Here is a 112,363-nt window from a genome sequence, read left to right as displayed (position 1 = left end):
GTGCTTCTTCGCCGGGTGCTGGGGCACGTTCTGCTCGCTGTGCCAGCCGCCTGGGTGCACCACGCCGACGAAGCCGTTCGCCTGGTTGAGCGCATACGTGTAGCCGTGCACGCGCTGGGTCTTGTGCGCGGAGTCCAGCGCCGCGATCCGCACACCCTTGTGCGTGATCCAGGCCTGGTAGGTGTGGTTCGCCAGCCGGGTGACATGCGCGGTGCTGCCGTCGCTGAGCGGCAGCGTCTGGGTACGGCCCGCCGTGGCGGTGTGCTGGGCGGCGGAGGCGGCGGCCGCGGGCCCGGTGGACGCCGGAGCGGCCTCGGCGGTGGCGGCGACGGCGGTCACGGCACCGAGGCCGAGAACGGCGGATGCCAGAGACGTGCGGAGAATACGAGAGGTCTGCATGCGCCGGCCCCTTTCCATGAGTCGAACAAGTCGAGCGAGTCGAACGAGTTGGCTGAGTTGGCTGAGTCGAACGCGTCGTGTGGACCGCGTACTCATGAAGCTAGGCGGCACACATCAAGGCATTCCGCACAGAACATCACAGACATGTGACAGCGCCTTGAAAGTGCGCACATAGGGAGTAACTGCCCGGCTGTGGCGGGACCTTGGCCCCGGCCGGAGAAGGACCTGGAGTCCCGCGCCGCGCCCGGCTCTGCGCCGGCCGGGCCTGCCGGGCCTGCCGTGTCTGCGGGTCCGGGTTCTGTCCGGTGATGCGGCCCAGGGGTGCGTCTGCCCGGCTGCTGGTCCTGGTTGTCGGGGTGCTCCGGTGGCCGCGTGGCTTCGGCGCTGATCCGCCGGGGCTCCCGGGGTGGCTAGGTGACCGGCGTGGCGCCGGTCGCGGCGAGGGACAGGTCCCAGAGCCGGGCCGCCTCGCCGGGGTCGACGGCGTGGGCGCGGACGCCGCCGTCGTCCATGGGGGTGCCGGGGGCGCAGACGCGGGCGACGTCGCAGTCCTCCAGGTAGAGGCCGCCCCGGTGGGCGAGGAGCGGGGACGTGGCGGCCCACAGGCCGGTGGCGGCCCCCTGGGAGGGGGTTTTGAAACCGTCGCCGACGACCGTGCCGTGCTCGTCCACCCAGCCGCGGTCGATCTGCTCCCGGAGTGTCATCTCCCGCTGGAGAGCGGTGATGATCCTGCCGGGGTGCAGGGCGAAGGCCCGCACCCCGTCGCCCTGCCCGACGGCGTCGAGGTGGACGGCGAACAGGGCGTTGGCGGTCTTGGCCTGGCCGTAGGCCAGCCACTTGTCGTAGCCGGTACGAAAGTGCGGATCGTGCCAGCGGATGCCGCTCAGGGCGTGTCCGGCGGAGCTGTTGACGACGACACGCGCGCCGTCCGCGGCGGCCAGCAGCGGGTAGAGCTCGCAGGCGAGGGTGAAGTGCCCGAAGTGGTTGGCGGTGAGCTGGCCCTCCCAGCCGGGCCCGACGCGCCGCTGCGCTGTGGCCATGACCCCGGCGACAGCCATCAGGAGGTCGAGCCGCCCGAAACGGTCGCCGATGTGGGCGCAGGCTGCGCGGACGCCGGCGAGGTCGGCCAGGTCCATGGCAATGACCTCGCAGTTGTTCACCTCCTTCAGCGCGGCACGGGCGGCGTCGGGGCGGCGTGCGGGAACGATGACCCGGGCTCCGGCGGCCGTCAGCGCCCGGGTGGTCTCCAGGCCGAGCCCCGAGTAGCCCCCGCTCACCACGGCCGTCCTTGCGGAAAGGTCGAGGCCGGCCATGACGTCTTCGGCGGTGCTGGAGGCGGAGAAGGGCGAGCCGAGGGGCTGCTGCTGATCGGTGAAGGACATGCCGTGGACGCTACGATCTAGAGCAAGGTCTAGATCAAGTCCGGGAGTGAGCGGCATGACCAGCACCGGGGCTCCTATGCAGTCGCTGGGCATCGGCGAGGTCGCCGAACGGACCGGGCTGAGCGTGCACGCCCTGCGCTTCTACGAGCGCGAGGGCCTGCTCGTCGGGCCTCTCCAGCGCACATCCGGCGGCCGCCGGCGCTACACCGCCCTCGATGTCGACTGGCTGCTGATCTGCGTCAAGCTCCGCGCATCCGGCATGCCCCTCGCCGACCTCAAACACTTCGCCGAACTCGTCCGCCACGGACCGGGCAACGAGGAAGAACGTCTGCGGCTGCTGGACACCCACCGCCGACGCGTCGACGCACAGATCCAGGCCCTGGAAGAGTGCCGGTCCCTCATCGCCTGGAAGACCGGCGTCTACGCCGAACACCTCGCCCGCGGTGAAGCCGGCGGCCTGTGGGACCCGACCGCCTGAGGCAACCGCCCGCCCCGTGCTGCTCCGCACGACAGTGAAATGCCGGCCCCCACGCGGGCGTTCGGGTTCGCCGGGCACCGCTGGAGCCGCACCCGGGCACTGATGCAAGCCACGGCCCGCACCCGGCCGGCCAGATGCTGCCGGGTGCGGCTCGCCGTCCGGGAACGCTGTGACGCTGAGCAGAGCGCCATCCGCGGCCAAGCACCACCCGATCGATCTGCAGCAAGAGCAAGACAGGGGGTGTGTCGCGCAGCTTCTCAGCGGGCGGGGTGCCGTGCGGCGCCGGACTTTCCGGGGAGGGGATGGAGGGCATGGCGGTGACCGCCGTGCCGTGGCCGGGAACGATCACCGGGGCGGGGTGGGGTGGCGGCTGGGGGCGACAGTGGTGGGCGTTGCGCAGGCCGGCTGAAGGGCGTGGCACGGCCTGTCAGTTGTCTGCTCTGGGGTCGCCCGCGTGGCTGAGCTCTCCTACCTGACCGCCGTCCGCGAGTCCTACGACACGGTCGCCGCCGACTACGTCCAACGCGTCCCGCCGCCCGCCGCAATGGACCCGCTGTCCCGCACGATGCCGGCCGGGTTCGCCGAACTCGTGCGGATGGCCGCTCTGGGGCCGGTCGCGGACCTGGGGTGCGGCCCCGGCCGCGTGACGGCGCACCTGGCCGGACTGGGGGTGCCCGCCTTCGGTGTCGACCTGTCGCCGAAGATGGTCGGGCCGGCCAGACGCGCCTACCCAACGCTGCGGTTCACCGAGGGCTCGATGACCGCGCTGGAGACGGGGGACGGCGAACTCGGCGGCATCCTGGCCTGGTACTCCACCCATCACACGCCCCCGCAATGGCTGCCGGCGGTGTTCGCCGAGTTCCACCGCACGCTCGCGCCCGGCGGCCACCTGCTCTGGGGAGACTACGTCGGCAACGAGCGGCTGCAGCCGACCCACGGCTACGGCCGACCGGTGTCCTACGAGTCGTACCTCCTGCCCCTGGACCGCATGGCCGGCCTGCTGGAGCAGGCCGGACTCGCCGTCACCGCACGACTGGAACAGGAACCCGGCAAACGCGTGGCCAGGCCGCACGCCTGCCTCCTGGCCCGCAAGCCCGATGTGATGGGCACTGCCGGGGCCCGTCCCTGAGGCGAGGCCGCCGGGCCGGACCGCCGGCGATCGCCTCCGCCTCCTCCCGGGCCGTTCGGCGGGCGCGGCGAGGGCGGCGAGGTTCCGCCGGCGCGCGGCCCGAGGACTCCCCCGGCGCCCTCACCACGCCCGGCGGCGTCCCATGCATCCGGGCACCCGTTCCCCCGTTCCTCCCTGCCTGTTGACGCCTGCTGCGAGGAGCCCACGGACCAGGACTTCGCAGTCCATCACCGGGCTGTGACTGCCGGGCACGTGGCCAGGACCTGGCCGGTACCCGTCGCGGCCACGTTGCCGGCCGGCCCCAGGCCCTCGCTCCAGGAACTGCCGGTGCCAGGTGGCCGGGTGGTTGGGAGGACGAGGCAGGAAATGGGCGCGCCGGGCCAGGACGTCATTCCAGCGCGCACAGAGGAGGACGTGGATGCGGACCGGGAACCCGGCTTCGGCTTCGGCTTCGGCTTCGGCTTCGGCTTCGGCTTCGGCTTCGGCTTCGGCTTCGGCTTCGGCTTCGGCTTCGGCTTCGGCTTCGGCTTCGGCTTCGGCTTCGGCTTCGGCTTCGGCTTCGGCTTCGGCTTCGGCTTCGGCTTCGGCTTCGGCTTCGGCTTCGGCTTCGGCTTCGGCTTCGGCTTCGGCTTCGGCTTCGGCTTCGGCTTCGGCTTCGGCTTCGGCTTCGGCTTCGGCTTCGGGGACGATCCCGGATCATCCTCTGCTGCCCCCTCTGTCTTCCCTGCTCCAGCCGTGATCTGCGACGGGGCCGGACCGTCCGGCAGAAGGGGCCGTTTCAGGCTTCGGGAAGCCGGTCACGCACCGGGCCGAGGAACGCCGCCGGTTCCCGTGCCGGCACGGCCGGGACCAGCGGTACGTACGGCGGACACGAGCGGACGCGGACGGACGCGGACGGGCGCGGACGGACGCGGACGGCTCACACCCTGCAGACCGGCAGACGCCGCCCGGGTGCTCCGGCACGCCGGGCGGCGAAGACCGCCCTGCCCCCCATCCAGCAGCTGTGCGAGCGGCAGGCGCGTGGGGACGGGCCCGTGGCCGCCCGTCGCCGGCAGGGCCGGATGCCGCCGGGCACGGCGCGCCTGCCCGCGGGGGCCGTCCGGCAGGCCCCCGCGGGCTGTTCGGAGCAACGGCCGCTACAGGTCGAACTCCAGGTGCTCGATGTCGGTGAAGCGGACCTCTTCCAGGCTGCCCGCGCGGCGGCCGCCGTCCTGGAAGTACACCTCGCGCAGCGCGTCGGCCGCGATCCGGCGGAGTTCCTCATCGGAGGCGCCGGCCTGCCGGGCATCGAAGAGGCGGCCGGCGTGGACGGGCGGCAGCGCGACGGTCAGGTGCCGGATGCGGTCCTGGTCGGTGGTGCCGATCGGGGCGGTGTAGCCCATGCGGGCGCGGGTGTCGATGACGAGGCCGTCCGTGCTGGCCGCCTTCTGCCGCGCCTTGGCGCGGACCTGCGGCTGCCAGCGCCTCTTCACCTCGCGTTCCAGGCGCGCGGCGAGATCCGGGCGGGGCCTTTTGATCTGGTCCTTCACATAGCGCTCGACGGTGCGCTGGGAGACGCCCAGCAATTGGGCCGCCTTCCTGGTGCCGCCCAGCTGTCTGACCAGGTAGCGCATCTGCGGGCCCGCCCTCTTCGGTGCCGGGCGCGTGAACGCCTTCTGCACCGCGGCGTCCAGACCATCGGCGAACAGGCTCATCGCCCTCCCCTCCCCTGCTCACCGGTGTCGGCGTCGGTGACGGTGCCGTCCTTGATGTAACGGGCGAGGTTCAGCTCCGGGGCGTCAAACCGCTCGCGGACCTCCTCACCCCACAAAACGGACTGGGTGCCCTCGTGCTTGACCAGGCCGGGGTTGATGCCGAGCCGGAAACCGCCGGGCAGCGGCTTGCCGTCCCGGTAGGGCAGGAAATCCAGCGGACCCGGCCCGCCCGCGGCGTAGACGACACAGTCGGACAGCACCGCAACCGGGTACTGCCCCGTGAACGCCGCATGCTTGACGATCTTGCGGTGCAGGTTGATGCGGGTGCGGGCGATGACCGCCGCGCGGATGTCCGGGCGCCAGGTCGGGCGGGCCAGCGCACGCCACGGCTCGCCCGGCCGCCAGCCCTCCCCGCGGGGACGCTCGCGCAGCTTGCCCAGACCACCCTTCACGGTCGCCTTGATCGCCGAGCCGACGATCGCCAGCTGGGGGTCGCGGTCCCGGTAGCCGTCCATCGCCGCCAGGAAGTCCCCGGGCGGCAGGTCCGCGGCGACGCCGAGGTCGGCCATCGTGGCGAGGTAGGCGTCGCGCAGCCGCTGGTACCAGCCGTCCAGATAGCGGCCGCTGTCGTAGCGCACCCACGCCTCGATTGGGCGGACCTCGTAACCGAGCTCGGCCGCGTAGGCGACGGTCGGGGTCGCATACCAGGCCGGCCCCGTCGGCCGTTCGCCCTTCGGTGTGAACGGGGAGGGCAGCAGCGAACCGTCCAGCTCCACCCACCGGTCCCTGCCGGACTTCACCCTCGACAGATCGACGTGGGAAAGATCCACCAGCCAACTGCCGGGCAGCTTCGCGTCGAAGACCGGGTCCGTGACATGCGCAGGCGCGCCGAGACCGACATGGAGGCCGTTGGCGCCGGCCGCGAAGGCCATATTGACGTCGATGCCGACCAGATGACGCAGCGTGCACTCGGCGTCCGTCATCGGCCGCGCCCAGTCCAGGGCCTCCTCGAACAGCTTCTCTCCCGGGCCGCGGACGTGGAAACGGGGCAGGTCCCTGAGCAGCGGGTGGCCGTCGGGGGCCTCGCACGGCGCCGGATCGACCGGATCCCTGCCCAGCGAGCCGGGATTGTGCTCGGAGTGCCGGATACCGTCGCCGTCCGGACCCGAGGCCCGCGTCGGCGGGTGCAGCGCGGTCATCAGCTCCAGACCGGTCACCGCCGTCGAACCGCGCGGCGTCATCACCCGCGAGGCGTACACGCCCAGCACCCGCGCCAGTTCCGCCGGCGCCAGCTCGGCGGCAGTACCCCAGTGGCGGGCATCCAGGGCGTGCCAGGACGGGATGCACAGCTGCACACACGCCCGCCCAGCACCGGTGGCGGGCCGGTAGATGCGTGCCCACGGCCCGAAACCCCGCTTCGTCAGCTTCCACTCCGCGCGGGCCAGCTGCCTGACGGCCCGGTGGCTGTCCGGGAGACGGCCGGCCAGCCGTTCCTGTTCCGTGAGGGTGGCCGGGAGACCGTAACGCTCCAGGGCGGCTTCGGTGAGCACGAGCAGCGGGTCGGCGTCCCGGCCCGGCCCGGACAGCTTCGGCTGCCCGAGCTCCGCCTCCGTCAGCGTCCACTCCACCAGGGCCGGCATCGACCTGGCGGGCACGTCCAGGACCAGACCGCCGGTGCAGTACGCCACCACCCGCCCCTCCGCATCGACATCGACGACAGCCAGCGGGCCGTTCGCGAACCGCGCACCGGCACCGGCACCGGCACCGGCCACCGCGGTACCGGCCACCGGGGCCGGGGAATCCGCCGCCCGCGCCGGGGTGTTCGCCGCCGGCGCCGGGGAATCGGCCGCCGGGGCCGGGGAGTTCGCCGCCGGGGCCGGCTTCTTCGCACCGGGGCGGCGCGGCGTCGACGACGGCCCGGCGCTCCGCGCCGCACGCCGCGCGGGGCCCGGAGCCGTCCCAGCCCCGGACACGACCGCGGCCGCGGGATCCGGGGCCGAAGCCGTCGCAGCCGGGGCCGCGGGCTGGGGCTGGGGCTGGGGCTGGGGCTGGCGAGTCTCGGCTGCAGTCACGGCCGCAGCCCCGGGGGCCCGGCCCGGGGACAGACTCCGCGCGTGCGCCGGACCGGGCGCGACGGTGAACGCGGCGGACACCGGCGCGCCCGGTTCCGCCGGGGCGGGATAAAGCTCCGCGAGCCGGCCCAGCAGCCGCGCATACGCCTCCCGCTCCGGACCACGCGGCTCCGTCGGCTTCTTCGCCGACTCCCAGCCGGACACCGTGGCCCGCCGCACCTTCAACGCCACCGCCACCTGATCCAGCGTCAGACCATGCGCCACGCGCAACCGCTTGCGCTCCTGCGCGGGCGGCAACGACGCACGCGACGCCACCAGCGCATCGACCGCATCAAACAAATCAGCCCCGGACTCAGCCCCGGACCCGGACTCGGACATGGAACACCTCCCACCCCAGACCCTACCCCACCAACCGCACACATCGCGTACATCGACCGTACGGAAAGCGTACGAACGGGGGAAGGCGGGCTGTTCAGGGGCCGCCCGTGCAGCGCTGTGGCCGCGCACCGGTGGTGATGGCACTTCCCGGCAACGCCGTACAGCTAACGACCGGCACAGACAACGACACCCACGAGCAGGCCACTGCCGCCACCCGGACCGCCCGGACCGCCCGGACCGTCCGGACCGTCCGGGCTGTCCGGGCTGTCCGGGCGGTCTGCGCGCGGAACCCGGCGGGCCCGGCCCCGACTCCCCCTCGGCCCAGCCACACCACCCCTGCTCCACACACCACGCCACCACCGCCCGGCGAAACCACCGGACCGGCACCCGCCGGACCGCTATACGCCGGACCGGCACCCGCCCGGACCGCTATGCGCCGGCCCGTGCCCGCCCGGGCCGGTATGTGCCGGCCCGGCGCCCGGTGCCCGCCGGACCGTGTGCGCCGACGGGGGCCGGCGGGGGCCGCCCGGCCCTCCCCCTGAGCGGTCAGCAGTTGAACTGTCGAGAGGAGTGATCAGCGCGTGACATGCTGCTCACCGGCTCGCGCGTGGCACCGGCCGGTGCCACGCGCGCCCCCGTCCCCCGACCGGTTCCTGCCTAGGTGAGCACCACAGATGAAAGAAAAAGTGAGATTCCCCAGCGTCGTCGGCCCCGAACTGGCCGGAGTGATCGACCTGCCGGAGGGCGAGGTCCGCGGCTGGGGACTCTTCGCGCACGGCTTCACCCTCGGCAAGGACTCGCCGGCCGCCTCCCGCGTCAGCAAGCAACTGGCCCGCGAGGGCATCGGCATGCTCCGCTTCGACAACCTCGGCATCGGCGGCTCCGACGGCGACTGGGGAGACGGCTCCTTCACCGTCAAGGTCCAGGACACCATCCAAGCCGCGGCCTTCATGGCCGAGCGCGGGACTCCCGTGGATCTGCTGGTCGGCCACTCCTGGGGCGGCGCCGCCGCCCTCGCCGCCGCCCGCGACATCCCCGGCCTGCGCGCCCTGGCCACCATCGCCGCACCCGTCGACCCCAGCCACGTCGAGCGCCAGTACGACACGGTCCTGGACCGCGTACTCAGCGAGGGCTCCCACGAATGGTTCGTCGGCGGACGCACCCTCGTCCTCAAACGTGCCTTCGTCGAGGACGTCCGCAAGGCGCATCTGCGCGAGACGATCGGCGAACTGAACCTTCCGCTGCTGGTCGCGCACTCCCCCACCGACTCCACCGTCGACATCGACAACGCCGCGGAAATCTTCCAGGAAGCCCGCCACCCCCGCAGCTTCATCTCCCTCGAAGGCGCCGACCACCTGCTGACCGCGCGGGGGCAGGCGCAGCGCGCCGCGCACATCATCAGCGCCTGGGCCGACCAGTACCTCGACGAGCCACGGCCCTGACCACACCGCCCCACGCCGGGGCCGGCACTTGATCGCCCGCCCCGGCGCACCGACCGGCCCTCGAGCAGACGGGCATCCGCCGCCGTGAGACGTGAACCAGGCCACACGCGGTACACCGTCGCTCCGGTCCCGGCCGGCCCCACCCCCCGCGGCCGGACACGGCACAGCACGCCACCGGCTCCCGAGCGCGAGACACACACGCAGCACTACACCATCGAGCGGCGCGCCAGCCTTCTTAAGACCTGTCGTCAAACTCCCGTCGTCGCCCCAAGGGCGGCCCGACGGCCTAATGGGGCCACCCCTGCTCGAGCGAAGCCGAGAGCTTGGGGAAACGTGCGACCGCAAGGCGCCGGAAAGCCCTCGTAGCGGAGCTACTCAGGCCTTTCGGCAACGCCGCGAGCGTGTCAGACGCCGCCGGGCAGACGGGAGTTTGACGACAGAACCTTCGGCAATGGCGCGGCTTCGCCACCCATGGGGACGGCGTGGCGGAAGTGGCCTTGCAGCCCAAGCCCGCGCACCTTTCCCCCGGTTGAGATGGAAAGGGATCCACCCCGTCCCCGTCTCCGGCACCACCCAATTCGGCGCCCGCGGGCCGCACCAGGACGCACGCGAACAGGATCCCCGCGCGCGACCGGCGAGACGGAACCCCTTGGCCGCAAGCCCTCACGCCCCAAGCCGCCGGCCGAGCAGAAGCGGCATGCGCCCTCGCCCCGACCCGGGACAGGAAGCTCGGCCACAACCGTTCCTGACGTCGTGTGCCAGCACCGGCACCGTCCAGCCACCCATGCCGGTGCGCTCTGCCGGCTACCGGTGAACGGACCGCTCCCGGTCGCCCGCAAGGGAGGGGCCGGCCCGTGCGGGCCGGCCCCTCCCCCCACCTCGAGTTGCCCCAGGCACCTACAACGACGGCAGCGTCTGTGCCGGGGAGACGCCCGGCAGCGACGGCAGCTTCGGCAGACCCTTCAGGTCCGGCGCCGGCAGATCACCACCGAGCACGATCGCAACCACCACATTCACCGTCCCGGTCAACGTCGCCTGCAGCGCCGCGGCCGTCGCCTTCGCATCCCCCGCAGCCGACGCCTTCACCAAAGCGTCCACCTTGGCCTGCAGGTCCGCCGCCGCCTTCGCGACAAGCTCGGCGCCCGGGGCCTGCCCACCGGCACCCGGCGCACCCCCCTTGTCAGCCGCCGCCTTCGCACCGGCCGTCAGACCGTCCAGCGCCTTCTTCACGCCGGCCGCATGCCCGGCGGCCTCCTCCTTGGACAACTTGCCGCCGGGCGCCTTCAGCACACCGGCAACAAGGCCGGTCACCGGCTGCAGAACCGCGCCCGCCCCCGCCAGCGCCGCATTCTGCTTCGCCAGCGCATCCGCCCCCGGAACCGGAGCAACGGACGCACCGGACACACCACCGGCCCGCGAATCCATCACCGACGAGAACGCCGGACCGGCCGGACCGGCCACACCCAACGCGAGCGCACCACACAACACGGCGGACCCCAAGACACCGACCTTCCGGGAAAAACGCATAACCCACCTTTTCGCGATTGCGGTTGACGAGCACTACACCCCGCCACCCTGCAAACACCACACACACCCCGCAACCACAACAACACACCCAGCAACACCCACACAACCCAACAAAAGACCCCCCACCACACGATTCCCAGCCCCACCCGAACCTCCCACACATACAACCAAAAGAATCACCCCCAGAAACCCAGCCCCCAGCACCCAGCCCCCAGCACCCAGCACCCTGACAAAGACCCCGGACCAGCACCCCCAGAAAACCCACCGACCAAAAAACCAGCACAACACCCCAGCCACCCCCACCACAGCGGCGTGCCGACCAGCCGCCACGGCAGCACGGAAGACGGCCAGCCAGTCGGCACTCCCGGCCCTCAGCCACTCCAGCGCACTGCCGGCCGAGGACAGGCCCACAGCGCCGCACCAACCGGCAGCCGGGACGCCGTGGACCAGTTCCAACCAACCCCAAAACAATCACGAGCGAACAGACACAAGAGATCGTGCAGGCGGGACCTCAGTCACGCCAGCGCACGACTCCGGGGCGTGCGGGCCCGGGCCTGCCCGCTCCGGTCCACGGATCGCTCAGTCTGGCGGCATGGCTGACGGTAGGACAGGGAGTGGCCCGCCGGGTGCGATCGGAGACGTGTGGCCGATGTGGTGGCCTTGCGGTGCGGAGTCTGTGTGTAGTGCGCTACGCCTCATGAGGAACCTGAGGAAGAAAGGCGTTACTGCGCTGGGCGCCCTCCTGCTGGCGGTGCCCCTTCTCGTTATCGCGCCGTTTCCGTCGGCGGCCGGCACGGACAGGCCGCTGGGCGTCGACCTCGGCACAGTGACGATCCCGCAACTGCAGGCCCGCATGGCGAAGGGTTCTCTGACCTCGTCGGCGCTGACCACCGCCTATCTGCAGCGAATCAGAACCATCGACCCCAAGATCCACGCGGTGCTGCGCACCAACCCGACGGCGCTGCGCCAGGCCGCCGCCAGCGACGCCCGACACCGGCGCGGCACCGTCCGCGGCCCGCTCGACGGCATCCCTGTCCTCATCAAGGACAACGTGAATACTCGCGGGCTGTCCTCGACGGCCGGGTCGCTGGCGCTGGCCGGGAAACCGCCCAGTGTCGACGCCGACCTGGTGGCGCGGCTACGGAAGGCCGGGGCGGTCGTCCTCGGCAAGTCCAACCTCTCCGAGTGGGCGAACTTCCGTGCGGAAAAGCCGACGTCGGGCTGGTCGGCGGTGGGCGGGCAGACCAACAACCCCTACGTACTGGACCGCAACCCCTGCGGTTCCTCCTCCGGCTCGGCCGCAGCGCTCGCCGCGACGCTGACCCAGGTGGCGATCGGCACCGAGACGGACGGCTCCATCGTGTGCCCCGCCGGCATGAACGGGGTCGTCGGCCACAAGCCCAGTCTCGGCCTGGTCAGCCAGGACGGCGTGGTCCCGATCTCCGCCGAGCAGGACACCGCAGGCCCCATGGCCCGCAACGTCACCGACACCGCGCTCACCCTGTCGGCGATCCGCGGTGACGGCGCCGTCCGCTCAGGCGGCGTGGCCCGCCCCACGGATACACTGCCCGGTCCCGACGGCCTGCGGGGCAAGCGGATCGGCCTGTGGCGGTTGCCGTCGCTCGGATCCGACGTGGACGCCCTGATGACCCGTACGGCGAAGAAGCTACGCGCGGCGGGCGCCGAGGTCGTCGAGGTGACGCCGCCGTATCAGAAGCGGCTCGCCGAGCTCGAATTCCCGGCGCTGCTCAGCGAGTTCCACCGGGACATCGACACCTACCTCTCCACCCGCGACGGGCCGCGGGATCTCGCCGCGCTCATCGACTTCAACCGCACCCATTCCGAAGAGCAGACATGCTTTGCCGGACAGGAACTGTTCGAGCAGGCCCTCGCCGCGCCGTCGACCACCGACCCGAAATACCGGGCCACGCGGGCGGAGTTGAAAGATCTCTCCCGGCGTTCCATCGACGAGACCATGGCCGTCCACCACCTCGACGCCATCGCCTCGCCGACCAACCCGCCCGCATGGAGAACCGATTGCGTGCGAGGCGACAACGACGTGATCCCGTCGTCCACCCCGGCGGCAGTCTCCGGATACCCGTCCCTCTCGGTGCCCGCGGGCTTCGTGGGTGAATTGCCCGTCGGCGTCCTGCTGATGGCCGGAAACCACCAGGACGGCAAGTTGCTGTCGCTCGGCGCATCGGTGGAAACCCGCCTCGCCGCATGGCGGGCACCGCGCTACCTGCCGTCAGCGGGCACCAACATCGGCCGGTGACCCACACCCGCACCGCCGCCCCGGCCACCACCGCTCGCCTCGGCGCGGCGGAGCAGTGGTGTGAGGCGGTAGGGCACCAGTTCGCGCATGGCCAATGCCGTCGCAGTGCGGTCGATGCCGGGGATGGCGAGGATCTTGCCTGCCACTCGGTACAGGTCTTCGGCGTCGGTCGCCACCACCCTCACCAGGAGGTCGGTTTCGCCGCTGAGGCCGAAGACCTCCACCACCTCGGCAACCTCGGCCAGCGCTCCGGAGACTTCGGCCAGCCGATGCTGGTCGACCTGAGCGGTGACGAAAGCGGTCAGGGGGTAGCCCAGTGCGCCGGGAGTGATCCTGCGTTCGAAAGCGCCGAGCGCGTTGTTCCGCTCCATTTTCGCCAGGCGTGCCTGGACGGTGTTGCGCGACATTCCCAGGCGTTCGGCCAGCGCGACGACGGTCGCGCGGGGGTCGGCCGCGAGCGCGAGCAGGATCTGCGCGTCGGTGCCGTCAAGGCTCTGCTTGGTGTTCATTGTGCTCAAGTGCTTCCCCATTGTGGTGAGTTGAATTGAGCAGAATGCTCAGATCGAGAGTGACATCTTGTGCATCCAGGGGGCTATGGGTCTACTGCAGGATCACAAAGCCAGATCCAGAGTTCTGGGTGTTCAAGGGAGGTGGTTCGTTGTGGTCTCGCCCTGCACGCCGGTCGACGCGGCAGAAGCCGGGGGTGTTCACGGGGGCGTACTCACGGCGCTGGAGGCCATAGAGCGACGGGTGTTGTGGCTGTCGACCGCGGTCATCGACCATGCGAACCGGGTGCGGCCCAACCCGTCAGGGCTGAAGGTCGGTGGGCATCAGGCGTCCAGCGCCTCGATGACCTCGATCATGACGGCGTTGTGGTTTCACCAACTCGGCGCCGAGGACCGGGTGTCCGTCAAACCCCACGCCTCTCCCGCGCTCCACGCGATCAATTATCTGTTGGGTGAGCTGGACGAGGAGCAGCTCACCACCCTGCGTTCCTTCGGTGGCCTGCAGAGTTATCCCAGCCGCACGAAGGACCCCGATCCGGTGGACTACTCCACCGGATCCGTCGGCATCGGCGCCACCGCACCGCTGTGGGGCGCCATCGCCCGCCGTTACGTGGACGGCCACTTCGGCGGTGTGGGCGCCGGACGGCAGTACTCGCTCCTCGGCGACGCCGAGCTGGACGAAGGTGCCGTCTGGGAAGCGCTGCGCGATCCGATGGTGCCGGGTCTGGGCGAGGCCGTGTGGATCGTCGACCTCAACCGGCAGTCCCTGGACCGTGTCATCCCCGGCATCGCCGCGGACAAGCTGCAGGGCATGTTCGCGGCAGCGGGCTGGCAGGTGCTGACCCTCAAGTACGGGAGTCTGCTGCGGGAGTTGTTCGCCCGCCCCGGCGGCGACGCGCTGCGCACCCGTATCGACGCGATGGGCAATCCCGAGTACCAGCGCCTGCTGCGCTGCACCGCGTCCGAACTGCGGGAGCGACTGCCCGGCTCCGGGTCCACCGCCGGGCCCATTGCCGAGCTGATCGCCTCGGTGGACGATGCGTCGCTCCTGTCCGCGCTGCGCAATCTGGGCGGGCATGACTTCGGCTCGCTTCTCGACGCGTTCAAAGCCATCGACGACACGCGCCCGACCGTCGTGTTCGCCTACACCGTCAAGGGGCACGGGCTGCCCACCGAGGGGCACCCGCAGAACCACTCGTCGCTGCTGACCGCCGATCAGATGGCCACGCTCGCACAACGCCTGGGAACGGATCTGGAAGACCCGTGGACCCGCTTCGGCGAGGGCTCGGAGGAAGCGGCACTGTGTGCGGCAGCCGCGAAACGGCTGCGGCGTCCCGCCCGCGAGCTCCAAGCCCCTCCGGAGGTGCCGTCCGACCTCGGGCGCCCGGCCCCCACGGGTACCGGTACGACCCAACAGGCCCTCGGTCGGACGTTGTTGGATCTGACCCGCCGGGCACCCCTGGCCGCGGAACGGATCGTGACGGTCAGCCCGGACGTCAGCTCCACCACCAACCTGGGAGGCTGGCTGAACAAGGTCGGTGTCTGGTCCCCGGCGGAGCACGCCGACTGGTTCGCCGACGATGCCGAGACCATCCTCCACTGGCGCGAGCAGCCCACCGGCCGCCATCTGGAACTGGGCATCGCCGAGACCAACCTCGTCGGCCTCCTGGGCGAACTCGGCACCACCTGGGACCGCTGGGGACAGCCACTGCTGCCCATCGGCGTGATCTACGACCCCTTCGTCAACCGGGCCCTGGAGCCGTGGTCGTTCGGTATGTACGCAGGTGGGCAGTCCATCCTGGTCGGCACCCCGTCGGGCGTCACGCTCGCCCCGGAGGGCGGGGCGCATCAGTCGATCACCACCCCCTCTCTCGCCATCGAGCAGCCCGGATGTGTGGGCTACGAGCCCGCCTTCGCCATCGACACCGAGTGGTGCCTGCTCGCCGCGCTCGGGAACCTCGGCAAGCCGGAGGGGAGTTCGGCGTACGTGCGGCTCTCCACCCGCCCGGTGGACCAGTCCCTCGCCGCCGTGCCGGACGACTCGGTGGCGCGCGAGCGCCGCCGTCGTCAAGTGGCCGCCGGCGCCTACCGGTTGCGGCAGCACAGTGCGCCCGTCGTCACTGTGGCCGCGATGGGCGCCATGGTCCCGGACGCGCTGGCCGCCGCCGATCGGCTCGCGGCCCTCGGGTACGGCGCCGACGTCATCTGCGTCACCAGCCCCGACCTGCTCTTCCGCGCCTGTCAGGCGCGCCGCTGCCAAGGCCGGGAAGGCACCCCGCACTGGATCCTGGACCAGGTCTTCCCCGCCGAGCGTGCCACCCCCATGGTCACCGTCCTGGACGGCCACCCGCACACCCTCGCCTTCCTCGGCACGATCCGGAACACGCCCGTCACCACCCTCGGCGTGACCCGCTTCGGCCAGTCCGGATCGCTGGAGGACGTCCACCGCCACCACGGCATCGACGCCGACAGCATCGCCGCCGCGGCCCTCGACCTCATCGACTGACGCGACCATGGCCCTTGTGCTGCACAGTCCTGCACAGTGCTGCACGACGGCCATGGCCGCCCGGCCGGGAAGCACTCACTGCCGCGAGACGATGAGCAACAGTCGTACCTCGGAGTCGTCGAGCACCCGCCACCGGTGCGGGAGTGAACCGGGGTAGCTGATGACTTCCGTCGGGCCGAGGCGTTCCCTTCGGCCGCCCTCGAAGTCGAGTTCGATCTGTCCGGTCACGACGTAGATCAGCTCGTGGCCGGGGTGCTGGAAGTAGTCCTCGAACTCCGCCGGACCGCCCGTGTACTCGAGCGGCTCCACCGGCCAGTCCAGCCGCGTCAGCGAGCGGACGACGGCCCCGTTGGGGGCGTCGGTGCGGGGCACCCGGATCCCGTCGGCCTCGCGGAGCACGTCCACCACCTCCTCGGCCGGTTGCGCGAGGAGGGCCGAGATCGTGGTGTCCAGGGTCCGTGCGATCCGGTTCAGCGTGGTGATGCTGGCCGTGGTGAGGCCGCGTTCGAGCTGGCTGAGGAACGCGTGCGACAGGTCGGAGCTCTGTCCGAGCTGTTGCAGCGTCAGCTTCTGAGCCCGACGCAGGGCCCTGATCCGCAATCCCAACAGTTGCATGAGGTGGTCGTCTTCGGGGCGGGGGCTGTCTGCGACCGGTTTCCGTGCCACGGGAGAAGAGTACCTACCGCCCCGTCAGCCGAGCAGTGGCACGACTTCCTCGGTGAAGCGCCGCATCTGTTCGGCGGCCATGTCGTAGGTGTGCCCGGGGAAGTGCGGGAACAGCACCAGGTGCTCCAGGCCGAGTGCGTCGCGGTGGTGGGCGACGAGTTCGGCGACCTCCTCCGCGGTGCCGACGGCCCAGGTCTTCTGCGCGGTCGAGTCTTCGAGGGTGGGGACGAGTCCGGGGGGCGCCGGCTTGCCGTCCGGTCCCATGTAGCCGCGGCTCCAGCCGAACGGCGCGAGCAGGTTCCAGAATTCGTCGTGACCGCGCCGGCCCGTCGTCCACGCCTGCTCGTGGGTGTCCCCGATGTGGAACGGGAGGACCAGGATGCGGTTCTGGCCGGGGCGCAGTTCGGCGTTGTGATGTTCGGCGTAGAGCTCGCCGTAGCGCTTCCACTGCGACTCGATGAACGAGTGGTGCTGGTTCCACCAGACGCAGCCGTGCCCGACCTCGGCGGCGTAGGCCAGTGTCGGCGGGCTGGTGACGGCCTGCCAGATCTCCACCGGGTGCAGCGGGCCGGGCAGCAGGGACAGTGATTCGACCGGGCCGTCCGGTCCCGTCGTGCCCGGCGGCGGGAACTCGAGGTACTTCCCCTTGTAGGAGAAGGTCTCGTTCGCGAGTGCGGTGCGGATGATGTCCATGTACTCGGCGAACACCTCGCGGTTCTGTTCGTCGACCGCGGTCCGGGCGTCGCCCTCGGCCAGGTGGATGTCCGCCTGGTGCGCGGCGAGGCTGCGCAGTTCGCGGGGCACCGTGCCGCGGCCGACGCCGAGCACGGCCCGCCCGCCGGAGAGGTTCAGCAGGGTGCTGAAGTCCTCGGCGAGGCGCAGCGGATGCCATTGGGGAACGATGTTGAACATCGCGCCCATCTGGATGCGTTGGGTGCGCGCGGCCAGATTCGCCTGGAGCAGCAGGGAGTTGGGGATGACCTCGTATCCCTCGTGCTGGAAGTGGTGTTCGGCGAGCCAGTAGCTGTCGTAGCCGAGTTCCTCGGCCAGGACGCCGAGTTCGAGCAGGCGCTCGGTCGCGTGCCACACCTCCTCCCGAGTGGCCCGACGCTGGCCGGCCGGGAGCCACTGTCCGCTTTGGACATCGGCCATCTCGATGGATCCGAAGTAGAAGACGCCGTAGCGCACGCCGCACCTCCCAGTAGCGGGGTCGTCGAACGAGGTCCGTTTCGACGGTTCTTGTAAGTGATACTTACATTCCTCATCGCGTCAACCCTTGCAACAGGCCTTGACAGTAAGGCTTTTGGGACCAACTCTCGTGTGCAGATGTTCGCCACATCAACAATTGTCCTCGTGCGGGTTGGCCGGCCGGGAACGGCGTGACGTATCCGCTCGGTGACACGGCTCCAGCGTTGGAGGGCCTCATGGGTGGTAGTTCCGGAGCTGCGCGGCACCAGGGCGTACCCGTCGAGAGCAACGGGATCGAGCATGTCGCCGAGGACGAACGGCGGGGCAGGGTCTCCTCGTCGTTCACGCTCTGGTTCTCGGGAAATCTCCAGTACTCGGCCATCGTCGTCGGTGCGCTGCCGACCGCCTTTCTCGGGCTGAGCTTCGGTCAGGCCGCTCTCGCTCTGACGGTCGGCACCCTCGTGGGGAGCCTGCTGCTCGGGCTCACCTCGTCGATGGGGCCGCGGGCCGGCACGGCACAAATGGTCCAGTCCCGGGGCCCGTTCGGGTACCTCGGCAACGTCCTGCCGACGCTGCTCCTGTTCATGACGGGGTTCGGGTTCTTCGCCGTCAATACCGCGCTCGGCGCCTACATCGTGCGGTATCTGTTCGGCATTCCGTTCCTCGGTGCCGTTGTGCTCGTCGCCGGTTTCCAGATGGTCATCGTGGTCATCGGCCACGACCTCGTCCACAAGGTCGAGCGGGCGCTCGTGCCGGTCATGGGTGTGCTGTTCGTCGTGGTGACGGTCTACGGGCTGATGGCCGGCCATCTGACCGCCCCCGGCAAGGGCGCCGAGCACGGGGTCGTCGGGGCCATGCTCACGGCCGTCGCGCTCAGTTCGTCCCGGACCTTCGGCTTCGCGATCTGCGCCTCCGATTACACCCGCTATCTCCCCATCGGCACCAGCCGGAGGAAGGTGACCGGAGCCACCTTCCTCGGGGCCGCCGTCGCGGGGCTGTGGATGCATCTGCTGGGCGCGGCGATCGGCTCGGTGATCTTCCCGAAGAGCCCGACCGACCTCGTCACGGCCATCGCGCCCTCGGCCGTCGCCGTCCTCGCGCTGATCCCGCTGCTGGCCTCGACCGTCGCCGCCGGTGTCATCGACATCTACTCCGGGTCGCTCGCCCTGCTCATCGCCGACATCCCGCTGCGACGATGGGTGTCCGCCCTGGTCACCGGTGCCGCCGGGGGCTCGCTGGCCTGGTGGGCCGGGCTCGGTGACGCGGCGTTCGCCAACTTCCAGAACTTCCTGTTCGTCATGGGGTATTGGGTGGGGCCCTGGCTCGGCGTGACACTCACCGACCATCTGATGTCCCTGCGCGGTGACGGGGTGCGCCCGGCCTGGTTCTACGACCGGACCTGGCGGGTCGGCCCGGGACTTCCCGCTTTTGTCCTCGGCGTCCTGGTGTCGGTCCCGTTCATGAACCAGACCCTGTACGTCGGCCCCGTCGCCGCGCGGTACCCGTTCCTCGGTGACATCACCTACTGGATCGGCGGGGCCGTCGCAGCGCTGGCCTACTGGGCGATACGGCGCACCCGGACGTCCTGGTCGGTACGGGCCCACGCAGCACGGGACGCACAGGACACCGCCACCGACCGGAGCACGGTATGACGGCCAAGCGCGGGCTCGGCCCGCTGTATTACGGGACGGTCCAGCAGCCCTGGAGCCGTGGAGCCGCGGCCGGAGGCTGGGTTCTCACCAGCGGCATCGACGGCGTCGTCGACGACTCGGGGGCCACTCTGTCGGGCGTCGGAGCCCAGACCGTCATGGTCCTCGACCGCATCCGGACGATCCTCGCCGACGCGGGCTGCGCCGTCGACGACATCGTGGCGCTCGACCAGTACCTGGCCGATCCCGCCGAGCGGGCCGAGTACATGGACGTACGGGACCGGTGGCTCGCCGAGCACGGTCCCGGCCTGTACGCCCGGCGCGACTACGCGTCCCTGCTGATCTATCCGCGCCTGGCCACCCCTCAGATGCGGGTGGAGATCCGGGCGACCGCCTGTCTCCCCGAGCCGACCCATCCGACCCACCCGACCCATCCGACCCCGCAGGAGGGTTCATGACATCCCCGTCGCGCCGTTTCGCCGAGTTGAGCAGGGCCCAGGTCCGGGAGCGGTGCTCCGGCGCCTCCGTCGCGATCCTGCCGGTCGGCGCCGTCGAGCAGCACGGCCCGCACCTCCCCCTGATCACCGACGCGCTCGTCGCGGAGGCCGCGAGCGCGGCGGCCGTGGACTCCTACGGTGAGGCGCTCGATCTGTGGCTGCTGCCGACGCTGGGCTACGGCCGGTCCGTGGAACACGAGTGGTCACCGGGGACCCTGTCCCTGTCGACCGGCACGTTCGCCGCCGTGCTCGCCGACCTCGGCCGGAGCGTCGCCACGGCCGGGATCCGTCGGCTGGTCCTGGTCAATGGGCACGGCGGCAACAGCTCCGAGATCCAGACGATGCTGCGCGACCTCCGCAGGGCCCACGGACTCATGACCTTCGCCGTGAACGCCTTCCCGCCACCGGAGGAGGATCCGTTCGCCGGGATCGAGCAGGGGCAGGGCATCCACGGCGGGGCGGGCGAGACGTCGCTGATGCTGCACCTGCGCCCGGATCTCGTCGACATGGGCGCCGCCGCGCCACGTCTGCCCCGCGGCCTGAACAAGAACACGCACGTCCGTTTCGGCGGCAGCGTGAGTTTCGGCTGGCTGTCCGACGACTTCGGTCCTGACGGCTACCTGGGCGACCCGACGCAGGCGACCGCGGACGCCGGGCGGCGGGCCTTCGACGCGATGACCGCGCAGCTCGGTGAGCAGCTGGACGAGATCGCCCGCTTCGACTTCACCAACCACCTTGCCGGGCCCGCGTTCTGAACGGCGCCCGCCCCCCTATATCCCGCCCCCCTATTTCCCGTACGAAGGGACCGTCATGCCCGCACCGCAGTACGGCGACTACCAGTACGAGATCTACTTCGACGCCCTCGACGGCATCGCCCCACGCTTCCCGGTCGACGCCACGTCGCTCGAACGCAAGGCCGCCGAGGTGCTCCCCTGGTGGGTGCACTCCTACGTCGCCGGCGGGTGCGGCGACGAGGGCACGCAGCGTGCGAACGTGTCGGCGTTCGCCCACCACGGGATCGTGCCGCGGATGCTCAACGGGGCCTATGAACGGGACCTGTCGGTCGACCTCTTCGGGATGTCGCTGCCCAGTCCGCTGTTCATGGCACCGATCGGGGTGATCGGCCTGTGCAGCCAGGACTTCCACGGCGACATCGCCGTCGCCAAGGCTTCGGCGCGCACCGGCGTCCCGATGGTCGGCTCCGTGCTCATGCAGGACCCGATGGAGGACGTCGCACCGCACGCCGGTGACACCCCGGGGATGTTCCAGCTCTACGTTCCCCGCGACCGCGACCTGGCGGCGAGTCTGGTCGAACGCGCGGAAACGGCCGGATACCGCGCGATCGTGGTCACCGTCGACACCTGGACGACGGGCTGGCGACCGCGGGACCTCAACACGGGCAATTTTCCGCAGCTGCGCGGGCTCGTCCTGGAGAACTACTTCTCGGATCCGACGTTCCTCAAGCGGCTCGCCGCCCCTCCGTCCGAGGACCTGCGCGCGGCGGTCCGGGAGTGGATCGGGATCTGGGCCAACTCCCTGCAGTGGGACGACCTGCCCTGGCTGCGCTCGCTCACCTCGCTGCCGATCCTGCTCAAGGGCATCTGCCATCCTGACGACGTCCGCCGTGCCCGCGACGTCGGAATCGACGGCATCTACTGCTCCAACCACGGCGGCCGCCAGGCCAACGGCGGACTGCCTGCCCTGGACGCACTGCCCGGCGTGGTCGAGGCCGCCGACGGGATGCCGGTGCTGTTCGACTCCGGTGTTCGCTCCGGATCCGATGTGGCGAAGGCACTCGCACTGGGTGCGACAGCGGTCGGGGTGGGGCGACCGTACGCCTACGCGCTCGCGGTCGGGGGCGCGGACGGCGTGGTGTCCCAACTGCGGGCAATTCTCGCCGAGTTGGACCTCCTGATGGCGATCGACGGGTTCCCTGCCCTGGCCGACCTGCGGGCCGCGGGCACCGTACCGGTCAGGGGCTGACCTCCGCACGCGTACACCCTCCGCTACCGGCACACGGAACGGGAGAGAGACACATGAACACAGAGCAACTGCCGTCGTTCCGCGATGTCCTGGGCCACTTCGCGTCCGGCGTGACCGTGGTGACGGGGATCGGCGAGGACGGCCCGGTGGGCTTCACATGTCAGTCGTTCTCGTCACTGTCGTTGGAGCCACCGCAGATCATCATCCTGCCGGGACGGTCGTCCACCACCTGGCCGCGGATCGCGGCCGGCGGCCGGTTCTGCGTCAATATCCTCGCCGACCACCAGGACGACATCAGCACGACCTTCGCGACGTCGGGCATCGACAAGTTCGCCGGTGTCGCGTGGACCCGGTCCCCGTCGGGGTTGCCGCGGCTGGACGGGACGTGCGCGTGGCTCGACTGCACGGTCGCGGCGGTCCACCCCGGTGGGGATCACCTCATCGTCGTCGGCGCGGTGGACGATCTGGGGGCCGCGCTGCACGCCCGTCCCCTGTTGTTCCACCGCGGCCTCTACGCGGGGATGACCGGGCTGCAGCCGCAGACCGCGCAATGACTCCATGCGTCAGGTGCCCAACGGCACGTCCTTGCCGGAGAGTTGGGCGCGGATTCCCTCGTTCGTGACCGTGATGTCCCGCAGGCGCAGGTCGCCGGGCATGTCCTTGGGCAGTTGGGCCGAGAACTCCATCTTCTGTGCGACCTTCGGCTCCTGCAGCTTCTGCAGGCCCTGGATCAGTGACGGGTCGATACCGGCGGGCTTGAGCAGCGCAGGGTGGTCGGCCAGCGCGTCCAGGGCGCCGCCCTTCATGAGCTTTCCGGGGAGGAGTCGCTGTCCCGTGGCCTGTTCGGTCTCGCGTTGGTCCATCTTGTTGATGGTGGGTGCGGCCAGTTGCAGGCCGCCGCCCTTGCCCGGGGTGTAGGTGAGCAGGCCCGGGACCACGATCTTGGTGTCTTCCACGGACAGGGCCAGGCCCCGGTCCCCGGTCCGCTCCAAGTGCGCGCGGCCACGGATCTGGGCCTTCTTTCCGGCGACCGGGAGATCACCCTTGGCCTGCACCGTATTGCGCTGCTTTCCGGGGGCCAACGTCACCTGGGACGCGCCGACTTCGCGGTTGAGGTCGTCGAAGGACAGGAACACGTCGCCGCGGACCTTGCTCAGGACGGCGCCCTTGACGGAGGACGGGAGGCTGCCGACGATCCGGATGTCGTCGACCGATCCCTTCACCTGCGCGACCGAGACCGGCCCCGCGGGCACGTGGGGCACGTTGACCTCCACGTTGTCGATGTTGCCCATGGCGACCTGGCCCAGGAAGGGGAAGCTGTTGATGTGCACCTCGGGTTCGGCGTGCAGCTTCAGCGATTCCTGCACCTTCTCGGCCGCCATGTTCTCGGCGTAGAGCACCGCCCAGCGGTCCCCCAGCACGAGGAACGCGAGCACCACGACGAGGGTCGCCGTCACCTTCGCCGTTGTACGGGCGGGAGAGCGCAGCACCTTGCGCGCCGCACGTCGGCGGGCCTTGCGGGCCTTGCGGCCCAAGGGGGCGTCGTAGTCGTCCGGGGCAGATGCCTGGTCGGGGATGTGTGCCGTGGAGTCTTCGGGAGGGCCGTTCTCAATCACCGCCACATACGAACACAGGACCGCGCCCACACCCAAGTCCCGGTCCCACGACCCGTGCCGCACCCGTGAAGATTGCGTATCGACCCCGCGCACCGGCGAGAAGACCCGCAGTTCACGATGCTTACCTGCGGGGGTACGGCCGACCAGCCGACGGAAGACCGACCGCAAGAACGGGGAGCAACACCATGGCCAACCTTCACCTGAAGATGCTCAAGTGCATCGAGACCGAGGACTGGGTCGGCCACGACGATCCCAAGCTCGCCGTGAACGGCCAGAACATCCTGCTCCCGAGCATGAGCGGGGGCCAGAAGTACGCCATCGACGAGTACCACGCCTTCGACGACGAGGTCACCATCACGCTCCACGAAGCCGATGGCCTCCCGGGCGACAGAAGTGACCTCCTGGGATCGCACACGCTGACCGAGGAGGGCAGCGGCATCCTCAACTTCACCAAGGACGGGGCCAATTACCAGCTCTCGTACACCCTCACCCGGTCCTGACTCCCGACTGGGATCTGATCCATACGCCAGGCGCTAACCCTGTCCCACCGGCGCGGCCGCGACAAGGCGGCGGCCGCGCTGTGCGCGGTGGCCGGTGTCCGTGAGCAGGCGGCCGTTCGTCTCCGGGGCCCAGGCGAGCGCGGTGACACCTCCGATGAGGGAGACCACGCCCATGCCGGCCATGCACCAGCCCAGGCCGAGATGTTCCAGGCCGAGGGGCAGCAGGAAGGTGCCGACGGCCGCGCCGATCCTGCTCGCGGCGGAGGCGAGGCCCACGCCCGAGGTGCGGATCGCGGTGGGGAAGACCTCTTCGGGGTAGACGCCCGGCAGGATGCTCATGATTCCGTACGAGAAGAGGTAGCCGAAGAAGCAGGCGGTGCCCGCCCACAGCGGCAGCCGGTGGCCGAGGGCGACCAGGAAGAGGGCGATCGCGCAGCCGAACATCGGCCAGATCAGGATCTTGCGGCGGCCCACCTTGTCGACCAGGAACCAGCCGGTGACGGCCCCGACCAGCGCGACGATCGTCCCGAGCAGTGCCCCGGCCAGCGCCGAGCTACCCATGCCGATGGCGGTGAGGACGGTCGGCTGGAAGAAGGTCAGGGCGAAGTAGGGCAGCACGATGCAGATCCAGAACGTGCACACGAAGACGGTGCGCAGAATATAGTCCGGGGAGAAGAGCATCGAGTAGCGCGTGTCCTCGGCCTGTTCGGCGTGGATGTCGGCCGTGTCGGCGTCGATGTCGGCTGTGTCGGCGTCGAGGGTGGTACGTGTCCCGGTGGCGCCGAAGGACTCGGTCAGGACCTCAAGTGCCTCTTCGCGGCGGCCCATTGACATCAGCCAGCGCGGGGACTCCGGCAGTCCGTGCCGCAGCATCAGGCAGATCACCGCGGGTACGGCGCTCGCTGCGAGCGTGATGTTCCAGGCGGACGGCCAGTGGCTGTTGATCAGGTATCCGATGAGGTACGCCACCACGTAGCCGACGTTCCACAGGATCTCGAGGACGCCGAGATAGTTGCCGCGCCGCACGCGCGGCGCGAACTCGGCGAGCAGCGGGGAGCCGATCGAGTAGTCGGCGCCCACCGCGAGGCCCATCACCAGGCCGAGGACCATGACCTGCCAGGGGGCGGTCACGAACAGCATGAGCACCGCGCCGGCCAGGAACACCGACAGGTCGATCGTGAACATCGGGCGACGGCCGACCCGGTCGGTCAGATAGCCGAGGAAGAGGCCGCCGAAGAAGGTGCCGACGAGTGTCGACGACGAGATCAGGGTGGCCCAGGTGAGGGTGACGCCGATCTCGCGGGACATCGCGCTGCCGGCCAGCGCGGAGGCGACGGAGGCGAACACGAACCCGTCGATGAACATGCCGCCGCCGGTGGCTGCGGTCAGCCGCCACAGGAAGCGGCGTGGGTCACGGGTGCTGCCTCCGGGGCGAGAGAACCCCTCGGGTGAATGCGCGGCTCGAGACGACAAGGCGGCGTGGGTCCTTTCCCTGTGCGGTCGCCGGGTCGGCCCGGCCACCCAGTTAGGTGTAGGACGCACGTGCCCCGAAGTTCCGGTGGCATTCCCGTACTTCACGGGATCTCCTCGCAGTGACGAGCCAGGACATCCCGCGGGGCGGGGCACATCAGGGCGAACCGTCCCAGGACCGCGCGGGCCCGCGTCGGCACGCGTCGGCCCGCCTCAGCCCGCGTCCGTCAGCTCCAGGGACAGCCGGGAGGTCACCGCATCCGCGAGTGCCGCCGCCGCGTCCTCACCGAGTCGCGCCGAGCGGGCATGGTCGCGCACCAGACGGCGTACGGCGTCGAGTTGGGTCGCGGTGAGGGAGCGGATCGTGGGAGGGGCCTGGGGCCGTCGGCGGAACAGGTGGTGCAGCAGCGGCGTGCGGCGTCGCGAGCGGCCGTCGATGGCCCGGCAGGTGGTGCGCCGAGCCGCCTCGTCCAGCGCCAGCCACACCACCGGGGTGACCGGCGCGGTGACATCGACGTGACCGCATTCGAGCGATCCCATGTGCGGGTCGGTGTGCGGGTCCATGTGCGGGTCAGTGTGCGAGTCCGCGCGCGGGTCCATGTGCGGTTCCGCGTACGGCTCCGGATGCGACTCCATGTCTCGAACTCGCCGCTCGAAGAGGCGGGTTACGCGGCCCTCATCCAGGGGCGCCAACTGGTCCAGCAACAGGACCTCGTCCGGCGCCACCTCGGCGACCACGTCCCGCACCACGTCACGCACCTTCGCGCCCACGACGGCCCTCCCGTCCGACCACCGGACCATGGTGCCCGGCCGCCCCCGGCTTCGTCAGGACCAGTTCACGCCGCTCCTGAGCCGGTTCCGGTCCCCCGCGCACCCCGGTCGGCTCACTGGATCGCGTCCACCGCGGCGCGCACGGCCCGGGGCTGGCGGAGCAGATCGGTGCTGTCCGACCACTGGTCCACGCCTCCCACCAGAGGCCGTTCACGTAGAGCCGGGTGTGTGAGGGTGCGGGCCAGGGCCTGGGCGAAGCGATCGGCGTGCAGCACCAGGAAGGGGCGGGAGTGGTAGGGGCGTCGGTTCGGGTCCAGTGGGGTGGTCAGTCCGGTCGCGTTGTGCAGCGTGGCCACGGCCTCGTAGGCGTCACACAAGTGCCGTTCTCGGGTGGGGTGATCCGGGGCCGCGAGCGCGCCGCGCAGCGACGGGGCGAGCGAGTCCGCCACCGGCAGCCGGCCGAAGGAGCTCCCGAGCCACTTGCTGTACGGAACGTAGCGCCGGTCCAGGAGCAGGCACAGGCGCATCAGGTCGCGCACGAGGCGGCCTGCCACCAGGGCTGATCCGATGTCGTCGCCGCTTTCCGCGCAGCGGCCCACGAACGCCTCTTCCTGGGAGATGCGCTGCCACTGGCACGCCAGCACGTACCGCCACACCTGGTCCGGGTACCGCGCCAAGGTGCGCCGCAGGGCGGTGAGGGTGCCGGGCTCGTCGTGGAACACCATGCCGCCGGTGGTCTCGGCGAGTCGCTGCTGGGGCATGGCCAGCCATTCGTTCACGCTCGGTTCCGCGTCGGCCGCGGGCAGTCCGAGGTGTCCGGCCGCCCAGTCGTCCACGGTGTGGAGGTCGACGCGGTGGTTGACCGGGCCGTCAGTGGCTTGCATGCGGCCGACCGGGTCCAGCGGGTTCCCGCTCTCCTGGAAGTGCGTGGGCCAGCCCCGTACGTGCTTGGGCAGCCGCTGTGCAAGGACGTCGTGGATACGCGCGCCGTGTTCGGCCCGGTCCTCGGGCGTCAGGAAGAGTTCCAGCCGTGGACCCCACTCGTGGTCAGCGGACCGTGGTGTGTCGAAGCCGAGTACCTCGGATCCACCGCCGATGCGGGCGGCCGCGTGGCGCAGCCCGGGGAACGCCTCCCGCAGGATCGGCCGTACGGCCTCTTCGTACAGGGCCCTGGACAGTTCGAGGCCGGGGAGAAACCGGGCGTCGGAGTTCGTCATGGCACCACTGTGCGGTACGCCCTTGCGTGCCGGTGGGGTCCGGGCCGGGCGCCTATCGCAGTGCGGAGCCCGATCCCGCGCCGGCGTCCCGGTCCCCCAGCGTGTCCGTCGACCGGCCCGAGATCTTTTCGAGGGCCGCGGCGACATCGTCGTGCACGCCAAGGGGCAGGCGGTCCGCCCCCGCGGCGCGCAGCACGGCCTGCTCGGAGGCGTCCGCCACGACGGCCAGCGCGCCGCCGCCCGCCACCATGTCCAGACCCGCCTCGACGAACTGCCGCGCCCCGTCGGCCCCGCAGAGTTCGGCGTCCTGGAAGTCCACCACCAGACCGGACTGACCCGTGGCGCCCAGCCGCCCCATCAGTGCACCCAGCTCCGCCGCGGCATCGGCATCGAACCGGCCCACGACCTGCACGACCAGGACACCTCCGTCCTCCCAGCGCACAGGAAACCGAACCCGAGCCTGCCCCATAACCGTCCCTTCAGCCGCCGAGGCGTCCCTGTCACGCGCAGCGCCTCCGGCGGCGCGCCTACCCCCTCCCTGCCACTCCACGCATGTCGAAGGCCGACCCTGCGCGGCTCCCCCGGCACACCGGCCCATCATGCCCAGGTCGAGGCGGTCGGCGCGACGCTTGGCCCGCGTCGAGTCGTTCAGGACGTTCGGGTTCCGGTTCGCCATGATCGAGGTGGCGGCCATGGAGTTCGAGGCGGGGCATGCGAAATGATCACCGTTCGGCGACACCACGTACCTGTGCGGCAGCGGTGTGCATAGGGTCTCCGGCATGGCTCTGAGACCGGTTCAGGTGAACATCAAGGCCCTTGACGATGCGGTCGTCGGGCGGTTCTGGGCGGACGCGCTCGGCTGGGGCGTGTCCAGTGAGGCACCCGGTGTGACCAATGTGGAGCCCGGTGGCGGCTTCGTGTGGCCGGACGCGAGCGCCGTGTGCATCGACGTGGTCACCGTTCCGCACGCGAAGACGGCGACGAAGAACCGTGTGCACATCGATCTCGCGACCACCTCCCCCGCTCATCAGGCGGAGACGGTCGCGCGGTTGAAGCAGCTCGGGGCGACGCCCGCCGACGTCGGCCAGGGCGATGTGCCGTGGACCGTGCTCGCCGACCCGGAGGGCAATGAGTTCTGCGTGCTGGAGCCCCGGGAGGTCTACCGGGACACCGGGCCGATCGCGGCCGTGGTGGTCGACTGTGCGGACCCGCGGGCCATGGCCCGGTTCTGGGGCGGGGCGACGGACTGGACGGTGCGCGAAGTGGCCGACGACCGGGCCGTGTTGCGCTCCTCCCAGGGGGTGGGCCCGTATCTCGAGTTCCTTCGTTCGTCGGACGGCAAGACCGTGGAGGACCGCGTTCACATCGATCTGCTGCCGTACGCCGGTGACGACAAGGAGGCGGAGGTCACCCGCCTGAGGACCCTCGGCGCCACCGACATCGACCTCGGCCAGGGCGACGTCCCGTGGACGTGTCTCACCGATCCCGAGGGACACGACTTCTGCGTCCTCGGGCTGGGCTAGGGCCTGATCCGAACGATCAGGCCCTCACCCCGCCCGGCCCTACTCAGGCCCCCGGCGCGTCCCCGAAGTCCGGGATCTCCAGGCGTGCCCCGCCCTGGCGCGCCGAGTCGTGGGCGACGATGCCCGGCAGCGTGTAGCGCGCGGCCACCCACGCGTTCACCGACGGCAGGGTGCGGGTGTTGACCGCGGTGACGAAGTCGTCCACCAGGAAGTGGTGGCTGCCCTCGTGGCCGTTGGGCATGTCGTCGTAGACGCGGGGCAGGCGGGAGCGGTCGTGGACGGGGGCCGAGCCCGACGTGAACGCGGCGCGCAGGGCGGGCGCGATCTTCTCGAGCGACGGGTCGTCCGGGCTGAGCGACGGCTTCGGTTCGAGGAGTTCGGTGATGTCCTGCACGCCCTTCTTGTCCTGCCAGAAGCTGACCGTGGCGAGCTGCTCCATGCTGGCGTCCGTGCCGAAGAACCGGAAGCGTGACTCCCTGATGTGCGAGGGGTAGCCGACCCGCCGGAACTCGTTCGTACGGAACGAGCCGCCACCGGCGACCTCGAAGAGCGCGGTGGCGTTGGAGATGTCGTTGCCGAACTGGCTGACCTCGGTGTCGAAGACACCGTCGCCGCGCTCGTCCTTCACACCGATCGCAGACACACTCACCGCGTGGGTCCGCCACGCGCCGAGCACTCCGCCGACCGCGTGTGTCGGGTAGAGCAGCGGCGGATAGCTGGCGGTCTCCTTCCAGCGTTCGCCTCCGCTGTACTGGTACGCCTCGTAGAAGCCGAGGTCCATGTCGTGGACGTAGTCGCCCTCCGCGTAGAAGAGCCGTCCGAAGGCGCCGTCGGCGATCTGGTTGCGGGCGTGCACGGTGGCGGGGTTGTACTCGCTGGTCTCGCCCATCATGTACGTGAGTCCGGTGCGGCGGACCGCGTCGATGATCGCCGCGATCTCGTCGCGTGTGATGGCCATCGGGACGGCCGAGTAGACGTGCTTGCCGGCTTCGAGGCCCTGCAGGACGAGCGGGCCGTGGGTCCAGCGCTGCGTGAAGATGGCGACGGCGTCGATGTCGCGGGACTCCAGCATCGCCTCGTACGAGGGGAAGGTTCCGGCGAGGCCCTCTTTCGCGGCCAGTTGCTCGGCTCGCTCCGGCAGCAGGTCGGTGACGTGGACGGCGTCGACGCCCGGGTGGGCGAGGAACAACTTGGCGAAACCGCCGGCGAACTGTCCGGCGCCGACAATGCCGAGGGTGAACGTCATGTGCGCATGCCTTTCGCTACGTGCTGCGTGGTCGCTATGTGTCGCTGCGTGCTGCGTGGTCGCTACGTGCTGTGCGTTCGCTGCGTGGTCACTGGTCGAGCAGGAGGTTGATCTGGTCGTTGGTCTCGTCGAGGCGTCTCGCGGGCGCCCCGTTGCCGAAGACGTCCTGCATGGCGGGGTGCATGAGGGCGTAGACGTCGGCGGCGTAGTTGGTGATCGGGAAGGGGAAGGTGCGGTACTGCTTGCGGTCGTCGACCGGGGTGGTGAAGGCCGAGGTGTCGATGCCCTTCTTCTTGTAGGCCGCGACGGCCGTGTCCGTCCCCGACGGTGTCGCGGGGAAGACGATCCCGTACCGGCCGACCGTCCGCTGGCAGGCGTCGGAGGCCATGTACGCGACCCACTTCTTGGCGCCCGCCTTGTTGCGGGCGCCCTTGGTGACGGAGTCGGCGAGGCCGTTCATCATGGTGGCGCGCTTGCCGGTGGGTCCTGTGGGGTTGCGGACGGTGCCGAAGTCGATGCCTTTGAACCCGGCGTAGGTGGAGAGCATCCAGGCGCCGTCGAAGGCGGTGGCGGCGCGGCCCGCGGCGAACTGGGCGTTGGACTGGTTCAGTCCGGCGTTCCAGGCGGTGAAGGGCGCCATGTAACCCTTCTTCGCGAGGCCGAAGTACCACTCGATGACGGACTGGAAGGTCTTGTCGCCGTACCGGTACTGCTCGCCCCAGCGCTTCCTGTCCGTGTAGGACCAGCCGGCGGAGCCGGTGAACGGGCTCCACTGGGTCTGGCCGTCGCCGTCCCCTGCCCCGTTGGTGGCGAGGCCGTAGGTCTTGACCTTGTGCTTGTCGAAGCCGGGTTCGTCGCCGCGCTTGCCGTTGCTGTCGACGGTGAGGTGGGCGATGGCCTTCTCGAAGGTGCCGCCGTCCTTCGGGTTCCAGCGCAGCCCGTCGAGGTCCTTCGGGGTGAGGTCGGCGTCGTCGAGCATCTTCTTGTTGTAGAAGAGCGAGACGGTGTCCCAGTCCTTCGGCGCGCCGTAGCGGTGTCCGTCCTGGGCGACCCAGTTTTCCGCGAGGCCCGGTTGATAGTCCGTGTCCTTCATACCGAGGTCGTCGAGCGGTTCGAGCACCTGCAGGTCGGTGAACTGGCCGAACTTCTGGATGTGGTTGGTGAAGACGTCCGGCTCGGTGCCGGAGATGAAGCTCGCCGTGAGCTTGGTCCAGTAGTCGTCCCAGCCGATCTGGGTGAACTTCACGTCAAGGCCGCGGTGTTGCTTCTCGAAGTCCTTCGCGCAGGCCTCGTAGGCGGGCAGTTGGTTGGCGTCCCACAGCCAGTACGTCACGGTTCTCGACGAGCGGGCGCCGGGGTCGCTGCCCGCGCACCCGGTCAGCGACAGCGCCAGTACTCCGGTCAGCGCGACGAGCGTACGAAATCGCATCCGGTGCCTCCTACTTGAGTCCGGTGAAGCTGATGGAGCTGACGATCCGGCGCGCGAACACTCCGAAGAGCAGCAGCATCGGGAGCGCCGCGATGAGGGTCGCCGCCATGAGCCCGGACCAGTCGAATCCGGACTGCGGGGTCTGCGCGCGGAACATCGCGAGGGCGACGGTGAGGACGCGGGAGCTGTCGCTGTACGACACCATCAGCGGCCAGAAGTAGTCGTTCCAGGAGGTGATGTACGTCAGGACGGCGAGGGTGATGACCGGGGTGGACGCCATGGGCAGCAGCACCCGGAAGAAGATCCGGATCCGGCCCGCGCCGTCCAGGAGCGCGGCCTCCTCGACCTCGAGCGGGATGTTCATGAAGAACTGACGGAGGAAGAAGACGGCGAACGGTGTCATGAACATCGTGGGCAGCGCGATCCCGAGCAGCGAGTCGATCAGCCCGAGTTCCTTCACGAGCACGAAGTTCGGCAGCAGCGTGAAGATCGAAGGCACCATGAGACCGCCGAGGAACAGCGCGAACACGGTGTTGCGGCCACGCCAGTTGAGCCGCGCGAACGCGTAGGCGGCCATGGCGGAGAACAGGATCTGGCAGACGGTGATCAGCGTCGAGACGACGATCGAGTTGAGCAGGTAGCGCCAGAAGTCGAGACCGCCGCCCGCGCCGCCCTGGGCGACGGCCTCCTTCGTCGACTGCAGCCCGAGGGCGCGCTCGAAGCCGCCGCCCGTCGGCTCGACGGGCAGCACGGAGGTCGGGTCGGCGGCGATGCCCGGGTTGGAGGAGAGCGCGGTGCGCAGCACCCAGTAGAACGGCAGCAGGGTGACGAGAACGATCGCGCCCATCGTGGTCCAGGCGACGGCGCGCCCGAAGGAGGGCCGGCGCCGGGCGGGCCGGGCGCTGCGCGCAGGTGCGGGTGCGGTGGTGGTGGCCATGTCGGTGCTCCTCTCTTCAGCCGAGGTCGGTCTGTCCGGCCCGGGTGATCCGGTACTGGACGATGGTGATCACGCTGAGCACGACCAGCAGGGCCACGGACATCGCGGAGGCGTAGCCGAACTGGAAGCGGCCGAACGCCGAGCCGTAGATGTAGAACTGCAGCACGTTGGTGGCGTTGGCGGGCCCGCCTGCCGTGGTCACGGCGACGGTGTCGAAGACCTGGAAGGAGCCGATCACCGTCATGATGAGGACGACCGCGAGGACCGGCCGCAGCAGTGGCATGGTGATGCGGGCGAACATCCGCCACTCGCTCGCGCCGTCGACGCGCGCCGCCTCGTACATGTCGTGGGGTATCGCCTGGAGTCCCGCGAAGAGGAGCAGCGCGGTGTAGCCGACGTGCCGCCACACGTTGATGAGCGCGATGGTGGGGATGGCCCAGGTCTCGTCGGCGAGGAACGGGATCCGGTCGAGGCCGACGCCGGCGATGATCTCGTTGCCGATGCCGAGTTGGGTGTCGAGCATCCAGAGCCAGACGAGGCCGGCGACGACGTTGGACATCAGATACGGCGTGAGGACGATGCCGCGCAGGAGGGAGGACTGCGTGAGCCGGTGCAGCAGGACGGCGATGCCGAGCGCGGCCACCGTCTGCACGCCGATGTTGACGAGGACGTATTCGACGGTGACCTTCAACGAGTCCCAGAAGATGGGGTCGTTGACCATGCGCTCGTAGTTGGCGAGGCCGACCCACTCCGGTGGTGTGAGGAGGTTGAAGCGGGTGAAGCTCAGCCAGATGCCGCGCAGGGTGGGCCACAGCAGGAAGACGGCGAAGCCGAGCATGGCCGGAGCGATGAAGAGTGCGGCGATCGCACCGTCACCGAGGGGACGTCTGCGCTTCTCCCGCGGGGCACTGCCGGTGAGCGGCAGATGTCTCGGCGGGCTGCTGGAGGTGACAGTCATCGGGACTCCCTCGTCTGCGATTCGGCCTCGTCCTCGGCTTGGTTACTTTCGCGGCAGAACTTTCGGGCCGTCAAGATGCGTGCAGCGACTACCTGAAAGGGGTTGCTGCGACTTAAAGTGACGTCATTCCTTTTGCAACAGAAGGAACGGGGAGAGGGGTTGGCGATGAACGCGAAGGCGGACACCTGGGTGCCGCTCAGTTCGGGCGAGCGCGCCGTGGCGTTGGAGGTGCTCACCCGTGGGCCGTTGTCGCGCAGTGAGCTCGCGCGGCGCCTCGACCTGTCGGCGGGCAGCCTCACCCGGCTGACCAAGCCACTGATCGAGTCGGGGCTGCTGGTCGAGGCACCGGAGGGCCCGGCGCGCTCGGAGTCACGCCAGGGCCGACCGTCCCGCCCCCTGGACATCGTCGCCGAGTCCCGCACCTTCGCCGGATTCAAGGTCACCGAGGACACGGTCTACGGCGTCGTCACCACGCTCAGGAGCGACATCGTGGCCTGCCGCGACGCGCCGCTCGCGAGCCGCGAACCGGATCAAGTCGTCGCAGCCATAGGCGAGTTGACCGATGCGTTCGCCCACGAGTTTCCCTCGCTGTGCGGCATCGGGATCGGGCTCGGCGGCCGCGCGCAGGACCGTTCGGTCGTCGACGAGTCGGCGTTCCTCGACTGGCGGGACGTGCCGCTCGCGCGGCTCGTGCGCGAGCGCACCGGGCTGCCCGCGGTCGTCGAGAACGATGTGAGCGCCCTCGTCGAGGCCGAGAGCTGGTTCGGGGCAGGCCGGGGCCTGGACCGGTTCGCGGTGCTCACGATCGGGGCGGGGCTCGGGTACGGCCTGGTCAGCGGGGGCCGGCGGGTGGCGACGGCCGAGGACGGGCTCGGGGTGGGCCGCTTCTGGATCGTCGATCCGTCCGGGCCGCTGACCCCCGACGGTCGGCGCGGCAGCGCCGTCTCCCTTCTCACGATCCCCGGCATCCGCCGCCAGGTGCGGGCCGCCACGGGCGAGGACGCGACGTACGAGGAGATCCTCGCGCGCGCCGTCGAGGGCGAACCGCTCCCGGCCCGGGTGGTCGGCGAGGCGGCCCGCGCGCTCGGCACGCTCGTCGCGCAGATCGCGAACTTCGCGATGCCGCAGAAGATCCTGCTCGCCGGGGAGGGCGTCGGCCTCGTCGACGTGGCGGCCCCCGTGATCGAGGAGACGATCCGCACGAACCGCCACCCGCGGGCCGACCCGGTCAATCTGGAGACCAAGGTCTCCGACTTCCACGACTGGGCGCGCGGCGGGGCCGTGCTGGCGATTCAGGTCCTTGTCCTGGGGACCGCCGGTCCGGGACCCGGTTCCCGTGCCGCCGCCGGGACACGGGTACCGTCACCCCGTTGAAGTCCGGCAAGATCCAAAAGGCGGTTACGCATGGCCGACGCGGCCCCCGGCGCCACAACGTCCCCCAGTGTCACGGAAGTTGAGACCCACGGTGTCGAGCGGATTCCCGACGGGGACCGCACGGCCCGTCCCCTCGACCTGTTCCGTCTCGCCTTCGGCGGCGCCAACACCTTCGCCACGTGTGTGCTCGGCGCGTTCCCGATCCTGTTCGGCCTGTCCTTCTGGCAGGGGCTCGCCGCGACGGTCCTGGGCCTGGTGGCGGGCGCGCTGCTGCTGGCGCCGATGTCCGTGTTCGGCCCGGCCAACGGCACGAACAACGCGGTGTCCTCGTCCGCACATCTGGGTGTGCACGGCCGTGTCGTCGGCTCGTTCCTGTCGCTGCTCACGGCGATCGCGTTCTTCTCGATCTCCGTGTGGTCGTCCGGCGACGCGCTGATCGGCGCGGCGCACCGGCTGGCGGGGCTGCCCGAGTCGGACCTCTCCTACGGCGTCGCGTACGCGGTGTTCGCGGGGCTCGTCCTGACGGTGTGCGTGTACGGGTTCCGGTTCATGCTCTTCGTGAACAAGATCGCGGTGCTGGCCGCTTCGGCGCTGTTCGTGCTCGGTGTGTTCGCGTTCGCGGGGGACTTCGACCCCGGCTACACGGGGTCGTTCGCCTCCACGTCGACGCCGATGTTCTGGCCGTCGTTCATCGGCTCGGCGCTGATCGTGCTGTCCAACCCGGTGTCGTTCGGCGCGTTCCTCGGTGACTGGTCGCGCTACATCCCTGCGGCCACACCGCGCGGGCGGGTCATGGGCGCGGCGTTCCTCTCGCAGATCGCGACACTGCTGCCGTTCCTGTTCGGCCTCGCCACCGCGTCGGTGATCGCCGCGAAGGCGGAGAAGTACCTGGATCCAGCGGCGCCGAACTACGTGGGCGGACTCCTGGCCATCTCCCCCGGCTGGTACTTCCTCCCGCTGTGCCTGATCGCGCTGATCGGCGGCATGGCGACGGGCACGACCGCCCTGTACGGCACGGGCCTCGACTTCTCCTCGGTGTTCCCCCGCTTCGGGCGTGTGCAGGCGACGGTCTTCATCGGTTCGCTGTCGATCGCGTTCATCTTCGTCGGCCGGTTCGCCCTGAACCTCGCCCAGTCGATCTCCACGTTCGCCACGCTCATCATCACGTGCACCGCACCGTGGATGGTCGTCATGGCTCTCGGCTACGTGACCCGGCGCGGCTGGTACGACGCGGAGGCGCTCCAGGTCTTCAACCGGCGCCAGCGCGGCGGGCGTTACTGGTTCACGCACGGCTGGAACTGGCGTGGTCTGTCGACGTGGCTGGTCTCGGCCTGCATGGCGCTGCTGTTCACGAATCTGCCGGGCCAGTTCGTCGGCCCGCTCGGCACACTCGCGGGCGGCACCGACATCTCGCTCCCGGTCGGCCTCGTCCTCGCCGCCGTCGTCTATCTCGCCCTGCTGTTCCTCTTCCCCGAACCGTGCGCGGTGTACGGGCCGGACGGGCCGCGTCTGGTGCGCGCTTCGGAGGCGGAGGTGCCGCCGATCACGGGAGACGCACCGGCAACGGCACCGACCGGCACCGCCTGACGGCCGAGCCGACGGGCCCAAGTCGCCTCCCGTAGCCCCGAGTTGAAGCGACACCTGGTGAAGGCCTGCCCATGGCATGATCGCGGAAGCCTTCCGGACCGGGTCCGGGGCCCGCGACGCTTCCGAGGGCCCCGGCGATCGAGCACACGCTGGAGTCAGACATGACGGCACAGCCCTTCGAGAACCGCATCGACACGAGCAGACCCCACCCGGCCCGTGTCTACGACTGGTTGCTGGGCGGCAAGGACCACTACCCGGTCGACCAGGCAGTCGCGGAGAAGCTGCCGCCGGAGGCCCGCCAGAACGCCCTGCGCAACCGCGCGTTCATGCACCGGGCCGCCGCGTGGCTCGCCGGCAACGGCATCGATCAGTTCCTCGACATCGGCACGGGCATCCCGACCGAGCCCAACCTCCACCAGATCGTGCAGGGCATCGTGCCGACCGCCCGGGTCTCGTACGCGGACAACGATCCGATCGTGCTGCGGCACGCGGAGGCCCTGTTGGTGAGCGCTCCGGAGGGGGTCACCGACTACATCCAGGCGGATGTCCGCCGCCCCGATGTCATCCTCGACCACGCGCGCACGGTCCTGGACTTCTCCCGTCCCGTCGCCCTGTCGATGATCGCGCTGATGCACTTCATCGGCGACGACGAGGACCCGTACGGCCTGACCAGGGCGCTCGTCGACGCGCTGCCGACGGGCAGCTATCTGGTGCTGTCGCACGGCACCACCGACGAGCACCCGCACCTGGTGAAGTCCGTGACCGACACGTACCGCAAGGGCGAGATCCCGCTGCGGATGCGCACGCGGGCCGAGGTCGAGCCGTTCTTCGAGGGCCTGGAGCTGGTGGAGCCCGGACTGGTGACGGCGACCAAGTGGTACCAGTCGGGGCCTGCTCCCGCCGAGGAGCTGAGCGGGTTCTATGTCGGCGTCGCCCGCGTCCCGTAAACCGCGTGGGGCGCTGACAGGATGGCTGCGACAGAGGCCCGTCCCCGTAGCGAAAGAGGCCACCGTGGAAGAGCGTGAACTGGACCATCTGCGCCGGTGTGTGGAGCTGGCCGCCGAGGCGTTGGACGCCGGTGACGAGCCGTTCGGCTCGGTGTTGGTGGACGGTGACGGGAAGGTGCGGGCCGAGGACCGCAATCGGGTCGCCGGTGGTGACGCGACGCGGCATCCCGAGTTCGAGCTCGCCCGCTGGGCGGCCGGTCACCTCACCCCCGAGGAGCGTGCCACCGCCACCGTGTACACCTCCGGCGAGCACTGCCCCATGTGTTCGGCGGCGCACGCCTGGGTCGGGCTCGACCGGATCGTGTACGTGGCGTCCTCGGCGCAGCTGTCCGGGTGGCTGGCCGAGTGGGGGCGGCCCCAGGGCCCGGTGAACGCCCTGCCCGTGCAGGAGGTCGCCCCGTCGGTGAAGGTCGAGGGGCCGGTGGACGAGCTGGTGCCGGCCGTGAAGGAGCTGCACCGGCGGCTGGCACAGGGCGCCTGAGGCCCGCTCCGGGTGGCCTCAGCCGAGGCCCAGTTCCCACTCCCCCAGCGGCGCGAAGTAGCGCTCCACATCGGCGGGCCCGACCTCGGCCAGGGTCGCCGGGGACCAGCGGGGGTCGCGGTCCTTGTCGATGATCTGGGCGCGGATGCCCTCGGGCAGGTCGTGGGTGTCCAGGGCCGCGCAGATCACCCGGTACTCCTGGTCGAGTACCTGCTCCAGCGAGTCGAGACGCGCCGCACGGCGCAGGGATTCGAGCGTCGCCTTCACGGCCATCGGCGAGCGGGAAAGGATCATGTCCGCCGCTTCCTTGGCCGCGACATCGCCGGTGGCGAAGAGCCGCTCGACGATCTCCTCGACCGTGTCCGCGGCGTAGCAGTCGTCGATCCAGGACCGCTGCTCGGCGAGGACTCCGAGCGGTGCCTGATCCGTGTGGCGTGCGACGACCTCGCCCGGCTGCTCCGCCCCGGCCAGCTCGCGCAGCAGCTGGGGCAGGGCCTCGGACGGTACGTAGTGGTCGGCGAGGCCGCACAGCAGCGCGTCTGCCGCGCCGACCGCCATGCCTGTGAGCGCCAGGTGGGTGCCGAGGTGTCCGGGCGCGCGTGTGAACAGGTACGTGCCGCCGACGTCGGGGACCAGGCCGATGCCGACCTCGGGCATCGCGACCTTCGAGCGTTCGGTGACGATGCGGATGCCGCCGTGCGCGGACAGGCCGACGCCGCCGCCCATGACGATGCCGTCCATGACGGCGACGTAGGGCTTCGGGTAGTGCGCGATAAGGGAGTTGAGCCGGTACTCGTCGCGCAGGAAGGCCGCCGACGCCCGGTGGTCACCGCTGCGCGCGTCGTCGCGGAAGAGCCGGATGTCGGCGCCCGCGCACAGGCCCCGCTCCCCCGCCCCCTGGAGCACGACGGTCCCGACTGTGGGGTCGTCCGCCCAGGTGTCGAGGGCCTCCGCGAGGGATCGCAGCATGGCGTGGGTGAGCGAGTTCAGGGCCCGGGGCCGGTTCAGGGTGAGGTACGCGGCGCGTCCCTCCACGGCCCGCAGGACGGGGGCGTCGTCGGAGCTCAACGGTGGTTCCTTCCGGTGAAGATCACGGCAGGACCATCTCTATCACCTGCGGCGGCGTGGACGACGGGCCGAGCGAGGGGTTCCCGCAATTGGAATTGCGAGGTACGTTTATGCAATCGCACTTGCAGATTGCCTCTCTCTCAGAAAGCAACGCCCGTGCCTTCACCTCGCACCCCCAAGAACCCCGGCCAGGCCGACTGGCTGGGCGACGCCCTGCCCGACGTGCCCCTGTCCAAGGCCCAGACCCGCGTCGTCGACGTCATCGTGCGCAATCCGCAGCTCGCCTCGTACGCCGAGATCGCGCAGATCGCCGAGCGGGCGGACGTGAACAGCTCCACGGTCGTCCGGGCCGCGCAGACCCTCGGCTACCAGGGCTGGCCCGACCTGCAGCGGGAGCTGCGCGCACGGTACCTGGTGCAGATCTCCACCGAGGACACGCTCACCGAGCACGGCGAGCACCGCAGCCCGCTGCACGACGCGCTGTCGCACGACCTCGAGAACCTGCGCCAGACCCTCGAGAGCAATTCCGCGGCGGAGGCCGAGGCCGCCATCGCGGCGCTGGCCGGGGCCCGGTCGATCCTCGTCATCGGCGTCGGTTCCTTCGCGGGTCCCGCCACCGTGATGGCGCACCTCGGCTCCACCATGGGCTACCCGATCACGCTGGAGAACCGGGCCGGTGTGCACCTGGCCTCGGCGGTGAACAACGTCGGGCCGGGTGATGTGCTCCTGGTCGTCAACATGTGGCGCTCCACGAAGCAGGTCATCGCCGCCGCGGAGTCCGCCCACGAGGCCGGGGCCACCGTCGTCGCGATCACCGATATGCGCCGCGGGCGGCTCGCCACCGCCATCGCCGACCACCTGCTGATCGTGCCGTCCGAAGGCATCTCGTTCTTCCAGTCCGTCACCGCCGCCACGTCGGTGGTCTACGGGCTGCTCGCCGGCATGCAGGAGGCGCAGCCCGAGCGCAGCCGCGCCGCGATCCGCCGCACCCAGCAGCTGTGGCGGGACCTGGACATCTATCTCGACTGACACCCCGAGCGGCGGGGGCTCCACGCCTCATCGCCCCCTCCCTCCCGCAAGGAGCACAGATGAGCAAGCACATCGCCGTCGTCGGCCTCGGTTCGATGGGCGGCGCCATGGCCACCGCTCTGGTCGCCGCCGGCTGGCAGGTCCGCGGGTACGACCCCTCTCCCGCGGCGCGGGCCACCGCCCAGGAAGCCGGAGTCGACGCCGTCGAGGCGCTCGAACAGCTCGCCGGCACCCCGTACGTGGTGCTGTCCCTGCCCTCGGCCCAGGTCGTCGAGGCGAGCCTGCCCACCCTGCTGGACCGCCCGGGCACGGTGGCGGTGGTCGACACCACGACGTCGCAGCCCGACACCTCGGCCGCGTGTGCGGCGCTCGCGGCGGAGCGGGGTGTGTCGTTCGTCGACGCGCCCGTCTCCGGTGGCCGCACCGGCGCCGTCGCCGGTCGGCTGACCGCATTCGTGGGCGCCGAGCCGGACGCCCTCGATGCCGCGCGACCGGTCCTCGATGCCCTCACCGCCGGCCAGTTCCGGCACCTCGGAGGACCCGGCTCGGGCAACGTGGTCAAGCTGCTCAACAACATGCTGGCCGCGGTCAACCTGGTGGCGGTCGGCGAGGCGCTGGCCGTCGCGAAGTCCTACGGCGTCGACCCGGCCGCCTCCGCCGCCGGAATCAGTGGCGCGTCCGGTGCCAGCAAGGCGTCCGCCGCCATGTATCCGGACTGGGTGCTCAGCGGCACGTACGACTCCGGGTTCTCGCTCGGGCTGATGGCGCGCGATGCCGCCCTGGCCGTCGAGACCGCGAGGCAGCGCGGTGAGACACCTCAGTTGCTGGCCGCCGCGAGCGAGCGGTGGCAGGAGGCCCTGGCCGAACTGGGCCCGGCCGCCGACTTCTCCGAGATAGCCCGCACCGTCGCACCGACCCTCACGCGTTAAGGACCGACGCACCATGAACAGCACGACTTTCTCGATCGGCTCCGCGACCTCCGGTGCCGCCACCGCCCGCGCGGCGCTGGACGCCCACTTCCCGCAGGGACTCGGCTCGTATCTCGACGGCCAGGTCGTCCCCGGCCGCGGCGAGGCCGTCCGTCTCACGTCCGCCGCCACCTCGGAGTGGGTGGCCGACTACGCCGACGCCGGTACGGAGGGCGCCGACGCCGTCCTCGCGAGCGCGGTCCGCGGGGCCGAGGTGTGGGCCGCCACCGATCCCTTCGAGCGCGCGGCGATCCTGCGCGAGGTCTCCCGCACCGTCGCCGAGCACGTCGAGGAACTCGCGGCGCTGGAGTCCGCCACGACCGGCAAGCCGATCCGCGACACCCGCGGCGAGGCGGCCAAGGTCGCCGAGATGTTCGGCTACTACGCGGGCTGGGCGGACAAGCTGCTCGGACACACCATCCCGGTCCCCGGCAACTGGCACACGTACACCGAGCGGGTCCCGTGGGGTGTCGTCGTGGCGATCACGCCGTGGAACGCGCCGCTGTTCACCGGGGGCTGGAACTCGGCGGCGCCGCTCGCCGCGGGCAACGCGGTCGTCGTCAAGCCCAGCGAGTTCACGCCCGCCTCCACTGTGCGCCTGGCGCAGCTGGCACACGAGGCCGGGCTGCCGGACGGTGTGTTCAACGTCGCCACGGGTCTGGGTTCCACGGTCGGTGCCACGCTCACCAGTGACGCGCGGGTCGGGAAGGTGTCCTTCATCGGCTCGGTGGGCACGGGGCGGCGGGTGGCCGTCGCGGCAGCGGCCGCGGGCATCCCGACGGTCCTCGAGCTCGGCGGCAAGAGCGCCAACATCGTGTTCGCCGACGCGGATCTGGACCGGGCGGCGGACGGCGCCGTGTCCGCGATCTTCTCCGGGGCCGGGCAGTCGTGTGTGGCCGGTTCGCGGCTGCTGGTGGAGCGGTCGGTGCACGCCGAGTTCGTGGCGCGTGTCGCGGAGCGGGCGGCCCGGCTGCGGGTCGGCGATCCGCTGGACCCGGGGACCGAGGTCGGCCCGATCATCACGGAGTCGCAGTTCGCCACGGTCACCTCGCTCGTCGAGGCGGGCATCGCGGGTGGCGCCCGCCGCGCCACGGCGGCGAGCCTGCCCACCCAGGTCACCAACTCCCCGCTCACGGACGGGCGTTGGGTCCTGCCCACCGTGCTGGACGGGGTCAGCCCCGCCAATGTGCTGGAGACCACCGAGGTGTTCGGCCCGGTCGTCGGGGTCGACTCCTTCTTCACCGAGGCGGAGGCCATCGAGCGCGCCAATGCCACCACCTTCGGGCTCGCGGGCGCGGTGTGGACCCAGGACGTCGCGCGGGCCCACCATGTGGCTCGCTCGGTGACGGCAGGTACCTTCTGGATCAACTCGTACAAGACGATCCACGTGGCCGTGCCCTTCGGCGGCTTCGGCGACTCCGGGCACGGTCGATCCTCCGGCCCCGGCGTGCTGGACGAGTACACCCAGACCAAGGCCGTGTGGACGCCCACGCGTGCCGCCGGTTCCCCGTTCCCGTCGCTGAGCTACTGAGGAGTCCTCCATGAGCCAGACACACACCGTCGCCGAAGGCGACCGACTCAAGAAGGACACCTCCGCCGGTGTCTCCACATGGGAGGGACAGGTACTGTCCCTGGCCCGCTCCCTGCACGCCCGTCCCGAGCTCTCCTTCGAGGAGACCGAGTCAGCGGCGGCGATCACCGCGCTGCTCGCCGAGGGCGGGCTCGCGGTCGAGCACGGCACCGGCGGCCTGCCCACCGCGTTCACGGCGACGGCGGGCAGCGGCGACCTGACGGTGGCGCTGTGTGTCGAGTACGACGCGCTGCCTGGGGTCGGCCATGCCTGTGGGCACAATCTCATCGCCGGTGCGTCGGTGGCCGCGGCCCTGGCCCTGGCCCCGCACGCCGACGAGTTGGGCATCACGCTCAAGGCGATCGGCACCCCGGCCGAGGAGCACGGTGGCGGCAAGTCGCTGCTCCTGGAAGCGGGCGCGTTCGACGGGGTGGGTCTGGCCCTGATGGTGCACCCGGTGCAGGACGGTGTCTCGTACAACCCGGCGGGGACCACCGCGCAGGCGGTCGGCCGCTACCGTGCCGTGTTCTCCGGCCGTGCCGCGCACGCGGCGGCCGCGCCCCACCAGGGTGTGAACGCCGCGGACGGCGCCACCATCGCCCAGGTCGCCATCGGGCTGCTGCGTCAGCAGATCCCCGGTGACCATCGTGTGGCCCTGTTCGTGTCCGAGGCGGGCGTGGCCACGAACATCATCCCCGAGCGGGCGGTCGTCGACTTCGAGTGCCGGGCGTTCACCCTGCCCGAGTACGAGGCGCTCCTCGCCCGCGTGCGGCGCTGCTTCGAAGGGGCCGCCCTGGCGAGCGGCACCGAGGTGGTGATCGAGGCGACCGAGCCGCTGTACGAACCGCTCGTCCAGGACGACGCGTTGGCCGGGTACTGGACGGCCGCGATGGAGTCGTTCGGCCGTGACACCACGTCCACTGGCCGGCTCGGCGGCGGGTCGACCGACATGGGCAATGTCAGTCAGGTCATCCCGAGTCTGCACCCCTGGCTGAGCATCCCCGGGGCCGAAGTGCCCATCCACTCCCACGGGTTCACCGCGGTCGCCGACACCGACGCGGCGTACGAGCTGATGCTCGAGGCGGCCCGCGCGCTCGCCTGGACCGTCGTCGACGCGGCGGGCGATCCCGAGCAGCGTGCCCGGTTCGAGGGCGCCGCCTACCACCGTGACATCAGAAGGGCCGGGTGACGACATGTCCACCCTCGTCAAGCCGAACGACCGCGGCACGCGGACCCGTCAGACGCTGCCCATCGCCGGGCTCGCCCTGGTGATCGCGCTGGTCGTGCAGTTCATCGGTGAACTCGACATCGACCTGGGCATCGGCTCCATCATCATCTTCCCCATGGTGTGGGGCCTGTTGCTGGGCCTGTTGGTGTCGATCCAGAAGTTCCGGCCGCTGGGCATCGATCTGCAGAAGGTGGCGGCCGCGCTCGTCGGCGTCGCGGTGATGATCCTGGTCGCCCGGCTGGCGTTCAACATCGGTCCCAGCCTGCCGACGCTCGCCGACGCCGGCCCCGCGCTGCTGCTCCAGGAGATCGGGCATCTGCTCGGCACGGTCGCGATCGCGCTGCCGCTCGCCGTGCTGCTGCGCATGGGCAAGGCGACGGTGGGCGCCACGTTCTCCCTGGACCGCGAGCCGTCGTTCGCGATGGTCTCGGAGAAGTACGGGCCCGATTCGGATCAGTACCGCGGTGTGCTCGCCATGTATGTGTTCGGCACGATGTTCGGAGCGGTGTTCATCACGCTCCTGACCTCGCTGATCTCGAACTGGAACATCTTCGACCCGCTGGCCCTGGCGATGGGCGCCGGTGTCGGCTCGGGATCGATGATGGCCGCGTCCTCCGCGAGTATCGTGGCCGCCTATCCCGGCGACGAGCAGGCCATCCTGGGCATGGCCGCGGTCTCGAACCTGATCACGACGATCCTCGGTGTGTACGTCGGCATCTATCTGGCGCTGCCGCTGGCCGACCGCTTCTACCGTTTCCTGACACGTCGTGGGCGTGAGGAGGCGACAGAGGCCGCACCGACCGAGCCGCACGAGGCGGAGCAGAGCGCTGCGGAGAACCGGGCCTTCCGGGAGCAAGTGGCCTCGGCGGCGGGCGAGATCAAGCTGCCGCTCTGGCTGTCGCTCGGCGTACTGACGGTGCTCGGCATCGGCACCGCCTCCGTCGCTGCGGGGCACATCAGCCTGGACATCATCGGCGGTTACGCCGTGCTGCTGGCCCTGGTGCTGGTCGGGCTCATCCTGGCCAAGGTCAGCCGGAAGATCTCGGCGATCGTGTGGATCACCACCGTCGGCGCGTACGTGTCCAGCCCGTGGTTCTTCGCCTCGGACACGCTGAACCGCCTTGTGTCGTCGGTGGACTTCCTGTCCATCGCGACGATCATGCTGACGCTGGCGGGGCTCTCCCTCGGAAAGGATCTGCCGCTGCTGCGCCGCATCGGTTGGAAGATCGTCCCGGTCGGACTCGTGGCCATCACCGCGTCGTTCCTGCTCTCGGTGGTCATCGCCGAGTTCACGCTCGGGGCGTGGGGCTAGGGTCCTTCTGACGGATCAGGGTCCGTCGTTCGGATCAGGCCCTGAGGACACCCCCTCACGAAACCCCCGCGTGCTCCGCTCGGACAGGCCGCTCGTGCTCGGCGCGGGCGGCCTCGAGCAGTTGCCGCCACGAGGTGACGGTCGGCCGTCGGCGCAGCAGGGCGCGACGCTCGCGCTCGGTCATCCCTCCCCAGACCCCGTGCTGGATCCGCTGATCCAGCGCGTGGGCCAGGCATTCGGTCTTGATCACGCATCCGCCGCAGATGCGCTTGGCGCTGCTCTGTGCGGCCCCCTCGACGAACAACTCGTCCGGGTCCGTTGTGCGGCATGCCGCCTGATCCCACCTGGAAATCTGATCGTCGCGCACTTCTCCCGCCCCCTTCTCCGTATCGCCTCTCAGCGTAGCCGAGTCGTCACTTTAGGCCATACGTGCAGCTCGCGCACCCCACCCCCTCTGAACACACGGTCAATTGACGATCCGAAACGGACAAATGGCGTGCCGTTACGGGCAGTTCGAGGGGGTGTGGTGACGCACACATGACGGGGCAGGGGCCGGGCGCGACCGTGCAGCTCAGGCTCCCGTCGTCGCCCCCACGGCCTCGCGGCGCACGACGTCGACCAGGGAACGGTCGGTGATCTTGAGGGCGGGTGAGACGGCGAGGGTCAGGGTCGACACGCTCATGAACGGGTTGAGGTGGCACCAACCCCAGCTCTCCAGCGCCGCCCGCACCGCGGCCGCCTGGTCGGCGACGTCCCCGGCCGGGCGGGCGGACAGCACGCCGCCCACGGGCAGCGGCATCCGCGCCGCGATCGACTCGCCCTCGGGCCCGCCGACCACGGCGACGCCTCCCCCGTCCGCGACGACGGTCGCCGCGGCAGCGGCCATGGCGGCGCGGGAGGTGCCGATGGTCAGGAGGTTGTGGCTGTCGTGGGCGTACGTCGACGCCACGGCGCCGTCGGAAAGTTCGCGGCCGAGGAGGGGGGCGAAGACCGCGCCCTCGCGTCCGTAGCGGTTGCGCACGCGGACGAGGGTGGTGCGGCCCTCCCACTGCACCTCACCACCGTGGACCGGGAGTCGGATCTCCGCCGCCTCGGTGTAGGTGTCCCGCTCGTTGACCCGCATGGCACGGAAGGTGTGCACACCGTCGGGCAGGTCGACGGTCCACCGGAACGTGTCCGCGTCCTGCGGTTCGACGTCGATGCGGCTGCCGAGCGGCGCGACGGCCGGAGCCTCGGCGCCCGCCTCCGAACGCGCGGGCGCGCCGTCCCGACCCACCACCCGACCGCCGGACAGCACCAACGCCGGGTCGAACGAGGCGAGTTCGCCGCGCAGCAGCACCAGATCGGCGCGCTTGCCCGGCGAGACGACGCCGCGGTCGTGGAGGCGCAGGCGCTGGGCCGGCGTCCACGTCAGGGCCTTCAGGACGACGTGCGCGGGGAATCCGGCGGCCACGGCGACCCGCGCGATGTGGTCGAGGTGTCCCTTGTCGACGATGTGGTCGGCGGCGAGGTCGTCGGTCACCAGGCACAGCGGCGGGAGCTGCGGCAGCGCGAGGAGGGCCTCGGCCACCTCCTCGCTGAGGCACTTCTCCTGGAGCATCATCGTCATGCCGAGGCGCGCCTTCTCCAGGACCACCTCGGTGCGGTTCTTGGTGTGGTCGGAGTCCACGCCAGTGGCCAGGTAGGCGCTGAGTTCGGCGCCGGTCAGGTTCGGGCAGTGGCCGTCGAGGACGACGTCCTGCGCGCGGGCGGCGGCGGTGATCTCGTGCATGCGCCGGTCGCCCGCGACCACGGCCCGGTAGTCCATGACCTCGCCGAGCGCGATCACTCCGGGCCAGCGCAGCATCTCCGCGATGTCGTCCGCGGACAGCGCGGCGCCGGCGTGCTCCAGGCCCTCCAGGGCGGGCACGCACGACGGGACGCCCCACAGCTGGGTCTGGGCGGTCTCCCGGCCGGCGTCGATCATCCAGCGCATGGCGTCGCGCCCGGCGACGTTGACGATCTCGTGCGGGTCGGCGAGCACGGTCGTCGTGCCGCGCGCGAGCGTCACCGCGGCGAACTCCTGCGGCGTCAGGAACGCGCTCTCGATGTGCATGTGCGCGTCGACGAAGCCTGGGACGACCAGCATGCCGGTCGCGTCGATCTCCTCGCGGGCGTCGGCCGGGGTGCCCGGGGGCAGCACCGCGCTGATCGTCTCGCCTCGTACGAGGACGTCCGCGGCGAACTCCTCGCCGGTGAAGGTGGACACCACGCGCCCGCCGCTGATCCGGAGGTCGTGCTGCTCACTCATGGGGTCGTGCTCCTTCAGAATGGTGTCGTCACAGGGGCGGGGCGCCGTCACGGGACGAGTGTGTAGAAGTAGTAGCCCAGCGGGACCATGACGATCCACAGCGGCCAGGGCACTTCGCGGACCCGGCCGCTGACGGTCTTGACCAGGACGTGGGCCGCGAGCCCGACCGCGATGCCGGTGCCGAAGTTGCCGAAGAACAGCGTGGTCGCGACGGTGAGGGCCGCCGGGATCGCGTTGGTCGGGTCCTTGAAGTCGACGTTCTTGAGGGCGCCGAGCATGTTCAGGCCGATGTAGATCAGCACGGGCGCGGTGGCCGCCGAGGGGATCAGTGTCGCGAACGGCGTGACGAGCAGCAGCAGTCCGAAGCCGCAGGCCGCCCACACGGAGGCGAGGCCGGTCTTGCCGCCCGCGTCGGCCGCGGCCGACGACTCCAGGTAGGCCGTCATCGACGGGGCGCCGACGGCCGAACCGCCCATCACGGAGACCGAGTCGACGAGGAAGGGGCGGCGGGAGCCGGGGATGTTGCCGTCCTTGTCGAGCAGCCCGGCGCGCCCCGAGACGGCGAGGAGGGTGCCGGTCATGGAGAAGAACTCGGACACGAAGAAGGCGAAAATGTACGGGAAGTACTCCGGCTTGAGCGCCCCGAGGATGTCGATGTGGAAGAGCAGCGGCCCGGGCGAGGCGGGGGCGGCGAAGAGGCTGTCGGGGACGTCCGTGACCCCGAGGGGGATGCCGACGACGGTGACGGCCGCGATGGTGATGAGGAACGCGCCGGGCACCTTGCGCGAGGCGAGCGCGGTGAGCAGCAGCAGGCCGCCCAGCGCGAGCAGCCCGGCGGGCTTCGACAGGTCGCCGACGGCGAGGGCGGCCTTGTCGGCGTTGCCGACGACGAGGTCGGCGTCGCGGAAGCCGATGAGGGCGATGTAGAGGCCGAGGCCGCCGCTGATGGCGTACTTGAGGTTCATCGGCATCAGGCGCGTGACGAGGTCACGGATGCCGAGCAGGGTCAGCACCAGGAAGGCGACGCCGGACCAGAACACCATGCCGAGTGCCGTGTCCCACGGGACGTGGTCCTGGCCGACGATGGTGAAGGCGATCAGCGCCACCCCGCCGAGGCCCGGCGCGACGACGAACGGCAGGTTGGCGATGAGGCCCATGGCCAGGGTCGCCAGCGCGATGGCGATGATGACGGCGGTGGTCGCGGCGCCGTGCGGCACGCCCGCGCCCGCCAGTTGGCCGGGAACCACGACGACGGCGTAGGCGGCGGCCATGAACATCGAGGCGCCGGCGACGAGTTCCGTGCGCGGGGTGCTCCCGCGACCGCGGACGCGGAAGAGCCGCTCGACGAGCGACGCGGACTCGGGGGCGGTGTCGGCCTGCTCGCCGGACGGCGGAGCGGTGGTGGACATGGGGACCTCGGCGGGATGAGGGGTGGGCAGGGCGGTCTGCGGCGACGTCGGCGCGAGGAGTGCGCGGGGCGTGCGGGCACCCGGCTGGGTACGGTCTCTGCAACCGGTCTCTGCAACCGGTTGCAGAGACCGGTTGCAGGTATCATGACACGGCATAAAGGGAAAGTGAACAGCGGCCCGGAGAGAACCTCGTGACACCGGGCCGGACACCTCGGTCGGGGCTACCGGTCGGGACGGCGAGCAGGGGGCAGCAGTGGCGACGCTCATGGACGTGGCGCACGCGGCGGGGGTGTCGAAGGCCACCGCCTCGCGGGCGTTGCAGCGCCCCGACATGGTCGCGGAGGGGACGCGGCTGCGGGTGCGGGAGGCCGCGGACCGGCTCGGTTTCCAGCCCAACGCCGCGGCGCGCGCCCTGACCACCGGCCGCACGGGACTGATCGGCCTCATCGTGCCGACGCTCTCCAACCCCTTCTTCGCTCCCCTGGTCATCGGCGCGCAGCAGGCGGCGGAGGACACCGAGAGCCATCTGCTCATCGCGGTGTCCGAGTACGACGCGGAGCGCGAGGCCGCGCTCGCCGACCGGCTGTCCGAGCAGGCCGACGGGCTGATCATGGTGACTCCGGTGGGCACGGACGCGGCGCTGCGCGAGCGGTTCAAGCGCAGGCCGCTGGTGCTCGTCGACCGTCAGGTGGGGCGGCTGCCCGCCGTCGTCGCCGACACCGCGGCGGGCCTGGCCGAACTCCTCGGCCATCTGCTGGGCCTCGGCCACCGCGAGATTGCCTACGTGTCCGGGCCCGCGGGCTCCTGGGCGGACGAGCAGCGGCGCGCGGCGCTCACCGCGCAGGCTTCAGAGGCGGGCGCCCGCGTGCATGTGCTGGGCCCGCTGCCGCCCACGTTCGATGCGGGCATCGAGGCCTCGCGCGCTCTGCCCGGGGCGGCCACGGCCATTCTCGCGTACAACAGCTATCTCGCGCTGGGCCTGCTGCACGGGCTCGGCACGACCGGGCGGCGCGTTCCCGAGGACATCAGCCTGGCGGCGGCCGACGACCTGAGCACGCTCGGGGCGACGACTCCGCCGGTGACCGCGCTGGACGTGCCGTTGCGGGAGGTCGGCACGCTCGCCGTCACCCGCCTCCACGAACTGATCGGCGGGCAGCGGCGCACGGTGACGTCCCGGGTGCCGGCGGCACCGGTGCTCCGCGCGTCGACGGCGCCGCCGCGGGTGTCCTGAGGGGCGCTGGCGCGGGTGTCCTGAGAGGACGCCGCCGCGAGTGTCCTGAAGGGGTGGCGCCGGGGGTGTCCTGAGAGGACGCCGCCGCGGGTGTCCTGAGAGGTCGGCGCCGCAGGGTCCTGAAGGCGCGGCGTCAGCGAGCCGACTCAGTGGCTCAGCGCCGCCGGGGCCGCCGCCAGCTCCAGTGTGTCGCCGACCGCGATCCGGCCCGGTGTCACCACGTCCGCGTACACACCGAACAGCACGCCGCGGCCCAGGGTGCTCTGGCCGAGCCCCCGGTAGCCCTTGATCAGGGACAGTGCCCGCACTCCCCCGGAGCCGTCGACCGGGTCGCGGTTCACGGCTCCGCACCGCTTCACCGGACCCTCGACGCGCAGCTCCGCCCCGCCGACGCGCACCGTCCGCCCCTCCCAGCCGTCCTCGGCGTGGGGTGCGCCGCCGGAGAAGCCGAGCGTCATGCGGAAGCGCCGTTTGTCGACAGCGTCGAGGTCGGACCTGCGGGCCAGTTCGTCCACGGAGGCGTCGCCGAGGAGGGTGACGGGCCGCAGGTCCACTCCGCCGTTGTCGGCGTCGGGGTGCACCAGCCGCACCGGTTGTCCCACTCGGTCCGAGAAGAGCTCGGCCCACGGTCCGTCGACCACGCGCCCGGGCACCTTGTGGTGCCGGAAGAAGTCGACCTCCAGCGCGTCACCGAGGCGCACCTCGCCGGTGACCGCCGTGCCGTCCGGGCAGGTCACGGTCAGGACGCCGGACTCCGCCGCGTAGTAGGCGGAGTATTCGGCCCAGGCTCCCGTGCGGGTCATGGACAGCAGATTGCCCTCGGCGTCCACTATGAGGAAGGCCCGGTCGCCCGCGACCCCCGTTCTCGTCAGCTCGACCTCGTCGCGCCGCACGACCCCAAGTCCCTTGATGGCGGTGGTCGTCAGCGAGGTGACCTGGAGTGCTGGAACGGGTGTCATGGGCCTGGGCTCCCCTACTTGGCGTACGTCTCCGAGTACAGATCCGCCACGTAATACTTCCCCGGGTCGGTGTTGTCGTCCAGTTGCTTGTTGCGGACGAAGAAGTCGCCGAGATCCTTCAGCCAGGTGTCCACTTCGCCGCTCTTGGTCTTGGCGACCAGGTCCTTCGTGGAGAGCGTCTCGACGTGGGAGGCGTCGGCCTTGGCCTGTGCCTCGGTGACCTGGAGCATCTTGGCGGTGAGCTTGATGGTCTCCTCGGGGTGTTCCTGGCGCCAGTCGTTGGCCTGCTGGAGCACCTTGATGACCTTCTTGTTCTTGGCCTCCGGCACCTTGTTGCCGGCGACGAACGCCGTGGGGAAGGAGTCCTTGGTGTCCTTGGTGCTCGCTATCTCGTGCAGGCCGGGGACCTTCTTCCTGATGGTGTCGATGGCGGGGTAGAAGAAGCCGGCGCCGTCGATCTTTCCGGAGGAGAAGGCGGAGACGATGGTGGACGGGTCCATGTTGACCTTGGTGATGTCCTTCGTGGTCATCCCGGCCTTCGCCAGCGCGATGTTGAGGATCATGTCCCCGGAGGTGCCTTCGGGCACGCCGACCCGCTTGCCCTTGAGGTCCTTCATGGACTTCATACCGGGCTGGCCGATGACACGGTCCGCGTACGTGAGGGTGTCGATGGCGATGACCTTGGACTTGCCGGACGCGGGCAGCCACATGGCGCCGGGACCGATGTAGCCGTAGTCGAGACTGTCGGCGCTGAGCGCCTGGATCTGCACCGGACCGTTGTTGAACGCCCTCACCTTCGCGGTGAGGTCCGCCTTCTTCCACAGGCCCTGCTTCTCGGCGATCGCGAGCAGGCTGGCGCCGTTGTAGTCGGCGATGTAGCCGAAGCGGACCGTGTTGTCGTCCCCCGAGCCGCTGCCCGAGCAGGCGGTGACGGAGAGCGAGAGCATCAGGGCGGCGGGGAGCGCCGTGAGCGTGGTGCGCCTGATCCTGCTTCTGGGCATGCTGGAAGTCCTCTCGGGTGGTGCGCGTGATCTACGGGGCGGGAGAGCTCGGGTGATGGTGTGTCAGGCGGCGCCGGCCGGTGCGTCCTGGTGGTAGACCGAGGTCCACACCTCGTTGCGGATGCGCCGGAACTCGGGCGACAGCCGGATCTGTTCGGTGCGCGGGTAGGGCAGGTCGACCTCGACGACGCGGTGGATGCGGCCGGGCCTCGCGGCCATCACCACGACGCGGCTGGCGAGGTAGACCGCCTCGTCCACGTCGTGGGTGATGAACAGGACGGTGCGCTTCTCCTGGCTCCAGGTCGCGAGGAGCTGGTCCTGCAGCTGCACCCGGGTCAGGGCGTCGAGCGCACCGAACGGCTCGTCCATCAGCAGGACTTGAGGGTCCACCGCGTAGGCGCGGGCGATGGCGCAGCGCTGCTTCATTCCGCCGGACAGCGTCTTGGGCAGGGCGTCGGCGAACTCGTCGAGGCCGACGAGGGCGATGGCCGCCGCGGCGCGGCGGCGGCGCTCCGCTGTGGGCACGGAGGCCAACTTCAGCCCGAACTCCACGTTCTGGCGGACCGTCAGCCACGGGAACAGCGCGTACTGCTGGAAGATCACGCCCCGATCGGGTCCCGGTCCCGACACGGGTGTGCCGTCGACCAGGACGGCGCCCGAGTCGGGTTCCTGGAGTCCGGCGGCCATGCTCATCAGGGTGGACTTGCCGCATCCTGAAGGGCCGACGACCGTGACGAACTCCTGGTCGGCGATGTCCAGATCGATCCCGTCCAGCGCGGTGAAGGTGGTCCCCTTGAGCGGGAAGGTCTTCACCACGCCCCGGAAGCTGATCTTGCTGTCCATCGTTCCTTCGTCCGCTGTCTTGCCGTGCATCGTCCCGTCGTGCACTGCCTTGTCGTTCATCGACGCTCCTGCCAGCCGGTGAGCCGCCGTTCGGCCAGCAGCAGTAGCCGGTCCATGACGAGCCCGAGCACACCGATAGTGATCAGGGACACGAAGATCGTGTCCATTTCGAACCAGGTGGACGCCTTCTGCATCCGGTAGCCCAACCCCTCCTGCGCGCCGATGAGTTCGGCGGCGACGACGGTCGCCCAGGACGCGCCGAGTCCGATGCGCATGCCGACGAGGATGAAGGGGGTGGAGGCGGGGACGACCACCTTGGCGAAGATGGTCCGGTCCGAGGCGCCGAGCACCCGGGCCGCGTTGATCAGTGTCTTGTCGACGTCGACTACGCCCTGGAAGGAGGAGACGACGCAGGCCATGAACGACGCCAGGAAGATCACGGCGATCTTCGGCACCTCGCCGATGCCGAGGAGCACCACGGCCAGCGGGATCAGTGCGAGCGGCGGGATGGTGCGGAAGAACTGGATGTACGGCTCGACCAGGGCGCGCACCGTCGGGTACCAGCCCATGAGGAAGCCGACCGGGACCGCCGCGAGCACGCCGAGGGCGTAGCCGGACAGGACCCGGCGCAGGCTGGCGAGGGTGTCGTCGGCCAGGGTGCCGTCGGAGATCATGGTGCCGGCCTTCTCGGCCACGGCCGCCGGTGTGGGCAGGTTCTCGACCCAGCCGAGGGCGGCCACGACGGCCCATACGGCGATTCCTGCCGCCACGGCCACGACGTTCAGGATCAGGGGTCGGCCGCGGCCGCGGCGCGGTTGCTGCCGCCGGGGCTCGGCGGTGGTCTTCTGAGCGGGGGTGATCACAGCCATGGATTCCTCGCTGATGGCTTCACGCGTGCTCCTCGGAGACAGGCTGCGGGTACTGGGTGAGCAGGGGGGATTCGTGGAGGACGAGGGCGATGCCGCCGAGAGCGCTGCCGGCCTCGCCGAGCGTCGCGCGGCGCAGGTCCACGTGGTGCTGGGCCATCGGCATCAGGTGTCGGCGCAGGGCCCGTTCGACCGGGTCGAGGAGCGCGGGGCCCGCCTCGGCGAGTTCGCCGCCGACGACGATGACGCCCGCGCCGACGACGTGACAGACCGCGGCCAGCACTCCGCCGACATCGCTGCCGACGTGCTCGAGGACCGCCAGGGCCGTCGGTTCGGAGGCGGCGACCGCTTCGAGGAACCCGGCGAGATCCTCGGCCGGGCCACCGGATTCGCGGTAGCGGCTCAGTACGGCGTCGAGCGAGGCGCGGGTCTCCAGGCAGCCGGTGCCGCCGCACTCGCAGGTGCGGCCGCCCACCGGGTCCACGGTGATGTGTCCGAACTCGCCGGACAGGCCGTAGCGGCCGCGGTGCAGCGCGCCGCCCACGACCAGGCCGCCGCCGACACCGTGCGAAAGGCGCAGGTAGAGCACGTCGCTGCTGTCGGCCGCCGCGCCCCAGACGGCTTCGGCGAGGGCGGCGAGCCGGGTGTTGTTGTCCAGCAGGATCGGCACACCGAACCGTTTGCGCAGCAGGTCGGGCAGGCCGTCGATGCCCCGGGCGTGGGCGTGTTCGCTGCCGGGGTCGGCGATCGGCCCGACGACACCGACCCCGATCGCGGTGAGTGCGTCGAGGTGCACGCCGGAGGACCGGCCCTGACCACCGGCCTCGCCCTCATCGGCATCGGGCGGGCCGGTGGCCAGGGCGTCGAGGAGCCGTTCCGCGTGCTCGACGCGTTCGGGCCAGGAGAGGTCCGGTGCGTGCGACTCGCTCGCCGAACCGACCACTTCATGGGCGAAGTTGACGGCCGCGACGTGTACGGCACGGCGCGCGAAGTCGATGCCGACCGCCTCGCCCGCGGCCGGGTTGAGGCTGAGCTTCTCCACCGGGCGGCCGCGCTTGCGCGCCTCCACCTGCGGAGTGCTCGCGACCACGGCGCCACTGCCCACCAGGGCGGCGACGATGTCGTGGAGCGTGGTGCGGGAGAGCCCGCTGCGGATGCTCAACTCGGCGCGGCTCAGCGGGCCCTGCTTGCGCAGCAGCTCGAGGACGGACTGCTCGTGGCCGCGCCGGAGCCGCGTCAGCGGGCCGTCGTGTTCGTGCATGCCGCACAGCATGTGAGGGCCGACGATTTTCGTCAATGAGTCGGAACGAAATACTCGCGACGCCCCGTTCCGCAACACCACTCCCCCGCACTGGACTTGACCTGCGACGACGCAGGAAGACGCCGCGGGCGAGCACGTCACGTCACGTTCGAGGAACGCCATACGACTGCAACATTCGCCGCTGACCAGCACCCTCGTCGCCGTCGGACCGCCGCTCGCGCACCTATTTATGTAGGTGCTCTTGACTTAAATCGTGACCCCGCTGAAGCATGCTGCACACACCCGAGACCGACCAGCCGAGGAGCCACGCCTGATGACCCGGGACGAGACGAACGCAGCGCACATCGGCCGCCGCGGAGTGCTGGCCGGCATCGCCGGAACCATGGGGACGGTGGCGCTCCCCGCGGGCTCCGCGCTCGCACAACCCGTCCAGCCCCCGCGGCCCGCGGCGGGGCGGAAGTATCCGCCCAACTGGCCCGCCCTCGAACCGTACGGGCTCGCGGACACCCGCAAGGACCTCTGGCCGCGCGAGGACAACTCCTTCGTCCTGCCGCTCGAACTGCGCCCGCGCGACAAGGAGTTGGGGCGCGTCTGGATGCGCGACACCTACGTCAACTGCTTCGTCGTCGACGGCCGTCCGCTCTACGTGGCCACCGGCACCACCCGGGTACCGGGCCTCTCGGCGGCCGGTCCCTGGAACGACGGCATCTTCGTGTGGACCGCCCCGTCGCTGCACGGCCCGTGGCGCCTCGCCGACACCACCGGCATCCGGCCCGGCGCCGAGCGCGGCAAGGTCTGGTCGCCGGAGTTCGTGGACGAGAACCGACCGGGGCGCACGGTGGTCGCGCCGTGGCAGGAGTACTGGCACGACGAGCAGTTCGGCAAGCGCGCCAACGCCTGGGCGCCCGAGCTGCACCGCTTCCGCGGCAAGTGGTACATCGTCGCGTGCATGGGCGACCACTCCAAGCTGGTCGGCTCCTTCATGCTGGTGAGCGACGGCGGGGTCGAGGGTCCCTACCGGCTCGTCGACGGCAATCTCGACAAGCCGTTCGGCGACTCGTTCATCGGCGGCCCCTCGTTCATCGAGCCGGGTGCGTACCACCACATCGACGGCGGCCTCTACACGGAGGGCGACGACGCGTGGCTGGTCCTGCACAACAACCTGTACGCCAAGTTCCGTCCGGACATGGAGGACATCGTCCCGACGACGAACCTCCCGGCGTTCCAGCAGACCCCGTACTCGCCCGAGCCGTACCTGGAGGGCGCGTACGTCTTCAAGTACGGCGGCAAGTACTTCCTGGTGCACGCGGCGTGGGACCGCACTTCCACGGGCGACGACGGCAGCACACGCAACGCCTACGATCCGGCGGGCACGGGCCGCACGCAGTACCAGTACGACGCCGTCGTCGCCGTGGCCGACCGTCTGGAGGGCCCGTACTCCAAGCGCTGGACCGCGGGCGTCGGCGCCGGGCACAACAACTTCTTCGAGGACCACCACGGCGGCCTGTGGGCGACGTTCTTCCGCAACCCCGCCTTCGGCTACTGGGCCGACCCGTCCAGGTCCGGCGACGCCGCGGTGGCCGGTGTCGTACGCCTGGAGTGGACCGGGCCGCAGGGCAATCGCCTGTACGTGAAGCGGACCTAAATTGGACTCGATCCAAACTGGGACGTACCTTAGAAGAAACCGAGGTACATATCAGCGCAGCCAGTGACGCCTGCCACCTCCGGTAACAAATCACCACGGAGGCCCCCACATGGCTTGCTACGACTGCATGCAGGAAAACCGTCCCGACTCGACCGGCATCGGCATCTGCACCCGCTGCGGCCTGGCCACCTGCCACGACCACTCGCGCGTGCTCGCCACGCACGTCCAGCGGGCCAACGGCATGAGCCGCTCGACCAGCCGCCTCGCCGGGCGGCGCGTCGTCTGCCGCACCTGCCTGGCCGCAGAGGCCGCGTAATGACGGGCCAGGACGCGAGCGAGCTCCTCAGGCGCAGGGGTCTGCGCAGCACGGCGCAGCGGCGCGCCGTGCTGGCCGCGCTCCAGGGCCTGCCGCACGCGTCCGCGGCCGACCTGGAGGAGCGGATCGGACCGTCCGGGCCGGAGGGATCCGCCGCGGTCCTGTCGCGTCAGGGGCTCTACAACGTCTTGGAGGACCTCACCCGGGTCCACCTCGTGCGCTGCATCGAGCCGGCGGGCTCCCCCGCCCGGTTCGAACTGCGCGTGGGAGACAACCACCATCATCTGGTCTGCCGCTCCTGCGGCCGGATCGAGGACGTGGACTGTGCCGTCGGCGCGGCCCCCTGCCTCGCCCCGGTCCGGGACAGCGGCTTCACCGTGGACGAGGCCGAGGTCACCTGGTGGGGTCGATGCGCTGACTGCAGCCGGGCGTCGGAGCGGCTCGCCTGACATCCGGGATCCGGCGCGCGGGCCTTGTGCACGCACCCGAGCCGGCGCCACGATCTTGCAGGTCCGTCGTCGACCTCGCGTGCGGCACCGGTTTCTACAGCCGCCTGTTCAAACGGCGCGGCGCCACCGATGTGTGGGGCATCGACGTCTCGGGCGAGATGGTCGACGTCGCCCGCCGGGCTACGACATCGCCACCGCCGTCAACCTGCTCAACTACTCCGAGACGGTCGACGGGATGACGGCCATGTGCCGCACCATCCACGCCGCCGTCCGCCCCGGCGGCACCTTGTACGCCCTGAACCAGAGCCCCGACTACGACTTCGACGGGCCGAGCCCGCGCCCGTACGGCTTCCACTGCGAGCTGGAGGGCAGCCGCGTGGAGGTGGGCCCGCGGGTGCGTGTCACCGCGTTCCTGGAGCCCGAGCCCGTCTCCTTCGTCGCCAATCTCCCGCGCCGCGAGGTCTACGCCGAGGCCCTGAGCCGGGCCGGTTTCACCGACGTCGCCTGGTCGCCGCCGGCCGTCTCGGACGAAGGCCGTGCCGCGTTCCCGGGCGGTTTCTGGGACGCCTACGAAGCCAATCCGCCCTTCGAGCTGCTCACCGCCCGGCGTCCCTGAGCAGGGCTCATCCGTCGGGGGCCTCGGGCGGGCGTCTGCCCGAGGACTCCGTCGGGTCCTCGCCCGCGGCGAGGTGTTCCAGCAGTTCGGCGAGTTCGTTGCAGGCGTTCTGCACCGAGTGCCGGGTGGCGCGCTGTTCCGTGACGAGCGCGGACAGCAGGAGCGCCGTCAGAGCGGCGGCTCCGTTGAAGGCCTGGAGCTTGGTCATGACCTCGATGTTGGACAGGTCGAAGAACGTGCCCCGGTCCTGGTGCGCCGCGTACGTGGTGAGCACGGACGCGAACAGCGCACAGAGCATGCTTCCGGCCAGCTCGAACCGGAGAGCCGCCCAGATCAGCAGCGGAAAGATCAGGAAGAGCATGCTCGGCGAGCTGAACACGGCGAACGGCACGAGCAGCAGGGCCGCGGCCACCAGACACCCGGCCTCCACCCAGCGCCCTACGGGCATGCGCCCGATCCGCTGCCGGCTCGGCAGGAGTGTGCCCCGGCACAGCACGAGCAGCAGCGGGGTCACCAGCAGCACACCCATGGCGTCGCCCACCCACCAGGCCAGCCACACGGGCAGGAAGTCCTCCGGGGCCAGCGACCCCGTCCACACCTGTGGCGCGGCGCCGGCCGTCGCGCTGATCAGCATGGCGCCGAGCCCGCCGAGGAAGACCAGGCTGGTCCCGTCGCGCAGCCGTGACACATCGGGCCGGAAGCCGACCCCTCGAAGCAGCAGAAAGGCGCAGATCGGCGCCGCGGTGTTGCCCGCGACCGTGACGATCGAGGTGAGGTCAGGGGTGGTGAGAGAGGTGATCACGAGGAAGGAGCCGAGGGCGATACCGGGCCACACCCACACGCCGAACACCAGTAAGGAGGCGACGGCGACCCCGGTCGGCGGCCAGATGGGGGTGACCACCACGCCCTCGACGCCGACCCGGCCCAGCAGACCGAGGCGCCCTGCCGCGTAATAGCAGGCAGCCACGGCAAGTGCCTTCAGGGCCATCTCCATGACCGGCCGGAACCGCCGAGAAACCACCACAGCAGCCATCAGACACCGAGCGGGTCTCCTCGGCCACGCGAAGCCCCCCGCTCGTGTGCGGGCGCGCACCCTTCAAGCGGTCGGCGGGCGCCGCCCCGCGGTGCCGACGTCGTGGCCGACGACGAGGACGGCGGCGTCGTCCTCGTGGCCCACCGAATCCGCCAGCTTCATCACGCCGCCGGCGAGTGTGTCGACGCCGAGACCGGCCGCGGCGGTGACCTCGGCGAGCCGCCGCACCTGTTCGAGACCGTCGTCGAGGTCGAGCGAGGGACCCTCGACCACGCCGTCGGTGGGCAGGACGAAGACACCACCTGTGCTCAGCCGGTGGCACGCGACGGGGAAGGTGGCGCCCTCCAGGACGCCGAGCGGGGGCCCGCCCTCCTCCTCGTCGATGCCGGATCTGCCGTCGGCGGTGGCCCAGATGTGCGGGATGTGACCGGCCCGCGCGCACTCCAGGGTGCCGCTGGCCGGGTCGAGCCGCAGGAACGTGCAGGTGGCGAACAGGTCGGTGTCCAGGGAGACCAGGAGGTCGTTCGTGCGGCCGAGCAACTCCCCCGGGTCTCCGGTGACGGAAGCCAGCGCACGCAGCACGACACGGACCTGCCCCATGTACGCGGCCGCCTGGATGTTGTGCCCCTGAACGTCGCCGATGGACAGGCCGATGCAGCCGTCGGCCATGGTGAAGGCGTCGTACCAGTCGCCGCCGACGTTGAGTCCGTGGTTGGCGGGCATGTAGCCCACGGCGAGGCGGACGCCCTCGGGGTGGGGCAGGTCGCGGGGCAGCATGCCCCGCTGCAGCGCCACCGCCAGTTCGACCCGCGAGCGCTGCAACTGCGCCAGCTCCCGCGCCCGGGCGGTGAGCGCACCGAGCTTGGTCAGCATTTCCTGACCGTCCTCGAGGGACTCGCTGCGGAACATCGTTCGCCCCGTTCCAGGAGATTTTCCCCCACTGTGCCCGCGGACCGGCCCGGTCGCATGTCAACGGCCCGCGCGAGCGGTACCGCGTCTCCCCTGCCTGCGGTTCTATTCGGTGCGCCGTGGGCGGGCGAGCACCGCCGTGCCGAGCGCGGCCAGGAGCAGGCCGGCCAGCGGCCAGCGCACCGCCGTGGTGAAACCGTGCAGCAGCGCGGTGCGGTGCGGGGCCGCAAAGGCGGCGGCCGCACCAGCGGCCACCGTGTTGAAGACGGCGGAGCCGATCGAGCCGCCGACTTGTTGGGCCGAGTTGAGGGCGGCCGAGGCGATGCCGGAGTCCTCGGGCGGGAGGTGGGACGTGGCCGTGGTCATCAGGGCCAGGAAGGTGGCGCCCATGCCGATGCCGAACAGGGCGAGTCCGGGCAGGATGCCGGTCGCGTAGTCCGCGTTCACCGTCAGGCGGCTGAGCCACCACAGGCCCGACGCGGCGACGCACAGGCCGCTCGTCATCATCACGCGCGCGCCGAGCCTGGGCAGCAGCCGGGTGCCGAGCTGTGTCGCGGTCAGCGTGGTGATCAGGCTCAGCGGCAGGAAGCCGAGGCCGGTGCGGGCCGCCGACCAGCCGAGGACGGTCTGCAGGTGGAAGGTGAGGAAGAGCGAGAGGGACAGTTGCGCCGCCATCAGGCAGGCCCCCGCCACGAGGGCCGCCCCCCGGGCCGGATCGCGCAGCAGGCGCGGCGGCAGCAGCGGGGTGCGGGCCCTGCGCAGCCAGGCGGCGAAGAGCAGGAGCAGCACCACGCCCGCCGACAGCGCCGTCACCACGGGTCGGCCGGTCCAGCCGCTGTGCTCCGCCGCGCTGAACCCGTAGACGAGCAGGATCAGTCCGCCGCAGGCGAGCAGCGCCCCGGGCACATCAAGGCGGCCGCGAGTGCGCGGCGCCGTGTCGGGTGGCATGAGGACGCTGCCGGCGAGGGCCGCCCCGGCGAAGAGGACATTGACGTAGAGGCACCAGCGCCAGCCCGCGGTCTCGGTCAGCACGCCGCCGAGGGTGACACCGAGGGCGCCGCCCGCGCCGCCGAGCGCGCCGAAGATCGCGATGGCGCGGCGGCGTTCGCGCAGGTCCGGGAAGGTCGTCGTGATCAGGGCGAGGGCGCTCGCAGCCAGCAGCGCGGCGAACACTCCCTGCAGGGCGCGCGCCGCGAACAGCGTCCCGGACCCCGGGGCCGCGCCGCCGGCCGCGGAGGCGACGGCGAAGCCGGCCAGGCCGGTCAGGAAGACCCGCTTGCGGCCCACGAGGTCGGCGATCCGGCCCGCCAGCAGGAGCAGTCCGCCGAAGGCGAGGGTGTACGAGGTGATGGCCCACGGGCGGGCCGCGTCGCTCATGGCGAGGTCGCGCTGCATGGAGGGCAGCGCGACGTTCACGATGGTCGCGTCCAGCAGGATCATCAGCTGGGCGAGCCCGAGCACGGCCAGGCCCCACCAGCGGCGCGGTGGGGCGGGCGGTGACGAGGCTCCGGTCATCGTGAACGGGGCGCAGTCCTGTGTCATCGAGTGTGGTGGTCCGTGGTGTTCGGTCGGGAGCGGGCGCTGTTCCGTCGGGAAGTGGGCGGCGGGCGCGCCCCTTCAGGGCTTCAGGCGCCGGTGGGGGCGCCGGGGACGCGGCGCTCGCCGCCGTTGCGCCGCTGCCACTCGCGGTAGACGTCGACGGCATCGGCGTGCGGCTCGTAGGTCATCGGCAGCCGGCGCTCGTCCCAGTTCTTGGCGAACTCGCCGTAGAACGTGTCGAGTTCGAAGTACTTGCGGTCGTCCACGTAGTGCGGGGCGTACTCCTCGCGGGTCGTGACGAAGACGACCTCTGCGGGGCTGCAGTAGTAGAGCGCGGCCAGGCACATCGGGCACGGGTGGGCGAGGACGTAGATCGTGGCGTCGGTGAGGTGCTCGGTGCCCAGCTTGGTGCAGGCCTCGCGGATGGCGAGGATCTCGGCGTGGGCGGTGGGGTCGTTGGTCTGCGCGACCTGGTTGGGGCTCTCCGCGATGATCTCGCCGCCCTGGACGATGACCGTGGCGAAGGGGCGTCCTCCGTCGGCGACATTGGCGCGGGCGATGTCGATGGTGCGCTGGGCGAAGTCCTTGACGTCCATGGAGAGCTCCTTCTCTTGCTGTTCCGAACCGGTCTCGCTCCCCGAAGACTCCCGGAGGGCTTCCGGAGGAGCGGGCCGATGGGTTCACGGTGCATCGGCTGGACCTATAGCGTCAAAGACTCGATGGGCATGGGTTGTATTGGTGTTCTCTATACCTGCTTCTACGCTGGGGGTATGTCCGTCGAGCTGCGTCAGGTGCGCTACTTCATGGCCGTGGTCGAGCACGCGGGGTTCACCCGCGCCGCCGAGGCACTGCGGATCTCCCAGCCGACCCTGTCCCAGCAGGTCAGACAGCTGGAGCGGAATTTGGGCGTGCAGCTCCTCGATCGCAGCGGGCGCACGGTGCGGCCGACCGACGCGGGGCGCGCGTATCTGGGCCACGCGCGGCGCGCGCTGCGGGATCTGGCCGCCGGGGAGCGTGCGCTGCACGACGTACGGGATCTGTCGCGCGGGCATCTGCGCCTGGGGGTGACGCCGACGTTCACCTCGTATCTGGTCGGCCCGCTCATCGCCGCGCTGCGGGAGAGGCATCCGGGGATCACGGTCGCCGTGCGGGAGCTGACGCAGGACCTGCTGGAGGCCGAGCTGCTCGCGGACGCGTGCGACCTGGGGATCGCCTTCCGGGGCGGCCAGTTGCCGGGGGTCGCGGTGGAGCCGCTGTTCACGGAGAACCTCAGCCTGGTCACGGGCGACGGGGCCGACTCGGCCCGCGCGGCGGCCGGACCGTGGGCCGCCGCCGACCTCGACCGGCTGCATCTCGCGCTGCTCAGCCGGGACTTCGCCACCCGTGGCCGGATCGACGCGTACTTCGCCGAGCACCAGGTACGGCCCCTGATCGCGGTCGAGGCCAATTCCCTGCAAACGCTGATCGACATCGTGCAGCGCACCGGCCTGGCCACCGTCCTCCCCGACCCGGTCACCCACGGCCATCCGCACCTGACCCCGCTCCCGGTCGACCCTCCCCTGCCCACGCGTACGGCCGCTCTCCTCAGCCGCGCGGACGGCTATCGGAGCGCGGCGGCGGAGGCCTTCGCCGGGCTCGTCCGCGAGCACATCGAGGCTCGTCCGTTCCGGCCTCCCGAGCCTCAAACACATGTGACCCAGAACACACATTAGGCACGCATGATCACGGGTATGAGCCCCGGCGCTGCCTGGACAGATCCAGGGAGAACGACAAGAAACACCACACCCTGGGAGGTATCGATGTCCTCGAAGCGACGCCGTAAGAAGAAGGCCCGCCGCAAGAACGGCGCCAACCACGGCAGCCGTCCGCAGTCCTAAGGACTGACGGCAGCAAGAGAGAGCGGGGCGGCGGAGCTTTCTGCCGCCCCGCTTTCGCGTCTCACGCGGACGGTCCGTCCGCATGTCCCTCCGCGTGGCCGGCGACGCGCTCGGCCAGCCGGGCCTTGACCCGCGGCCACTCCGCGGCGACGACGGAGTACATGGCCGAGTCCCGCAGCCGCCCTTCCTCCCCCGGGGCCCATGACATCGACCAGTTGCGCAGTACGCCCTCGAAGGTGGCGCCAAGAGCCAACAGGGCATGGCGGGAACGCTCGTTGCGGGCATCGGTCTTGAGGTCGACGCGTGCCACCCCGAGCTCCTCGAAGGCGTGAGCCATCAGGAGGAACTTGGCCTCGGCATTGATTCCGGTCCCCTGCGCGGACGCGCCGAGCCAGGTGAAGCCGATCTCGACGGCGCGCGGCTTCCTCTCCCGACCTGGCCAGAATCGCGGGTCCCAGTACGCCGTGCACCCCACCGCGCGACCGTCGCCGCGCCGGATCTGAGCGAACGGGACGAGCCCCTGCTCGACACGGGCGAACTGCCCCTCGATATAGGAGCCGACCTGGTCCGCGCGGGGAACCAGCGTGAAGTCGTAGCGGCCGCGGTCCTCCTCGGCCGCACGTGCCAGATCGTCGGTGTGCGCGGCCGACAGCGGCTCGAGCACGACCAGGTCCCCCTTGAGTACGGGCACCTCCAACCAGGGACGCATGGCATCAAGCTCCTCTCGATTGCGCGGTGTTGAGGCGGTGACGCTATCGGGATCTTCGTCGCCGCTCACCTCCTTTCCGTGCCCACCGCGTCCTACGGATGCTGAACGGGCCCGCCGAGGCGCTCGTATCTCTCTGCGACGCACTGCTGGCTACGCGCTGTGAGGCGTGGAGGAGGACCGTAGAGATGTCGGAATCCGGCCGACCACCGCTGCACGCACTGCCGGACGGTGAGGCGGAACTCGCCGTGGTGTTGCGGCTGACGTGGGAGGACGTCGCCGCGATCGGGCAGGAGGCGAGCAGGCTCGCCGCGCGGGCGCAGCGGGCCGTGACGCTGGACGAGGCGGTGAGCCACCGGCTGCGCTCCCGTCCGCCCGCCTCCCATGCGAAGCCGCCCCAGACCGGCGCCACGGCCCTCCCGGTGTCCGTGCCGAACGGGCGTGCCCCGGGCGAGCAGGCCCGCCAGGCCATCGACAAGATCAACGGAAGGTCGGGGCCGGAAGCAGTGTGACCCGTTGGGAGGCTAGTGCGGGGCCGGGGCGAACTCGGTTCCGCACGGGCCGCCGCCGGTGCTCTCCTGCGCCTCCACCGCCTGCCCGTCCATCGTCCGCAGGCCGTAGTAGCCGGCGATGCGCTCGGTGGACCGGCCGACGTAGTGGCAGATGAACGAGCGGCGGAAGCGGTCCGCCGTGCGGTTGGGTCCGGAGCCGTGAACCAGTGTGCCGTTGAAGAACAGGACGTCGCCGGGCGCCATGTCGACGGGCTCGGGGACGAGGCCCGCGGGCGGCGGCACGTACTCGCGCGCGAAGGACACGCTCGCGTCCGCCTCCTCCGGGCAGAACAGGTCCATCAGGTGGGTCCCGGGCACGACTTCGAGACCGCCGTTGTCCCGGTCGATGTGGTCGAGGGCGACCCAGGCGGCGATGCACGTACCGGGTTCGACCCGCAGGTAGAAGTTGTCCTGGTGCAGGGCCTGGCCGCGGGCGCCGGGCGGCTTGAAGTAGAACATGCTCTGCGCGGCCAGTGGTTCCTCGCCGAAGAGGCCCGTCAGGATGCCCGCGAGGCGCGGGTCGAGCAGTCGGCGTCGCGCCAGGTCGTTGAAGTGGTGCGGCTGCATCACGCGGGGGTAGGCGAGGAGCGGGTCGATGGCGGCGTCGGCCGGCTGCGGCTTGGGTTCGAAGTGGCCGGGCACAGGGCCCGTGGCCTGCACGCCCATGAACTCGTCGGTGAGTTCGCGTGTTTCGGCGGCGTCGAAGAGGGCGGGGGCGATCGCGTAGCCACGGGTGCGGAACTGTTCCTGGAAGGCGACTGAGTCGGGGGCGGCGAACTCGTGGGTCTGCACGGGGTGTTCCTCTCGGCCGTCGGGCATCTCTTGAGCGCACACGGACCGTGTGCTGGACTGCTGCGGACTCGCGGTCCGCGCGGAAGCGGACTGCTCCGAAACTACGGCCGGGGCGGCGGACACCGAATGACAGGCACCAGCGCGCACCTGCCTGAAACTGCTGCCGATACTCCTTCGCCTCCGGCGCAGCTGCTCGTCGCCTCGCCGTTCTCACAGCCCGCCGACTACCGGGTGACCCGCGCCGCGGGCGCCGCCAACTGGCTGCTCATGTGGACCGCCGAGGGGCGTGGCCAGGTACGGGGAAGCGGCCCCTGGGTCGCACAGCGGCCCGGTGACCTCGCCGTGCTGCCCGCCCACCGTCGACATGCCTACCGCACCGACCCTTCCGTACGTTCCTGGGGTGGCTGGTGGGTGCACTTCCAGCCGCGCGCGGCCTGGCCGGCCTGGCTGCGCGACCACGGCCGGGACGGTGGGGTGTACTGCGTCGCGGGCGTGCCCGAGGCGGCGCGCGGCCGGGTCGACGCGGCCTTCCGGCGGCTGCACGCCGACGCGCGCTGGTCCGACGGGGAGGCGCCGCCCGCCCAGGACCCGGCGGGCATCGCGATCGCCTCCGCCGGGCCCGGCCGGGAACTGGCGCTCGGCGCGATCGAGGAGGTGCTGCTCCTGGCCACCGCATCCACCGCCGCCGTGGGCCGGGCCGCCTCAGCCTCGTACGATCCGCGCATGGGGCAGGCCGACGCGATCATCGCCGCGGACCCGGGCGGCCCGCACACGGTCCGCTCCCTGGCGCGCCAAGTCGCCCTGTCCCCCTCACGGTTCGCGCATCTCTACGCCGAGCAGACCGGCCGTACGCCGATGCAGGCCGTGCGCGCCGCGCGCCTCGGTCATGCGCAGCAGCTCCTGGACGCCACCGATCTGGACATCGGCCAGGTCGCACGGTCCTCGGGCTTCGCGAGCCCCTTCCACTTCAGCCGCGCCTTCCGGGAACGCTTCGGGGTGCCGCCGAGTGTGTACCGGGCGGGGACGTCGGAGGGGCGGGGACGGTAGCGGTGGGCCGGATGGCGGGGCCGTCTCTGTCACCCGGCGGCCGACGTCCTACCAGGGCGCCGCCCCTTCACACCGCGGCCCCCGCGCGCAGCCCCTCGAGGACCGCCTCCTCCACCGACCGGGGGCTCACGCAGTCGCCGATCGATACGGCGCCGGGGTGGTCCGTGAGGTCCGTGACGGGTGTGTGGCCCTGGGCCAGGACGACGGCCGCGATGTCGTCGAGGATCACGGGCTCCTCCGTCAGTGTGTGCTGGAGGTAGGCCGTGTCGTTGTCGGCGCCGTAGAGGCGGACGTTGGGGAGTACCTCGATCTTCGCGCGCACCGCAGCCGTCAGCATGGCCGCGCGCACGTACTGCTGCAGGTGCTCGCCCGCGGCGAAGCCCGTGACGCCCAGGGTCACGCGGCGGCCCTGCTGGGCGAGGAGGAGTGCGACGCCCAGGCCGACCCAGTCGCCGCGCCAGTCCGCGACGAGGACGCGGCCGCGCGGCGTGCGGGCGCCCTGGATGACCTGCCAGGCGTCGAGGACGACCGGGTCGTCCAGGCGCTCCAGTTCGGGGCGCAGCGGCTGCGCGCCGGTGGCCAGGATCACCGCGTCCGGCGCGGCGTCGGCGAGCAGGGCGTGGTCGACGCGGGTGTCGGTGACGATGCGGGCCCCGGCGCGCCGTGCCTCGCCTTCCAGGTTGGTGGCCGCTCCCCCGAACTCGGCCCGACCGGGCAGCTCTTGGGCGAGCAGGACCTGGCCGCCGGGGCGTCGTCCGGCCTCGTACAGGGTCACGTCGTGTCCGCGGCCCGCCGCGACCGCCGCCGCCTTCAGTCCTGCCGGGCCGCCTCCGACGACCACGACGCGCTTGCGTCGTGTGATCAGCGGCAGGGTGCCGAAGCGCAACTCGCGTCCGGTCTCCGGGTGTTGGATGCAGGAGATGGGGTGGCCCGACTGGAAGTGGCCGATGCAGGCCTGGTTGCAGCCGATGCAGGCGCGGATCGCTTCGGTGTCACCGCGCTCGGCCTTGCCCGGCATGCGGGGGTCGCAGATCAGGGCGCGGGTCATGGCACAGGCGTCGGCCTGACCCTTGGCGATGATGGTGTCCGCTTCTTGGGGTTGGTTGATGCGGCCGGCGACCATGACCGGCACGTTCACCACGTCTCGTACGCGGGCGGCCATCGGCGCGGTGTAGCCGGCCGGGTGGGCCATCGGCGGTGCGATGTGCTGGGCCGCCGACAGGGTGGCCGAGCTCCCTGCGCACACGGACACGTAGTCGACGAGACCTTCCGCGTCGAGCCGGGCGGCGACGTCGCACACAAGGTCCGGGGTGAGTCCGTCGTGGGCGAGTTCGTCGCCGGAGATGCGCAGGCCGATGACGAAGTCGTCGGCGGCGTGTCGGCGTGCGGCCGCGAGGGATTCGCGCAGAAAGCGCAGCCGGGCGTCCGCGCTGCCGCCGTAGCCGTCGGTGCGGTGGTTGACCTGCGGGTTGAGGAACTGGGCGGGCAAGTAGCCGTGGCTCGCGACGACTTCGACGCCGTCGAGGCCCGCGGCGCGCAGCCTCCGTGCCGCCTCTCCGTAGCCCTCGATCACCTTGGTGATCTCCTCGCCGGTCATCGCGCGGGGCATCACGTGGAAGCGTTCGCTGGGGACGGCCGAGGGCGCCCAGGCGACGGGGGCGCTGCCGTCGGGGGACTCCAGGATCTCGCGGCCCGGGTGGAAGATCTGGCCGAAGACGGCGGCGCCGTGCCGGTGCGCGGCCTCGGCGAGGCGGGCGTAGCCCTCGACGCACGAATCGTCGTCGGCCATGAGGACGTGCGAGGTGTAGTGCGCGCTCTCGTGCACGCCGCCGACCTGGACGACGATCAGGCCGACGCCACCCTCGGCGCGCGCCGCGTGGTAGGCGACGAGCTCGTCGGTGACCTTGCCGTCGCGCACCAGGACGGTGTCGTGCCCGGACGACACGACACGGTTCTTCACCCGCACGCCTCCGATCCGCAGCGGGCTGAACAGATGTGGGAACTGCGACTGCGATGGCGACTGCGGCTCCATGCGGCTTCTCCCTCCCGGCGCGCCGTGGCGCGCTTCAACTACCGTGCACTTCTGGCCTGTTCACACACTCATCGCGCCCGGACGCCGAACATCGCGCGGGCCGTGCCGAGCAGCAGATCCGCATACCGTTCCGGTGTCATGCCACCCCCTGCCGCCACTGCCATGTCGCAGCCGTCGACCAGCGCCGCGACGGAGGCGATCGCCGTGTCCACGGGGAGCACGGGTACGAAGTCCCCTTGGATGACGCCGTCTTCGACGATGCCGGTGAGCAGCGTGAGCCACTCCTCGTGCACGGACCGCACGCCGTCGCGCAGCCCGGGGTGGCGGGCGGCGCTCGCACAGAACTCCGTCCATGTCGCGCACCGGCGCTCCAACTCTGGGTCTCCGGTGAGGGCTTGGACGAGCAGCTCGAAGCGGCGCCATGGATCCGGTTCGTCCGCCGCCGAGGCCCGCCAGCGGGCGATCAGCTGCTCGATGGACCACTCGAAGGCCTCACGGAACAGCTCGTCACGTGTCTCGAAGTGGTGCTGCAGCGCGCCGATGGACACTCCGGCGGCGCGGGCGACATCCCGCAGCCGGGCGGCGTCCAGGCCGCGCTCGGCCAGCACGCGGGCCGCCGCCCGCAATACGTCCTCACGGTCGACCACAAGCCCTCCCCGGCGTTGGCGAACGCCTACGCGCCCCCAAGTAGCCGGGAAATAATAACGCATTATTGTGAGCTGACACACAGGGCTCCTCTACCCGTGTGACACATCCCTCGCTCGCGGAGTGCGGCGGAATCGGCGGCGCATCGACCACCGTCGCCAACCTCCTCATTTCCGTGAGGCTGTACGGATATTGCCGCCCGATACAGGAACGGCGCCCCACCGCTTGACGCATCGAAACGTCCGACATGCCGGTGCCGCACACAGACGGGCCGATTCGCACCAAGTGACCCGACACGTCGCGCATACCGAGTCGGGTAACTCACACTAGGACGCGGCGAGTTGTGCCCGGCACGCACTGGGCAGGCACAAGTCGAACACAGCGCCTACGATGTGCCGCCGTGCCCCGCACCCGATCGTGAAGGACCCGCATGGCGCCCCCGTCCCGAGGCCCCGCCGGAAAGCGGCGCAAGCCGCGCACCTCGCCCGCCGCATGGCTGTCCGCGCGCGCATCCGCCGGCACGGAGCGCACGCGGGCCGCCCGGGCCGGACGCCGCACCGGTGCGTTCGTGGCCGGCGGCGCCGTGCTGGTCGCGGCCACGGTGGGCGGGGTCCTGCTGGCCACGGGCGGCTCGACGCCGACCCCGAGCCCCGGCAAGAGCACCTCGCCGTCACCGAAGCCCTCCCACTCCCCGCCGAAGAAGCACACCCCAAAGCCGAAGCCGAAGCCGACACACTCCAGCGCCCCTCCCGAGCCCGTCTCGTTCGCCCCGTACGTCGACACCTCCCTCTCCCCCACCTTCGACCTGACCCGGGCCGCCCGCGGCACGGGCGTGAAGACCTACACCTTGGCCTTTGTGAAGCCCAAGGGTGACTGCACCCCGCAGTGGGGCAGGTCGACGCTCGACGGCAACCCGGTCGCCGCCAAGATCGGCGCACTGCGCTCCGCGGGCGGCGACGTACGTGTCTCCTTCGGTGGGCAGAGCGGCAACGAACTCGCCCGCACCTGTACGTCGGTGTCACGGCTCACCTCCGCGTACGAGGACGTGATCGACCACTACAAACTCACCAAGGTCGACTTCGACATCGAGGGCGACGCGTTGACCGACCGCGCGAGCGTGGACCGGCGCAATCGGGTGGTCGCCGCGCTGCAACGCCAACACCCGGGCCTGGACGTGTCGTTCACGCTGCCCGCGCTGCCGCGTGGCATCACCGCGGACGGGCTCTCGCTGCTGCGCAACGCCAAAGGGCACGGTGTCGACATCGGCTCCGTCAATGCCATGGCCATGAACTTCGGCTCCTCCCCCGCGCCGCACCCGCGCGGCCGGATGGGCAAGTACGCCATCGATGCCGCCGAGGCCACGCACGCACAGCTCAAGGACATCGTCGGCGGCTCGGACCGCGCGGTGTGGAATCGTGTCGCCCTCACCCCGATGATCGGTGTCAACGACATCGACGAAGAGGTCTTCACGCTCTCCGACGCCGCCGAACTCGGCGCGTTCGCCAAGTCCAAGGGCATGGCCTGGGTCTCCCTGTGGTCGGCGACCCGCGACCGGGCGTGCCCCGACGGCCCTGGCGGCCCCGCGGCGGCGACGTGCAGCGGCGTGAGCCAGTCGACCGACGCGTTCATGAAGGCGTTCTTGTCACACATGCGTTGACGTGGGACGACGCACCAACCATCCCTGAACATTTGGCCATTGCCAGCCTCTTGACTCGACTCTGGCCGTGGTCTTCATAATTGGCGTCACGAAATACGGGATGGTGTCCTACATTTTATGACGACCAATGAAGCCAACAACACGACCAAGCCCATGAGTTCCGCCCTCAAACTGCTGCGTCTCCTCGACGTGGTGGGCGAGACCACCGACCCCGTGCGGGTGGCGGAGCTGGCCCGAGCCGTCGGTGCCACGCGCTCCGAGGTGCACCGCCAGCTGGTCACGCTCGTGGCCGCCGGCTGGATGGAGCAGCTCCCCGACGGCGCCTACCAACTCACCGTGAAGGCAGCCCACTTGGGGAACGCGGCGCTGCAGCACGCCGGGTTCGGTGAGCGGGTCTCCCGGGTCCTCGCCGACCTCGCCGAGCGCATCGGCCAGTCGGTGTGTCTCGCGGTCCTCGACGACGACGCGACCCGCGTGGTCAAGCGCGCCGAGCCCGGCACCGCCGCTCATGTGACGCTCGCGCTGGGCCGCCGGATGTCGCTGCGGGGCGGCGCGACGGGGCGGGTGCTGATCGCCCACGCCGACGACGCCACCCTGGCGGCGCTGCGCGAACGCGGCGTCCCACTCCCGGACGACGAGGAACTCGTCGAGATCCGGGAGGCGGGCTACGCCCTGATCCCCGAGTACGCCGACGAGGGCCTCGCCGCCATCGCCTTCCCGCTCGTCGGCCGCACCGGCCGGCCGACCGTGACACTCTGCGCGGTCGGCCCCGCGACCCGCTTCGACCCGCTGTCCGCCAAGGACGTGCTCACGGACGGCGCCACCGACCTCGCCCGGCTCACCGCCGGCCTCGGCGACGGCCACACGTCCTGGACGGCCTGACCCAGCCACCGCGCATCGCGCGGTCATCCCCTCCGAAGGGAGTCACATGACCACCCGGAGCGAACTCCGGCCCCCCGAGGACCACCCCGAACCCGCCGCGGCCTTCATGCGCCCCGAACGGCTCGCCACCCTCGCCCCGAGCAGACTCAGCGCCAGCCGCTCGCTCATGCACCTGATGACGCGGGAGCGGTGGACGGTCGACCTCGTCCGCTTCGACATCGACGAGCGCGCCAGGGGCGAGGCGGTGTACCGGGTGCGCACTCCCGGTGCCGTCTTCGACTTCATGGTGTTCTCCTTCGAGCCCAAGCTCGAGGGGCGTACAGGACGCATCATCGGCACCGACTGGGACATGATGGGCGCGCTCGTCGAGGGCGAGACCACCGACGAGGACCTGCGGGCCACCCGCGAGGAGATGCCGAAGCTGTACGCGGGGCGGGCCACGCCCGGCAGTCTCGTGTGGTGCCGCTCCAACCGCAGCCTGCGCCTGTTCGACCATGTCATCGAGCACCTCGCGGCCGGCCGCCAGCCGCGCGTCGCGGAGCTGTGGCCGGTCGGCTATCTGATGCGCAACACCGGCCTGGACGGCAACGGCACCTTCGGCACCCGCTCCTACGGGGCCCTGGAGGCCGACCATCCGCTGCGTCTGCCGTACCACGCGCAGATGCTCGCCGCGTATCTGATGCGCGAGTTCTCCGTGGACCTCGTCGAGCACCTGGCCCGCTGCCGCAACCCGCGCGCCGCGCGACTCGACCCGGAACTGCGCCGCTTCCTGGGTCTGGGCAACGGCTCCGCGCTCGGCCTCGTCTTCTTCGCCAACAACCATCCGGTGCTGCTCGACCGCTGGCTCACCCTGCGCCGCACGGCGGTCGCCGAGGCCCGCCGGATCCCGGTGGTGCCGGGTTCGGCGGAGGCGGACCGGGCCGCCGAACTCCTGGCGCGCGCGGTCGACTTCCACGACCAGGACCCGCTCACGTACCACGACTTCACGGCCTCGTCCGTGGTGGCGGACGGGCTGCGCGTCCTCGTCGAGCGGCTGGCGGGCGCAGGGCCCGACGCCGTCTTCGGTGATCTGCTCGGCGGGCTTCCGGACGACCTGGTGTGCCAGGAGGCCGTGGAGGTGTTCGACGCCGTCCTGCTCGAACTGCGCCCGGAGCACACCGACGCCCTGCTGCGCCATCAGCCCGCGGACGAGACGCTGCGCCACCGTCCGCAGGAGACCGTCACGGAACTGCGGGACCTGCTCACCCGCGAGTACGCCTGGGCCCTCGCCCACGACCTGGACGACCCGGACCAGCGGCACTTCCGCTGGTACAAGTCGCGGGACGCCGAGGAGCCGCGCCGCGGCCCGGTCGAGGAGGTGCCCGGCGGCTTCGAGTGGGCGCTGGATCTGCCCGGTGACATCCAGCGGCTCGCCGCCGCCCTCGACGCGGTGCCCGGTGACACGCTCGTCGGCGAATTCCTCGCCGAACATCCCGAGGAGCGCTGGACGGTGACCCGGGCACAGGGACTTGCGGGCCGTCATCACCACTCGCCGCACATGAACATGCTGGCGAAGGACTTCGTCCCGGTGCACGTCGTGCGGTTGATGAACGCCGCGTTCCACGGCCTGGACAAGACCGTGGACGCCTTCGGCCGCAGCGTGCTCGGCCTTCTCTTCCACGGTGCGCCGACCCGCGTGGATCTGGCCGAGGGGCGCGCCTTCGACTGGATCTACCCCCGCCGCCCCGAGGAGCGTGACTGATCGTGACCTCAACTCCCCTTACCCGTAAGCCCACTTCGTCGGTCAATGTCTCGCTGCGCGAGTGCCGTCTGGTGACCGGCCGCGCGCTGCGCACACTCGGTGTGCCGCGCGGCGCGGTGCCCGCCGCCCGCGACACGACCGTCGTCGCGCAGGCCCTCGGCCTCGACGCGCTGCGCCGGCTGTACGACGACGCGGACGCCCTCCGTGCGACCGCCGCGCTGCGGAGCCACCGGCGCACGGACGGCCCCGACACCGTCGTCGACGCCCGCGGCCGCCACGCGCTGGTCGCCGCGCCCGACCTCCTCGACCTGGCCGTGGCGCTGACCCACCGCCATGTGAAGGCACGCGTCACCGTGACGGATGTCGCGCGACCGGAGCTGCTCGACGTACTGCCTGTGCAGGCGGCCGAGTTCGGTGTGGCACTCGCGGTCAGCGGTGGCGGCCTGGTGCTGGACTGCGCCCCGATCCAGGACCCGGCGCCCGCCCCGGAGTTCCCCTTGGACCACGTGCTGCGCCACGGCCTCGACGTGTCCGCCGACCTGTGGTGGAGCCTGTTCCACCTCGGCAACGAGGCCCTGACCCCGGACTCGGACCTGTCGCGGCAGCACACCGGACGTTCGGTGTTCGACGAGAGCGGCCGGATCGTCGGCGAGGTCGGCGAGGACTGGGCCGCCAAGCCGGCGGGCCAGGCACAAACCCAGGCGCAGGACCCCATACTCAGCGACGGAAGGTGACGGCGTGCTCTACATCGACGGCCTCGAATGCAGCCTCTACGACCGCGAGGTCTTCCAGGAGCTCCGCGCGGGTCAACTCGCCTGCGTGACACCCACGTTGGCGTTCTGGGAGAACGCCACGGAAACGATGGACGAGATCGGCCGCTGGCGCGACCTGGAGCGCGAGAACACCGACCTGATCCGCATCGCCCGCACCGCCGACGACATCGAGCAGGCCCACCGCGACGGCCGTACCGCCATCCTCCTCGGCACCCAGAACTCCTCGCCGATCGAGGACCGCATCCGCTTCCTGGAACTGTTCCACGACATGGGCCTGCGGGTCATGCAGCTCACGTACAACAACCAGAACGCCATCGGCGGTTCCTGCTACGAGCCCGAGGACAGCGGCCTGTCCCGGTTCGGGCGCGAGGTCGTCCAGGAGATGAACCGGCTGGGCATGGTCGTGGACCTCTCCCACGTCGGCGAGCGCACCGGGCTCGACGCCATCAGGGTCTCAGAGCGGCCGGTCGCCGTCACGCACGCCAACCCTCGCTCCCTCTACGACCACCCGCGCAACAAGGGCGACGAGCTGCTCAAGGCGCTCGCGGCCGGCGGCGGCATGCTCGGCCTCGCCACGTACCGCAACATCAGCGGGCCGTGGGCGGGCAGCCGCGAGGAGTGGTGCGACATGGTGCGCCGCACCGTCGACCTGATCGGCATCGACCACGTCGGTATCGGCACCGACCTGAGCCGCAAGAGCGGCGAACCGGAACTCCAGTGGATGCGCAAGGGCCGCTGGACCCGCACCGAGCAGCGCGGCGCCTCCCTCTCCGGCACCCAGACCAAGGCTCCGCCGATCACGTGGATGGAGTCCACCGCCGACTTCCCGGCGCTGGCCCAATGCCTGTCGGAGCACGCCGGGTTCGACGAGGACGAGGTCGCCAAGATCATGGGCGGCAACTGGCTGCGCTTCTACCGGCAGGTCCTCAAGCCGGCCTGACCCCTCCCCCTGTAGTACTCACCGCCCCACCCGCCGGGGCGTGGTCCGCCATGCCCCGGCGTCCCCGCACCACCTCAAGGAGCCCCCTCTCCCCGACCCCACCACGTCACCCCCGGCGTGGCCCCGAAGGGCGGTCATCGTGACCCCACAGACCTCCACCCCACCCCACCAACTGACCGGCGCCGCCCGCGAGGTGGCGGCCCGGCTCGACCGGCTGCCGTTCACCCGCGTCCAGCGCGGCATCCTCCTCAAGGGCGGCCTGAGCACCACCTTCGACGGCATGGACAACGGGATCGTCTCGTTCCTGCTGCCCATCGTGGCCGGTGTCTTCGCGCTCTCCGGCCTGGAACAGGGGCTGCTCGGCAGCTCCTCCCTCATCGGCGCCGTGCTCGGCGCGCTGCTCGTCGGCTTCATCGGCGACCGCACCGGCCGGCGCAATCTCCTCGTCTGGTCGATGACCGTCTACAGCGCGGCGATGATCCTCGGTGCGTTCTCCCCCGACGCCTTCGTGCTGGTCGCCACCCGCATCGTCGGCGGCGTCGCCATCGGCATCAACGCCAACATCGTGATGCCGTACCTGGCGGAGTTCTCGCCGCCGTCCCGGCGCGGTCACTTCGTCGGCTCGCTCGCCGGGTTCTTCGCGTTCGGCTATGTACTGGCCGCGCTGATCGGCTACTTCATCATCCAGGCCTTCGACGGCGGCTGGCGCATCGCTCAGATCGTCGTCGGCCTCCCGATCATCCTGGCCGTGTTCTGGCGGCGCAGTCTGCCCGAGTCACCGCGCTATCTGGTCTCGCGCGGGCGGGTGGACGAGGCGATGGTGGAGGTGGAGCGCCTGGAGGACAAGGTCCGCAAGGCGACCGGGGCGCCGCTGCCCGAGCCGGCGCCCACAGGGCACGCGGCGACTTCGGCCCCGCCGACCGACCAACCGACGGGCCTCGCCCGCTTCCTGGCCCTGTGGCGTCCTCCGCTGTTGCGCCAGACCGGACTCGTCTGGGTGCTCTGGTTCTGCTTCAGCTTCGTCTACTACGGCTTCCTGGTCTTCCTGCCGACGCTCCTGGTCGACCGGGGCTTCTCCATCAGCGAGAGCTTCGGCTACTCCATCCTCATCGAGGTCGCCCAGGTCGCCGGCTACTACCCGGCCGCCGTGCTGTCCGAGCGCCTCGACCGCAAGTGGAGCATCGTCATCTTCCTGCTGGCGGGCGCCCTGGCCGCGCTCGGTGCGGCGACGACCCACAGCGACGCGGTCGTGATCGTGTGCAGCGTGGCGCTCGCGTTCTTCCTCAACGGCGCCTACGCGCCCCTGTACACGTACACGCCCGAGGTCTACCCGACGTGGATCCGCGGCACGGGCGTCGGCGCGTCCGCCGTCTTCAGCCGTATCGGCGCGGCCCTGGCCCCGATCGTCCTCGGCGCCGCCTACACCTCGCTCACGTTCGTCGGCGTGTTCCTGCTGCTGTGCGCCGTGATCGTGATCGCGGTGGTGGCGGTCGCCGTGTTCGGTACGTCGACGCGGGACCGGAGCCTGGAGGACATCACCGCCTGAAGCCCGGTGCGGGTGTCAGCCCCGGTGCGCAGCGATCAGCTTCCGGTACCAGTGGTAGCTGTCCTTCGGCGTGCGCTCCTGGGTGTCGTAGTCGACGCGGACGATGCCGAACCGCTTCGCGTACCCGAGGGCCCACTCGAAGTTGTCGAGCAGCGACCACACGTAGTAGCCGCGCACGTCGACGCCCGCGTCCATCGCCGCGCGCAGCGCCGTGAGGTGGCTGTGCAGGTAGGCGACGCGGTCGGTGTCGTGCACGGCGCCGTCGGCGGCCGGTTCGTCGTGTTCGGCGGTGCCGTTCTCGGTGATGTGGATCGGCGGGAGGGCGCTGCCGTACCGGGCCTTCAGCGTGGTCAGCAGGTCGGTGAAGGACTCGGGGACGACGGGCCAGCCCATCGCCGTGCGCCGCACGTCGGGGTAGGGGCGCTCCTCGTACCGGTTGTCGGTGGCGACGCGGCGCGCCGGGTCCGGCTCCCGGTGCGGGGCGTCGGCGACCACGATCGGCCGGTAGTAGTTGACGCCGAGGAAGTCGAGCGGCTGCCCGATGAGGTCGAGGTCGCCTGCGCGGCGGAAGTCCTGGCGGGCGACGAGCTCGCCCCAGGTGTCGTCCTCCGTCGTCGGGTAGCGGCCTGCGAGGATCGGCTCCGTCCAGACGAGGTTGTGCTGGGTGTCGGCGCGGACGGCGGCCGCGCGGTCGGCGTCCGTGTCGGCGGCGGGGACGTTGCGGTCGAGGTTGAGGGTGATGCCCGCCTCGCGCACGCCCGCGGCCCGCAGCGCCTTCATCGCCAGGCCGTGGCCGACGAGCAGGTGGTGTGCCGCTGCCAGGGCGCCGGTGCCTTCCTGGGCTCCGGGCGCGTGGCGGCCCACCGAGTAGCCGAGGAAGGCGCTGCACCAGGGCTCGTTGAGGGTGATCCAGCGCGGGACGCGGTCGGCGAGGTGCTCGGCGACGATCGCCGCGTATTCGCCGAACCGCTCGGCGGTCTCGCGGACCCGCCAGCCTCCGCGGTCCTCCAGTGCCTGCGGAAGGTCCCAGTGGTAGAGCGTGGCGGCCGGCTCGATGCCCGCCTCCAGCAGTTCGTCGACGAGCCGCGAGTAGAAGTCGAGGCCCTTCGGGTTGGCGGGGCCCTCCCCCGTCGGCTGGATGCGCGGCCAGGCGATCGAGAAGCGGTACGAGTCGACGCCGAGGTCGCGCAGCAGTGCCACGTCCTCGGGGTAGCGGTGGTAGTGGTCGCAGGCCACGTCGCCGGTGTCGCCCTCGTGCGTGCGGCCGGGGGTGTGACTGTAGGTGTCCCAGATGGAGGGGCCGCGGCCGTCCTCCTTCGCGGCTCCCTCGATCTGGTACGAGGCGGTGGCCGCGCCGAAGACGAAGCGTTCCGGGAACACGGGCAGGTCGTTCATGAACAGCCTTACTTGAAGTGACTTACTTGAACTGACTTACTCACGGAGACCGACTCGCGGAGACCGACTCGCGGAGACCTACTTGATGGATCCGCCGGTGATCCCGGCGGCGATGTACTTCTGGGCGAGGACGAGCAGCACGGCGGCGGGGATCGCCGACAGGACGGACGCGGCCATGACGGACCCCCAGTCCCCGACGTGCGCGCCGATGTACTGGTAGATGCCGAGCGTGACGGGCTTGACGTCGTCGGTGGTGTTCAGCGTGAGCGCGAACATGAAGTCGCTCCACGCGTACAGGAAGGAGAAGAGGCCCGCGGTGATCAGGGAGTTGCGGCTCATCGGCAGGACGACCTGGACGAAGGTGCGCAGCTTGCCCGCGCCGTCGGCCTCGGCCGCCTCGATGACCTCCTTCGGGATCGCCACCATGAAGGAGCGCATGAGGACGATGGCGAAGGGGATGCCGAGCGAGGCGTCGGCGAGCATCAGGCCGAAGTAGGAGTTGACCAGGCCCATATCGACGTACGCGCTGTAGAGGGCGTTGGCGATGACGATGCCCGGCACCATCTGCGTGATGAGTGTGCCGAAGACGATGGTGCGGCTGCCGCGCAGCCGGAACTGGGCGAGCCCGTACGCGGCGGGCGCAGCGATCGCCAGGCAGATGACGACGGCGCCGAGCGCGACGGCGAGCGAGGTGAGCAGGTGGCCGCCCTGCTCGGTGATGGCCGATGTGAAGCCGGACAGGTCGAGCGAGTGCGGTACGGGCGAGACCTCGAGCAGTCCCGACTCCGGCTGCAGCGCCGTGTTGATCATCCAGTACAGCGGGAACAGCATCACGCCGAGGATGACGATCCCGGCGACGGTGGCACCCCAGCGGCGCCCGGACGTGGTGGTGGCGTTCGCCATGCCGGTCACTTCCCCTCGGAGCGGTTGGCCCGCAGGTAGAACACCGCGAAGACGGCGGAGATGAGGATGAGGACGTTGCCGACGACGGCGCCCGCGCCGAAGTCGAGCTGGACGAAGGAGTTCTGGTACGTGAGCGTGCCGAGCGTCTGGGTGGCGTCGGCGGGGCCGCCGTCGGTGAGGGCGAGGATCAGGTCGAGGATCTTGACCGTCGACATGAAGCCGAGGACGAGCACGACCGTGATGACGGGCTTGAGCAGCGGCAGCGTGATCGAGCGGAAGGTGCGCCAGGCGGACGCGCCGTCCAGGGAGGAGGCTTCGTACAGCTCCTTGGGGATCTCCTGGAGCCCGCCGTAGAGGATCACCATGTTGAACGGGATGCCGATCCAGATGTTCACCATGACCACGGAGAACAGGGCCATGCCGGGGCTGGTCAGCCACGGCGTGGCGCCACCCAGGCCGATGGTCTCGGCGAAGGAGTTGAGGACGCCGGTGTCCTGGTCGAGGATCCGGCGCCACACGATGCCGGAGACGACCATCGGGACGAGCCAGGGCAGCAGGATCAGCGAGCGCAGGAAGCCGTTCAGCGGGAACCGCTTGGTGAAGAAGACGGCGAGTGCGAGGCCGATGCCGAACTGGCCGATCAGCGAGCCGATCGTGAAGACGATGGTGTGCCACAGCGCCTTGCCGAAGAGGTCGTCGTGAAAGACCTTGCTCCAGTTGTCGGTGCCGTTGAAGGGGGACTTGCCGTCGAAGAACGTGGACGGCGAGAAGTCCTGGAAGCTCATCACGACGTTGCGGACGAGCGGGTAGCCGAAGAACAGCAGCATAAAGACCACAGCGGGGGCGATGAACCCCCACTGGCTCAGCCTGCGGCGGCGCCTCGCGCGCGCCGGGTCGGTCTTCTTCTGAACTGCCGTGCGCTGAACGGAGGGCGCGGTGGCCGTGGTGGTCGACATGACGGTTGTCCCCCTCAGTTCCCGCTCGTGGCGCGGGTCTGCGCCTTCTTCAGCGCGGCCTCGCTGGACTGCCCGGTCAGCGCCGACTGGAAGGCGCTCTGCAGGGCGAGCGACACGGACGACCAGCGCGCCCCGACCTTCGCGGTGCGGGAGCGGGCGGTGGCCACCTGGTCGGCGAGCGCGTCGAGTTCGGGCACTTCCTTGCGCCAGGTCGCGGCGGCCTTCTCGTTGGCGGGGACCATCCAGCTGTTGCGGGCGTAGGTGATCTGCTCGCGCTCGGACGACATACAGCGGATGATCTTCGCCGCGGTCTTCTGGCGGCCCGTGTCCCCGGTCTTCGGGACGGTGAGGACGGCGCCGCCGAGCGGTCCCACGGACTTCTCGCCGCTGCTGGGGACCGGGATCCGGGCGATGCCCCAGTGCAGGTTCTTCTTCGTGTTCAGCGTCTCCACCTGCCAAGGGCCGTTGATCATCATCGCGGCGTTGCCGGCCATGAACTGGTCGTTGACGTCGGCCTGCGTCCAGTTGACGGTCGACCTGGACAGCGAGCCATCCTTGATGAGGCCCTTCCAGTAGTCGAGGGCGGCCGCGACCTTCGGCCCGGCGAGGTTCGTCTCGTCGCCGCCGTTGGACCACATGAACGGTGCGAACTGGAAGACACCGTCCTCAGCCCCGCCCGCGCTCAGCGCGATCCCGTACTGGCTGCCCTGGGTGAGCTTCTTCGAGGTCTCCCTCATCTCGTCCCAGGTAGTGGGCACTTCGAGCCCGGCCTTCTTCAGGATGTCCTTGTTGTAGAAGAGGGCGAGGGTGTTCACCGTGCGCGCGGCCCCGTAGTACGTCCCCTTGTACGAGCCGAAGTCGACGATGCCCTTCGGGATGTCCTTCGTGGACAGACCGAGGGACCGCAGGTCGACGAGGCCGCCCGCCTCCGCGAACGTCGGCGTCTCGGAGGCGTCGAACTGGATGACGTCCGGGAGCGACTTCGACGACGCCATGCGCAGCGACTTCTGCATGACCTGCGCTGCGGGCACGCTCTGCTGCTCGATGGTGAGGCCCAGCTTTGTGCTGCAACGCTTCAGCGTGGCGGCGTCCCAGCCGTGGTACGAGGCGTCGGTCGAGGAGTTGAGAACGGTGAACACACCGGGGTCGCGCCCCGCGCCGCAGCCGGTGAGCGCCGCGCCTGCGACGAGTGCGGAACAGGCGGTGAGTGCCGCGGTGGTGCTTCGGCCGCGGCGGCCGCGCCGGGGGCGCGGCACGTCCGGTGGAAGTGCTGCTGTCACGGTGGTTACCCAAGCCTTGAAGGGGTGGCCGGCCCCGACGGAACTCCCGTGTCCCGGCGAGGTGTTCGCATCGCGCGGTACGGCTCCGGCCCGCGCCGCACACGTAGAGCGCGTTTTTGTTTTCCGCCATGACTAATACGTCATCAAGCGCTTCGACACCAGACCTTGCGACGGACTTCATCACTCGCGCACAGCCCGCTACACCCCTTTGCGAACCCCGATCGCGATCGAATCGAAGCGCTTCGACGATTCCTCGTACCGACCTCTTGATCTTTCGATGCGCGTGAGCTCAAATGCGGTGTAGCGGCGCCCTGCCCACGCACATTGCCCACCCCGAGGAAGATGATGAAGTTCACCGACGGCTTCTGGCTGATGCGCGACGGGGTCGAGGCCTCGTACGCCACCGAGGTCCGCGACCTGCGCGTCGACGCCGACCGCTTCACCGCGTTCGCCGCGGACAAGCGGATCCAGCGGCGCGGCGACACCCTCAACTCCCCCTTGCTGACGGTCGATTGCTTCACCCCGGCCGAGGGCGTCATCGGGGTCCGCGTCACCCACCACGCGGGAAAGCGGCACCCGGGGCCGGACTTCCGGCTGCCCGGCGAGGACGCCGGCGCCGGTGAGGTGCGCCGCGACGGCACAAGGGTCGAGCTGTCCAGCGGGCCGCTGTCCGTGCACCTCGACGAGGCGGCGCCCTGGCAGTTGTCCTTCCGTGACGCCGACGGCCGCGAGGTCACCTCCTCGGGCGGCAAGGGCACCGCCTTCTTCCGGACGGGCGACAGGGCGCACCACATGGCCGCGCAGCTGTCGCTCGGCGTCGGGGAGCAGGTCTACGGCCTCGGCGAGCGCTTCACCCCGTTCGTCAGGAACGGCCAGGTCGTCGACATGTGGCAGGCCGACGGCGGCACGAGCAGCGAACAGGCGTACAAGAACGTCCCGTTCAGCCTGCACGTCTCCCCCGCGGGTGCCTACGGCGTGTTCGTCGCGCACCCCGGAAGGGTCAGTTACGAGATCGGCTCGGAGTCGGTCGGTCAGATGCAGTTCAGCGTCGAGGACCAGTCGCTCGAGTACTACGTCGTCGCAGGACCCACCCCGAAGGACGTGCTGCGCCGCTACACCGCGCTCACCGGCCGCCCGGCGCTGCCGCCCGCGTGGTCGTTCGGCCTGTGGCTGACGACGTCGTTCACGACGCAGTACGACGAGGAGACGGTGACGTCGTTCGTCGACGGGATGGCGGAGCGCGACATCCCGCTGAGCGTCTTCCACTTCGACTGCTTCTGGATGCGCGAGTACCAGTGGTCGGACTTCGAGTGGGATCCCGCGGTCTTCCCCGATCCGGAGGGCATGCTGGCCCGCCTCAAGGAGCGCGGACTGCGCATCTCCGTGTGGATCAACCCGTACATCGCGCAGAAGTCGGCCCTGTTCGAAGAGGCCGCGGCCCAGGGCTATTTGGTGAAGCGGCCGAACGGCGACATCTGGCAGTGGGACCTGTGGCAGGCGGGGATGGCGCTCGTCGACTTCACCAACCCGGAGGCCTGCGCCTGGTTCCGCTCCAAGCTCAAGGTGCTGCTCGACCAGGGTGTCGACTGCTTCAAGACGGACTTCGGCGAGCGCATCCCCACGGATGTCGTCTGGCACGACGGCTCCGACCCGGAGCGCATGCACAACTACTACACGCACCTGTACAACCAGGTCGTCTTCGATCTCCTGGAGAAGGAGCGCGGCCGCGGCGAGTCCGTCCTCTTCGCCCGTTCGGCGACGGCGGGCGGGCAGCAGTTCCCGGTGCACTGGGGCGGCGACTGCTGGTCCTCGTTCGGCGCGATGGCGGAGTCGCTGCGCGGCGGCCTGTCCCTCTCCCTGTCCGGCTTCGGCTTCTGGTCGCACGACATCGGCGGCTTCGAGGGCACCCCCGACGCGGCGGTCTTCAAGCGCTGGCTGGCCTTCGGTCTCCTCTCCTCGCACAGCCGCCTGCACGGCTCGTCCTCGTACCGGGTGCCGTGGGAGTTCGGCGACGAAGCGGTCGACGTGGCAGGAAAGTTCACGAAGCTCAAGCACCGCCTGATGCCGTACCTGTACGGCGCGGCGGTCGAGGCGCACACGACGGGCGTGCCGCTGATGCGCCCGATGCTGCTCGACTTCCCCGACGACCCGACGGCGCGCGCCCTGGACCGCCAGTACATGCTCGGCCCCGACCTCCTGGTGGCACCGGTGTTCTCCGCGGACAGCGACGTCGAGTTCTACGTCCCCGAGGGCACGTGGACCCATCTCCTCACCGGCGAGCGGGTCGAGGGCCCGGCCTGGCGGCGCGAGCAGCACGGCTTCGACAGCCTGCCGCTGTACGTGCGTCCTGGCGCGGTCCTGCCGATGGGCGCGGACGCGTCACGCCCGGACGGCGACTGGCTCACCGGGCTCACGCTGCTCGTCACCCCGGACACGGAGGACGTGACGGTGACGGTGCCCGATCAGCACGGCGGTGTGGCGGCGACGTATCGGGTGGTGCGGGACGGTACGACCGGAGAGGCGGCGGTCGTGGAGGGGCACGGGGTCGACGAGGTGACGGTGAAGCGGCTCTGACGCGCGGCGGGGCCTTGTTCAGTGCAGGGCAATAGGCCCTGTTCAGTGCAGGGCCAGGAACGGCGCCGACAGCAGGAGGAAGGCCACCATCGCGTACTTCAGGCGTCGGGCCGGGATGGCGTGTGCGATGCGCCAGCCGATGAGCACGCCGACCAGTTCCGGGATGCCCACCAGGGCCGCGAGCCGCCAGTCGACGGATCCGTGCAGCACATACGCCACCGTGCCCACGCTCGCGATGACGATCGACTGGGCCTGGGCGGCGGCCAGCGACGACAGGACCGGCAGCCCGGCCACCACGAGCAGTGGCACGCTCAGCATGGGGCCGCCGAGCCCGAAGAGGCCCGCGACGACCGCGACGACGACGCCGATCAGGACCGTGCGGCCCATCGGGATGTGCGCCCGCTCGGCACCCTCCGGAGCGCGCCGGTCGCGCACCCACACCAGGATGCCGGTGACGACGACCGCGCAGGCCAGCAGGATCCCGAAGCCGCGCCCTGCGACCAGGGTGTTGCACAGCACGCCCAGCGGCGCCCCCACGAGTGCGGCTCCGGCGAGTGCGGCGGCGCAGCGCCGGGTTCCCGGGTCGCGGAGCTGTCCCGACCGGGCGTACGCCGCCGTGCCGAGCAGGCCCGTGGCGACGTGGGTGACGATCGCGGTGCCCGCCACGCCCGAGGGCGTGAGGCCGGAGAACAGGAACAGGCCGATGGTGGGCAGCACTCCGCCGGGTCCGATGGCGGTGATCCCGATGCCGCCGAGCAGCCCGGCCACCGCGAGGAGGACCAGGTGTGTGGTGTCCAGGGTCATGTGCGCTACCGCCCGCTCTGTTGTTCTCTTCGTCGTTCGCTTTGTCGTTCGCTTCGTGGTTCGCTTCGCATGATCGGCTCCGTCAGTCCCTCGGCAGGACGGCCCGCAGGGCGAAGCGGTCCGCGCGCACCCGCAGTGACTCGGCGTCGACCGGGCGGCCGTCCGCGAGCCGGGTCAGCCGGTCGATGGTGAACAGCGCGGCGCCCTCCGCCACTCCCAGGAGGCGCGCGGTGTCCGGGTCCGCGGTGACGGCGTGCACGGTCACCTCGGCGCTGCCGAGCCGCGTGCCGCTGGTCTCCTCGATGAGCGCGAACAGATCGCGGCCCGCCAGGTGGCGGTCGAGCAGCGGGCGGCCGATGTCGGGGGCGAGCCAGGTCGAGTCCAGGGAGAGCGGATCCGCGTCGAGTGATCTCAGGCGCTCGATGTAGACCGCCTCGGAGCGCTCCGGGAGGCAGAGGCGTTGCGTGATCGCGGGCGGGGCGTGCGGCACGACGCGTGCCTCGCGCACCTCGTTGCTGACCGTGCCGTACGCGGTCAACTCCTCGGCGAGGCCGACCAGTCGGGCGAGTCCGTGGCCGGCCTTGTGGCCGGTCACGAGGGTGCCGATGCCACGCCGCCGGGTCACGACACCCTCGTCCCGCAACATGTTCAGCGCCTCGCGCACGGCGTTGCGGGTGGCCCCGAGGGACCGGCCGAGGGCGCGCTCGTCCGGCAGCACACCCTCGTACGCGCCGTCGACGATGCGCTGGCGCAGCACGTCGGCGACGCGGCGTGCCCGGTCGGCCCGCGATCCGTCACGGTCTTCCATGCCCGTCCCTTCTCCGTGGTGCATGTGACGGCAGACCGTACGCCCTCTGATGTTTCGCGGGTGTTACGCCACCCCCTCCGACCTGCACAAACGTCTGACCTGCGACGGAGCGGCAGCCGTAGGGGGCAACGCCGGTCACCGGCGTCACACCCACCCACGTACCGGCCACGCCGGCCACCACCTCGCACACCACGCAGCCCCACACCTCACCACCGCCTCAACTGCCGCATGGAATACCCTGGTTGACACGTGACCCACGGCGACCCATCGACCCTTCGGAGCGACTCGTGCCCCAGGACCGTCCGCTGATCGACAGTGACTCCCCGCATTCGGCCCGCATCTGGAACTACTGGCTCGGCGGCAAGGACTGCTACGAGGTCGACCGCCAGGTAGGCGATGCCATTCAGCAGGTCAACGCGGAGATCGTGCACGTGGCCCGCGCGCAGCGCGCCTTCCTCGCCCGTACCGTCTCCCACCTCGTACGGGACGTGGGCATCGACCAGTTCCTCGACATCGGCACCGGGCTGCCCACCATCGACAACACCCACGACGTGGCACAGCGCCACGACCCCACGGCGCGCATCGTCTACGTCGACCACGACCCGGTCGTGCTGCGGCACGCTGAGGCCCTGCTGACCAGCACTCCGCAGGGAGCCACCGACTACATCGAGGCCGATCTGACCGACCCCGCCGACATCCTCCGGCAGGCCGGGGACACGCTGGACTTCACCCGTCCCATCGCCCTGATGCTGCTCGGGGTCGTCGCCCATGTCACCGACGACCGCGCCTACACGATCGTCGAGGAACTCAAGAGCGCGCTGCCCAGCGGCAGTCACCTGGTTCTGTGCGACAGTACCGAGGCATACCACCCCGAATCCACCCGCGCGATGGTCGAACAGTGGAACAGCACCAGTGACAACCCGCGCACCAATCGCACCCCCGAGCAGATCGGTCGCTTCTTCGAGGGATTCGAGCTGGTCGAACCGGGTCTGACCTCGGTGTCCCAGTGGCGCCCCGATGACGTCGAGGGTGAACTCCCGGAGCCCGTCAGCAGCTTCGGCGGCATCGGACGCAAGCCCTGATGCGCGTCAACACGCCAACTCCCGTACCGTAAAAGGAGACCGATCTGCGCTGACGTGCCACATGATGGGCACCCGGGTGAGTACCATCCGGCCCTACAGCACACACGTGCACACACCGACAGATCACTCCTTTCCACGGAAGCGAGCCATCATGGCGGACACCACGCACCAGACCGAGCTCAAGTCCCGTTACGCCGACCGGATCCAGGACGACATCGCCAACAACGAGAGCGAGTTGAAGCGGATCAGCGAGGAAATCTCCGCGCTGCAGGCCCAGTTGGGCACCCTCGAGGAGAACCGCACGCTGCTGGAGAGCATGCTGAAGTCCCTCGGCAGCGGGAATCTCCCGCCCCTTCCGGCGCCCCTCGCGGAGAAGCCGGCCGGCAAGGCCGCGGGCAAGGTTCCGCGCCAGAAGGCACGGGACACGACGGCGGCGAAGCCCGCGCAGGCCAAGAAGACGGCCGGAGCCCCCGCGAAGGCGGCCAAGACCGCGAAGCCCGCCAAGGCCGCGGCAGCCACCAAGCCCAGCGCGCCCGCCGCGCCCGCCGCCGAGAAGACCGAGCCGCAGGGCTCCACGCTGGTCGAGCTCATCGTGTCCCAGCTGGGCGCCGAGACCAGCCCGCGCTCGGCCGCCGAGATCACCGCGACGCTGGAAAAGAAGCACCCCAAGCGGGAGTTCAGCACCAAGGTGGTCCGCAACACGCTGGAGGCCCTGGTCGCCAAGGCCCGCGCCGAGCGCACCCGGCAGCAGCGTTCGGTGTTCTACGTCGCCCTGCCCGCTACCGGCACGTCCGCGAAGGCCACGGACAGCAAGGCCGGCGCGGACACCAAGGCCGGACAGGACAAGGCGGTGGAGAAGGCCGGGGCGAAGGACGGCGCCGCGTGACACCCCGCTCGTCGCCTGCGCGATGAGTCTCGTTCGCCGTGGCAGTCTCACAGTTGTCGATCACGTAGGAGGAGCCCCGTGAAACAGCAACTGTTGAAGGTCCAGAATTTCAACGTGTCCGCGGACGGTTTCGGCGCCGGTCAGGGTCAGAGCCTTGAGCGGCCGTTCGGACACGCCGACCCGGGGAACATGTTCGCCTGGGCCGGGGCCACGGCGAGCTGGCCCAATCGCACGGAACCGGGGGGCTCCCGCGGCATCGACGACTATCTGACGCGGGACTTCCACCACAACATCGGCGCCGAGATCATGGGCCGGGGCAAGTTCGGGCCGCAGCACGGGCCCTGGCAGGACGACGAGTGGCGCGGATGGTGGGGTGAGGAGCCGCCGTTCCACACTCCGGTGTTCGTGATGACCCACCACACGCGCCCGTCGATCACGCTCTCGGACACCACGTTCCACTTCGTCGACGCCGATCCTGGCACCGTCCTCAAGCAGGCCAGGGTGGCGGCGCAGGGCAAGGACATCCGGCTGGGCGGTGGGGCCACCACCGTCCGCGAGTTCCTCGAGGCCGACCTCGTCGACACCCTGCACGTGGCGGTCGCGGACGGCATCAAGCTCGGCTCCGGCTCCAAGCTCTGGGACTCCCCCGACGACCTGCTCGACCGCTTCCACCTCGATGTCGTACCGAGCCCGACGGGCGCGGTGCGACACCATCTGTTCTGGCGGAAGTGACACCCGGCGCGCGTGGGGTCACATACTCACTGGTCGTGCGCCACGTACTCAGTGGCCGCGCGCGTGGAAGGGTTCCGGCTCGATCAGGACACAGCGCGTACCGGTGTAGATGGTGGGCATGCAGCGGTTGCAGTGGATGCACAGCGAGTGCGTGGGCCGGTCCGCGGCGCGGTCCTCGGCGAAGCGGTTGATGAGGTCGGGTTCGCGCAGGAGCGCGCGGCCCATCGCCACGAACTCGAAGCCCTCGGTCATGGCCTGTTCGGCGGTCTCGCGGTCCGCGATGCCGCCGAGCAGGATCAGCGGCAGTTTCAGCGCGGCCCGGAACTGGCGTGCCGAGGGGAGCAGGAACGCCTCCTCGTAGGGGTAGGCGCGGATGAACTTCTTTCCGACGCGCTCGATGCCGAAGCGCTGGGGCTGGGGGAACGTCGCCGCGAACTGGCGCACGGGCGCGCCGCCGCGGAACAGGTACATGGGGTTCAGCAGGGAGCTGCCCGCGGTGAGTTCGAGGGCGTCGACGCTGCCGTCGGCCTCCAGCCAGGCGGCGGTGCGCAGGCTCTCGTCGAGCCAGATGCCGCCGGACACGCCGTCGTCCATGTTGAGCTTGGCGGTGATCGCGATCTCGTCGCCGACCTCGTCGCGGACCGCGCGGGCCACGCCCCGGGCGACCCTGGCCCGGTTCGCGAGGGTGCCGCCGTACTCGTCCTTGCGCTTGTTGAGCCTCGGGCTGAGGAAGGAGCTCGCGAAGTAGTTGTGGCCGAGGTGGATCTCCACCGCGTCGAATCCGGCCTCGACCGCGGTGCGGGCCGCGCGGGCGTGGGCGCGGGTGACACGTGCGATGTCTTCGCGGGTGGCCGGGCGGGCGAAGCGGAAGGACTGCAGGTTCAGGAAGCGGCTGGGCGCGAGCGCGGGCAGCCCGTTGGATACGGGGTCGGCGACGGGTCCCGCGTGGCCGATCTGCGCCGAGATCGCGGCGCCCTCCGCGTGCACGGCCTCGGTGAGCCGGCGCAGGCCCGGAACGGCCTCGGGCCGCATGTGGATCTGGTCGCGTTCGGTACGTCCTTCGGGGGCGACGGCACAGTACGCGACGGTCGTCATGCCGACACCGCCGGCAGCGGGTCGCCGGTGATACTCGATGAGCCGGTCACTGACGAGCGCGTCGCGAGTGACCCCCTCGAAGGTGGCCGCCTTGATCACGCGGTTGCGGAGGGTCAGGGGGCCGAGGCGCGCGGGGGCGAGCAGGTCGGGCGTGGACCCGGTGGTGTCGCGGGTGGAGTCTGCTGTGCTCATGGCTGTGCAACTCCTCAACTGTCGGTTCACTGTGGGGCGTTCAGGCCCGCCGCGACGAAGGCAATGACCGCCTCAGCCGGAGGCCGGGGGGTGCCGCCCAACTCGGCGGTGGCCAACTGCGGCTCCCCGTAGAGCTGGAGCAGCAGGTCGAACGTCATGCGCAGGCGGTGCCCGGCCTGCGCCCGGGAGAGATCGGGCCGCGCGGCACACAGCAGCTCGCTCCACGGCCGGTGCCCGAACCACCGCTCGTCGAAGGGGAGTTCACGGCGGCTCAGCACGACGCGGGCGAGCAGGTGCAGCAGCATGCGGCCGTGCGGTGTCCGGGTCAGCTCGTCGAGCGGACGAACAAGTACGTCGACGAACTCCTCGACGCGCGGCGTCTCTCCGTCGGCCGTCCTGCGCTCCACGTCGGCGAGCGGCTGCGCCCACAGCGGGCCGAGCCGGCTCTGCAGCAGCGCGGCGACCAGGTCTTCCTTGGCGCCGAAGTGGTAGTGGACCGCGGCCGGGTTCATGCCCGCCGCCGCGTTGACCGCACGGACCGACACCTGCTCGTATCCCTTGGTGAGGAAGAGCCGTTCGGCGGCGTCGAGCAGTGCCGCCCGTGTGGTGTCGGTGGGCATGGGGCACAGGACAGCACGGCGCGGCACACTTTTCAATCAGTGATGGAGATGATGCGGCGCAACATGGGCGCACGTATCACCGCGGCCTCGGAGGTGACGTTCAAGGACCAGGGCTGAGGTGGCCTTCGAGCACCAGGGCTCACGGCGGGCGAGATTGGCCATAGACATGGCGCGACCTGCTGTGATCTCATCCGTCTCGGCGGATCGGACACCCTCGACGCCGCTCGACGGGCGATCCCTGTACGCGGCAGGTGACCGGCCGCTCCGGTCGGCTTGTGACCAGGTGGCCGACTTGTGCCAGCCTCCCGTCCAGGCCCGAAAGACGATAGACCCCCCATGCAGAAGACCAAGGCCGCGCTCTGGGAGTTCCTCCAGAGCCTCGGCAAAACGTTCATGCTCCCCGTGGCGCTGCTCGCGTTCTGCGGCATCATGCTGGGCATCGGCTCCTCGCTCTCCAGCGACGCCGTCACCGGCAACCTGACCTTCCTTCAGGGCCAGGGCTTCCACCTGGTCTTCACGTGGATGGCCAACACCGGCCAGGTCGCCTTCCAGTTCCTGCCCGTGATGTTCGCGATGGCCATCCCCCTCGGGCTCGCCCGGGAGGACAAGGGCGTGGCCGCCTTCTCCGGCTTCGTCGGCTACGCCGCGATGAACCTGGCGGTGAACTTCTACCTCACCGCCAAGGGCGTGGACTTCGACGACGAGAAGGCGATCGCCCACTACGGCATCGCCGATGTCATCGGCATCCAGTCCATCGATACGGGCCTCCTCGGCGCGGTCGCCGTTGGCATCGTTGTCAGCCTGCTCCACCAGCGGTTCCGTACGCAGCGGATGCCCGACGCGCTGGCCTTCTTCGGTGGCCTGCGCTTCGTGCCGATCATCTCCGCGCTCACGCTGAGCGTGCTCGGTCTGCTCATCCCGCTGGTGTGGCCGACGTTCAACGGCTGGATCACCGACCTGGGCCGCGCGATCGGTCACGCGGGGGTCTTCGGACCGTTCTTCTTCGGCATGGGCGAGGTGCTGCTGCGCCCGGTGGGCCTGCACCACATCCTCGTCGCGATGTTCCGCTTCACGGACGTCGGCGGCTCGGGCGCGGTGTGCGGGGACCATGTCTCCGGCGCCCTGAACATGTTCTACGCGCAGCTGAACTGCTCCAAGCCACCCACGGCCGCCGTCACCGACGCCACCCACTTCCTGTCGCAGGGCAAGATGGCGGCCTACCTCGGCGGTCTGCCGGGCGCCGCGCTCGCGATGTACCACTGCGCCCGCAAGAGCATGCGCCCCGAGATCAAGGCACTCCTGGTCTCCGGTGTCGTGGCCTGTGTCGTCGGCGGCATCACCGAGCCGCTGGAGTTCCTGTTCCTGTTCATCGCGCCGTGGCTGTACCTCCTGCACGCCGTCCTCGTCGGTCTCGGCTTCCTCGCCGCCGCCGTCCTCGGGGTGTTCATCGGCAACACGGACGGCAATGTCATCGACTGGCTCGTCTTCGGCGTCCTGCAAGGCACGACCACCAAGTGGTATCTGGTGCCGGTCATCGCCGCCGTGTGGTTCGCCGTCTACTACTTCCTGTTCCGCTGGGCCATCGTGCGCTTCGACCTCAAGACGCCGGGGCGCGAGGAGGAGACGGAGGAGGAGCCCGCGGAAGAAGCGGACGAGTCCGGGGCTCCGCGTGAGCTGGTCGCAGGGAAGTACGACGCGGTGGCGATCCTCGACGCGATCGGCGGCGCCGACAACATCACGTCCCTCGACAACTGCATCACCCGGCTCCGACTGACGGTCGAGGACGCGGAGCGCGTGAACGAGCCGCGCCTGAAGAAGCTGGGCGCCGTCGGCGTCGTGAAGCTCGACGCGCACACCGTGCAGGTGGTCATCGGCCCGCAGGTGCAGTCCGTGAAGGACGCCATCGCCACGATGGTCCCGGTGGGCTGAGCCGTGCGACACACCTCACCGGACTCCCCCGACTCCCCTGTCTACGAGTTCGACACCGTCGTCGACCGGCACGGCACCTGGTGCACGCAGTGGGACTACGTCGAGGACCGCTTCGGCGTGCCGGACCTGCTGCCGTTCACGATCTCCGACATGGACTTCGAGACGGCTCCCGAGGTCCTGACGGCGCTGCGCGCCCGGCTCGACCACGGCGTGCTCGGCTACTCCCGCTGGCGCCACGACGACTTCCTGTCCGCGATCGTCGACTGGTACGCCGCCCGGCACGACACCCCCGTGGGCCCGCGGTCGATCGTCTACGGCCCGTCCGTGATCTACCAGGTCGGTCAGCTGCTGCGCCTGTGGTCACGGCCCGGCGACGGCGTCGTCGCGCACGCACCGACGTACGACGCCTTCCCCAAGACGGTGGCCGCACACGAACGGCGGCTGCTCACCTGCCCGTTGGGAGACTGGGCGGAGCTTGAGCGGCTGCTGTCGCTGCCGGACACCTCGGTGCTGCTGCTGTGCTCCCCGCACAATCCCACCGGTCACGTGTGGACGTCGGCGGAGCTCGACCGCATGGCCGAGCTGTGCGCCCGTCACGACGTGGCGGTCATCAGCGACGAGATCCACTCGGACCTCGCCCACCCGCCGGCCGTCCACCGGCCGTGGGCGCTGCACGCGGGCTCAGGCACCCGGTGGGCGGTCGTCACGTCCGCGTCGAAGTCCTTCAACATCCCGGCGCTGACCGGCAGTTACGGCATCGTCGGGGACCCCGGGTCCCGGGACGCGTACTTGCGCCGACTGAAGGAGGCCGACGGTCTGTCGTCCCCCGCGGTGCTGTCCGTGGTCGGCCATATCGCGGCCTACCGGGAGGGCGGCACCTGGCTGGACGCGCTCGGCACGTACCTGCGCGGCAATCTGTCCTACGTGGCGCAGCGCCTGGCAGAGGCGTTCCCCGAGCTGGGCTGGACGCCACCCGAGGCCGGCTATCTCGCCTGGATCGACCTGCGCCCCCTCGGCGTGGACGAGGAGGCGCTCCAGCGCGAGCTGGTCGAGCGGCAGCGGGTGGCGATCATGCCGGGTACGGCGTACGGCGCCGCCGGCCATGTGCGGCTCAATGTGGGCTGCCCGCGCTCCAAGGTGGAGCGCGGGGTGAGTGCCCTCATCGACGGTGTACGCGCGATCCGCTGAAGGTCAGGTCAGCGGACGAGGGCGTACACCAGCCAGCCGAGGAGGAAAAGCACCACGATTCCTGTCAGGATCGCGGTGCCCTTCCCCGGCTCCATCGAGCGCTCGAGCTCCTTCTCTTTGATGAAGGCTTTGGTGTCTTCCTCGGTGCGCGTGCGCACCCACCCGTTTCCAGGAGCGAACATTCCCCTGAACCTCCCCGTTGTCGACTGATCTTGCTCCTTACCGAATGGGGCTCGGGTAAACGTCCACCCGTGCGCGTCAGGCCCCTGCGCCCCGCAGTTCGGCCAGCGCGGCCGCGTTCAGCGGGCGCGGCGCGGAGTCCGTGCCGGTGCCGACGAGGACGACCGTGCACGCGCAGGCGTGGGTGAGGGCGGTGGTGAAGCTGCCGTCGGCGAACTGGGTGAGCGGGCCGCGCGGCGAGTGCCCGACGGCCACGACGCGGGCGCCGACGTCCGCCGCGTGCCGGGCCAGCGCGCGGCCGGCGGCGGCATGGTCCCCGACGCTGTTCAGCACCTGCCCCGTGGCGGCCACCCCCGCACCCGCGAGCCGGTCGAGGTGGTCCCGCACGGCGGCGCGGGCCTGCGCGAGGTCCTCGGCATCGGCGGCCTGGTCGTCGACGACGGCGGTCTGCCGGACGTGCACGACCTCCAGCGGGCTGCCGGTGTCCCGGGCGAGGCGTGCGGCCGCGTCGACGATGGCGGGCGCCCGGTCGTGGTCCCCGACGGCGACGACGACGCGCGGATCGCTGCTCGGAGCCACGGCCCCCACAGGCGTGAGCGACGGCTGCACCGGCTCGCCCTCGCCCAGGTTCGCCTCGGCCTGCCGCAGCAGCCGGTGCCCGCTGGCCAGGACCGGGATGGCGAGGACGAAGGTGAGCGCGGCCAGGTAGAAGGGCACGCTCAGGTCCATGGCGTCGGCCAGCTTGCCCGCGACGTACGGCGCGAGGCCGCCGCCGATGAACCTCAGGAAGCCGTACGCGGACGAGGCGACGGGGCGTTCCACCGGCGAGACCAGCATGACGGCCTGCGTGGTGAGCGTGTTGTTGATGCCGATGAAGGCACCGCTGACGATGACCGCGACGATCACGACGGTCGGCGTCGAGACCCCGGCGGCGATGACCGCCATCACGACACCGAGGCAGAAGAGATTCGCGTACAGGACGGCCGCGGTGCCGTAGCGCGCCTGGAGGCGCGGCGCGAAGTACACGCTGAACAGGGCGACCAGAAGTCCCCAGCCGGTGAAGACGAGGCCGAGTTCGTGGGCGTCGAGCTCCATGGGGTACGGCGCGTACCCGAGCATCGTGAAGAAGCCCCAGTTGTAGAGCAGCGCCATGATGCCCATGGTCAGCAGGCCGCGGTGGCGCAGTGCCTTGAGCGGGGCGATCGGCGACGTGATCTTCTTCGGCCTGGGCAGATCGGGTACGAGGGCGATGGTGGCGACCAGTGCGACGGCCATCAGGACCGCGACGCCGAAGAAGGGACCGCGCCAGCTGATCGCCCCCAACTCGCCGCCGAGCAGCGGCCCGACGGCGATCCCGAGGCCGAGCGCGGTCTCGTAGAGGATGATCGCGCCGCCGAATCCGCCGCTCGCCGAGGCGACGATGACGGCCAGGGAGGTGGCGATGAACAGCGCGTTGCCGAGCCCCCAGCCGGCCCGGAAGCCCACGATGCCGTTGATGGAGCCGGTGGCTCCGGCGAGCGCCGAGAAGACGACGATGACGCTCAGGCCTATGACGAGGGTGCGCTTGGCGCCGAAGCGGCTGGAGAACCAGCCGACGACGAGCATCGCGACCGCGGTGACGATGAGATAGCTGCTGAACAGCAGGGACACCTGGCTGGGCGTGGCATGCAGGCTGTCGGCCAGGGCGGGCAGGATCGGGTCCACGAGACCGATGCCCATGAACGAGATGACGCAGGCGAACGCGACGGCCCAGACGGCCTTCGGCTGCTTGAAGGGGCTCGCTTTCGTCGTTACCCGCTGCTGCATGCCGCCATCATGCATTTACGTGTACATGGAAACAAGATGCGTGCGGGTGCCGCTCTCCTCCGAGCGGCACCCGGCCCGCCGAAATCAGGCGGCGCGCTTCGGCAGCTTCCAGTTCGGTCGCGGGAAGTGGCAGGTGTAGCCCTCCGGGTAGCGCTCCAGGTAGTCCTGGTGCTCCGGCTCGGCCTCCCAGAAGTCGCCGACCGGCTCGACCTCGGTCACGACCTTCCCGGGCCACAGACCGCTCGCCTCGACGTCCGCGATGGTGTCGACGGCGACCTGGCGCTGCGCGTCGTCCACGTAATAGATCGCGGACCGGTAGCTGCGCCCCAGGTCATTGCCCTGGCGGTCCTTCGTGGTCGGGTCGTGGACCTGGAAGAAGAACTCCAGCAGGTCCCGGTAGGTGACCACGGACGGGTCATGGACGATCTCGATGGCCTCGGCGTGGTCGCCGTGGTTACGGTACGTGGCGTTGGGCGTGTCACCGCCGGAGTACCCGACACGCGTCGACAGCACGCCGGGCCGCTTGCGGATCAGGTCCTGCATGCCCCAGAAGCAGCCACCCGCCAGCACTGCCCTCTCGGTTACCTCTGACATACGCCACTCCCTGCACTACCTGACACGACGAACAGATCCAATGAGTGCAACAGAGCGCGACCCACAGATCTTCCAGCTTAGGCCGAGCCCCTAAAGCGAAGCTATCGACCCCCATAAGGCAGCCTTATGTGCCCATAGACCGGACCCGCCTACTTTCTAAGGCTTGCCTTACTTTAGGCTTCCCTACAAGCACTCGTGGCCCGACCAGCACGTACGGACCGCGGGAACCACTCGAAGGGAACCTGAACCATGCCTCGCCCCCTGAGGGTCGCCATCGTCGGAGCCGGCCCCGCCGGCATCTACGCCGCCGACGCCCTGCTCAAGTCCGAAGCGGCCTCCGAGCCGGGGGTGTCCATCGACCTCTTCGAGCGCATGCCGGCGCCGTTCGGCCTGATCCGCTACGGCGTCGCGCCGGACCACCCGCGCATCAAGGGCATCGTGAAGGCCCTCCACCAGGTGCTCGACAAGCCGCAGATCCGACTGTTCGGCAACGTCGACTACCCGCGCGACATCGACCTCGACGACCTGCGCGCCTTCTACGACGCGATCGTCTTCTCCACCGGCGCGACGGCGGACCGGGCGCTCGACATCCCGGGCATCGAGCTCGAGGGCTCGTACGGCGCCGCGGACTTCGTGTCCTGGTACGACGGTCACCCCGACGTCCCGCGCACCTGGCCGCTGGAGGCCGAGAAGGTCGCCGTCCTCGGCGTCGGCAACGTCGCGCTCGACGTCGCGCGCGTGCTCGCGAAGACGGCGGACGAGCTGCTGCCGACCGAGATCCCGGCCAACGTCTACGAGGGCCTGAAGGCGAACAAGGCCCTGGAGGTCCACGTCTTCGGCCGTCGTGGCCCCGCGCAGGCCAAGTTCAGCCCGCTGGAGCTGCGCGAGCTGGACCACTCCCCGTCCATCGAGGTCATCGTCAACCCCGAGGACATCGACTACGACGAGGGCTCGATCGCCGCCCGCCGCAGCGAGAAGCAGACCGACATGGTCGCCAAGACGCTGGAGAACTGGGCGATCCGCGACGAGGGCGACCGCCCGCACAAGCTGTTCCTGCACTTCTTCGAGTCGCCGACCGAGATCCTCGGCGAGGACGGCCGCGTCGTCGGCCTGCGCACCGAGCGCACCGAGCTGGACGGCACGGGCAACGTCAAGGGCACCGGCAACTTCACCAACTGGGACCTCGGCGCCGTCTACCGCGCGGTGGGCTACCTCTCCGACGAACTGCCCAAGCTCCCCTGGGACATCAAGTCCGGCACCGTCCCGGACGAGGGCGGCCGCGTCATCCAGGAGAACGGCGAGCACCTGCAGTCGACGTACGTGACCGGCTGGATCCGGCGTGGCCCCGTGGGCCTCATCGGGCACACCAAGGGCGACGCCAACGAGGCGGTCGCGAACCTGCTCGCCGACCACGCGGAGGGCCGCCTGCAGACGCCGGTCTCGCCCACCCCGGAGTCCGTCGAGGAGTTCCTCGGCGAGCGCGGCGTCCGGTACACGACGTGGGACGGCTGGTACAAGCTGGACGCCGCCGAGAAGGCGCTCGGCGAGCCGCACGGCCGTGAGCGCGTGAAGATCGTGGAGCGCGCGGAGATGCTCGACGCCAGCGAGGCGTGACATGACGGGTGAGGGCCCGGTCGAACTCGGCCGGGCCCTCACCCGTACCCGCGCGTTCCCCTCACCCGTACCCGCGCGTTCAAGGCGTGACGTGCGACGGGATAAAGTGGTCGACAGGTAGATGTAAAACCCACCCACCTAACCCACTCACCTTGTCCGCCGCGGAGGCGCCGTGCCTCAGATCACCGTCGACTACTCGCCCCGACTCACCGACACCCTCGACCGGGCCGCCCTCGCCACCGCGTTGCACGCCCTGGTCGTCGAGGGATCCGGCTCGCGCGGCACCTGCAAGACGTTCTTCCGCGCCGCCACGGAGACGTACGTCGTCGGCAGCGAGCACGACGACGTGCCGGTCGTGCACGTGGAGGTGGCGCTGCTCCCGGGGCGCAGCGAGCGGACCATGACGCGCCTGTCGCAGCGGATTCTGGCGCTGCTCCTGGAGCACGTGGGTGCGGGCGCCGGTGCCGACGTGGTGTGTTCGGCCGAGGTGCGCCCCCTCGCGGCGTACAGCCTGTATCCGACCCGCCGCGAGTTCAGCGCCACGACGGGGTCCCGTCCCGAGCGCCACGGGTGCACCCCCGCCGCCTAGTTCAGCGGTCGCGCCACCTTTCGGACGTCGAAGGACTCCATCTCTTTCCCCGAGCCGTCGACCACCCGCCAGGTGTTGCCCGAGGCCAGGACGAGTTCGTCGCGGCCGTCGCCGTCGACATCGGCGGCGTCCTCGATTCGACCCGAGGGCCGCGGCAGTGAGTGCCACGGCTCGGAACCCAGGCCCGGCGAGGAGCCGCCCCGCAGGATGTCGATCCGGTCGTGCCCGCCCACCCGGTCGTCGTCGCTGCGGACGGCGAGGTCGTCGCAGCCGTCGCCGTTGACGTCGGCGGCCATCAGGTCGATGCCGAAGCCGCCCTTGCGGGCGCCGCCGTCGATGATGACCGGGGCCTCGGGCGCCTTGCCGTAACGGATGGTCACCTTGCCCTTGCGGTCGCGCGGTGCGAACTCGTCGTCCATGGGGACGCCGCTGTCACCGAGGGCGATGTCGGGCCGTCCGTCGCCGTCGAAGTCGCCGACGGCGACGTTCTCGCCGCGCGGCAGCGGTGCGGGCCGCGCGGCGAGCCCGCTCGCGGTGTCCGCTCCCCCGGCCAACACCCGAAGCGCGTCCGGCGCTCCGGGTTTGTACACCAGCAGGTCGGTGGCCCGGTCGCCGGTCACCTCCGCCGCGATCAGCCGAAGGCCGGTGACGGTGTCGGCCGAGCCGCTGTAGGGGTCGGCGCGTTCGGTGATCCTCGCCGGCTTGCCGGTACGGGTGAACGGGCCCTGAAGCACCACGAGGTGACGCTCGTGCAGGCCGGTGCGGTAGGTGGCCAGGTCGACCCGGCCGTCGCCGTCGAAGTCCCCGGCCACCGGCGGGTCCTCGTAGACGTCGTTGCCCTTGCTGATCCGTACCGGCTGTCCCTTGCCCATGTGCGGAAGCGGGATGCGCGCTGCCTTGTGGCCGGGGTCCGGGCCGTGTGCGCCGCCCCACTGCACATGGGCGCTGCCGCCCGCCACGAGGTCGAGGTGGCCGTCGCCGTCCAGGTCGGCGACGGTCGGGCCGCTCTCCCCGTCGGTCATGGAGTCGTGCTCGGGCAGGTCGAAGTCCGTGGGCGTGAACACCGTGCGCTCGCCGGCCCGGGCACCGTGCAGCAGGGCGATCCGGCCGGTCTGGTAGACGTCACCGTTGCCGGCCGGGACACCGAGCGCCAGGTCCGGGCTGCCGTCGCCGTCGAGGTCGGGCGCGGGGGTGCCCGCGCTCTTCGCCTTCGCGGCCGACGCCGCGCAGGCGCTGTCCGGGACCTGCGGGTAACCCTCCTGGTGGCGGGCGCCCGTGGCGGTGCCCAGGACCAGTGCGGTGGCGAGGAGGCCGATGCCCCGTCGCCACCATGGTCCGCGGCGCGGAGGTGCTGTCGGCTCGCATGTCATGTGGCCACTACAACGGATGCACTCGCCCCGTTTCCAGTGCCGAGATCACTCCGTTATGCCCACCCGTGTGTCCGAACCCCCGTCAGCCGAGGCGCTCTTGCAGCCGGGCCACGTTGGCCGCCACGTCGCCGCGCGTGAGGTCGCTGCCGATGCTCACCGAGAAGGCGCCCGCGGCGAGCCACTTGTCGGCGTCGTCCACGCTCACTCCGCCCGTCGCCATGATCCGGGCGCCGGGCAGCACGGAGAGCACGGACTTCAGGTAGGCGATGCCTCCGACGTGCGCGGGGAACAGCTTGGCGACGCCCCGGTCCGCCGCGATGCGCAGCTCGCTCGGGGTGAGACCGCCCTCGACGAGGAGCCGGCCCGCAGCATCGGCGACGGGACGCACCTCGGGCACCTGGAACGGACTCACCAGGAAGTTCGCACCGGCCGCCAGGGCGCGTTCGGCGATCTCTGGCGAAGTGACGGTGCCGAGGCCGAGTGTCACCTCGGGGAACTCCTTCACCCAGCCCGCTACGAGGTCCTCCCAGCCGGGTGTGGTGGCGGTGAACTCGAAGGCGGTGAGGCCGCAGTTCACGAGGGTGCGGGCCACCGCGTCGGCGGTGTCGGCGTCGGCCTCGCGCACGGTCGGGGTGACGCGCGCGGCGCGCAGGGCGTCGATGACTTCGGCGTACATGGTGGACTCCGGTCGGGTACGGGCTGTGGTCATGCCGGGGCCGCGATCTCGGCGAGGGCGTCCAGGGTCGACTCGGCGTCGGCCCCGCGGGCGCGCAGCACGATGGCGTCGCCGCAGCGGATGTTGAGTGTCATCAGCGACAGGACGCTGCGGGCGGGGACCTCGTGGCCGTCCTCCCGCGCGACGGTCACGTCGGAGGAGGCGCGGGAGGCGGTCTGGGCGAAGGCAGCGGCGGGGCGGGCGTGCAGGCCGGCCTCCTCGGTGACCACCAGGCGTCGTTCGACGACGGTCATCGGTTGTTCTCTCCGTCCAGCAGTGCGGTCAGCCGGTCCACCAGCTGTTCCTCTTCGTCGGGGTTCATGGGGCGCGGGTCGATCGCGAGGCGTCCCGTGACGGCGTGATGATCCCTCAAGTAGACGCCGACCGCGGCGAGTTCTGCGGCGAGAGTCGCCGCGTCGCGGCCCGCCGTCCCGGGGTCCACGGTGAGTTCGGTGCGGTGGATGTCGCGTCCCGCCTCGTCGCTGACGACGCGGGTGGTGAGGCCCGGCAGGTCCGCGAGGCGCGCGGCGAGCTTCTCCATGCGCGGCCGGTGCCCGCCGCTCTGGGCGCTGCCGTACTCGCGCAGGGCCTGCACGAGGCCGAAGAGGGTCTCCTTGCCGACCTTCATCGGGCGGGCGATGCCGCCGTACTGGGCCCGGCACGCCGCCATGTGCGCGGCGCTGCCGCAGATCATCCCGGACGTCGGTCCGCCAACGGCCTTGCCGCCGCTGTAGATCACGAGGTCGGCGCCGGTGGCGGGCCAGCGGCGCAGTTCGCCCTCGGCCGCGGCGTCGACGATGACCGGGAGGTCGTGGGCGCGGGCCACCTCGATGGTCTCCGCCAGGGAGACCATGCCCTTCTGCACGGCGTGGTGGGACTGGACGTACAGCAGGGCCGCGGTGCGCGGGCCGATCGCGCCGGCCAGGTGGCCGGCGCTCACCTTGTTCGCGGAACCGACCTCGACGGGGCGGCCGCCGCCGAGCGCGACCATCTGCCGTACGGGCGCGCCGAAGTGGACGGAGTGGCCGCGCGGCAGGATCACCTCGCAGGGGGCGTCGCCCGCGTCGGGCAGGGCTTCGATGCGGGACAGGTCGGTGCCCACGACGACGGCGGCGACCGCGATGGCGATGCCGGAGGCGGCGCCGGTGGTGGGACAGCCGTCCTCGGTGCCGGTGGCACGACCGATCTCGCGGCCGACGGCGGTCAACAGGTCGTCCATGACGACGTGGTTGCGGGCGGCCTCGCCCATCGCGGCGACGACGCCGTCACTGAGGACACTGCCGCCGAGCGCCGTCATCTTGCCGCTGGCGTTGATGGCGGGCGGTGTACCGAGGTCGTGGTGGAGAGATTGCACGGTGCTTCCTCAAGCTCTGAATGGCCCAGGAGGGCGGTCACTTGCCGGGGATCGGGAAGAAGAGGCCCGCGATCATCGCGCCGATGATGGCGCCACCGGTCAGCGGCTTCTGCCACTTGTAGAAGAGCGCGGCGCCGATGGTCGAGCCGATGCCGACGGGCAGCGACGCGGTGGCGGCGGAGATGATGACGAGCGGGCCCAGATAGCGTCCGGCGGAGTTGCCCGCGCCCATCATCACGTCGGCGCCGAACGTGGAGGTGCCGCCCGTCGAGTTCACGGTGGCGCGCCGGATCGCGAGGATCGCGATGCCGATGAGGCCGCCGAGGAGGGCGCCCACCGGGATGGCGAGCCAGAAGTGTTCGAGCGGGGCGGTGAATCCGGCACCGAGCAGCATGGCGGGGATGCCGATGCCGACGCCGGTCTGGAGGGAGCCGCCGATGTCGAGGATGCCGACCATGGGCCCCTCGATGATGCGGGCGAACAGGAAGCCGGCGCCGAAGGCGGCCGCGGCGCCGTAACTGCCGTTCTCCATACCGGCTTTGAGCATGGAGGCGACCGCGACGTCGCTGAACACGCCGGTCCCGTACGTGTAGTAGAGCTGCGTGCCGGTGAAGATGCCGGCGGCCAGGCAGGCCACGAAGACGGGGAAGGCCCATTCGGAGAGCCAGAAGCTGCCCTCGCCCGGCACCTTGGTCAGGAAGCCGCCCTTGGCCCGCTCTTCGCCGGAACCGGAGCCTGAGTTCTGCGCCGGTATGTCGCCCGTGGCGGAGGTTGATGTGTCGGTCATGTCGGTGCCTGCCTCACTCGGGCTTGGTGCCGGTCACGTCGTGGAGGTGCGTGAGCCAGTGCGGGATGTCGACGTTCAGCTGCTGGAGCAGGGTGACGTCGGCCCCGCGCAGGAAGGTGCTGGCCGCGAAGAGCGTGAGCACCACGGCCGCGAGGGACTTGGTGACCTTCGTCCAGCCCAGGTCGTCGACGCCCTTGCCGATGACGATGCCGAGCACGATGCCGGGCACGGCGTTGCCCATCACGAGGTGGCCGAGGCCGCCGAGGACGGTGCCCCAGGCGCCGGCGCGCCGGCCCGCGTCGACGGCGGCCATCCAGAAGATGATCGGCATCACGGGGTTGATCAGCCACTCCGACGCCGGCCCCAGCACCTTGGCCGCGACCTCTTGCAGGGAGTGCGGGATCGAGGCGGCGGTGGTGTTGAGGAGGGTGACCAGGACCATGCCGACGGCCGTGCCGGTGATGGCCATGCGCCGCGGGTTGTGCAGGGTCTCGGCGAGCTTACGGTTCTTGATCATCGCGACCGACGCGGTCCAGTGCGGCACGATGCGGTGGTCCACGTCGGAGGTGAGCGCACCGGTACCGACCGCACTCGACCAGGCGTTGAACAGAAAGCCGAGGCCGAACGAGAAGTGCGCGACCGGGTCGTTCTGACAGGCGTTCAGCTCGCCGAGCGTGCGGAAGGCGCCCATGCCCTGGACCTTCGGCGCGTGGAACATGCGGGCCACGCCCGCGGAGGCGCCGAAGCCGATGAGTCCGCCGATGACGAGGGACTCCAGCAGGACGGTGAGGGTCTCGTTCATCGGGTCACCTCATGTGCAGGGCGTGCTGGACCGGCGAGAGCCGCTCCTCGCGCACCGTGAAGTCGACGGTTTCCAGGTCGAGCGAGGCCACCTGCACCTCGACGCGCAGGGTGAGTTCGAAGCGCTGCCGGGTGCGGGGGAAGAGGAGCCCGAGGAAGCGTTCCGTCCAGCGGTGTTCCACGGCCGAGGCGACCTCGAGTTCGAGGGGCTCGACGCGGAAGCACACGCCGTCGGTCACCTTGTCGACCGCGGACTGCACCTGCCCGATGGCGGTGGCGAACGCCTTGTCCCTGGTGGGCCCGGAGCCGGTGAGCCGCAGGGTGTGGCGGGTCTGCTTCACGAGGCGTCCTCCCCCAGCTTCTTGAGGAGCGCCTGGGTGACCTTGAAGCCCAGTTCCTCGCTGTCGAGGAAGCCGAAGCCGAGGACGGTGCGGCCCTGTTCCACGGCGGTCACCCCGGCCTGCGCCGAGCGCATGCCGAACTCGATGTCGTGGCCGTACTTGGCCTTGGCGGTGACCGCTCCCGCGCCACCGCTGCCGCAGAAGGAGATGCCGAGCGCGGCGCCCTCCGCGGCCATCACGTCGCCGACCTTCATGTCGGCGCCGGGGCCCGCGATGAGGACGGGTTCGCCGCCCGCCGCGCGTACGCCGTCGGCGACGGCCTGGCCCTTGCCGAGCCGGTGTCCGATCACGATCTTGACTGTCATGGCGGTGCTCCTTGGTGGGTGGGGTCAGGCCTGAGGGGTGGACTGGGTCTGGAGCTGTGCCGCCGCCTCGAAGTGCAGGGCGAGCAGCAGGACTTCGGTGTCTCCCGCGAGGAATTCGCGCGGGGCGCAGTAGGTGTCGATGAGGGTGCGGGCGGACACGATGCGTTCGGCGCGCAGTTCGGAGGCGAGTTCCGGGTCGAGCGGGTCGAGGTGTTCGGCGGTGCGCACCCGGCGGACGAAGGCGAGCGCGTGCACGGCGAGGGCGAGCACCCGTGTCTCGTCGAAGACGATCCCGGCGACCTGCGCGTGGGCCAGCGCGAGCGGAAGGAACTCCGCCAGGTCGGCCCTGTCCTCGTCCATGACGGGCTGCGTGGTGTCGTGGACGGCCGTCGCGAGCCGTTCGATCAGGGGCGTGCTCATTCACGGGCCTCTCGGTGGTTCGGTGGAGCGGTTGGTGGGTGGGACTCAGCCGGTGGGGGTCCCGGGGGTGTGGAGGCGTCCGGCGCGCACCGTCCGGGCCGCCTCCAGCTGGGTGTGGGTGGTACGTGTGTCGCCGTCGGCGTCGGTCAGTACGGCGGTGCGCTCGACGAGGCGCAGCAGCGTCAGATCGGCGGCGCCGCCGACGCGCAGGGTGCCCAACTCGTCCCCCAGGCCGAGGACTTGGGCGGGGTGCAGCGTCGCGCAGCGGATCACCTGGTGCGGGTCGAGGCCGAGCCCGAGCAGCTTGTTGAGCGTGGTGACGAGCGAGTGGACCGGTCCCTCGACATTGCCCACGTGTACGTCGGTACTGATGGTGTGCGGGAAGAAGCCGGCGGCGAGGGCCCGTTCGGCTGTGGCGAAGTTGAGGCTCGCGCTGCCGTGACCGACATCGAGCCGCACCCCGCGCGCCACGGCCCGGCGCGCGGCGTCCTCGCTGCCGAAGAGGCCGCCGGGCTTGCCATGGAAGGCGTGTGTGACGACGTCGCCCTCGCCGAGCAGGTCCAGTACATCGGCGAGGCGCGGCGGCTCGTTCCCGACGTGCACCATGACCGGCCGGCCCACTCGCGCGGCGACCCGCTTCGCGGCCCGCAGGGGTTCGAGGCCACTGTCACCGAGGACCGAGGAGCTCATCCGCACCTTGATGCCTCGCACCCGGTCGGGGTGCTCGCGCAGCAGCTTCTCGGTGGCCGCCTCGTCGATGTCGCCGGGGCCGCCCGCGAGTTCGGTGCGGCCGTGGACGAGGCCGTGCCGGGAGATGTTGAGCCAGCTCAGGACGCGGGTCGCGGCAACGGTGACAACGTTGCCTGCGAAGTCGTCCCAGTGGTCGCTGCCACAACTGCCCGCGTCCACCACGGTGGTGACACCTTGATCGACGCCGACCGTGTCCGCCGGCACACCGAGCGCGGTGCGGGGCGCGTAGACATGTGAGTGGAGGTCGATCAGGCCGGGTGCCACGAGCAGTCCCGTGGCGTCGACGCGCACCTGTCCGGCCAGCGTGCCGGGCTCCCCGATCGCGACGATGCGGCCATCCTGCACGGCGAGGTCACCGGCGAAGGGCTCCGCGCGCAGGGGGTCGGCCAACAGCCCACCCGAGACGACGAGATCGAATCGTTGCGGACCTGCGGAAGGAGCTGAGTGCACAGCCATGGACGGCGACCTTTCCCGGCATGAGAGTAGTGCGTACGACGACGGGCGCAGTGGAGCGCGGCTGGGCGCACCGCTGCTGGACACCCGAGTTGAGGACCCAAGAACGTTCCGTGGAGTAGAATGACGTTCCGTTCTGCGGATCGAGTGGAAACATAGCCCGCGTCTCCTCGGAGGGTCAATGGAAGCGAGCAAGCCCGCGAATTCCGTCGTCAAGGCGCTTCGAGTACTGCACGCGGTGGCGCGTGCGGACGGACCGCACCGGCTCGGCGACATCGCGGAGCGCTCCGGTGTCTCCAAGGCCAGCACGCACCGGGTCCTCGCCACACTCGTCGAGGAGGGATACGCCGCCGCCGACGGCGAGGGCCGCTACGGCTGCGGCAACCACCTGCGCGCGATGGCCGCGCAGGTGCTGGCCGACGACGCGGTCGGCATCGACGCCGTGCTGCGCGCGCTGCAGCAACGCCTGGGCCAGGCCGTGCACTTGGCGGTGCCGAGCGGGGACCACGCCACGTACACGCACAAGGTCGACCCGGGCCACGCCTACCGCATCGCCACCGACGTCGGGGCCCCGCTGCCGCTGCACGCGACCGCCGCGGGCAAGGCCCTGCTGGCCCATCTTCCGCCCGAGGAGGCCGCCGCCGTCCTCGACCGCACCGGACTGCCCGCCCGCACGCCTCACACGCACACCGATCGGGCGTCCCTCGTCAAGGAGTTGGCCATGATCCGCGATGCCGGGTACGCCACCGACTACGAGGAGGCGGACGCGTCGATCTGCTCGATCGCGGCCCCGGTCCTCGAAGCGGACGGCACACCGGTCGGCGCCGTCTCGGTCTCCTCGCTCACCTTCCTCGTCACCGAGGAGCAACTGGGCGGGTTCGCCCCGGCGGTGCGGCAGGCGGCAGAGGACGTGTCCCGCCGTCTGTGACCAGGTCCCCGACGACACACCGGAGCCCCTCCACACCAGGTGTGGAGGGGCTCGTCCCGGTGGTGTCGCCACCCGGTGTCACGGCGGGACTCAGGCGGCGCACCCGCACTGCCCACAACACCCCAGCCAGCGGCGCAGGGTGGCGTGCACGGCGTCCGGGAGCGCGCTGAGCTGGTCGATCGCCTCCGTGTCACCGGGCGAGGGCGCGATGCCCGACGCGGTGAGCACAGCGTTCAGTTCGAGGCGGCGCATGTCCTTCGCGTCGATCCGGGAGGACAGGCGGTGCGCCGGGTTCGGCGGGGCCAGCAGCCAGTCGTCGGCCCAGTCGGTGGCGCAGATCTGCTCTTCGTCCAGCCCGGTCGTGATGGTGTGCATGCCGGCCTCCTTCGTGGCGTACGCCGTTGTCTCGAAGGCAGAGAGCGACGGGGGCCGTGCGCCGGTTGCGGCCGGGGCCGAGGATCACACGAAGGGCTCAATGCGCGGGTTATCACGCATTTCCGGCCTCCCCGGGTCGGTCCCTCTCGTCGAGGAACAGTTCCAACTCCCGGTCCATCGCGCCCTGATCGGCCTCCGCCCCGAACGGGACGAGGGCGTGGCTGCGCTCCAGATAAGTGAGCAGCGCCCGGTGCCCCATGACGAAGCGCGCCGGTTCGCCGGCGCGCGCGTCGCGGATCTCGATCTCCACGCCGAGGGGCTCGCCCTCCTGCGCCACGGGCCGCACCGTGACATCGCCGATACCGGCCGCGCCGGTGAGTCCCGCGGAGAGCAGATCGCGGGACAGCACCCAACTCCCGCCGCGCGCCGAGCCCTTGGGCACGACGATCCGGACGACCAAGGGGTCGTCCGCGCTGTACTGCAACTGGACCTCGCACGCGAGCCGCTCGCCGTCCGGGTAGGCGAGAACTCCCGTCGCCAGCGCCTCCAGGCGCCCATACGTGTGCCGTTCGTCAGGGCTCACCCTGACCCACCTCATCCCTGCTGTCGCACCTGTGCGGGAGCACTCATCACTCCTTGCCCCGCACCCGGCGGCACTGCCGGACACGTGGGTCGCCCGGCCCATCACCGCTCCCGCCGGACTGTGCTGTCGCCCGACAAGGGCGACATACCAAACCTTAGGCCAAGGGACATACAACCCGTGGCATATGCGCGAATGACCAGGCAGCCTTCACAACCAGTTCGACGTGAGAGGTAGACACCGCAGAAACGTTCGATCACACCGCTCCCCCGCGGCGTCGATCAGACGTCGTCCTCCGCACAGGGCAGGTGGGTGTCACCGTCCGACCAGTGGTTGATCCAGCCACAAGCGCCGCACGCATAGCGTCCGTTGATGCCTGCCACCACGGTTCCGCAGCCACCGCACTGCTTCTCGGTGACCTGCTGCCCGGAGAGGAAGGCGGCAGCGGCCACTGCCGTCTCCACGTTCTGGTCATGCGACACGTCCATGAGCCGCCCCTACCCAGCTTCCACCGGCTCAACATCCCTGGGGCACATTCTGTTCGGTACGACTTACTGTCCGGTATACGTGAACGGCACACGCGTCCACTGTCGAGCCCTGGGAGGCCCCATGCCCACGTCCGCCCGGATCCAAGCCGGATCCGTCGTCGAGGACTTCACCCTGCCCGACGAGACGGGGGCGCCCACTTCGCTGTCGTCCCTGCTCTCCGACGGGCCGGTCGTGCTCTTCTTCTACCCGGCCGCGCTCACCCCCGGCTGCACCGCGGAGGCCTGCCACTTCCGGGACCTGGCGGCGGAGTTCGCGGCGGTCGGCGCGCGCCCCGTGGGGATCAGCTCCGACGCCGTCGAACGCCAGCGGGAGTTCACGCAACGGCACACGCTCGGGTTTCCGCTGCTGTCCGACCCGGAGGGCGAGGTGCGCGGCCGGTTCGGGGTGGCGCGCGGCTTCGGCCCGCTGCCGACCAAGCGCGCCACGTTCGTCATCGGCACCGACCGGCAGGTCCTCGAGGTGGTCCGCAGCGAGTTCAGGATGAGCGCGCACGCGGACCGGGCTCTCGAGGTGTTGCGTACGAAGGCGGGTTGAGGAGCTGTCCTCGCCAGGGCCCGTCGTCGAACTTCCGTCGTCCTACGAAGGGCAGGCGGGAGTTCGACGACAGGCTCTAGCTCCGTCCGCGCACCAGCAGATACACGAAGTACGGCGTGCCGACGACGGCCGTCATCAGGCCCGCGCCCAGCTGCGCCGGGGCGATCACGGAGCGACCCAGCAGGTCCGCGACGCAAACCAGGGCCGCGCCCAGGAGCATCGCGACGGGCACGACGCGCACGTGCCTGCGCCCGACCAGGGCGCGGGCCGCGTGCGGCGCGACGAGGCCCACGAAGCCGATCGTGCCCGCGGCGGCGACGGCCGTGGCGCTGACCAGCACGCTGAGTACCAGGAAGCCGAGGCGGCCGCGCGCGAGGTCGAGGCCGAGGAGGCGCGGCGTGTCCGCGTCGAGGGAGACGAGGTCGAGCTCCTTGCGCCGGGCGACCGCGATGACGGCGCCTACGACGAGCACGGCCGCGACCGGCAGGACATCCGGGAGGCTGCGCCCGTACGTCGAACCGGACAGCCACACCAGGGCCTTGGTCGCGCTGAACCGGTCGGTGAGCACGATCAGGAGACTGATCAGGGCCGCCGTCCCCGACGCCGTGCCGATGCCGATCAGGACGAGCCGACTCTGCTGGAACCCGCCCTTGGCCGCGAGACCGAAGACGACCGCGGAGGTGATGCCCGCGCCCACGAACGCCGCCGCGGCGATGGACCACGAACCGGCGCCGGGCACCGTGGTGACCAGCAGGACCGCACCGAGCGCCGCGCCGCCGGAGACGCCGAGGACGCCGGGTTCCGCGAGCGGGTTGCGGGTCACGGACTGCACGAGGGTGCCGGACAGGGCGAGCGCCGCGCCGGCGCACAGCGCGGCCAGGACGCGCGGCACCCGGGTGTCGAGGACGAACGTGATGGCCTGACCGGCCTGCCCGCCCGCCCAGTTGACGACGTCGCCGAGCAGCAGGGTGCTGTCGCCGAGGAGCACGCCCGCGACGGCCGTGCCGACCAGCACCGCCGCCAGGCCGGCCACGGTGACCGCGAACACCCTGCGGCTCGGGATGCGCAGCCGGTCCGGGGGCGCGGCGGCCTCCCCGTCCCGCAGCCGCAGCGCCATCACGACCAGGAACACCGCGCCGACGACGCTGGTGACCACGCCCGTCGGCACGGTGACCGCCACCTGGGCGGACGTCACGGCGCGCAGCAGCAGGTCGGAGCCGAGCACGAGCGCGGCGCCGACGAGGCCCGCGACGGGGATGCGCACCCGGTGCCGTACGAGCGAACGCACGCGGCGGGCCACCGGCCTGACCAGCGCCGGGGCGCACAGGCCCACGAAACCGATCGGTCCGGCCAGGGTGACGGCGGCCGCCGAGAGGAGCGCGGCGAGCACGACGGCGGTGACGCGGGTGCCGCGCACCGGGATGCCGAGGCCGCGCGCCGCGTCGTCCCCGAGGGCAAGCCCGTCGACGCGGCGGGCGAGCAGCACCAGGCCGATGAGCGCGACGACCACGAGGGGCGCCATGCGGGCCACGCCCGCGAAACCGTTCTGGGCGATGCTGCCCTGGTTCCACTGGTAGAGGCCCTCGGTCTGTTCCGGGAAGAGCAGGATCAGCGACTCGGTGACGGCGTTGAGGCCGAGGGCGAGGGCACTGCCCGCGAGGACCAGACGGACGGTGGTGGCGCCGCGGCCGGCGAGGCCGAGCACGACGGCGGCCGCGGCGAGTCCGCCGACGAGGGCGACCGCGGAGGACGCGAACACGGAGACGGTCGCCCCGGTGGCCGCGAGCACGCCGAGCGCGAGGTACGAACCGGCGTTGACGGCGAGGGTGTCGGGCGAGGCGAGCACGTTGCGGCTCACCGCCTGCAGCACGGCGCCGGCCGCGCCGAGCGCCACGCCGACGAGCAGTCCGGCCACCATGCGCGGCAGCCGGGAGGCGACGACGACGGAGGCGTCGCCCGCCTCGGCCTGCCCGGTGAGGGCCTGCCACACCTGGTGCGCGCCGACGTCGGCCGTGCCGTAGGTGATGTCGACGACGGCGAGTACGGCGACGAGCAGCGCGAGCCCGGCCGTCACCCCGACGGCGCCGAAGGACGGCGCCGTCAGAGTGCGGGGAGGTGAGGTGACGGCCACGTGCCTACTTCTTCGTCAGGGCGGCGACGACGCCGTCGATGTAGTGCTCCATCGACTTCGGCCCGCCGAACAGCCAGGTACCGTCGGCCAGTCGGTGCACGTCGCCGGCCTTCACGAAGGGCAGCGAGGTCCACACGGAGTTGTCGGCGAGGTCCTTGGTGAAGACGTCGGAGCCGCCGGCCTTCTTGTTGCCGATGTACGTGAACCGCACGTCGTCGCCGAGCCCGGTGAGGCCCTCGACGTCGGTGGTGGCCAGGCCGTAGTCCTTGTCGCCCTTGACCTTCCAGGCGTTCTTCAGGCCGAGGTCCTCGTTGACGGAGCCGAGCAGCGAGGTGCTGGTGAAGGCGCGCACGGAGACCTGGTTGGAGGCGGAGTAGCCGTCGGCGGTGGCGATCCTCGAGCCGTCGGCGCCCGCGTCCTTGAGCGCCTTCTTGCCCTCGGCGAGCTTCGACTCGTACGCCTTCTTGGCGGCCTTGGCCTCGTCCTCCTTGCCGGTGGCCTTCGCGATGGTGTCGAGGGTCTCGAACATCGTGCCGACCTGGTCGGCGCCGTCGGCCGACTTGACCGTGAGCACCGGGGCGATCTTCTTCATCTGCTTGATCGCGGACGCCGACAGGTCGTTCGTGGCGATGATGAGGTCCGGGGTGAGGCCCGCGATGCTGTCCATGCTGGGCTCGCCCCGAGTGCCGACGTCCTTGGGCGAGTTGGTGAGCGGCGCGGCGGTGTCCCACGCCTTGTAGCCCTTGACGTCGGCGACACCGGCCGGGTCGACGCCGAGCGTGACGAGGGACTCGACGACGTTCCACTCGGTGCCGACGATCTTGGTGGCCGGACCGTCCAGGCTCACCTTGGAGCCGTCTCCACCGGTCACGGTGATCTTCTCGGACTTGGCGTCGGAGCCGGTCTTGGCAGGCTCGGAGGTGCCACAGGCGGAGAGGACGAGGGCCGCTGCGGCGGCCGATGCGGCGACGATCAGGGGGCGTCTCATGAGGTGCTCTGGAGCCTTTCGCTTCTGCTGTGGTGACGGCCTATCGCGCGGGTGCGCAGCCGTCCGGTGAAGGGGTCGGTGTCGACATCGACGCGGATGCCGTACGTCTCGGTGAGGCGCTCGGAGCGCAGTACGTCCTCGGGGGCGCCGTCGGCGATGACGCGGCCGTCGCTGAGCAGCGCGATCCGGTCGGCGACGGCGGCGGCCTGGTCGAGGTCGTGCAGGACGACGCCGACGGCGATGCCGCCGTCGTCCGCCAGGTCCCGCATGAGGTCGAGGAGTTCGATCTGGTAGCGCAGGTCGAGGTAGGTGGTCGGCTCATCGAGGAGGAGCACGCCGGTCTGCTGGGCGAGGCAGCTCGCCAGCCACACGCGCTGCAACTGCCCGCCGGAGAGCTGGTCGACGCCCCGGTCCGCGAGTGTCTCGACCCCGGTCATCGCGAGGACCTGCGCGACGACCTCGGCGCCGTCGGCGTCGGCCTGCCCCCACCGTCCGCGGTAGGGGTAGCGGCCGAACTCGACGACGTCGCGCACGGTGAGCCCGCCCGGTGTGGGCCGGCTCTGCGTCAACAGGGCGACGCGGCGGGCGAACTGGCGGGCGGTGAGGTCGAAGCCGTCGGCGGCGTCGGACGTTCCCGCGTCGAGGCTCAGCGTGCCGTGCCGGGGCTTCTGCAGCCGTGCGATGGTCCGCAACAGCGTGGACTTGCCGCTGCCGTTGGGACCGACGAGGGCGGTCACTTCGCCGGGCTTGAGGACGAGGGCCGCGTCATGCACGACGTCGACTCCGTCATACGACACGGTCACATGCTCGGCCGACAGTTCGTGACCGCGCGGACGAGGGGCGCTACCTGCGCGTTCACCAGATCTCACGCCCTGAAGGTTAGCCTAACCTTACCTCTCGGGGAACCCCGGGTGCCGCCTCCCCGATCCGGGCCGATCATGAATGGATCTCGCATGCGGGGTAGTCGGACAGCGCAGCTCATTCAGCCCGAAGTCCGAAGGGAGACACGCACCATGGCTCTGCGGAGCAACCCGAAGTACACCGTCCCCGGCCTCGACGTGACCGAGGCGGGCGAGC

General features: G+C 70.7%; 110 protein-coding genes (2 of these 110 only partly in view). 49 read left to right on the top strand and 61 right to left on the bottom strand.

Annotated features, from left to right (window positions below; all coding sequences use genetic code 11):
• Together OG746_RS26530 and OG746_RS26525 are read right to left on the bottom strand one after the other, a co-directional pair.
• On the bottom strand, positions 1-399 hold the 5' portion of the coding sequence (locus OG746_RS26530; RefSeq protein WP_266718577.1) for a hypothetical protein. It extends 261 nt beyond the left edge of the window; 399 of the gene's 660 nt are visible here — the first part of the coding sequence; it begins with the start codon at positions 397-399; the stop codon falls past the left edge of the window.
• Between the two features lie 410 nt (positions 400-809).
• The gene (locus OG746_RS26525) at positions 810-1,781 is read right to left on the bottom strand and encodes an oxidoreductase (protein WP_266718575.1); all 972 of its coding nucleotides are present in this window, start codon (positions 1,779-1,781) and stop codon (positions 810-812) included.
• 55 nt (positions 1,782-1,836) lie between these two features.
• Here OG746_RS26525 and OG746_RS26520 point away from each other — a divergent pair, with 55 nt between their 5' ends.
• Together OG746_RS26520 and OG746_RS26515 are read left to right on the top strand one after the other, a co-directional pair.
• Positions 1,837-2,259, top strand: a complete 423-nt coding sequence (locus OG746_RS26520) for a MerR family transcriptional regulator (protein ID WP_266718573.1) — start codon at positions 1,837-1,839, stop codon at positions 2,257-2,259.
• Positions 2,260-2,713: 454 nt separating this feature from the next.
• Entirely contained in the window at positions 2,714-3,388 is a 675-nt protein-coding gene (locus tag OG746_RS26515; protein WP_266718571.1) for a class I SAM-dependent methyltransferase, read from the top strand.
• A gap of 1,136 nt (positions 3,389-4,524) precedes the next feature.
• Here OG746_RS26515 and tpg read toward each other — a convergent pair.
• Both tpg and tap read right to left on the bottom strand, forming a co-directional pair.
• Positions 4,525-5,082, bottom strand: coding sequence for a telomere-protecting terminal protein Tpg (gene tpg / locus OG746_RS26510; protein ID WP_266718568.1), 558 nt, complete (start codon positions 5,080-5,082; stop codon positions 4,525-4,527).
• The gene (gene tap / locus OG746_RS26505; protein ID WP_266718566.1) at positions 5,079-7,532 is read right to left on the bottom strand and encodes a telomere-associated protein Tap; all 2,454 of its coding nucleotides are present in this window, start codon (positions 7,530-7,532) and stop codon (positions 5,079-5,081) included. The genes tpg and tap overlap by 4 nt, the downstream gene beginning before the upstream one ends.
• 686 nt (positions 7,533-8,218) lie before the next feature.
• Here tap and OG746_RS26500 point away from each other — a divergent pair.
• Positions 8,219-8,974 (top strand): alpha/beta hydrolase family protein, encoded by a 756-nt coding sequence (locus OG746_RS26500; protein WP_266718564.1) that lies wholly within the window; start codon positions 8,219-8,221, stop codon positions 8,972-8,974.
• An 897-nt stretch (positions 8,975-9,871) separates the two neighbouring features.
• On the opposite strand, the gene OG746_RS26495 is transcribed toward OG746_RS26500, so the two are convergent.
• The gene (locus OG746_RS26495) at positions 9,872-10,501 is read right to left on the bottom strand and encodes a hypothetical protein (protein ID WP_266718562.1); all 630 of its coding nucleotides are present in this window, start codon (positions 10,499-10,501) and stop codon (positions 9,872-9,874) included.
• Positions 10,502-11,198: 697 nt separating this feature from the next.
• Between OG746_RS26495 and OG746_RS26490 the strand changes: the two genes are divergently transcribed.
• Positions 11,199-12,776 carry an amidase gene (locus OG746_RS26490; protein WP_266719212.1) on the top strand — a complete coding sequence of 526 codons (1,578 nt, stop codon included), beginning with the start codon at positions 11,199-11,201 and terminating at the stop codon, positions 12,774-12,776.
• Here OG746_RS26490 and OG746_RS26485 read toward each other — a convergent pair.
• A complete protein-coding gene (locus OG746_RS26485; RefSeq protein WP_266718561.1) occupies positions 12,740-13,285 on the bottom strand; it encodes an Lrp/AsnC family transcriptional regulator in 546 nt (181 codons plus the stop codon). The two genes, OG746_RS26490 and OG746_RS26485, sit on opposite strands and share 37 nt — an antisense overlap.
• A gap of 151 nt (positions 13,286-13,436) precedes the next feature.
• On the opposite strand from OG746_RS26485, the gene OG746_RS26480 reads away from it, so the two are divergent.
• Entirely contained in the window at positions 13,437-15,788 is a 2,352-nt protein-coding gene (locus OG746_RS26480; protein ID WP_266718560.1) for a thiamine pyrophosphate-binding protein, read from the top strand.
• A gap of 75 nt (positions 15,789-15,863) precedes the next feature.
• On the opposite strand, the gene OG746_RS26475 is transcribed toward OG746_RS26480, so the two are convergent.
• A complete protein-coding gene (locus OG746_RS26475; protein WP_266718558.1) occupies positions 15,864-16,454 on the bottom strand; it encodes a helix-turn-helix domain-containing protein in 591 nt (196 codons plus the stop codon).
• Between the two features lie 24 nt (positions 16,455-16,478).
• A complete protein-coding gene (locus tag OG746_RS26470; protein WP_266718556.1) occupies positions 16,479-17,642 on the bottom strand; it encodes an LLM class flavin-dependent oxidoreductase in 1,164 nt (387 codons plus the stop codon).
• A gap of 236 nt (positions 17,643-17,878) precedes the next feature.
• Between OG746_RS26470 and OG746_RS26465 the strand changes: the two genes are divergently transcribed.
• The 5 genes from OG746_RS26465 to OG746_RS26445 are packed head-to-tail and all read left to right on the top strand — an operon-like array spanning position 17,879 to position 22,325.
• Positions 17,879-19,294 (top strand): purine-cytosine permease family protein, encoded by a 1,416-nt coding sequence (locus tag OG746_RS26465; RefSeq protein WP_266718554.1) that lies wholly within the window; start codon positions 17,879-17,881, stop codon positions 19,292-19,294.
• Positions 19,291-19,749, top strand: coding sequence for a RidA family protein (locus tag OG746_RS26460; RefSeq protein WP_266718552.1), 459 nt, complete (start codon positions 19,291-19,293; stop codon positions 19,747-19,749). The genes OG746_RS26465 and OG746_RS26460 overlap by 4 nt, the downstream gene beginning before the upstream one ends.
• Entirely contained in the window at positions 19,746-20,543 is a 798-nt protein-coding gene (locus OG746_RS26455) for a creatininase family protein (RefSeq protein WP_266718550.1), read from the top strand. The genes OG746_RS26460 and OG746_RS26455 overlap by 4 nt, the downstream gene beginning before the upstream one ends.
• A 55-nt stretch (positions 20,544-20,598) precedes the next feature.
• Positions 20,599-21,771 (top strand): alpha-hydroxy-acid oxidizing protein, encoded by a 1,173-nt coding sequence (locus OG746_RS26450; RefSeq protein WP_266718548.1) that lies wholly within the window; start codon positions 20,599-20,601, stop codon positions 21,769-21,771.
• Positions 21,772-21,824: 53 nt separating this feature from the next.
• The gene (locus OG746_RS26445) at positions 21,825-22,325 is read left to right on the top strand and encodes a flavin reductase family protein (protein WP_266718546.1); all 501 of its coding nucleotides are present in this window, start codon (positions 21,825-21,827) and stop codon (positions 22,323-22,325) included.
• Between the two features lie 9 nt (positions 22,326-22,334).
• Here the strand turns inward: OG746_RS26445 and OG746_RS26440 are convergent, their stop codons facing one another.
• Positions 22,335-23,387, bottom strand: coding sequence for an LmeA family phospholipid-binding protein (locus OG746_RS26440; RefSeq protein WP_266718544.1), 1,053 nt, complete (start codon positions 23,385-23,387; stop codon positions 22,335-22,337).
• Between the two features lie 185 nt (positions 23,388-23,572).
• Here OG746_RS26440 and OG746_RS26435 point away from each other — a divergent pair, with 185 nt between their 5' ends.
• Positions 23,573-23,887, top strand: coding sequence for a hypothetical protein (locus OG746_RS26435; RefSeq protein WP_266718542.1), 315 nt, complete (start codon positions 23,573-23,575; stop codon positions 23,885-23,887).
• A gap of 33 nt (positions 23,888-23,920) precedes the next feature.
• Here the strand turns inward: OG746_RS26435 and OG746_RS26430 are convergent, their stop codons facing one another.
• The 4 genes from OG746_RS26430 to OG746_RS26415 all read right to left on the bottom strand — a co-directional run bounded on the left by OG746_RS26430 (position 23,921) and on the right by OG746_RS26415 (position 27,757).
• Entirely contained in the window at positions 23,921-25,360 is a 1,440-nt protein-coding gene (locus OG746_RS26430) for an MFS transporter (protein WP_266718540.1), read from the bottom strand.
• Between the two features lie 210 nt (positions 25,361-25,570).
• Positions 25,571-26,128: a hypothetical protein gene (locus OG746_RS26425; protein WP_266718538.1), complete on the bottom strand. Its 558-nt coding sequence runs from the start codon at positions 26,126-26,128 to the stop codon at positions 25,571-25,573.
• A gap of 113 nt (positions 26,129-26,241) precedes the next feature.
• Entirely contained in the window at positions 26,242-27,345 is a 1,104-nt protein-coding gene (locus tag OG746_RS26420) for a DUF4037 domain-containing protein (RefSeq protein ID WP_266718536.1), read from the bottom strand.
• 52 nt (positions 27,346-27,397) lie between these two features.
• Positions 27,398-27,757, bottom strand: a complete 360-nt coding sequence (locus OG746_RS26415; protein WP_266718534.1) for an STAS domain-containing protein — start codon at positions 27,755-27,757, stop codon at positions 27,398-27,400.
• 187 nt (positions 27,758-27,944) lie between these two features.
• Here OG746_RS26415 and OG746_RS26410 point away from each other — a divergent pair, with 187 nt between their 5' ends.
• Together OG746_RS26410 and OG746_RS26405 are read left to right on the top strand one after the other, a co-directional pair.
• The gene (locus tag OG746_RS26410; protein WP_266718532.1) at positions 27,945-28,067 is read left to right on the top strand and encodes a hypothetical protein; all 123 of its coding nucleotides are present in this window, start codon (positions 27,945-27,947) and stop codon (positions 28,065-28,067) included.
• 57 nt (positions 28,068-28,124) lie between these two features.
• Positions 28,125-28,868, top strand: coding sequence for a VOC family protein (locus OG746_RS26405; protein ID WP_266718530.1), 744 nt, complete (start codon positions 28,125-28,127; stop codon positions 28,866-28,868).
• A 43-nt stretch (positions 28,869-28,911) separates the two neighbouring features.
• Here the strand turns inward: OG746_RS26405 and OG746_RS26400 are convergent, their stop codons facing one another.
• The 4 genes from OG746_RS26400 to OG746_RS26385 all read right to left on the bottom strand — a co-directional run bounded on the left by OG746_RS26400 (position 28,912) and on the right by OG746_RS26385 (position 33,438).
• Positions 28,912-30,114: a Gfo/Idh/MocA family protein gene (locus OG746_RS26400; protein ID WP_266718528.1), complete on the bottom strand. Its 1,203-nt coding sequence runs from the start codon at positions 30,112-30,114 to the stop codon at positions 28,912-28,914.
• 88 nt (positions 30,115-30,202) lie between these two features.
• Positions 30,203-31,543, bottom strand: a complete 1,341-nt coding sequence (locus OG746_RS26395; RefSeq protein WP_266718526.1) for an ABC transporter substrate-binding protein — start codon at positions 31,541-31,543, stop codon at positions 30,203-30,205.
• A gap of 10 nt (positions 31,544-31,553) precedes the next feature.
• Positions 31,554-32,480, bottom strand: coding sequence for a carbohydrate ABC transporter permease (locus OG746_RS26390; protein WP_266718524.1), 927 nt, complete (start codon positions 32,478-32,480; stop codon positions 31,554-31,556).
• A 16-nt stretch (positions 32,481-32,496) separates the two neighbouring features.
• Complete coding sequence (locus OG746_RS26385; RefSeq protein ID WP_266718522.1) at positions 32,497-33,438, bottom strand: carbohydrate ABC transporter permease; 942 nt, start codon at positions 33,436-33,438, stop codon at positions 32,497-32,499.
• A 165-nt stretch (positions 33,439-33,603) separates the two neighbouring features.
• On the opposite strand from OG746_RS26385, the gene OG746_RS26380 reads away from it, so the two are divergent.
• The 4 genes from OG746_RS26380 to OG746_RS26365 all read left to right on the top strand — a co-directional run bounded on the left by OG746_RS26380 (position 33,604) and on the right by OG746_RS26365 (position 37,887).
• On the top strand, positions 33,604-34,812 hold the full coding sequence (locus OG746_RS26380; RefSeq protein WP_266718520.1) for an ROK family transcriptional regulator: 1,209 nt from the start codon (positions 33,604-33,606) through the stop codon (positions 34,810-34,812).
• Between the two features lie 30 nt (positions 34,813-34,842).
• On the top strand, positions 34,843-36,399 hold the full coding sequence (locus OG746_RS26375) for a purine-cytosine permease family protein (protein WP_266718518.1): 1,557 nt from the start codon (positions 34,843-34,845) through the stop codon (positions 36,397-36,399).
• A 161-nt stretch (positions 36,400-36,560) separates the two neighbouring features.
• Positions 36,561-37,346 carry an SAM-dependent methyltransferase gene (locus OG746_RS26370; protein ID WP_266718516.1) on the top strand — a complete coding sequence of 262 codons (786 nt, stop codon included), beginning with the start codon at positions 36,561-36,563 and terminating at the stop codon, positions 37,344-37,346.
• Between the two features lie 64 nt (positions 37,347-37,410).
• On the top strand, positions 37,411-37,887 hold the full coding sequence (locus OG746_RS26365) for a nucleoside deaminase (RefSeq protein ID WP_266718515.1): 477 nt from the start codon (positions 37,411-37,413) through the stop codon (positions 37,885-37,887).
• Positions 37,888-37,905: 18 nt separating this feature from the next.
• Here OG746_RS26365 and OG746_RS26360 read toward each other — a convergent pair whose 3' ends face one another.
• A complete protein-coding gene (locus tag OG746_RS26360; protein WP_266718513.1) occupies positions 37,906-38,955 on the bottom strand; it encodes an enoyl-CoA hydratase/isomerase family protein in 1,050 nt (349 codons plus the stop codon).
• A 156-nt stretch (positions 38,956-39,111) separates the two neighbouring features.
• Here OG746_RS26360 and OG746_RS26355 point away from each other — a divergent pair, with 156 nt between their 5' ends.
• The 5 genes from OG746_RS26355 to OG746_RS26335 are packed head-to-tail and all read left to right on the top strand — an operon-like array spanning position 39,112 to position 45,062.
• Positions 39,112-39,984 (top strand): MurR/RpiR family transcriptional regulator, encoded by an 873-nt coding sequence (locus OG746_RS26355; RefSeq protein ID WP_266718511.1) that lies wholly within the window; start codon positions 39,112-39,114, stop codon positions 39,982-39,984.
• Between the two features lie 59 nt (positions 39,985-40,043).
• A complete protein-coding gene (locus tag OG746_RS26350; protein WP_266718509.1) occupies positions 40,044-40,913 on the top strand; it encodes an NAD(P)-dependent oxidoreductase in 870 nt (289 codons plus the stop codon).
• A gap of 13 nt (positions 40,914-40,926) precedes the next feature.
• Positions 40,927-42,483: an aldehyde dehydrogenase family protein gene (locus tag OG746_RS26345; protein WP_266718507.1), complete on the top strand. Its 1,557-nt coding sequence runs from the start codon at positions 40,927-40,929 to the stop codon at positions 42,481-42,483.
• Positions 42,484-42,493: 10 nt separating this feature from the next.
• Positions 42,494-43,711: a M20 family metallopeptidase gene (locus tag OG746_RS26340; protein ID WP_266718505.1), complete on the top strand. Its 1,218-nt coding sequence runs from the start codon at positions 42,494-42,496 to the stop codon at positions 43,709-43,711.
• Between the two features lie 4 nt (positions 43,712-43,715).
• Positions 43,716-45,062, top strand: a complete 1,347-nt coding sequence (locus OG746_RS26335; RefSeq protein WP_266718503.1) for a DUF3100 domain-containing protein — start codon at positions 43,716-43,718, stop codon at positions 45,060-45,062.
• A 55-nt stretch (positions 45,063-45,117) separates the two neighbouring features.
• On the opposite strand, the gene OG746_RS26330 is transcribed toward OG746_RS26335, so the two are convergent.
• The 3 genes from OG746_RS26330 to OG746_RS26320 form a co-directional block, all read right to left on the bottom strand.
• Positions 45,118-45,462, bottom strand: a complete 345-nt coding sequence (locus OG746_RS26330) for a WhiB family transcriptional regulator (protein WP_371591117.1) — start codon at positions 45,460-45,462, stop codon at positions 45,118-45,120.
• A gap of 171 nt (positions 45,463-45,633) precedes the next feature.
• Entirely contained in the window at positions 45,634-47,352 is a 1,719-nt protein-coding gene (locus OG746_RS26325) for an adenine deaminase C-terminal domain-containing protein (RefSeq protein WP_266718501.1), read from the bottom strand.
• A 47-nt stretch (positions 47,353-47,399) separates the two neighbouring features.
• Positions 47,400-48,761 (bottom strand): NCS2 family permease, encoded by a 1,362-nt coding sequence (locus tag OG746_RS26320; RefSeq protein ID WP_266718499.1) that lies wholly within the window; start codon positions 48,759-48,761, stop codon positions 47,400-47,402.
• A 253-nt stretch (positions 48,762-49,014) separates the two neighbouring features.
• Between OG746_RS26320 and OG746_RS26315 the strand changes: the two genes are divergently transcribed.
• A complete protein-coding gene (locus OG746_RS26315; RefSeq protein ID WP_266718497.1) occupies positions 49,015-49,992 on the top strand; it encodes a LacI family DNA-binding transcriptional regulator in 978 nt (325 codons plus the stop codon).
• Positions 49,993-50,138: 146 nt separating this feature from the next.
• On the opposite strand, the gene OG746_RS26310 is transcribed toward OG746_RS26315, so the two are convergent.
• The 5 genes from OG746_RS26310 to OG746_RS26290 form a co-directional block, all read right to left on the bottom strand.
• Positions 50,139-50,951 (bottom strand): MOSC domain-containing protein, encoded by an 813-nt coding sequence (locus OG746_RS26310; RefSeq protein WP_266718495.1) that lies wholly within the window; start codon positions 50,949-50,951, stop codon positions 50,139-50,141.
• 14 nt (positions 50,952-50,965) lie between these two features.
• Positions 50,966-51,952 carry an aliphatic sulfonate ABC transporter substrate-binding protein gene (locus OG746_RS26305; RefSeq protein ID WP_266718493.1) on the bottom strand — a complete coding sequence of 329 codons (987 nt, stop codon included), beginning with the start codon at positions 51,950-51,952 and terminating at the stop codon, positions 50,966-50,968.
• A gap of 63 nt (positions 51,953-52,015) precedes the next feature.
• Complete coding sequence (locus OG746_RS26300) at positions 52,016-52,795, bottom strand: ABC transporter ATP-binding protein (RefSeq protein WP_266719208.1); 780 nt, start codon at positions 52,793-52,795, stop codon at positions 52,016-52,018.
• 56 nt (positions 52,796-52,851) lie between these two features.
• Positions 52,852-53,664: an ABC transporter permease gene (locus tag OG746_RS26295; RefSeq protein ID WP_266718491.1), complete on the bottom strand. Its 813-nt coding sequence runs from the start codon at positions 53,662-53,664 to the stop codon at positions 52,852-52,854.
• A gap of 19 nt (positions 53,665-53,683) precedes the next feature.
• Complete coding sequence (locus OG746_RS26290; protein ID WP_266718489.1) at positions 53,684-54,934, bottom strand: ROK family transcriptional regulator; 1,251 nt, start codon at positions 54,932-54,934, stop codon at positions 53,684-53,686.
• 301 nt (positions 54,935-55,235) lie between these two features.
• Between OG746_RS26290 and OG746_RS26285 the strand changes: the two genes are divergently transcribed.
• The 5 genes from OG746_RS26285 to OG746_RS26270 all read left to right on the top strand — a co-directional run bounded on the left by OG746_RS26285 (position 55,236) and on the right by OG746_RS26270 (position 57,948).
• The gene (locus tag OG746_RS26285; protein ID WP_266718487.1) at positions 55,236-56,567 is read left to right on the top strand and encodes a family 43 glycosylhydrolase; all 1,332 of its coding nucleotides are present in this window, start codon (positions 55,236-55,238) and stop codon (positions 56,565-56,567) included.
• 109 nt (positions 56,568-56,676) lie between these two features.
• A complete protein-coding gene (locus tag OG746_RS26280; RefSeq protein WP_266718485.1) occupies positions 56,677-56,883 on the top strand; it encodes a DUF2180 family protein in 207 nt (68 codons plus the stop codon).
• Positions 56,883-57,332 (top strand): Fur family transcriptional regulator, encoded by a 450-nt coding sequence (locus tag OG746_RS26275; protein WP_266718484.1) that lies wholly within the window; start codon positions 56,883-56,885, stop codon positions 57,330-57,332. The genes OG746_RS26280 and OG746_RS26275 overlap by 1 nt, the downstream gene beginning before the upstream one ends.
• Before the next feature lie 26 nt (positions 57,333-57,358).
• Positions 57,359-57,571, top strand: coding sequence for a class I SAM-dependent methyltransferase (locus OG746_RS45570; RefSeq protein WP_353962430.1), 213 nt, complete (start codon positions 57,359-57,361; stop codon positions 57,569-57,571).
• Positions 57,466-57,948, top strand: a complete 483-nt coding sequence (locus tag OG746_RS26270; protein ID WP_266718483.1) for a hypothetical protein — start codon at positions 57,466-57,468, stop codon at positions 57,946-57,948. The genes OG746_RS45570 and OG746_RS26270 overlap by 106 nt, the downstream gene beginning before the upstream one ends.
• A 7-nt stretch (positions 57,949-57,955) precedes the next feature.
• Here the strand turns inward: OG746_RS26270 and OG746_RS26265 are convergent, their stop codons facing one another.
• The 4 genes from OG746_RS26265 to OG746_RS26250 form a co-directional block, all read right to left on the bottom strand.
• The gene (locus OG746_RS26265; RefSeq protein ID WP_266718481.1) at positions 57,956-58,942 is read right to left on the bottom strand and encodes an MASE1 domain-containing protein; all 987 of its coding nucleotides are present in this window, start codon (positions 58,940-58,942) and stop codon (positions 57,956-57,958) included.
• 102 nt (positions 58,943-59,044) lie between these two features.
• Positions 59,045-59,890 carry a PP2C family protein-serine/threonine phosphatase gene (locus OG746_RS26260; protein WP_266718479.1) on the bottom strand — a complete coding sequence of 282 codons (846 nt, stop codon included), beginning with the start codon at positions 59,888-59,890 and terminating at the stop codon, positions 59,045-59,047.
• Between the two features lie 105 nt (positions 59,891-59,995).
• Positions 59,996-61,432, bottom strand: coding sequence for an MFS transporter (locus OG746_RS26255; RefSeq protein ID WP_266718478.1), 1,437 nt, complete (start codon positions 61,430-61,432; stop codon positions 59,996-59,998).
• 83 nt (positions 61,433-61,515) lie between these two features.
• Positions 61,516-62,025, bottom strand: coding sequence for a nucleoside deaminase (locus OG746_RS26250; RefSeq protein WP_266718477.1), 510 nt, complete (start codon positions 62,023-62,025; stop codon positions 61,516-61,518).
• A gap of 174 nt (positions 62,026-62,199) precedes the next feature.
• On the opposite strand from OG746_RS26250, the gene cynR reads away from it, so the two are divergent.
• Together cynR and OG746_RS45640 are read left to right on the top strand one after the other, a co-directional pair.
• Positions 62,200-63,141 carry a transcriptional regulator CynR gene (cynR, locus tag OG746_RS26245; RefSeq protein ID WP_266718475.1) on the top strand — a complete coding sequence of 314 codons (942 nt, stop codon included), beginning with the start codon at positions 62,200-62,202 and terminating at the stop codon, positions 63,139-63,141.
• An 87-nt stretch (positions 63,142-63,228) separates the two neighbouring features.
• Positions 63,229-63,306, top strand: a complete 78-nt coding sequence (locus tag OG746_RS45640; RefSeq protein WP_370443954.1) for a 50S ribosomal protein bL37 — start codon at positions 63,229-63,231, stop codon at positions 63,304-63,306.
• Between the two features lie 61 nt (positions 63,307-63,367).
• Here OG746_RS45640 and OG746_RS26240 read toward each other — a convergent pair whose 3' ends face one another.
• Positions 63,368-64,015: a GNAT family N-acetyltransferase gene (locus OG746_RS26240; protein ID WP_266718473.1), complete on the bottom strand. Its 648-nt coding sequence runs from the start codon at positions 64,013-64,015 to the stop codon at positions 63,368-63,370.
• A 185-nt stretch (positions 64,016-64,200) separates the two neighbouring features.
• On the opposite strand from OG746_RS26240, the gene OG746_RS26235 reads away from it, so the two are divergent.
• A complete protein-coding gene (locus OG746_RS26235) occupies positions 64,201-64,524 on the top strand; it encodes a hypothetical protein (protein ID WP_266718471.1) in 324 nt (107 codons plus the stop codon).
• A 12-nt stretch (positions 64,525-64,536) separates the two neighbouring features.
• On the opposite strand, the gene OG746_RS26230 is transcribed toward OG746_RS26235, so the two are convergent.
• Positions 64,537-65,355 carry a phytanoyl-CoA dioxygenase family protein gene (locus OG746_RS26230; protein WP_266718470.1) on the bottom strand — a complete coding sequence of 273 codons (819 nt, stop codon included), beginning with the start codon at positions 65,353-65,355 and terminating at the stop codon, positions 64,537-64,539.
• A gap of 126 nt (positions 65,356-65,481) precedes the next feature.
• Between OG746_RS26230 and OG746_RS26225 the strand changes: the two genes are divergently transcribed.
• Entirely contained in the window at positions 65,482-66,402 is a 921-nt protein-coding gene (locus OG746_RS26225; protein ID WP_266718468.1) for a helix-turn-helix domain-containing protein, read from the top strand.
• 67 nt (positions 66,403-66,469) lie between these two features.
• Here the strand turns inward: OG746_RS26225 and OG746_RS26220 are convergent, their stop codons facing one another.
• The gene (locus OG746_RS26220; protein WP_266718466.1) at positions 66,470-68,434 is read right to left on the bottom strand and encodes an oxidoreductase; all 1,965 of its coding nucleotides are present in this window, start codon (positions 68,432-68,434) and stop codon (positions 66,470-66,472) included.
• 68 nt (positions 68,435-68,502) lie between these two features.
• The gene (locus OG746_RS26215; RefSeq protein ID WP_266718464.1) at positions 68,503-69,081 is read right to left on the bottom strand and encodes a TetR/AcrR family transcriptional regulator; all 579 of its coding nucleotides are present in this window, start codon (positions 69,079-69,081) and stop codon (positions 68,503-68,505) included.
• Between the two features lie 428 nt (positions 69,082-69,509).
• Here OG746_RS26215 and OG746_RS26210 point away from each other — a divergent pair, with 428 nt between their 5' ends.
• The 6 genes from OG746_RS26210 (at position 69,510) to OG746_RS26185 (ending at position 76,618) form a co-directional block, all read left to right on the top strand.
• Positions 69,510-70,736 (top strand): chitinase, encoded by a 1,227-nt coding sequence (locus tag OG746_RS26210; protein WP_266718462.1) that lies wholly within the window; start codon positions 69,510-69,512, stop codon positions 70,734-70,736.
• 117 nt (positions 70,737-70,853) lie between these two features.
• Positions 70,854-71,618, top strand: a complete 765-nt coding sequence (locus OG746_RS26205) for an IclR family transcriptional regulator (protein WP_266718460.1) — start codon at positions 70,854-70,856, stop codon at positions 71,616-71,618.
• A gap of 46 nt (positions 71,619-71,664) precedes the next feature.
• The gene (locus tag OG746_RS26200) at positions 71,665-73,359 is read left to right on the top strand and encodes a hypothetical protein (protein ID WP_266718458.1); all 1,695 of its coding nucleotides are present in this window, start codon (positions 71,665-71,667) and stop codon (positions 73,357-73,359) included.
• A gap of 2 nt (positions 73,360-73,361) precedes the next feature.
• Positions 73,362-74,093 (top strand): hypothetical protein, encoded by a 732-nt coding sequence (locus OG746_RS26195; RefSeq protein WP_266718456.1) that lies wholly within the window; start codon positions 73,362-73,364, stop codon positions 74,091-74,093.
• A 4-nt stretch (positions 74,094-74,097) separates the two neighbouring features.
• On the top strand, positions 74,098-75,072 hold the full coding sequence (locus OG746_RS26190; protein ID WP_266718454.1) for a dipeptidase: 975 nt from the start codon (positions 74,098-74,100) through the stop codon (positions 75,070-75,072).
• 139 nt (positions 75,073-75,211) lie between these two features.
• Positions 75,212-76,618 carry an MFS transporter gene (locus OG746_RS26185; protein WP_266718452.1) on the top strand — a complete coding sequence of 469 codons (1,407 nt, stop codon included), beginning with the start codon at positions 75,212-75,214 and terminating at the stop codon, positions 76,616-76,618.
• A 15-nt stretch (positions 76,619-76,633) separates the two neighbouring features.
• Here the strand turns inward: OG746_RS26185 and OG746_RS26180 are convergent, their stop codons facing one another.
• The 4 genes from OG746_RS26180 to OG746_RS26165 all read right to left on the bottom strand — a co-directional run bounded on the left by OG746_RS26180 (position 76,634) and on the right by OG746_RS26165 (position 81,128).
• Positions 76,634-78,013: a GH1 family beta-glucosidase gene (locus OG746_RS26180; RefSeq protein ID WP_266718451.1), complete on the bottom strand. Its 1,380-nt coding sequence runs from the start codon at positions 78,011-78,013 to the stop codon at positions 76,634-76,636.
• Between the two features lie 78 nt (positions 78,014-78,091).
• Positions 78,092-78,916 (bottom strand): carbohydrate ABC transporter permease, encoded by an 825-nt coding sequence (locus OG746_RS26175; RefSeq protein WP_266718449.1) that lies wholly within the window; start codon positions 78,914-78,916, stop codon positions 78,092-78,094.
• 5 nt (positions 78,917-78,921) lie between these two features.
• Complete coding sequence (locus OG746_RS26170) at positions 78,922-79,872, bottom strand: carbohydrate ABC transporter permease (RefSeq protein WP_266718447.1); 951 nt, start codon at positions 79,870-79,872, stop codon at positions 78,922-78,924.
• 14 nt (positions 79,873-79,886) lie between these two features.
• Positions 79,887-81,128, bottom strand: a complete 1,242-nt coding sequence (locus OG746_RS26165; protein WP_266719206.1) for an ABC transporter substrate-binding protein — start codon at positions 81,126-81,128, stop codon at positions 79,887-79,889.
• A gap of 369 nt (positions 81,129-81,497) precedes the next feature.
• Here OG746_RS26165 and yicI point away from each other — a divergent pair, with 369 nt between their 5' ends.
• Positions 81,498-83,726, top strand: coding sequence for an alpha-xylosidase (gene yicI / locus OG746_RS26160; protein WP_266718445.1), 2,229 nt, complete (start codon positions 81,498-81,500; stop codon positions 83,724-83,726).
• A 42-nt stretch (positions 83,727-83,768) separates the two neighbouring features.
• Here the strand turns inward: yicI and OG746_RS26155 are convergent, their stop codons facing one another.
• Entirely contained in the window at positions 83,769-84,530 is a 762-nt protein-coding gene (locus tag OG746_RS26155) for a sulfite exporter TauE/SafE family protein (RefSeq protein ID WP_266718444.1), read from the bottom strand.
• A gap of 82 nt (positions 84,531-84,612) precedes the next feature.
• Entirely contained in the window at positions 84,613-85,338 is a 726-nt protein-coding gene (locus tag OG746_RS26150; RefSeq protein ID WP_266718443.1) for a GntR family transcriptional regulator, read from the bottom strand.
• Positions 85,339-85,625: 287 nt separating this feature from the next.
• On the opposite strand from OG746_RS26150, the gene OG746_RS26145 reads away from it, so the two are divergent.
• The 3 genes from OG746_RS26145 (at position 85,626) to OG746_RS26135 (ending at position 88,038) form a co-directional block, all read left to right on the top strand.
• Complete coding sequence (locus OG746_RS26145; protein WP_266718441.1) at positions 85,626-86,420, top strand: SAM-dependent methyltransferase; 795 nt, start codon at positions 85,626-85,628, stop codon at positions 86,418-86,420.
• Between the two features lie 151 nt (positions 86,421-86,571).
• A complete protein-coding gene (locus OG746_RS26140) occupies positions 86,572-87,306 on the top strand; it encodes a hypothetical protein (protein WP_266718439.1) in 735 nt (244 codons plus the stop codon).
• A gap of 78 nt (positions 87,307-87,384) precedes the next feature.
• Positions 87,385-88,038, top strand: coding sequence for a dihydrofolate reductase family protein (locus tag OG746_RS26135; RefSeq protein ID WP_266718437.1), 654 nt, complete (start codon positions 87,385-87,387; stop codon positions 88,036-88,038).
• A gap of 48 nt (positions 88,039-88,086) precedes the next feature.
• On the opposite strand, the gene OG746_RS26130 is transcribed toward OG746_RS26135, so the two are convergent.
• Both OG746_RS26130 and OG746_RS26125 read right to left on the bottom strand, forming a co-directional pair.
• On the bottom strand, positions 88,087-89,325 hold the full coding sequence (locus OG746_RS26130) for an NADH:flavin oxidoreductase (protein ID WP_266718435.1): 1,239 nt from the start codon (positions 89,323-89,325) through the stop codon (positions 88,087-88,089).
• A 26-nt stretch (positions 89,326-89,351) separates the two neighbouring features.
• The gene (locus tag OG746_RS26125) at positions 89,352-89,945 is read right to left on the bottom strand and encodes a TetR/AcrR family transcriptional regulator (protein ID WP_266718433.1); all 594 of its coding nucleotides are present in this window, start codon (positions 89,943-89,945) and stop codon (positions 89,352-89,354) included.
• Between the two features lie 336 nt (positions 89,946-90,281).
• Between OG746_RS26125 and malX the strand changes: the two genes are divergently transcribed.
• Positions 90,282-91,874, top strand: a complete 1,593-nt coding sequence (malX, locus tag OG746_RS26120; protein ID WP_266718431.1) for a maltose/glucose-specific PTS transporter subunit IIBC — start codon at positions 90,282-90,284, stop codon at positions 91,872-91,874.
• A gap of 3 nt (positions 91,875-91,877) precedes the next feature.
• Positions 91,878-93,062 carry a MalY/PatB family protein gene (locus OG746_RS26115; RefSeq protein WP_266718430.1) on the top strand — a complete coding sequence of 395 codons (1,185 nt, stop codon included), beginning with the start codon at positions 91,878-91,880 and terminating at the stop codon, positions 93,060-93,062.
• Between the two features lie 8 nt (positions 93,063-93,070).
• Here OG746_RS26115 and OG746_RS26110 read toward each other — a convergent pair whose 3' ends face one another.
• The 3 genes from OG746_RS26110 to msrA all read right to left on the bottom strand — a co-directional run bounded on the left by OG746_RS26110 (position 93,071) and on the right by msrA (position 95,642).
• Positions 93,071-93,220 carry a hypothetical protein gene (locus OG746_RS26110; protein WP_266718429.1) on the bottom strand — a complete coding sequence of 50 codons (150 nt, stop codon included), beginning with the start codon at positions 93,218-93,220 and terminating at the stop codon, positions 93,071-93,073.
• Between the two features lie 100 nt (positions 93,221-93,320).
• Positions 93,321-95,048: an MFS transporter gene (locus OG746_RS26105; protein ID WP_266718428.1), complete on the bottom strand. Its 1,728-nt coding sequence runs from the start codon at positions 95,046-95,048 to the stop codon at positions 93,321-93,323.
• An 84-nt stretch (positions 95,049-95,132) separates the two neighbouring features.
• Positions 95,133-95,642 (bottom strand): peptide-methionine (S)-S-oxide reductase MsrA, encoded by a 510-nt coding sequence (msrA, locus tag OG746_RS26100; RefSeq protein WP_266718427.1) that lies wholly within the window; start codon positions 95,640-95,642, stop codon positions 95,133-95,135.
• A gap of 249 nt (positions 95,643-95,891) precedes the next feature.
• On the opposite strand from msrA, the gene OG746_RS26095 reads away from it, so the two are divergent.
• Together OG746_RS26095 and OG746_RS26090 are read left to right on the top strand one after the other, a co-directional pair.
• The gene (locus tag OG746_RS26095; RefSeq protein ID WP_266718426.1) at positions 95,892-97,256 is read left to right on the top strand and encodes an FAD-dependent oxidoreductase; all 1,365 of its coding nucleotides are present in this window, start codon (positions 95,892-95,894) and stop codon (positions 97,254-97,256) included.
• 172 nt (positions 97,257-97,428) lie between these two features.
• Positions 97,429-97,845 carry a tautomerase family protein gene (locus tag OG746_RS26090; protein WP_266718425.1) on the top strand — a complete coding sequence of 139 codons (417 nt, stop codon included), beginning with the start codon at positions 97,429-97,431 and terminating at the stop codon, positions 97,843-97,845.
• Here the strand turns inward: OG746_RS26090 and OG746_RS26085 are convergent.
• The 10 genes from OG746_RS26085 to OG746_RS26040 all read right to left on the bottom strand — a co-directional run bounded on the left by OG746_RS26085 (position 97,842) and on the right by OG746_RS26040 (position 105,204).
• A complete protein-coding gene (locus tag OG746_RS26085; protein WP_266718424.1) occupies positions 97,842-99,215 on the bottom strand; it encodes an FG-GAP repeat domain-containing protein in 1,374 nt (457 codons plus the stop codon). The two genes, OG746_RS26090 and OG746_RS26085, sit on opposite strands and share 4 nt — an antisense overlap.
• Before the next feature lie 82 nt (positions 99,216-99,297).
• Positions 99,298-99,924 (bottom strand): bifunctional 4-hydroxy-2-oxoglutarate aldolase/2-dehydro-3-deoxy-phosphogluconate aldolase, encoded by a 627-nt coding sequence (locus OG746_RS26080; RefSeq protein WP_266718423.1) that lies wholly within the window; start codon positions 99,922-99,924, stop codon positions 99,298-99,300.
• Positions 99,921-100,184 carry an HPr family phosphocarrier protein gene (locus tag OG746_RS26075; RefSeq protein WP_266718422.1) on the bottom strand — a complete coding sequence of 88 codons (264 nt, stop codon included), beginning with the start codon at positions 100,182-100,184 and terminating at the stop codon, positions 99,921-99,923. The genes OG746_RS26080 and OG746_RS26075 overlap by 4 nt, the downstream gene beginning before the upstream one ends.
• Positions 100,181-101,284, bottom strand: a complete 1,104-nt coding sequence (locus tag OG746_RS26070; protein WP_266718421.1) for a DgaE family pyridoxal phosphate-dependent ammonia lyase — start codon at positions 101,282-101,284, stop codon at positions 100,181-100,183. The genes OG746_RS26075 and OG746_RS26070 overlap by 4 nt, the downstream gene beginning before the upstream one ends.
• A gap of 37 nt (positions 101,285-101,321) precedes the next feature.
• Positions 101,322-102,071, bottom strand: coding sequence for an EF_0833/AHA_3914 family membrane protein (locus OG746_RS26065; protein ID WP_266718420.1), 750 nt, complete (start codon positions 102,069-102,071; stop codon positions 101,322-101,324).
• Between the two features lie 13 nt (positions 102,072-102,084).
• Complete coding sequence (locus OG746_RS26060) at positions 102,085-102,873, bottom strand: DUF4311 domain-containing protein (protein WP_266718419.1); 789 nt, start codon at positions 102,871-102,873, stop codon at positions 102,085-102,087.
• Positions 102,874-102,877: 4 nt separating this feature from the next.
• On the bottom strand, positions 102,878-103,213 hold the full coding sequence (locus OG746_RS26055) for a DUF4312 family protein (RefSeq protein ID WP_266718418.1): 336 nt from the start codon (positions 103,211-103,213) through the stop codon (positions 102,878-102,880).
• The gene (locus tag OG746_RS26050) at positions 103,210-103,578 is read right to left on the bottom strand and encodes an SFCGS family glycine-rich protein (RefSeq protein WP_266718416.1); all 369 of its coding nucleotides are present in this window, start codon (positions 103,576-103,578) and stop codon (positions 103,210-103,212) included. Before OG746_RS26050 ends, OG746_RS26055 begins: the two co-directional genes overlap by 4 nt.
• A gap of 24 nt (positions 103,579-103,602) precedes the next feature.
• A complete protein-coding gene (locus OG746_RS26045) occupies positions 103,603-103,998 on the bottom strand; it encodes a hypothetical protein (RefSeq protein WP_266718414.1) in 396 nt (131 codons plus the stop codon).
• Positions 103,999-104,043: 45 nt separating this feature from the next.
• Positions 104,044-105,204, bottom strand: coding sequence for an amidohydrolase/deacetylase family metallohydrolase (locus tag OG746_RS26040; RefSeq protein ID WP_266718412.1), 1,161 nt, complete (start codon positions 105,202-105,204; stop codon positions 104,044-104,046).
• 178 nt (positions 105,205-105,382) lie between these two features.
• Between OG746_RS26040 and OG746_RS26035 the strand changes: the two genes are divergently transcribed.
• On the top strand, positions 105,383-106,129 hold the full coding sequence (locus OG746_RS26035; RefSeq protein ID WP_266718410.1) for an IclR family transcriptional regulator: 747 nt from the start codon (positions 105,383-105,385) through the stop codon (positions 106,127-106,129).
• Between the two features lie 90 nt (positions 106,130-106,219).
• Here OG746_RS26035 and OG746_RS26030 read toward each other — a convergent pair whose 3' ends face one another.
• The 3 genes from OG746_RS26030 to OG746_RS26020 form a co-directional block, all read right to left on the bottom strand.
• Entirely contained in the window at positions 106,220-106,504 is a 285-nt protein-coding gene (locus tag OG746_RS26030) for a hypothetical protein (protein WP_266718409.1), read from the bottom strand.
• A gap of 112 nt (positions 106,505-106,616) precedes the next feature.
• On the bottom strand, positions 106,617-107,087 hold the full coding sequence (locus OG746_RS26025; protein WP_266718408.1) for an SsgA family sporulation/cell division regulator: 471 nt from the start codon (positions 107,085-107,087) through the stop codon (positions 106,617-106,619).
• Positions 107,088-107,365: 278 nt separating this feature from the next.
• Positions 107,366-107,572 (bottom strand): hypothetical protein, encoded by a 207-nt coding sequence (locus tag OG746_RS26020; RefSeq protein WP_266718406.1) that lies wholly within the window; start codon positions 107,570-107,572, stop codon positions 107,366-107,368.
• Positions 107,573-107,693: 121 nt separating this feature from the next.
• Here OG746_RS26020 and OG746_RS26015 point away from each other — a divergent pair, with 121 nt between their 5' ends.
• On the top strand, positions 107,694-108,167 hold the full coding sequence (locus tag OG746_RS26015) for a peroxiredoxin (RefSeq protein ID WP_323179659.1): 474 nt from the start codon (positions 107,694-107,696) through the stop codon (positions 108,165-108,167).
• 76 nt (positions 108,168-108,243) lie between these two features.
• On the opposite strand, the gene OG746_RS26010 is transcribed toward OG746_RS26015, so the two are convergent.
• From OG746_RS26010 to OG746_RS26000, 3 genes are read right to left on the bottom strand one after another with little or no spacing between them, the layout of a single operon-like run.
• Positions 108,244-110,298 carry an iron ABC transporter permease gene (locus tag OG746_RS26010; RefSeq protein WP_266718404.1) on the bottom strand — a complete coding sequence of 685 codons (2,055 nt, stop codon included), beginning with the start codon at positions 110,296-110,298 and terminating at the stop codon, positions 108,244-108,246.
• 4 nt (positions 110,299-110,302) lie between these two features.
• Complete coding sequence (locus OG746_RS26005) at positions 110,303-111,286, bottom strand: ABC transporter substrate-binding protein (RefSeq protein WP_266718402.1); 984 nt, start codon at positions 111,284-111,286, stop codon at positions 110,303-110,305.
• Entirely contained in the window at positions 111,283-112,155 is an 873-nt protein-coding gene (locus OG746_RS26000) for an ABC transporter ATP-binding protein (RefSeq protein WP_266718400.1), read from the bottom strand. The genes OG746_RS26005 and OG746_RS26000 overlap by 4 nt, the downstream gene beginning before the upstream one ends.
• Before the next feature lie 144 nt (positions 112,156-112,299).
• On the opposite strand from OG746_RS26000, the gene OG746_RS25995 reads away from it, so the two are divergent.
• Positions 112,300-112,363: the 5' portion of a Dps family protein gene (locus tag OG746_RS25995; RefSeq protein WP_266718398.1), read on the top strand. Its footprint extends 494 nt past the window's final position; only the first 64 of its 558 coding nucleotides appear in the window; its start codon is at positions 112,300-112,302; its stop codon lies beyond the right edge, outside the window.

The organism is Streptomyces sp. NBC_01016, assembly GCF_026341035.1.
In the GTDB taxonomy this organism is placed as follows: Bacteria; Actinomycetota; Actinomycetes; order Streptomycetales; family Streptomycetaceae; genus Streptomyces.
This window is presented reverse-complemented; position numbering and strand designations above follow the sequence as displayed.

What these genes read in the sequence shown, in the direction of transcription:
- OG746_RS26525 (WP_266718575.1), bottom strand. Translation starts at nt 1,781, where the DNA reads ATGTCCTTCACCGATCAGCAGCAGCCCCTCGGCTCGCCCTTCTCCGCC.
- OG746_RS26520 (WP_266718573.1), top strand. Translation starts at nt 1,837, where the DNA reads ATGACCAGCACCGGGGCTCCTATGCAGTCGCTGGGCATCGGCGAGGTC.
- tpg (WP_266718568.1), bottom strand. Translation starts at nt 5,082, where the DNA reads ATGAGCCTGTTCGCCGATGGTCTGGACGCCGCGGTGCAGAAGGCGTTC.
- tap (WP_266718566.1), bottom strand. Translation starts at nt 7,532, where the DNA reads ATGTCCGAGTCCGGGTCCGGGGCTGAGTCCGGGGCTGATTTGTTTGAT.
- OG746_RS26495 (WP_266718562.1), bottom strand. Translation starts at nt 10,501, where the DNA reads ATGCGTTTTTCCCGGAAGGTCGGTGTCTTGGGGTCCGCCGTGTTGTGT.
- OG746_RS26490 (WP_266719212.1), top strand. Translation starts at nt 11,199, where the DNA reads ATGAGGAACCTGAGGAAGAAAGGCGTTACTGCGCTGGGCGCCCTCCTG.
- OG746_RS26485 (WP_266718561.1), bottom strand. Translation starts at nt 13,285, where the DNA reads ATGAACACCAAGCAGAGCCTTGACGGCACCGACGCGCAGATCCTGCTC.
- OG746_RS26465 (WP_266718554.1), top strand. Translation starts at nt 17,879, where the DNA reads ATGGGTGGTAGTTCCGGAGCTGCGCGGCACCAGGGCGTACCCGTCGAG.
- OG746_RS26460 (WP_266718552.1), top strand. Translation starts at nt 19,291, where the DNA reads ATGACGGCCAAGCGCGGGCTCGGCCCGCTGTATTACGGGACGGTCCAG.
- OG746_RS26455 (WP_266718550.1), top strand. Translation starts at nt 19,746, where the DNA reads ATGACATCCCCGTCGCGCCGTTTCGCCGAGTTGAGCAGGGCCCAGGTC.
- OG746_RS26450 (WP_266718548.1), top strand. Translation starts at nt 20,599, where the DNA reads ATGCCCGCACCGCAGTACGGCGACTACCAGTACGAGATCTACTTCGAC.
- OG746_RS26445 (WP_266718546.1), top strand. Translation starts at nt 21,825, where the DNA reads ATGAACACAGAGCAACTGCCGTCGTTCCGCGATGTCCTGGGCCACTTC.
- OG746_RS26435 (WP_266718542.1), top strand. Translation starts at nt 23,573, where the DNA reads ATGGCCAACCTTCACCTGAAGATGCTCAAGTGCATCGAGACCGAGGAC.
- OG746_RS26420 (WP_266718536.1), bottom strand. Translation starts at nt 27,345, where the DNA reads ATGACGAACTCCGACGCCCGGTTTCTCCCCGGCCTCGAACTGTCCAGG.
- OG746_RS26410 (WP_266718532.1), top strand. Translation starts at nt 27,945, where the DNA reads ATGCCCAGGTCGAGGCGGTCGGCGCGACGCTTGGCCCGCGTCGAGTCG.
- OG746_RS26405 (WP_266718530.1), top strand. Translation starts at nt 28,125, where the DNA reads ATGGCTCTGAGACCGGTTCAGGTGAACATCAAGGCCCTTGACGATGCG.
- OG746_RS26400 (WP_266718528.1), bottom strand. Translation starts at nt 30,114, where the DNA reads ATGACGTTCACCCTCGGCATTGTCGGCGCCGGACAGTTCGCCGGCGGT.
- OG746_RS26395 (WP_266718526.1), bottom strand. Translation starts at nt 31,543, where the DNA reads ATGCGATTTCGTACGCTCGTCGCGCTGACCGGAGTACTGGCGCTGTCG.
- OG746_RS26390 (WP_266718524.1), bottom strand. Translation starts at nt 32,480, where the DNA reads ATGGCCACCACCACCGCACCCGCACCTGCGCGCAGCGCCCGGCCCGCC.
- OG746_RS26385 (WP_266718522.1), bottom strand. Translation starts at nt 33,438, where the DNA reads ATGACTGTCACCTCCAGCAGCCCGCCGAGACATCTGCCGCTCACCGGC.
- OG746_RS26380 (WP_266718520.1), top strand. Translation starts at nt 33,604, where the DNA reads ATGAACGCGAAGGCGGACACCTGGGTGCCGCTCAGTTCGGGCGAGCGC.
- OG746_RS26375 (WP_266718518.1), top strand. Translation starts at nt 34,843, where the DNA reads ATGGCCGACGCGGCCCCCGGCGCCACAACGTCCCCCAGTGTCACGGAA.
- OG746_RS26370 (WP_266718516.1), top strand. Translation starts at nt 36,561, where the DNA reads ATGACGGCACAGCCCTTCGAGAACCGCATCGACACGAGCAGACCCCAC.
- OG746_RS26350 (WP_266718509.1), top strand. Translation starts at nt 40,044, where the DNA reads ATGAGCAAGCACATCGCCGTCGTCGGCCTCGGTTCGATGGGCGGCGCC.
- OG746_RS26345 (WP_266718507.1), top strand. Translation starts at nt 40,927, where the DNA reads ATGAACAGCACGACTTTCTCGATCGGCTCCGCGACCTCCGGTGCCGCC.
- OG746_RS26340 (WP_266718505.1), top strand. Translation starts at nt 42,494, where the DNA reads ATGAGCCAGACACACACCGTCGCCGAAGGCGACCGACTCAAGAAGGAC.
- OG746_RS26335 (WP_266718503.1), top strand. Translation starts at nt 43,716, where the DNA reads ATGTCCACCCTCGTCAAGCCGAACGACCGCGGCACGCGGACCCGTCAG.
- OG746_RS26325 (WP_266718501.1), bottom strand. Translation starts at nt 47,352, where the DNA reads ATGAGTGAGCAGCACGACCTCCGGATCAGCGGCGGGCGCGTGGTGTCC.
- OG746_RS26320 (WP_266718499.1), bottom strand. Translation starts at nt 48,761, where the DNA reads ATGTCCACCACCGCTCCGCCGTCCGGCGAGCAGGCCGACACCGCCCCC.
- OG746_RS26310 (WP_266718495.1), bottom strand. Translation starts at nt 50,951, where the DNA reads ATGACACCCGTTCCAGCACTCCAGGTCACCTCGCTGACGACCACCGCC.
- OG746_RS26305 (WP_266718493.1), bottom strand. Translation starts at nt 51,952, where the DNA reads ATGCCCAGAAGCAGGATCAGGCGCACCACGCTCACGGCGCTCCCCGCC.
- OG746_RS26300 (WP_266719208.1), bottom strand. Translation starts at nt 52,795, where the DNA reads ATGGACAGCAAGATCAGCTTCCGGGGCGTGGTGAAGACCTTCCCGCTC.
- OG746_RS26295 (WP_266718491.1), bottom strand. Translation starts at nt 53,664, where the DNA reads ATGGCTGTGATCACCCCCGCTCAGAAGACCACCGCCGAGCCCCGGCGG.
- OG746_RS26290 (WP_266718489.1), bottom strand. Translation starts at nt 54,934, where the DNA reads ATGCTGTGCGGCATGCACGAACACGACGGCCCGCTGACGCGGCTCCGG.
- OG746_RS26285 (WP_266718487.1), top strand. Translation starts at nt 55,236, where the DNA reads ATGACCCGGGACGAGACGAACGCAGCGCACATCGGCCGCCGCGGAGTG.
- OG746_RS26280 (WP_266718485.1), top strand. Translation starts at nt 56,677, where the DNA reads ATGGCTTGCTACGACTGCATGCAGGAAAACCGTCCCGACTCGACCGGC.
- OG746_RS26275 (WP_266718484.1), top strand. Translation starts at nt 56,883, where the DNA reads ATGACGGGCCAGGACGCGAGCGAGCTCCTCAGGCGCAGGGGTCTGCGC.
- OG746_RS26265 (WP_266718481.1), bottom strand. Translation starts at nt 58,942, where the DNA reads ATGGAGATGGCCCTGAAGGCACTTGCCGTGGCTGCCTGCTATTACGCG.
- OG746_RS26260 (WP_266718479.1), bottom strand. Translation starts at nt 59,890, where the DNA reads ATGTTCCGCAGCGAGTCCCTCGAGGACGGTCAGGAAATGCTGACCAAG.
- OG746_RS26255 (WP_266718478.1), bottom strand. Translation starts at nt 61,432, where the DNA reads ATGACACAGGACTGCGCCCCGTTCACGATGACCGGAGCCTCGTCACCG.
- OG746_RS26250 (WP_266718477.1), bottom strand. Translation starts at nt 62,025, where the DNA reads ATGGACGTCAAGGACTTCGCCCAGCGCACCATCGACATCGCCCGCGCC.
- cynR (WP_266718475.1), top strand. Translation starts at nt 62,200, where the DNA reads ATGTCCGTCGAGCTGCGTCAGGTGCGCTACTTCATGGCCGTGGTCGAG.
- OG746_RS45640 (WP_370443954.1), top strand. Translation starts at nt 63,229, where the DNA reads ATGTCCTCGAAGCGACGCCGTAAGAAGAAGGCCCGCCGCAAGAACGGC.
- OG746_RS26240 (WP_266718473.1), bottom strand. Translation starts at nt 64,015, where the DNA reads ATGCGTCCCTGGTTGGAGGTGCCCGTACTCAAGGGGGACCTGGTCGTG.
- OG746_RS26235 (WP_266718471.1), top strand. Translation starts at nt 64,201, where the DNA reads ATGTCGGAATCCGGCCGACCACCGCTGCACGCACTGCCGGACGGTGAG.
- OG746_RS26225 (WP_266718468.1), top strand. Translation starts at nt 65,482, where the DNA reads ATGACAGGCACCAGCGCGCACCTGCCTGAAACTGCTGCCGATACTCCT.
- OG746_RS26220 (WP_266718466.1), bottom strand. Translation starts at nt 68,434, where the DNA reads ATGGAGCCGCAGTCGCCATCGCAGTCGCAGTTCCCACATCTGTTCAGC.
- OG746_RS26210 (WP_266718462.1), top strand. Translation starts at nt 69,510, where the DNA reads ATGGCGCCCCCGTCCCGAGGCCCCGCCGGAAAGCGGCGCAAGCCGCGC.
- OG746_RS26205 (WP_266718460.1), top strand. Translation starts at nt 70,854, where the DNA reads ATGACGACCAATGAAGCCAACAACACGACCAAGCCCATGAGTTCCGCC.
- OG746_RS26200 (WP_266718458.1), top strand. Translation starts at nt 71,665, where the DNA reads ATGACCACCCGGAGCGAACTCCGGCCCCCCGAGGACCACCCCGAACCC.
- OG746_RS26180 (WP_266718451.1), bottom strand. Translation starts at nt 78,013, where the DNA reads ATGAACGACCTGCCCGTGTTCCCGGAACGCTTCGTCTTCGGCGCGGCC.
- OG746_RS26175 (WP_266718449.1), bottom strand. Translation starts at nt 78,916, where the DNA reads ATGGCGAACGCCACCACCACGTCCGGGCGCCGCTGGGGTGCCACCGTC.
- OG746_RS26170 (WP_266718447.1), bottom strand. Translation starts at nt 79,872, where the DNA reads ATGTCGACCACCACGGCCACCGCGCCCTCCGTTCAGCGCACGGCAGTT.
- yicI (WP_266718445.1), top strand. Translation starts at nt 81,498, where the DNA reads ATGAAGTTCACCGACGGCTTCTGGCTGATGCGCGACGGGGTCGAGGCC.
- OG746_RS26155 (WP_266718444.1), bottom strand. Translation starts at nt 84,530, where the DNA reads ATGACCCTGGACACCACACACCTGGTCCTCCTCGCGGTGGCCGGGCTG.
- OG746_RS26150 (WP_266718443.1), bottom strand. Translation starts at nt 85,338, where the DNA reads ATGGAAGACCGTGACGGATCGCGGGCCGACCGGGCACGCCGCGTCGCC.
- OG746_RS26140 (WP_266718439.1), top strand. Translation starts at nt 86,572, where the DNA reads ATGGCGGACACCACGCACCAGACCGAGCTCAAGTCCCGTTACGCCGAC.
- OG746_RS26130 (WP_266718435.1), bottom strand. Translation starts at nt 89,325, where the DNA reads ATGAGCACAGCAGACTCCACCCGCGACACCACCGGGTCCACGCCCGAC.
- OG746_RS26125 (WP_266718433.1), bottom strand. Translation starts at nt 89,945, where the DNA reads ATGCCCACCGACACCACACGGGCGGCACTGCTCGACGCCGCCGAACGG.
- malX (WP_266718431.1), top strand. Translation starts at nt 90,282, where the DNA reads ATGCAGAAGACCAAGGCCGCGCTCTGGGAGTTCCTCCAGAGCCTCGGC.
- OG746_RS26105 (WP_266718428.1), bottom strand. Translation starts at nt 95,048, where the DNA reads ATGCAGCAGCGGGTAACGACGAAAGCGAGCCCCTTCAAGCAGCCGAAG.
- msrA (WP_266718427.1), bottom strand. Translation starts at nt 95,642, where the DNA reads ATGTCAGAGGTAACCGAGAGGGCAGTGCTGGCGGGTGGCTGCTTCTGG.
- OG746_RS26095 (WP_266718426.1), top strand. Translation starts at nt 95,892, where the DNA reads ATGCCTCGCCCCCTGAGGGTCGCCATCGTCGGAGCCGGCCCCGCCGGC.
- OG746_RS26085 (WP_266718424.1), bottom strand. Translation starts at nt 99,215, where the DNA reads ATGACATGCGAGCCGACAGCACCTCCGCGCCGCGGACCATGGTGGCGA.
- OG746_RS26080 (WP_266718423.1), bottom strand. Translation starts at nt 99,924, where the DNA reads ATGACCACAGCCCGTACCCGACCGGAGTCCACCATGTACGCCGAAGTC.
- OG746_RS26075 (WP_266718422.1), bottom strand. Translation starts at nt 100,184, where the DNA reads ATGACCGTCGTCGAACGACGCCTGGTGGTCACCGAGGAGGCCGGCCTG.
- OG746_RS26065 (WP_266718420.1), bottom strand. Translation starts at nt 102,071, where the DNA reads ATGACCGACACATCAACCTCCGCCACGGGCGACATACCGGCGCAGAAC.
- OG746_RS26060 (WP_266718419.1), bottom strand. Translation starts at nt 102,873, where the DNA reads ATGAACGAGACCCTCACCGTCCTGCTGGAGTCCCTCGTCATCGGCGGA.
- OG746_RS26050 (WP_266718416.1), bottom strand. Translation starts at nt 103,578, where the DNA reads ATGACAGTCAAGATCGTGATCGGACACCGGCTCGGCAAGGGCCAGGCC.
- OG746_RS26045 (WP_266718414.1), bottom strand. Translation starts at nt 103,998, where the DNA reads ATGAGCACGCCCCTGATCGAACGGCTCGCGACGGCCGTCCACGACACC.
- OG746_RS26040 (WP_266718412.1), bottom strand. Translation starts at nt 105,204, where the DNA reads ATGGCTGTGCACTCAGCTCCTTCCGCAGGTCCGCAACGATTCGATCTC.
- OG746_RS26035 (WP_266718410.1), top strand. Translation starts at nt 105,383, where the DNA reads ATGGAAGCGAGCAAGCCCGCGAATTCCGTCGTCAAGGCGCTTCGAGTA.
- OG746_RS26030 (WP_266718409.1), bottom strand. Translation starts at nt 106,504, where the DNA reads ATGCACACCATCACGACCGGGCTGGACGAAGAGCAGATCTGCGCCACC.
- OG746_RS26020 (WP_266718406.1), bottom strand. Translation starts at nt 107,572, where the DNA reads ATGGACGTGTCGCATGACCAGAACGTGGAGACGGCAGTGGCCGCTGCC.
- OG746_RS26015 (WP_323179659.1), top strand. Translation starts at nt 107,694, where the DNA reads ATGCCCACGTCCGCCCGGATCCAAGCCGGATCCGTCGTCGAGGACTTC.
- OG746_RS26005 (WP_266718402.1), bottom strand. Translation starts at nt 111,286, where the DNA reads ATGAGACGCCCCCTGATCGTCGCCGCATCGGCCGCCGCAGCGGCCCTC.